Annotated in this window: 103 protein-coding genes and 4 pseudogenes (1 of these 107 running past the window's edge); 43 read left to right on the top strand and 64 right to left on the bottom strand. The window is 61.4% G+C overall.

Annotation, left to right across the window (positions count from 1 at the left end; translation table 11 throughout):
* The 5 genes from CP49_RS11555 to CP49_RS11540 all read left to right on the top strand — a co-directional run.
* Positions 1 to 1,557 carry the 3' portion of a cbb3-type cytochrome c oxidase subunit II gene (locus tag CP49_RS11555; protein ID WP_245310653.1) on the top strand. The gene continues 216 nt to the left of window position 1, outside the view, so 1,557 of the gene's 1,773 nt are visible here — the last part of the coding sequence; its start codon lies beyond the left edge, outside the window; the stop codon is at positions 1,555 to 1,557.
* Positions 1,558 to 1,731: 174 nt separating this feature from the next.
* Complete coding sequence (locus CP49_RS11550) at positions 1,732 to 1,953, top strand: hypothetical protein (RefSeq protein ID WP_057850410.1); 222 nt, start codon at positions 1,732 to 1,734, stop codon at positions 1,951 to 1,953.
* Positions 1,954 to 2,117: 164 nt separating this feature from the next.
* Complete coding sequence (locus CP49_RS48605) at positions 2,118 to 2,240, top strand: hypothetical protein (protein ID WP_256380269.1); 123 nt, start codon at positions 2,118 to 2,120, stop codon at positions 2,238 to 2,240.
* Between the two features lie 50 nt (positions 2,241 to 2,290).
* The gene (locus CP49_RS11545) at positions 2,291 to 3,010 is read left to right on the top strand and encodes a sulfite exporter TauE/SafE family protein (protein ID WP_057850368.1); all 720 of its coding nucleotides are present in this window, start codon (positions 2,291 to 2,293) and stop codon (positions 3,008 to 3,010) included.
* Positions 3,007 to 5,166 carry a heavy metal translocating P-type ATPase gene (locus CP49_RS11540; protein ID WP_245310652.1) on the top strand — a complete coding sequence of 720 codons (2,160 nt, stop codon included), beginning with the start codon at positions 3,007 to 3,009 and terminating at the stop codon, positions 5,164 to 5,166. Before CP49_RS11545 ends, CP49_RS11540 begins: the two co-directional genes overlap by 4 nt.
* Here the strand turns inward: CP49_RS11540 and CP49_RS11535 are convergent.
* From CP49_RS11535 to groL, 5 genes are all read right to left on the bottom strand, one after another.
* Positions 5,151 to 6,386: an NAD(P)/FAD-dependent oxidoreductase gene (locus CP49_RS11535; RefSeq protein ID WP_057850367.1), complete on the bottom strand. Its 1,236-nt coding sequence runs from the start codon at positions 6,384 to 6,386 to the stop codon at positions 5,151 to 5,153. The two genes, CP49_RS11540 and CP49_RS11535, sit on opposite strands and share 16 nt — an antisense overlap.
* A gap of 53 nt (positions 6,387 to 6,439) precedes the next feature.
* Positions 6,440 to 6,745, bottom strand: a complete 306-nt coding sequence (locus tag CP49_RS42610) for a c-type cytochrome (RefSeq protein WP_156438301.1) — start codon at positions 6,743 to 6,745, stop codon at positions 6,440 to 6,442.
* A gap of 84 nt (positions 6,746 to 6,829) precedes the next feature.
* Complete coding sequence (gene soxZ / locus CP49_RS11525) at positions 6,830 to 7,156, bottom strand: thiosulfate oxidation carrier complex protein SoxZ (RefSeq protein ID WP_057850365.1); 327 nt, start codon at positions 7,154 to 7,156, stop codon at positions 6,830 to 6,832.
* A 16-nt stretch (positions 7,157 to 7,172) separates the two neighbouring features.
* A complete protein-coding gene (locus tag CP49_RS11520; protein WP_245310651.1) occupies positions 7,173 to 7,640 on the bottom strand; it encodes a thiosulfate oxidation carrier protein SoxY in 468 nt (155 codons plus the stop codon).
* Positions 7,641 to 7,836: 196 nt separating this feature from the next.
* A complete protein-coding gene (groL, locus tag CP49_RS11515; RefSeq protein WP_057850364.1) occupies positions 7,837 to 9,480 on the bottom strand; it encodes a chaperonin GroEL in 1,644 nt (547 codons plus the stop codon).
* 234 nt (positions 9,481 to 9,714) lie between these two features.
* Here groL and CP49_RS11510 point away from each other — a divergent pair, with 234 nt between their 5' ends.
* A complete protein-coding gene (locus CP49_RS11510) occupies positions 9,715 to 10,659 on the top strand; it encodes a LysR substrate-binding domain-containing protein (protein WP_057850363.1) in 945 nt (314 codons plus the stop codon).
* A gap of 985 nt (positions 10,660 to 11,644) precedes the next feature.
* On the opposite strand, the gene CP49_RS11505 is transcribed toward CP49_RS11510, so the two are convergent.
* Both CP49_RS11505 and CP49_RS11500 read right to left on the bottom strand, forming a co-directional pair.
* On the bottom strand, positions 11,645 to 11,968 hold the full coding sequence (locus CP49_RS11505; RefSeq protein ID WP_197423082.1) for a hypothetical protein: 324 nt from the start codon (positions 11,966 to 11,968) through the stop codon (positions 11,645 to 11,647).
* Positions 11,969 to 12,167: 199 nt separating this feature from the next.
* Entirely contained in the window at positions 12,168 to 13,757 is a 1,590-nt protein-coding gene (locus CP49_RS11500; protein ID WP_082645968.1) for an N-acyl-D-amino-acid deacylase family protein, read from the bottom strand.
* A gap of 456 nt (positions 13,758 to 14,213) precedes the next feature.
* Between CP49_RS11500 and CP49_RS48600 the strand changes: the two are divergent.
* From CP49_RS48600 to CP49_RS45915, 3 genes and pseudogenes are all read left to right on the top strand, one after another.
* Positions 14,214 to 14,324: pseudogene (locus tag CP49_RS48600) on the top strand (hydantoinase B/oxoprolinase family protein); the annotation flags it as partial.
* Positions 14,304 to 14,609: a hydantoinase B/oxoprolinase family protein gene (locus tag CP49_RS11495; RefSeq protein ID WP_276326570.1), complete on the top strand. Its 306-nt coding sequence runs from the start codon at positions 14,304 to 14,306 to the stop codon at positions 14,607 to 14,609. The pseudogene CP49_RS48600 and the gene CP49_RS11495, both read left to right, overlap by 21 nt.
* A 1,225-nt stretch (positions 14,610 to 15,834) precedes the next feature.
* Positions 15,835 to 15,984 (top strand): hypothetical protein, encoded by a 150-nt coding sequence (locus CP49_RS45915; RefSeq protein ID WP_197423081.1) that lies wholly within the window; start codon positions 15,835 to 15,837, stop codon positions 15,982 to 15,984.
* Between the two features lie 138 nt (positions 15,985 to 16,122).
* On the opposite strand, the gene CP49_RS11490 is transcribed toward CP49_RS45915, so the two are convergent.
* Complete coding sequence (locus CP49_RS11490) at positions 16,123 to 16,620, bottom strand: winged helix-turn-helix transcriptional regulator (protein ID WP_057850360.1); 498 nt, start codon at positions 16,618 to 16,620, stop codon at positions 16,123 to 16,125.
* A gap of 496 nt (positions 16,621 to 17,116) precedes the next feature.
* On the opposite strand from CP49_RS11490, the gene CP49_RS11485 reads away from it, so the two are divergent.
* The gene (locus CP49_RS11485) at positions 17,117 to 17,770 is read left to right on the top strand and encodes a flavin reductase family protein (RefSeq protein ID WP_057850359.1); all 654 of its coding nucleotides are present in this window, start codon (positions 17,117 to 17,119) and stop codon (positions 17,768 to 17,770) included.
* Between the two features lie 66 nt (positions 17,771 to 17,836).
* Here CP49_RS11485 and CP49_RS11480 read toward each other — a convergent pair whose 3' ends face one another.
* Both CP49_RS11480 and CP49_RS11475 read right to left on the bottom strand, forming a co-directional pair.
* A complete protein-coding gene (locus CP49_RS11480; protein ID WP_057850358.1) occupies positions 17,837 to 19,048 on the bottom strand; it encodes a multidrug effflux MFS transporter in 1,212 nt (403 codons plus the stop codon).
* 96 nt (positions 19,049 to 19,144) lie between these two features.
* Positions 19,145 to 20,344 carry an acetyl-CoA C-acyltransferase gene (locus tag CP49_RS11475; protein ID WP_057850357.1) on the bottom strand — a complete coding sequence of 400 codons (1,200 nt, stop codon included), beginning with the start codon at positions 20,342 to 20,344 and terminating at the stop codon, positions 19,145 to 19,147.
* Between the two features lie 171 nt (positions 20,345 to 20,515).
* On the opposite strand from CP49_RS11475, the gene CP49_RS11470 reads away from it, so the two are divergent.
* From CP49_RS11470 to CP49_RS11455, 4 genes are all read left to right on the top strand, one after another.
* Positions 20,516 to 21,139, top strand: a complete 624-nt coding sequence (locus CP49_RS11470) for a TetR/AcrR family transcriptional regulator (protein ID WP_057850356.1) — start codon at positions 20,516 to 20,518, stop codon at positions 21,137 to 21,139.
* 14 nt (positions 21,140 to 21,153) lie between these two features.
* Positions 21,154 to 23,475 carry a molybdopterin-dependent oxidoreductase gene (locus tag CP49_RS11465; RefSeq protein WP_057850355.1) on the top strand — a complete coding sequence of 774 codons (2,322 nt, stop codon included), beginning with the start codon at positions 21,154 to 21,156 and terminating at the stop codon, positions 23,473 to 23,475.
* A gap of 17 nt (positions 23,476 to 23,492) precedes the next feature.
* Positions 23,493 to 24,197 (top strand): SDR family NAD(P)-dependent oxidoreductase, encoded by a 705-nt coding sequence (locus tag CP49_RS11460; RefSeq protein WP_057850354.1) that lies wholly within the window; start codon positions 23,493 to 23,495, stop codon positions 24,195 to 24,197.
* Positions 24,198 to 24,288: 91 nt separating this feature from the next.
* Positions 24,289 to 25,110 (top strand): enoyl-CoA hydratase-related protein, encoded by an 822-nt coding sequence (locus tag CP49_RS11455; protein ID WP_057850353.1) that lies wholly within the window; start codon positions 24,289 to 24,291, stop codon positions 25,108 to 25,110.
* Positions 25,111 to 25,112: 2 nt separating this feature from the next.
* Here the strand turns inward: CP49_RS11455 and CP49_RS11450 are convergent, their stop codons facing one another.
* The 4 genes from CP49_RS11450 to acuI form a co-directional block, all read right to left on the bottom strand.
* The gene (locus CP49_RS11450; protein ID WP_057850352.1) at positions 25,113 to 26,117 is read right to left on the bottom strand and encodes an NADP-dependent oxidoreductase; all 1,005 of its coding nucleotides are present in this window, start codon (positions 26,115 to 26,117) and stop codon (positions 25,113 to 25,115) included.
* A 27-nt stretch (positions 26,118 to 26,144) separates the two neighbouring features.
* Positions 26,145 to 27,014, bottom strand: coding sequence for an alpha/beta fold hydrolase (locus CP49_RS11445; protein WP_057850351.1), 870 nt, complete (start codon positions 27,012 to 27,014; stop codon positions 26,145 to 26,147).
* Positions 27,015 to 27,094: 80 nt separating this feature from the next.
* On the bottom strand, positions 27,095 to 27,877 hold the full coding sequence (locus tag CP49_RS11440) for an SDR family oxidoreductase (protein WP_063791672.1): 783 nt from the start codon (positions 27,875 to 27,877) through the stop codon (positions 27,095 to 27,097).
* A 153-nt stretch (positions 27,878 to 28,030) separates the two neighbouring features.
* Positions 28,031 to 29,017 (bottom strand): acrylyl-CoA reductase (NADPH), encoded by a 987-nt coding sequence (acuI, locus tag CP49_RS11435; RefSeq protein WP_057850349.1) that lies wholly within the window; start codon positions 29,015 to 29,017, stop codon positions 28,031 to 28,033.
* A 483-nt stretch (positions 29,018 to 29,500) separates the two neighbouring features.
* Between acuI and CP49_RS11430 the strand changes: the two genes are divergently transcribed.
* The 6 genes from CP49_RS11430 to CP49_RS11405 all read left to right on the top strand — a co-directional run bounded on the left by CP49_RS11430 (position 29,501) and on the right by CP49_RS11405 (position 36,156).
* Positions 29,501 to 29,890, top strand: coding sequence for a winged helix-turn-helix transcriptional regulator (locus tag CP49_RS11430; RefSeq protein ID WP_057850407.1), 390 nt, complete (start codon positions 29,501 to 29,503; stop codon positions 29,888 to 29,890).
* A 434-nt stretch (positions 29,891 to 30,324) separates the two neighbouring features.
* Positions 30,325 to 31,920 carry a class I adenylate-forming enzyme family protein gene (locus CP49_RS11425; protein ID WP_057850348.1) on the top strand — a complete coding sequence of 532 codons (1,596 nt, stop codon included), beginning with the start codon at positions 30,325 to 30,327 and terminating at the stop codon, positions 31,918 to 31,920.
* Positions 31,921 to 31,969: 49 nt separating this feature from the next.
* The gene (locus tag CP49_RS11420; protein ID WP_420807602.1) at positions 31,970 to 33,175 is read left to right on the top strand and encodes an ABC transporter substrate-binding protein; all 1,206 of its coding nucleotides are present in this window, start codon (positions 31,970 to 31,972) and stop codon (positions 33,173 to 33,175) included.
* Positions 33,176 to 33,233: 58 nt separating this feature from the next.
* Positions 33,234 to 34,334 (top strand): NADH:flavin oxidoreductase, encoded by a 1,101-nt coding sequence (locus tag CP49_RS11415; RefSeq protein WP_057850347.1) that lies wholly within the window; start codon positions 33,234 to 33,236, stop codon positions 34,332 to 34,334.
* A gap of 178 nt (positions 34,335 to 34,512) precedes the next feature.
* On the top strand, positions 34,513 to 35,304 hold the full coding sequence (locus CP49_RS11410) for a crotonase/enoyl-CoA hydratase family protein (RefSeq protein WP_057850346.1): 792 nt from the start codon (positions 34,513 to 34,515) through the stop codon (positions 35,302 to 35,304).
* A gap of 60 nt (positions 35,305 to 35,364) precedes the next feature.
* Positions 35,365 to 36,156, top strand: coding sequence for an SDR family oxidoreductase (locus CP49_RS11405; protein ID WP_057850345.1), 792 nt, complete (start codon positions 35,365 to 35,367; stop codon positions 36,154 to 36,156).
* A gap of 350 nt (positions 36,157 to 36,506) precedes the next feature.
* Here the strand turns inward: CP49_RS11405 and CP49_RS11400 are convergent, their stop codons facing one another.
* The 13 genes from CP49_RS11400 to CP49_RS49210 form a co-directional block, all read right to left on the bottom strand.
* Positions 36,507 to 36,926, bottom strand: a complete 420-nt coding sequence (locus CP49_RS11400; RefSeq protein ID WP_057850344.1) for a hypothetical protein — start codon at positions 36,924 to 36,926, stop codon at positions 36,507 to 36,509.
* 33 nt (positions 36,927 to 36,959) lie between these two features.
* Complete coding sequence (locus CP49_RS11395; RefSeq protein ID WP_057850343.1) at positions 36,960 to 37,718, bottom strand: HAD family hydrolase; 759 nt, start codon at positions 37,716 to 37,718, stop codon at positions 36,960 to 36,962.
* A 211-nt stretch (positions 37,719 to 37,929) separates the two neighbouring features.
* Complete coding sequence (locus CP49_RS11390; protein WP_057850342.1) at positions 37,930 to 39,042, bottom strand: ABC transporter permease; 1,113 nt, start codon at positions 39,040 to 39,042, stop codon at positions 37,930 to 37,932.
* A gap of 2 nt (positions 39,043 to 39,044) precedes the next feature.
* On the bottom strand, positions 39,045 to 41,831 hold the full coding sequence (gene rbbA / locus CP49_RS11385) for a ribosome-associated ATPase/putative transporter RbbA (RefSeq protein WP_057850341.1): 2,787 nt from the start codon (positions 41,829 to 41,831) through the stop codon (positions 39,045 to 39,047).
* Positions 41,828 to 42,898 carry an HlyD family secretion protein gene (locus CP49_RS11380; protein ID WP_057850340.1) on the bottom strand — a complete coding sequence of 357 codons (1,071 nt, stop codon included), beginning with the start codon at positions 42,896 to 42,898 and terminating at the stop codon, positions 41,828 to 41,830. Before CP49_RS11380 ends, rbbA begins: the two co-directional genes overlap by 4 nt.
* 3 nt (positions 42,899 to 42,901) lie before the next feature.
* Positions 42,902 to 46,054, bottom strand: a complete 3,153-nt coding sequence (locus tag CP49_RS11375) for an efflux RND transporter permease subunit (protein ID WP_057850339.1) — start codon at positions 46,052 to 46,054, stop codon at positions 42,902 to 42,904.
* Positions 46,051 to 47,295: an efflux RND transporter periplasmic adaptor subunit gene (locus CP49_RS11370; RefSeq protein ID WP_057850338.1), complete on the bottom strand. Its 1,245-nt coding sequence runs from the start codon at positions 47,293 to 47,295 to the stop codon at positions 46,051 to 46,053. The genes CP49_RS11375 and CP49_RS11370 overlap by 4 nt, the downstream gene beginning before the upstream one ends.
* Before the next feature lie 44 nt (positions 47,296 to 47,339).
* Positions 47,340 to 47,588: a hypothetical protein gene (locus CP49_RS11365; protein WP_057850337.1), complete on the bottom strand. Its 249-nt coding sequence runs from the start codon at positions 47,586 to 47,588 to the stop codon at positions 47,340 to 47,342.
* 678 nt (positions 47,589 to 48,266) lie between these two features.
* On the bottom strand, positions 48,267 to 49,175 hold the full coding sequence (locus CP49_RS48915) for an HdeD family acid-resistance protein (protein ID WP_338060344.1): 909 nt from the start codon (positions 49,173 to 49,175) through the stop codon (positions 48,267 to 48,269).
* Positions 49,176 to 49,334: 159 nt separating this feature from the next.
* Positions 49,335 to 49,814 carry a DUF992 domain-containing protein gene (locus CP49_RS41950; RefSeq protein WP_063791671.1) on the bottom strand — a complete coding sequence of 160 codons (480 nt, stop codon included), beginning with the start codon at positions 49,812 to 49,814 and terminating at the stop codon, positions 49,335 to 49,337.
* Between the two features lie 6 nt (positions 49,815 to 49,820).
* Complete coding sequence (locus tag CP49_RS11350) at positions 49,821 to 50,420, bottom strand: hypothetical protein (protein ID WP_057850335.1); 600 nt, start codon at positions 50,418 to 50,420, stop codon at positions 49,821 to 49,823.
* A gap of 9 nt (positions 50,421 to 50,429) precedes the next feature.
* A complete protein-coding gene (locus CP49_RS11345) occupies positions 50,430 to 51,542 on the bottom strand; it encodes an AI-2E family transporter (RefSeq protein WP_057850334.1) in 1,113 nt (370 codons plus the stop codon).
* A gap of 591 nt (positions 51,543 to 52,133) precedes the next feature.
* Positions 52,134 to 52,364 carry a DUF6894 family protein gene (locus CP49_RS49210; protein ID WP_057850333.1) on the bottom strand — a complete coding sequence of 77 codons (231 nt, stop codon included), beginning with the start codon at positions 52,362 to 52,364 and terminating at the stop codon, positions 52,134 to 52,136.
* A 265-nt stretch (positions 52,365 to 52,629) separates the two neighbouring features.
* Between CP49_RS49210 and CP49_RS11335 the strand changes: the two genes are divergently transcribed.
* Positions 52,630 to 53,343 carry a Bax inhibitor-1/YccA family protein gene (locus tag CP49_RS11335; RefSeq protein ID WP_057850332.1) on the top strand — a complete coding sequence of 238 codons (714 nt, stop codon included), beginning with the start codon at positions 52,630 to 52,632 and terminating at the stop codon, positions 53,341 to 53,343.
* A gap of 18 nt (positions 53,344 to 53,361) precedes the next feature.
* Here CP49_RS11335 and CP49_RS44535 read toward each other — a convergent pair.
* Positions 53,362 to 53,631 (bottom strand): annotated as a pseudogene (locus tag CP49_RS44535) (DUF1269 domain-containing protein); the annotation flags it as partial.
* Positions 53,553 to 53,720, bottom strand: coding sequence for a hypothetical protein (locus CP49_RS45910; protein ID WP_197423085.1), 168 nt, complete (start codon positions 53,718 to 53,720; stop codon positions 53,553 to 53,555). The gene CP49_RS45910 and the pseudogene CP49_RS44535, both read right to left, overlap by 79 nt.
* Positions 53,721 to 54,158: 438 nt before the next feature.
* Between CP49_RS45910 and CP49_RS11325 the strand changes: the two genes are divergently transcribed.
* From CP49_RS11325 to CP49_RS11310, 4 genes are all read left to right on the top strand, one after another.
* A complete protein-coding gene (locus CP49_RS11325) occupies positions 54,159 to 55,253 on the top strand; it encodes a sensor histidine kinase (RefSeq protein WP_156438294.1) in 1,095 nt (364 codons plus the stop codon).
* 93 nt (positions 55,254 to 55,346) lie between these two features.
* Positions 55,347 to 55,976 carry a response regulator gene (locus CP49_RS11320; protein ID WP_057850331.1) on the top strand — a complete coding sequence of 210 codons (630 nt, stop codon included), beginning with the start codon at positions 55,347 to 55,349 and terminating at the stop codon, positions 55,974 to 55,976.
* A 164-nt stretch (positions 55,977 to 56,140) separates the two neighbouring features.
* Positions 56,141 to 56,776 (top strand): response regulator, encoded by a 636-nt coding sequence (locus CP49_RS11315; RefSeq protein ID WP_057850404.1) that lies wholly within the window; start codon positions 56,141 to 56,143, stop codon positions 56,774 to 56,776.
* Between the two features lie 85 nt (positions 56,777 to 56,861).
* Positions 56,862 to 57,983: a baeRF11 domain-containing protein gene (locus tag CP49_RS11310; protein WP_057850330.1), complete on the top strand. Its 1,122-nt coding sequence runs from the start codon at positions 56,862 to 56,864 to the stop codon at positions 57,981 to 57,983.
* Between the two features lie 93 nt (positions 57,984 to 58,076).
* Here the strand turns inward: CP49_RS11310 and CP49_RS11305 are convergent, their stop codons facing one another.
* The 11 genes from CP49_RS11305 to CP49_RS11255 all read right to left on the bottom strand — a co-directional run bounded on the left by CP49_RS11305 (position 58,077) and on the right by CP49_RS11255 (position 69,606).
* Entirely contained in the window at positions 58,077 to 59,723 is a 1,647-nt protein-coding gene (locus CP49_RS11305; protein WP_057850403.1) for an alpha/beta hydrolase, read from the bottom strand.
* 370 nt (positions 59,724 to 60,093) lie between these two features.
* Positions 60,094 to 61,539: a GntP family permease gene (locus tag CP49_RS11300; protein WP_057850329.1), complete on the bottom strand. Its 1,446-nt coding sequence runs from the start codon at positions 61,537 to 61,539 to the stop codon at positions 60,094 to 60,096.
* Positions 61,540 to 61,753: 214 nt separating this feature from the next.
* The gene (gene yut / locus CP49_RS11295) at positions 61,754 to 62,770 is read right to left on the bottom strand and encodes an urea transporter (RefSeq protein ID WP_057850328.1); all 1,017 of its coding nucleotides are present in this window, start codon (positions 62,768 to 62,770) and stop codon (positions 61,754 to 61,756) included.
* Between the two features lie 63 nt (positions 62,771 to 62,833).
* Positions 62,834 to 63,784 (bottom strand): urease accessory protein UreD, encoded by a 951-nt coding sequence (locus CP49_RS11290; protein ID WP_057850327.1) that lies wholly within the window; start codon positions 63,782 to 63,784, stop codon positions 62,834 to 62,836.
* A complete protein-coding gene (gene ureG, locus CP49_RS11285; RefSeq protein ID WP_057850326.1) occupies positions 63,781 to 64,425 on the bottom strand; it encodes an urease accessory protein UreG in 645 nt (214 codons plus the stop codon). The genes CP49_RS11290 and ureG overlap by 4 nt, the downstream gene beginning before the upstream one ends.
* A gap of 18 nt (positions 64,426 to 64,443) precedes the next feature.
* Positions 64,444 to 65,163 (bottom strand): urease accessory protein UreF, encoded by a 720-nt coding sequence (locus CP49_RS11280; protein WP_057850325.1) that lies wholly within the window; start codon positions 65,161 to 65,163, stop codon positions 64,444 to 64,446.
* On the bottom strand, positions 65,147 to 65,839 hold the full coding sequence (locus CP49_RS11275) for an urease accessory protein UreE (protein WP_082645966.1): 693 nt from the start codon (positions 65,837 to 65,839) through the stop codon (positions 65,147 to 65,149). Before CP49_RS11275 ends, CP49_RS11280 begins: the two co-directional genes overlap by 17 nt.
* Before the next feature lie 10 nt (positions 65,840 to 65,849).
* On the bottom strand, positions 65,850 to 67,571 hold the full coding sequence (locus CP49_RS11270) for an urease subunit alpha (protein WP_057850324.1): 1,722 nt from the start codon (positions 67,569 to 67,571) through the stop codon (positions 65,850 to 65,852).
* Between the two features lie 44 nt (positions 67,572 to 67,615).
* Positions 67,616 to 68,038 (bottom strand): urease subunit beta, encoded by a 423-nt coding sequence (locus CP49_RS11265; RefSeq protein WP_245310655.1) that lies wholly within the window; start codon positions 68,036 to 68,038, stop codon positions 67,616 to 67,618.
* A 35-nt stretch (positions 68,039 to 68,073) separates the two neighbouring features.
* Entirely contained in the window at positions 68,074 to 68,376 is a 303-nt protein-coding gene (locus tag CP49_RS11260; protein WP_057850322.1) for an urease subunit gamma, read from the bottom strand.
* Positions 68,377 to 69,093: 717 nt separating this feature from the next.
* Positions 69,094 to 69,606: a DUF1269 domain-containing protein gene (locus CP49_RS11255; protein ID WP_057850402.1), complete on the bottom strand. Its 513-nt coding sequence runs from the start codon at positions 69,604 to 69,606 to the stop codon at positions 69,094 to 69,096.
* Between the two features lie 673 nt (positions 69,607 to 70,279).
* On the opposite strand from CP49_RS11255, the gene CP49_RS11250 reads away from it, so the two are divergent.
* From CP49_RS11250 to CP49_RS11240, 3 genes are all read left to right on the top strand, one after another.
* Complete coding sequence (locus CP49_RS11250; RefSeq protein WP_057850321.1) at positions 70,280 to 71,116, top strand: hypothetical protein; 837 nt, start codon at positions 70,280 to 70,282, stop codon at positions 71,114 to 71,116.
* Positions 71,117 to 71,623: 507 nt separating this feature from the next.
* Positions 71,624 to 73,549: a TonB-dependent receptor gene (locus CP49_RS11245; RefSeq protein ID WP_057850320.1), complete on the top strand. Its 1,926-nt coding sequence runs from the start codon at positions 71,624 to 71,626 to the stop codon at positions 73,547 to 73,549.
* Positions 73,546 to 74,331, top strand: coding sequence for a DUF4198 domain-containing protein (locus CP49_RS11240; protein WP_082645964.1), 786 nt, complete (start codon positions 73,546 to 73,548; stop codon positions 74,329 to 74,331). Before CP49_RS11245 ends, CP49_RS11240 begins: the two co-directional genes overlap by 4 nt.
* 1,295 nt (positions 74,332 to 75,626) lie before the next feature.
* Here CP49_RS11240 and CP49_RS11235 read toward each other — a convergent pair.
* Positions 75,627 to 76,784: a site-specific integrase gene (locus CP49_RS11235; protein ID WP_082645963.1), complete on the bottom strand. Its 1,158-nt coding sequence runs from the start codon at positions 76,782 to 76,784 to the stop codon at positions 75,627 to 75,629.
* 134 nt (positions 76,785 to 76,918) lie between these two features.
* Between CP49_RS11235 and dusA the strand changes: the two genes are divergently transcribed.
* Positions 76,919 to 77,929 carry a tRNA dihydrouridine(20/20a) synthase DusA gene (dusA, locus tag CP49_RS11230; RefSeq protein ID WP_082645962.1) on the top strand — a complete coding sequence of 337 codons (1,011 nt, stop codon included), beginning with the start codon at positions 76,919 to 76,921 and terminating at the stop codon, positions 77,927 to 77,929.
* A gap of 35 nt (positions 77,930 to 77,964) precedes the next feature.
* Here the strand turns inward: dusA and CP49_RS11225 are convergent, their stop codons facing one another.
* The 5 genes from CP49_RS11225 to CP49_RS11205 form a co-directional block, all read right to left on the bottom strand.
* Complete coding sequence (locus CP49_RS11225; RefSeq protein ID WP_057850319.1) at positions 77,965 to 79,041, bottom strand: maleylacetate reductase; 1,077 nt, start codon at positions 79,039 to 79,041, stop codon at positions 77,965 to 77,967.
* A 72-nt stretch (positions 79,042 to 79,113) separates the two neighbouring features.
* A complete protein-coding gene (locus CP49_RS11220) occupies positions 79,114 to 80,490 on the bottom strand; it encodes an MFS transporter (RefSeq protein WP_057850399.1) in 1,377 nt (458 codons plus the stop codon).
* A 44-nt stretch (positions 80,491 to 80,534) separates the two neighbouring features.
* Positions 80,535 to 81,560 carry an amidohydrolase family protein gene (locus tag CP49_RS11215; RefSeq protein WP_057850318.1) on the bottom strand — a complete coding sequence of 342 codons (1,026 nt, stop codon included), beginning with the start codon at positions 81,558 to 81,560 and terminating at the stop codon, positions 80,535 to 80,537.
* A 27-nt stretch (positions 81,561 to 81,587) separates the two neighbouring features.
* Positions 81,588 to 82,820, bottom strand: coding sequence for an acyl-CoA dehydrogenase family protein (locus tag CP49_RS11210; RefSeq protein WP_057850317.1), 1,233 nt, complete (start codon positions 82,818 to 82,820; stop codon positions 81,588 to 81,590).
* Between the two features lie 54 nt (positions 82,821 to 82,874).
* Positions 82,875 to 83,393 carry a flavin reductase family protein gene (locus tag CP49_RS11205; RefSeq protein WP_057850316.1) on the bottom strand — a complete coding sequence of 173 codons (519 nt, stop codon included), beginning with the start codon at positions 83,391 to 83,393 and terminating at the stop codon, positions 82,875 to 82,877.
* 176 nt (positions 83,394 to 83,569) lie between these two features.
* Here CP49_RS11205 and CP49_RS11200 point away from each other — a divergent pair, with 176 nt between their 5' ends.
* On the top strand, positions 83,570 to 84,049 hold the full coding sequence (locus tag CP49_RS11200; protein ID WP_063791674.1) for a MarR family winged helix-turn-helix transcriptional regulator: 480 nt from the start codon (positions 83,570 to 83,572) through the stop codon (positions 84,047 to 84,049).
* Between the two features lie 37 nt (positions 84,050 to 84,086).
* Here CP49_RS11200 and CP49_RS11195 read toward each other — a convergent pair whose 3' ends face one another.
* The 4 genes from CP49_RS11195 to CP49_RS11185 all read right to left on the bottom strand — a co-directional run bounded on the left by CP49_RS11195 (position 84,087) and on the right by CP49_RS11185 (position 87,610).
* Positions 84,087 to 84,641, bottom strand: a complete 555-nt coding sequence (locus CP49_RS11195) for a TIGR02281 family clan AA aspartic protease (protein ID WP_057850315.1) — start codon at positions 84,639 to 84,641, stop codon at positions 84,087 to 84,089.
* 28 nt (positions 84,642 to 84,669) lie between these two features.
* The gene (locus tag CP49_RS41945; protein WP_063791670.1) at positions 84,670 to 84,873 is read right to left on the bottom strand and encodes a DUF1289 domain-containing protein; all 204 of its coding nucleotides are present in this window, start codon (positions 84,871 to 84,873) and stop codon (positions 84,670 to 84,672) included.
* Between the two features lie 56 nt (positions 84,874 to 84,929).
* Positions 84,930 to 86,534, bottom strand: a complete 1,605-nt coding sequence (locus CP49_RS11190; RefSeq protein ID WP_057850314.1) for a sensor histidine kinase — start codon at positions 86,532 to 86,534, stop codon at positions 84,930 to 84,932.
* A gap of 203 nt (positions 86,535 to 86,737) precedes the next feature.
* Positions 86,738 to 87,610, bottom strand: coding sequence for an NAD(P)-dependent oxidoreductase (locus tag CP49_RS11185; RefSeq protein WP_057850313.1), 873 nt, complete (start codon positions 87,608 to 87,610; stop codon positions 86,738 to 86,740).
* 171 nt (positions 87,611 to 87,781) lie between these two features.
* Here CP49_RS11185 and CP49_RS11180 point away from each other — a divergent pair, with 171 nt between their 5' ends.
* From CP49_RS11180 to CP49_RS11165, 4 genes are all read left to right on the top strand, one after another.
* Positions 87,782 to 88,219 carry a VOC family protein gene (locus tag CP49_RS11180; RefSeq protein WP_057850312.1) on the top strand — a complete coding sequence of 146 codons (438 nt, stop codon included), beginning with the start codon at positions 87,782 to 87,784 and terminating at the stop codon, positions 88,217 to 88,219.
* Between the two features lie 175 nt (positions 88,220 to 88,394).
* The gene (locus CP49_RS11175) at positions 88,395 to 89,540 is read left to right on the top strand and encodes an Mrp/NBP35 family ATP-binding protein (protein ID WP_057850311.1); all 1,146 of its coding nucleotides are present in this window, start codon (positions 88,395 to 88,397) and stop codon (positions 89,538 to 89,540) included.
* A 183-nt stretch (positions 89,541 to 89,723) separates the two neighbouring features.
* Positions 89,724 to 90,812 (top strand): TRAP transporter substrate-binding protein, encoded by a 1,089-nt coding sequence (locus CP49_RS11170; RefSeq protein ID WP_057850310.1) that lies wholly within the window; start codon positions 89,724 to 89,726, stop codon positions 90,810 to 90,812.
* Between the two features lie 165 nt (positions 90,813 to 90,977).
* Positions 90,978 to 92,066, top strand: a complete 1,089-nt coding sequence (locus CP49_RS11165; protein ID WP_057850309.1) for a TRAP transporter substrate-binding protein — start codon at positions 90,978 to 90,980, stop codon at positions 92,064 to 92,066.
* A gap of 85 nt (positions 92,067 to 92,151) precedes the next feature.
* On the opposite strand, the gene CP49_RS11160 is transcribed toward CP49_RS11165, so the two are convergent.
* The 5 genes and pseudogenes from CP49_RS11160 to gph all read right to left on the bottom strand — a co-directional run bounded on the left by CP49_RS11160 (position 92,152) and on the right by gph (position 96,825).
* On the bottom strand, positions 92,152 to 93,753 hold the full coding sequence (locus CP49_RS11160) for a TRAP transporter large permease (RefSeq protein ID WP_057850308.1): 1,602 nt from the start codon (positions 93,751 to 93,753) through the stop codon (positions 92,152 to 92,154).
* Positions 93,750 to 94,289: a TRAP transporter small permease subunit gene (locus tag CP49_RS11155; protein ID WP_057850397.1), complete on the bottom strand. Its 540-nt coding sequence runs from the start codon at positions 94,287 to 94,289 to the stop codon at positions 93,750 to 93,752. Before CP49_RS11155 ends, CP49_RS11160 begins: the two co-directional genes overlap by 4 nt.
* A gap of 382 nt (positions 94,290 to 94,671) precedes the next feature.
* Entirely contained in the window at positions 94,672 to 95,700 is a 1,029-nt protein-coding gene (gene moaA / locus CP49_RS11150) for a GTP 3',8-cyclase MoaA (RefSeq protein WP_057850307.1), read from the bottom strand.
* 115 nt (positions 95,701 to 95,815) lie between these two features.
* Positions 95,816 to 96,087: pseudogene (locus tag CP49_RS11145) on the bottom strand (hypothetical protein); the annotation flags it as partial.
* A gap of 51 nt (positions 96,088 to 96,138) precedes the next feature.
* Positions 96,139 to 96,825 (bottom strand): phosphoglycolate phosphatase, encoded by a 687-nt coding sequence (gph, locus tag CP49_RS11140; RefSeq protein WP_057850305.1) that lies wholly within the window; start codon positions 96,823 to 96,825, stop codon positions 96,139 to 96,141.
* A gap of 68 nt (positions 96,826 to 96,893) precedes the next feature.
* Here gph and CP49_RS11135 point away from each other — a divergent pair, with 68 nt between their 5' ends.
* The 5 genes from CP49_RS11135 (at position 96,894) to CP49_RS11115 (ending at position 101,553) form a co-directional block, all read left to right on the top strand.
* The gene (locus CP49_RS11135; RefSeq protein WP_057850304.1) at positions 96,894 to 97,730 is read left to right on the top strand and encodes an SDR family NAD(P)-dependent oxidoreductase; all 837 of its coding nucleotides are present in this window, start codon (positions 96,894 to 96,896) and stop codon (positions 97,728 to 97,730) included.
* Positions 97,731 to 97,825: 95 nt separating this feature from the next.
* Positions 97,826 to 98,524 carry a ribose-5-phosphate isomerase RpiA gene (gene rpiA / locus CP49_RS11130; RefSeq protein WP_057850303.1) on the top strand — a complete coding sequence of 233 codons (699 nt, stop codon included), beginning with the start codon at positions 97,826 to 97,828 and terminating at the stop codon, positions 98,522 to 98,524.
* A gap of 24 nt (positions 98,525 to 98,548) precedes the next feature.
* Positions 98,549 to 99,088 (top strand): DUF2059 domain-containing protein, encoded by a 540-nt coding sequence (locus CP49_RS11125; protein WP_057850302.1) that lies wholly within the window; start codon positions 98,549 to 98,551, stop codon positions 99,086 to 99,088.
* 68 nt (positions 99,089 to 99,156) lie between these two features.
* Positions 99,157 to 100,542: a glutathione-disulfide reductase gene (gor, locus tag CP49_RS11120; RefSeq protein ID WP_057850301.1), complete on the top strand. Its 1,386-nt coding sequence runs from the start codon at positions 99,157 to 99,159 to the stop codon at positions 100,540 to 100,542.
* A 159-nt stretch (positions 100,543 to 100,701) separates the two neighbouring features.
* Positions 100,702 to 101,553: a 3-hydroxybutyryl-CoA dehydrogenase gene (locus CP49_RS11115; RefSeq protein WP_057850300.1), complete on the top strand. Its 852-nt coding sequence runs from the start codon at positions 100,702 to 100,704 to the stop codon at positions 101,551 to 101,553.
* 109 nt (positions 101,554 to 101,662) lie between these two features.
* Here CP49_RS11115 and CP49_RS11110 read toward each other — a convergent pair whose 3' ends face one another.
* From CP49_RS11110 to CP49_RS11095, 4 genes and pseudogenes are all read right to left on the bottom strand, one after another.
* Positions 101,663 to 102,739, bottom strand: a complete 1,077-nt coding sequence (locus CP49_RS11110) for a flavodoxin family protein (RefSeq protein WP_057850299.1) — start codon at positions 102,737 to 102,739, stop codon at positions 101,663 to 101,665.
* Between the two features lie 76 nt (positions 102,740 to 102,815).
* On the bottom strand, positions 102,816 to 103,421 hold the full coding sequence (locus CP49_RS11105) for a cysteine hydrolase family protein (protein ID WP_057850298.1): 606 nt from the start codon (positions 103,419 to 103,421) through the stop codon (positions 102,816 to 102,818).
* A 138-nt stretch (positions 103,422 to 103,559) separates the two neighbouring features.
* Positions 103,560 to 103,835, bottom strand: coding sequence for a hypothetical protein (locus CP49_RS11100; RefSeq protein ID WP_245310650.1), 276 nt, complete (start codon positions 103,833 to 103,835; stop codon positions 103,560 to 103,562).
* 771 nt (positions 103,836 to 104,606) lie between these two features.
* Positions 104,607 to 105,544, bottom strand: a pseudogene (locus CP49_RS11095) (alpha/beta hydrolase family protein).
* A 208-nt stretch (positions 105,545 to 105,752) separates the two neighbouring features.
* Here CP49_RS11095 and CP49_RS11090 point away from each other — a divergent pair.
* The 3 genes from CP49_RS11090 to CP49_RS11080 are packed head-to-tail and all read left to right on the top strand — an operon-like array spanning position 105,753 to position 109,289.
* Positions 105,753 to 107,141 carry a class II 3-deoxy-7-phosphoheptulonate synthase gene (locus tag CP49_RS11090; RefSeq protein ID WP_057850297.1) on the top strand — a complete coding sequence of 463 codons (1,389 nt, stop codon included), beginning with the start codon at positions 105,753 to 105,755 and terminating at the stop codon, positions 107,139 to 107,141.
* Position 107,142: 1 nt separating this feature from the next.
* Positions 107,143 to 107,496, top strand: a complete 354-nt coding sequence (locus CP49_RS11085; protein ID WP_057850296.1) for a diacylglycerol kinase — start codon at positions 107,143 to 107,145, stop codon at positions 107,494 to 107,496.
* Positions 107,497 to 107,540: 44 nt separating this feature from the next.
* Positions 107,541 to 109,289 carry an NAD+ synthase gene (locus CP49_RS11080; protein WP_057850295.1) on the top strand — a complete coding sequence of 583 codons (1,749 nt, stop codon included), beginning with the start codon at positions 107,541 to 107,543 and terminating at the stop codon, positions 109,287 to 109,289.
* 112 nt (positions 109,290 to 109,401) lie between these two features.
* Here the strand turns inward: CP49_RS11080 and CP49_RS11075 are convergent, their stop codons facing one another.
* The 5 genes from CP49_RS11075 to CP49_RS11055 all read right to left on the bottom strand — a co-directional run bounded on the left by CP49_RS11075 (position 109,402) and on the right by CP49_RS11055 (position 113,941).
* Positions 109,402 to 109,803 (bottom strand): cytochrome C oxidase subunit IV family protein, encoded by a 402-nt coding sequence (locus tag CP49_RS11075; RefSeq protein ID WP_057850294.1) that lies wholly within the window; start codon positions 109,801 to 109,803, stop codon positions 109,402 to 109,404.
* 9 nt (positions 109,804 to 109,812) lie between these two features.
* Positions 109,813 to 110,535 (bottom strand): heme-copper oxidase subunit III family protein, encoded by a 723-nt coding sequence (locus tag CP49_RS11070; protein ID WP_057850293.1) that lies wholly within the window; start codon positions 110,533 to 110,535, stop codon positions 109,813 to 109,815.
* Between the two features lie 11 nt (positions 110,536 to 110,546).
* Positions 110,547 to 111,251 (bottom strand): cytochrome c oxidase subunit 3, encoded by a 705-nt coding sequence (locus tag CP49_RS11065; protein WP_057850292.1) that lies wholly within the window; start codon positions 111,249 to 111,251, stop codon positions 110,547 to 110,549.
* On the bottom strand, positions 111,248 to 113,026 hold the full coding sequence (locus tag CP49_RS11060; protein ID WP_057850395.1) for a cbb3-type cytochrome c oxidase subunit I: 1,779 nt from the start codon (positions 113,024 to 113,026) through the stop codon (positions 111,248 to 111,250). The genes CP49_RS11065 and CP49_RS11060 overlap by 4 nt, the downstream gene beginning before the upstream one ends.
* Positions 113,027 to 113,107: 81 nt before the next feature.
* Positions 113,108 to 113,941, bottom strand: coding sequence for a cytochrome c oxidase subunit II (locus CP49_RS11055; protein ID WP_057850291.1), 834 nt, complete (start codon positions 113,939 to 113,941; stop codon positions 113,108 to 113,110).
* Positions 113,942 to 114,482: 541 nt separating this feature from the next.
* Between CP49_RS11055 and CP49_RS11050 the strand changes: the two genes are divergently transcribed.
* Positions 114,483 to 115,343, top strand: an 861-nt coding sequence (locus CP49_RS11050; protein WP_057850290.1) for a DUF2189 domain-containing protein, incomplete at its 3' end; no start/stop codon positions are given.

Here is a 115,343-nt window from a genome sequence, read left to right as displayed (position 1 = left end):
GTCCGTACCGATTACGGCCAACTCAAATGGATGCTCAGCGACGCCACCGATTACACGCCGACGCAGCAGCTCGGCCGCCAAATCTATCTGCGCGAGGGCTGTTGGTATTGTCATTCGCAGTATGTGCGCCCGGTAACCGGCGAGACGCGCCGCTGGGGCCCGGTGAGCGAGGCCGGCGAATACGCCTATGATGTGCCGCATCTGTTCGGCACCCGGCGCATCGGGCCGGACCTGACCCGGGTTGGGCTCAAATACAGCAACGAGTGGCATTTCGCCCATTTCTGGAATCCGCGTGAGCTATTGCCTGACTCGATCATGGCGCCGTATCGGGGGCTGTTCGACACGCCCCGGGATCCGGTCAAGATCGTCGATGACGGGGCCGGAAATCGCACGCTGGAAAACAATGCGGTCACACAAAAGCTGTTCGACTTTTCAAGCAAGGTGCAGGTCAAACTCACGCCGAACGCCGGCGGGCTGCTGTTCGTCCCGTTGGAAGCACGCGACAAAGCTCCGGCGATCATTGTCCCGAATAACGAATATATCGGCAACACGGTCATGATCGCGGCCGAGACGAAAGAACTCGAAGGTCTGATTGCTTATCTGCAAAAACTCGGCATGAACCGTGGCAAATGGCGCGACGTGTTCGAGCCGCAGCAGCTTGAGGTGACGCAGGCCACGCTGCCGCGCTCTTCCGAGTGGATTGCCTATGGCCGGGTCGTCTATGAGCGGCGGTGTGTCGGCTGTCATGGCGCCAAGGGCGACGGGAACGGCCCCGCTGCGACGTTCCTGTATCGGCAGCGGCCGCGAAGCTTTGCAGCGGCGGTCTTCAAGTTCAGGCTGACCAAGGAACCTGTCCCGACCGACGGCGATCTCTTGCGCACGATCACGCGCGGCGTGCGCGGCACCGCCATGCCGCCCTGGTACGAGCTGCCGCTGACGGATCGGCTCGCGGTCATCCAATACATCAAATATGAGCTCGCGGTCGATCGCTCCGATCCGGCGAAGCCATATTCGTTCTTTATCGAGGAACCGCCGGGCGCTCCCCTACATATCCAACGGCCGCCGACCCCGTCGCAACAGATCCTCGTCCGCGGCAAAGAGGTCTGGCAGATCGCCAAATGCTGGGAGTGCCACGGCAATACGGGCAGGGGCGACGGCGAAAAGGCTGCCGGCTTGAAGGACGATCTCGGCTTTCCGATCCCGCCCGCCGATCTGACCACCGGCCAGTTCAAGTCAGGTCCGGCGGTCGAAGACATCTTCCGGACCATGACGACCGGGTTGAGCGGCACGCCGATGCCTAATTACCGCGACTCGCTGCCAGAGGAAGACCGCTGGGCGCTCGCCTATTACGTGCTCTCGCTCTCCGCCTTCACGGATCCCATCACGGGCGAGCCGCTCCCGATCGCGCCCGCCGATCGCACCGCGCTCAACGATCCCAAACTGCAAGCGGACACGCCGGACAAAGCCTATATTCCGAACGGGCGCGCGCAGAGGACCGGCGGATCGAAGGCGGCGCGTGGCAGTCCGCGTGGGGCGGCCGCGGCCAAACAACCTTGAGCGGCCGCCAAGGAGAATGAACCATGATCACCAATTTCGAGATCGTAGGCCCCTATCTCGCCGCGTTGATGATGAGCCTCGGCGCGGTCTGCATCTTCGTTTGGGGCGTATTCTCAGGCGCGTTCCACGGGGCAGATGAAGCAGCTTTACGATTCTATCAAAGGGAGGTCGGCGATGACGGACCTGCAGCAGAGCGACCCGGAAAGCCCGACGCACCCCAAGCTGGAGGTGCGTGAGAGTTCGCCTCCGGAATTGGAGGAATATGCTGGCGGCACCATTCAGGCCCGCGTTGGATATATCCCGGTGTGGCTGCTTATCACCTACGCGGTCCTGTTCGCCTGGGGCCTGTACTATATGTACGCCTATTGGGGTGGCGTTGGGCCGGGGCGGCCTTAGGCGGCCGGCTGAAGCTGGGACTTGTTAGAATCTTGTTAGAATAGGCAGAACGGACATGCTGGCAGCGAAGATTGTTCTCGTGGTCGCGGGCCTGAACCTGCTGTTCCTGGCGGCTGAGTTGACTATGAACGTGGTGCTGATTTCCCTGCGCTGACGGAGGGACCATGTTGGAACACACCGCTTTCTTGTTGGCTGATGCAGGCCCATCCCAAGTCGTCGCCTTCCTGATCTACGGGATCTGCACCGTCGGCTTCTGCGCCTGGCTGATTTACCTCGTTCGGGAATAGGGGACAGTGCGGCTAAAGCTTGCGGGTCATGAGTAAACAGGGCGTCTGCGATGACCGCCTATATTGTCATTTTCGCAGCGGGGTTCGCCGGCAGTTTTCACTGCATCGGTATGTGCGGCGGGTTCGCTTGCGCGCTGGGCCGCGATCCGGAGGGACACGGCGCGACAGTTCTGCGCCATCTGCTGTACAATACCGGTCGATTGACGACCTACTGCTTTCTCGGCGGACTCGCCGGCGCCTTCGGCCAGGTCATATGCACGCCGCAGGGAACGACAGTCCCGCTGCTGAGCGGCCCGCTTGACACCGGTCAGCGGATTCTCGCGATCCTCGCCGGACTGCTGATGATCGCCATGGCGCTGCAGTTCTTTGGTCTGCTGCCGCGTCTGCATCGCATCACGACAGGCTCCAGCGCGAGCACCCTCGCGGCATCCCTGCGCAGCCTGTTGACGGCGCCGGGACATGCCGCCCCGCTCTCGTTTGGCGTATTCAACGGCTTCCTGCCTTGTCCGCTGGTCTACGCCTTTGCCGCCCAGGCGACGAGCACGGCCGGAGCGTTGCCGGGCTTTCTCACCATGGCAGCGTTCGGGCTTGGGACCTTCCCCGCAATGCTTCTGATGGGCGGCGTCGGCCGAGCGCTGGCGCCGGCGTGGCGGCAGCGCGGCGTGTGGCTGGCCGGCAGTTGCATTCTGCTGCTCGGTCTCGTCACCGTTGGCCGCGGCATCCTGCCCTTCGCCGTGCACTTCGCGCATGGTTGGACAGAACCAGCATGACGGCCCAGGACCATGCGCTGTGCAGCCACTGCCTGTTACCCATCGGGCGGCGGGCGATGCGACGCACGGTGAACGGTGAGGCTTGCGCATTCTGCTGCTACGGCTGCTGTATCGCCTACCAGGTCAAGCACGGCAAAACCGAGGAATGGGAGGCCGCTTGGCTGCTGATTCGGCTCGGTGTCGGCGGCTTTCTCTCCATGAATATCATGCTGTTCAGCCTGCTCCTGTACAGCGACGCCTTCAGCGGCGCGGATGCCGAGATGCTTCCCTGGATTCATCTTCTACTCTGGCTGTTCGCAACACCCGCGGTGATCATTCTCGGCGGACCGTTTCTGCGCGAGGCGTGGCTCCACGGCATGGAGGGGCGCCTGACCTCCTCGGCACTCATCGTGCTCGGCGTCGGCGCCGCCTACCTTTATTCCGCTTTTGCCACCATCGAGGGCAGCCCGCAGGTTTACTTCGATACGGCCACCATGGTGCTGATGCTGTTCACAGCGGGCTACTACCTCGACGCCGCCGGGCGTGCACGGGCGGCGCGTGACCTGCAGCCGCTCTTGGCCGCGGAAAGTGAGTGGGCCACCGTCGTCATTGGCGACGGAGAGTACCGCCGGCCGGTGCGCGAGGTTGACGCAGGTGTGCTGGTTCGAGTTCGGCCGGGCGAACGCATTCCCGTCGACGGCGTGATCATGGAGGGCGAATCGCACACTGACGAGGCCCTGATCACAGGCGAAAGCCGGCAGATCGCCAAGGGCGTCGGCTCGCATGTGATCGCCGGCAGCATCAATCTTGACGGGCCGCTCCTAATCCAAAGCTGCGGCTTGGCAAACGCGACCCGCTGGGCGCAGATTTGTCGATCGGTACGGGATGCATTGATCCGCCGCAGCCCGAGCCAGCGTCTCGCCGACAACATTGTAGGCGTCATCGTGCCGATTATTCTCGTGCTGGGCATTGGAGCGTCGGTGTATTGGGCGCGGCACTTACCGTTCGACCGTGCGCTATTGATCGGCCTTGCGGTACTGGTGGTGGCCTGTCCCTGCGCAGTCGGGCTGGCGGCACCGATGGCCACCTCGCTGGGCATCGGACGGCTGGCCCGACACGGCTGCCTGGTGCGCGACCCGGCCGCGCTTGAGGTGCTGGCGCGCATCCGGCTGATCGCCTTTGACAAGACCGGCACGCTCACCTCGGGTCAGGCGCGCGTTGTCGCTATCGACAGCGATGGAACCAGCGCCGATGTGGTGCTCGCGCATGCCGCCGGACTGGAGCGCCATTCCGAGCACGGCTTGGCCTGCGCTATAGCTGCAGCGGCAGCTGCGCGCGGGCTCAAGCCAGTCGCCATCCACGACGTTCGAGTCGTGCCGGGGCGTGGCATTCGTGGCAAGTCGGACGGTCGGATCGTAGCGGCAGGCAGCGCCGCATTGATGCGGGAGTTGGGTTGGTCGCTGACGCCAAATCTGGCTGAGTACGGGAGACGGCGTGAAGCGAGCAGCCATTCCGTGATCTATGTCGGCTGGGACGAGCGGGCATATGCTGTGCTTTCACTTGACGATACGCCGCTGCCGGAGGCGCGCTCGACCGTCGAAGCGCTGCGCCGCCGTGGGGTGCGCGTGACGCTGTTGACCGGCGATCTTCCGGCAGCCGCAGTGCGGATTGCCGCTGCGGTCGGAATTGAGAGCGGCGATATCGAGGCGGGCCTCACACCCGATGCCAAACGCGCGGCGCTGGAACGCCGCCGGCATGACCATGGCATGGTAGCGATGGTCGGCGATGGCCTCAATGACGCGCCGGTGTTGGCCGGAGCCGATGTCGGGATCGCCGTCGGTTCGGCGACGGACCTCGCTCGCGAGGCCGCAGCGGTCGTGCTCCCACCCGGGGGGCTACGGACGCTGCCGTGGGTGATCGACGTCGCTCGCGCAGTTCGCGCGACCATTCTCACCAACCTGGCGTGGGCGTTCGGTTATAATCTCATCGCGATTGGGCTGGCGATGGTCGGAGTCCTCCAGCCAGTGCTGGCGGCGGCAGTGATGGCCGGCTCAAGCATCATCGTCGTCCTGAATTCGCTGCGGTTGGAGCGGCTGCCCCAACCAGTTCCGTCCGCCGCGGCGGAGAGCGCTCCTGCATCTCGCAGCACGGCCACTTCAAATCAGAAAGCGGCATAGCCGAACGTGTCACGCACAAAGGCAGCGTACCAGCTTTGCGCCTCCCGTGCGGTCCGGTGGCGGGTTTCGGCGCTTTCCTGCACCTGGCTGACGAAATTGTCGACGATCTTGATCGTTCCGGCCACGGGCTTGAAGCTGACAGCATTGCTCACCGCATCGTCGGGACCAAGATGAGTATAGCAAGTGTTGAACAAACGAGGCGGAACGCGCTCGGACCCGGCAAGTGCCTCGGCGATGGCAAATGCACAGGCCTTGGCCTGGCTATTCGCAACAAACGCCGATTTCGGCATGTCACCCGCACTGGTCGCATCGCCAACGACATGGATTCCCGGCTGTAGCTTCGACTCGAACGTTATGGGATCGACCGGGCACCAGCCAGATTTATCCGCGAGGCCGTTTTGCTGCGTGAACTGGCCGGCCATTTGCGGGGGTATGACATTTGCGACCGCGGCCTTGAACGTCTCGCTCGCTGTCTTGACGGATCGCTCCTTCACGTCGATGGTCTTTATTCCACCGGTGAATTGGGCAGGTAGCCATTCGATCATACCCCGATAGTGTCGCTCCCACGCATCCAGAAATAGATCCTGCGCGTTGAAGCTGTCCTTTGCATCAAGGATCAGGATCCTCGAGTGCGGCTTGTACTGTTTGAAATAATAAGCAATCAGAGAGGCGCGTTCGTATGGGGCGGGCGGGCAGCGGAACGGATTGGGGGGTGCGACGAGCACAAAGACGCCGCCATCCTCCATGCTTTCGAGTTGCCGTCGCAGCAGCTGCGTCTGTGGGCCCGCGTTCCAGGCGTGCGGAATGACCTGCGTCGCCGCCTCGTCATAGCCCGCGAGGGCGTCGTAATTGAAAGCGATGCCAGGGGCAACGACGACGCGGTCGTAAGGTAATTTTGGACCACTCTTAAGCCCGACGGTTCTTGCGACCGGATCAACCGCTGCCACGGAGTCATGAATGACATTTATGCCGTATCGTTGCGCCAGCGTCTTATAGCCGTGCGTAAGCGACTCGAGCGAGCATAGCCCGGCGAGATAAAGGTTGCTGAAAAAGCAGGTCGTATAGTTCGGATTTGGCTCAACCAGCGTTATCTCGATTGTTCGCGCGCTGGCGGCCAAGTACTTGGCGGCCGTGGCACCGCCTATGCCGCCGCCGACGACGACCACTTTCGCCTTGGCCTCGCTTGCTGCCAGTCGAGGGCCGAGTGCTGCGAGGGTCATCCCTCCCGTCAAGTAGCCGAACTCTCGACGCGTCGGGGACTTCACGGCCTAACCTACTTGTTCAGGGCTGCGAGATAGCGCGCCACAGTTGCGATTTCTTCATCACTGAGCGACAGGGCAATGGCGCGCATGATATGGCTCGGGCGCTCGCGCGATCTGTACGCAAGCATTGCGCGGGCGAGCATCTCCGGACTCATGCCAAGGATCGTCGGAATACCACCATCGCCGCCATCCAGACGATGGCAGGACGCGCACATCGCGGCGAGTTGGGCTCCACCATCGCGATCCGCTGCCTGGCTGCGATCGGCCAGAATGATGAACGAACCTGCGGCAATCGAAACGGCGATGATTGTGCGCATGCTGAGACCGGCTCCATCCCGGTATTTGCGATCGCCGATCCCCTTGCTCATGGCGCGAAGGGGCATAGCAACGTGACCACGACATTAGGCGACAGTGAGCTGGTGCTCCAACACATGGACGCCGCCGCCATCCTCTTCCCAAACGAACTCGAGCCGGCCGCTCTCCGTCGCGCGCAAGTAGAATTCGATAAAAGGATTCGCCGCCATGGCTTCGTGGAGATCGACGCTGAACACCACGACGCCATTGTGGCGACAGATAAACTTGTTGATAATCTTGCGCGGGATGGCGTTGCCGCGATCATCGTGCCGCAGCCCGGTCTCCATCGGATGGCTGATCAGAGTTTTGACCGGAAACACTTCACCGTTCGCGGCGGTGCTTGGCACTTGCACACGGGGCGCCGGAGTGAACATTCCGCACCTCCATCAGTCACTTGCATCCGTTGGTTGCGACCTCGACCCAGCTTTCGGTCATCAGCAATGTACCGTCGTTCATCTCCGCAACCGCCAGGACGTATTGCGGTTCGGCAAGGCGAATGCGTGTCGACACGCGGGGCTCGCTGCGTTGTGGGACGAAATGAAACGTCGCAACCTCGACAAGCGGGTTTCGCGGCGCCAGCACTGAGACGTGCCTGACGTGATCGGATTCGGTCATGGGACTATCGATCACGAGCGTGAGTGGCACGGTGTAGCCATTCGGAAAGACTTGCGGCATCACCAGATGCAGACGATCCGATGCGGTCGGGGCTTTTCCGGTCAGTTGCTTAACGAGATCCGCCGCGTCCCCGTTCGGGGGCGGTGATGGGGCGAGAGCGGCGCTTGCAAAGCCGGTGGTCCCGGCAACGGCGGCCGTCAAGACGGTTCGGCGCGTAAAGCCAAGTGGAATCGTCTTCTCCAACGCGAGGTCCTCCCAATCGAGAGGCGGAACTCTCCAAAGCGGGCGCTCGATATTTCTAGCCTCCTTACCATGGGTGCTCTCACAAGACGACTCCTCCTCGTCGGAGGCGCTTGCGACCGTCGGCGCAGCGCAACACCTAATCCTGTTGACGGGCACAACGGGGCTGCATGGGGCCGCGTGCGGGATCGCGATCGGCTCAGAACTCCATGTCGCTGCGATGGTGGCCGTGGTCGTGGCCCGGCAGAGGTGGAGGCGGGGGCGTCGGCAGCTCGGCAACCATGGCCTCAGTGGTGATGAGCAGGCCGGCGACCGAGACCGCGTCCTGCAGCGCGGTGCGCACCACCTTGGTTGGATCGATGATACCCTTGGAGACCAAGTTGCCGTACTCGCCAGTCTGGGCATCATAACCCCAGTGGTATTGGTCCTTCTCCAGAATCTTGCCGACCACCACCGAACCGTCGTCGCCGGCGTTTAGTGCTATCTGGCGCGCTGGCCAGCTGATTGCCTTCTTGACGATGTCAACACCGTGCTTCTGGTCCTCGTTGGCGGGCTTCAACCGGTCGAGCACCTTGGCGGCGCGCAGCAGCGCCACCCCGCCGCCCGGCAAAATGCCTTCTTCGACCGCAGCACGGGTCGCATGCATCGCGTCGTCGACACGATCCTTGCGCTCCCTCGCATCGATCTCTGTGGCTCCCCCGACATGGATCACCGCCACCCCGCCGGCGAGCTTGGCGAGCCGCTCCTCTAGCTTCTCGCGGTCATAGTCGGAGGTGGTCTCCGCGATATGCTGCTTGATCTCGTTGATGCGGGCCTCGATGTCCTCCTTCTTGCCGGCGCCGCCGACGATCGTGGTGCTTTCCTTGTCGATCATTACCGTTCTGGCGCGGCCGAGCATGTCGAGCGTGGCGTTCTCAAGCTTCATGCCGAGATCTTCCAGGATGGCGGTACCACCGGTCAGGATGGCGACGTCTTGCAGCATCGCCTTGCGGCGATCGCCAAAGCCGGGCGCTTTCACGGCCGCGACCTTGAGGCCGCCGCGCAGCTTGTTGACCACGAGGGTGGCGAGTGCTTCGCCTTCGACCTCTTCGGCGATAATGAGCAGCGGCTTACCTGTCTGCGCCAGGGCTTCCAACAGTGGTAGTAGTTCCCGCAAGTCCGAGAGCTTCTTCTCATATGCGAGGACGTAGGGATCCTCCATCTCCACCCGCATCTTGTCGGCATTGGTGATAAAGTAGGGCGAGAGATAACCCCGATCGAACTGCATGCCCTCGACTACGTCGAGCTCAGTCTCAATCGACTTCGCTTCTTCGGCCGTGATCACGCCCTCATTGCCTACCTTTTTCATGGCCTCGGCGAGCAACCTGCCGATTTCGGCATCGCCATTGGCGGAGATAGTGCCGACCTGCGCGATCTCGTCGTTGGAAGTTATCTTCTTCGAGTTCCTCTTGAGATCCTCGACGACAGCCTCGGCCGCAAGGTCGATGCCGCGCTTCAGGTCCATCGGATTCATGCCGGCGGCGACTGCCTTGGTGCCTTCGCGAACGAGGGAAGCCGCCAGCACGATTGCAGTGGTTGTGCCGTCACCGGCGACATAGGAGGTCTTGCTCGCAACCTCGCGCACGAGCCGCGCCCCCATGTTCTCGAATTTGTTCTCGAGCTCGATATCTCCGGCGACCGTCACACCGTCCTTGGTAATGCGGGGTGCGCCAAACGACTTTTCCATTGCCACGTTGCGGCCCTTGGGCCCGAGCGTCACCTGCACCGCGTTGGCGAGAATGTCGATACCGCGCAGCATGCTTTCACGCGCCCTGCGGGAAAATGCGATTTGTTTGCCTACCATGGATGGTTCCCCGATTTGATCAGGTGACCTCGCGGGCGCCTTGGGGCGTCTAAGTCCGAATTTGCGGTTCTCCCTTTGATTGTCCGCACAACAGCGACCCTCGGAGCGTGCACGTGCGGCGCGCTTGCGCTGGTGATTTCAACCCACACGATTTCAAGCCGCCCAGTGTTTTAAGCTAGCGGCCAAAAAGCCAATCAAATTGCTTTGCCGCGGCATTAAGAATATCTTATCGGGGTGATCACGACCCGGCAGCTATGTTATCTTGATGCGCTTGCCCGTCATCAGCATTTCGGACGAGCCGCGGCGGAGTGTTGCGTCAGCCAGCCCGCTCTTTCAATGCAGATCCACGAACTGGAAGGGCTTCTCGGCATAGAGTTGATCGAGCGGCGCCCGGGCGCGCCGATGTTCACCGAACTTGGCATCGAGATCGCGCAACGCGCCGGAGTGATCCTTGGTGAAGTGCGCGACCTGACAGACCTGGCTCAACACAGAGCCAGGGTGCTGAGCGGAACGTTGCGCCTTGGCGTCATCCCGACGCTGGCGCCGTATATCTTGCCGCGGTTGCTGCCGCAACTAGAACTCGGGTATCCCGATCTGCGCCTTGATTTGGTGGAAGCACAGACCAAGGTGCTGCTCGCGGATCTCGAGCGTGGCGCTCTCGAAGTATTGTTGTTGGCGTTGCCGCTCAAGGCGGCCGCGGTTGAAGTTTTCCATCTCATGAGAGACCGCTTCCTACTTGCTGTGCCCGCCGACGACCCTCTTCCGGAAACGGCGCGCGTGACGCCCGGCGAGGTGAAGAAGCGTAAGCTCATTCTGCTGGAAGAAGGCCATTGTCTGCGGGATCAAGCGCTCGACTATTGTGCCAAGGGACGTTGGACTGTGGCCTCGAGTCTGAGTGCAACGAGCCTTGCAACGGTCATGCAGATGGTGGCGAGCGGATATGGCGCCACGCTAGTTCCGGAAGTCGCGGCCGATGTCGAGTTGCGCGACGACCGAGTGAAGCTCCTGCGTTTTGTCGAACCGCAACCCGGCCGCAGTATCGGGCTGGCGTGGCGCCGGACGTCTCCACGCAAGGTCGATTTCCTGGCGCTTGGTCAGATGGTGAAGGACGCGCTGAACGCGCCCGCCCGGAAGCAATGTATCCGCCACGAGCGCGCTGGTCTGCGAACGGAAATCTAGTGGAAAGCAGTTGGGGGTCTCCTGCGGAACCGAGCAAGTCGCCGTCACCGTGTCGTCTCTGTCGAGCCGAACAACCTCAAGGCAGCATGTTCGATAATCCCCAAACCGCTTACACGCGAGAGCTGGTCGAAGCCGTGCCGCATATCGAGATCGGGCTACTTGCATCCGCAACTTGATACAGAAGCTCGTTCACTCCGGATTTCGTATATCCTGCTCCCGTTCGCTCACGGACCACCCTCGTCATTTCGTTGCCGGTTTAGAAGTGAGATTTAGGGGCTGATCGGGCTGGCAGGAGTGATGATGCGGCCAAGATGATGGCCGCGAACGAAGCTCAGCCAGTGCGCCGCGGGGTGGATTGGGCAAGGACGCTCTGCATGATCCAATTTCACCATATCCCTCACGTTCTATTGAGATGTTTCCCAAACTACGCCGACGTTGCGGCGAGCATGATCTGTCCTCGATGTGTTTGACCAATGCGGACTTCATTGCCAAAGCTGATTTTGATTTCAGTTGAATGTGGATCGTTTTCGGTGTTTTCATCGCGTCAATCGCGTTGTGATGTGAACGGGAAAGGGATGGCTTCGGCGGCCAGATCGCCGGTCTCTAGAATGAGATTGAATGAAGCGCCGCGTCTGCGCTCGAGCTGTCGTGTGCACGATGTGTGCACTGAGAGCGCGGACGTGACGATTTGCCTTCCAATTCGAGCGGATATGGTTCTAGAAGAACCAACCCTACGGAGGTATACTCGCGCTGAATTTTCCGGTCGATCCAGTCCTACCGAACTGAGATGGGCAAAAACAGATCAATAAAATGAATGACTTAGTCTGGCAATTCGGTATCGCACCTATGATGGACTGGAGCGAGAGGTCAGGTTCTTCAATAGCTTATGAGGCGTCGTGTGCACGACGTGTGCACCGAGAGATCAAGAAAAATCTCATCACGGCCAACGTGAGCTGGCCTTCTGACGTGACGGGTTCGCCCCCGGTCAGCACGCGCGCACGATCAGATTCGGAGGGCAAGGGGAATGGCGAATGTTGACGAACAGTCTGAAATTGACTGCGGTGGAAAGCATCATTCCTTCGCTGCTCATTCGTGCAGTTCCGAGCCTTGCTGTGAGATTGGCTATTCCGCGGCATCCCAGCCGACCATCCGTGCGCTCGTCGGGACCGCCAAGTGCCCGCGTCAGCTTCCAGGCAGCTTTTGACAATATCGCGCCCATGCTTTTCACCCGTTCGGGCGTCAGACGAGCCACCGGCCCTGACAGCGCCAGCACGCCGATCAACTTGGCATCCGCGCCGAACACCGGCATCGCCAACGCGCCAACATGCGGATTTGTTGCGCCCGCGGTGAAGACGGGCGGATCGATCGGTTCCGAACCCGGGCGTGGCGGCCACGCCTGACATTTGCGGAGCACTTCGGCGATCGCGCTCTTGTCCATGGGCCTTGTCTCACCGGCGACAACATGAAGCCGAAGGCGATGGGGGCTGTCGACGCGATAGAGCCGATCTCTAGGGACAAGTCCCCGGCGCCGGCGTGCGCTTCAGCGCGCGGCCGCTGGCCGCTGGCGTCAGCTTGCCTTCCTGAATGGCCGGCGTGCCGTTGACTAGCAGTGTCTGCACGCCGGCGCTCAATTCGCTCGGGCGCACATAGTCTGCCTTCGGCGCATAGCGGGCAGGGTCGAACACCACGACGTCGGCGAAATAGTCCGGCCGCAGATAGCCGCGCCGGTCGAGCTTGAAGATGTCGGCGGACAGGCCGGTCGATTGTCGAATGAAGGTCCTGAGGTCGATGACGCCGCGCTCGCGCACATAGACCGCGTATTTCTGCGGGAAGGTGGCGTATTGCCGGGGATGGCCGTCGTTGCCGTCGGAAGAAGTGACGACCCAGGGCTGCTTCATGACGAGATCGACGTCGCTGTCGATCATGTTGAACGAGGCGATCATGTCGCGCGGATTGGCGCGCAGGATACGCACGGCGGCATCGATCGGTTCGATCCTCCATGTGTCGGCCATTTCCGACAGTCGCTTGCCTGTCCACGGCCGGTCCACACTGACCAGTAGGATGGAGTCCGCGCCGCCGCGCCGACGCAAATTCTCGATCATCTCGCCGCGGATCTTCGCCATTGCCGCCGCATCGTCGAAACGCCGGATCATCGCCTCATAGCCGCCGTCGACGGCCCAGCGCGGAACCAGCGCCGCATCGAGGCTGGTGCTCGACGCCAGCCACGGATACTGGTCGGCCGTCACCTTCTGGCCGCTCGCGCGCGCGGCCTCGATCAGGCGGATCACTTCCGGCACCTGGCCCTGCAGATCGACGCCGAGCGCCTTCAGGTGCGCAAAATGTACGGGCATTTCGGCCTCGAGGCCGATCTGCAGCACTTCCCTGACGGAGTTCATCAGGCCGATGGAATACGAGCTCTCGTCGCGCTGGTGGGTGTCGTAGATGCCGCCGCGGCGCGCCGCTTCCTTCGCGACCGCTACCACTTCCTCCGTCTTCGCAAAACTCTGCGGGGCGTAAAACAGTCCGGCGGAAAGGCCGATGGCGCCCTCGCACATCGCTTTCGCAACCAGGGCTTTCATGCGATCGAGTTCGGCGGGCGAGGGGGCGCGAGCATCCTTGCCCAGCACCGCTTCGCGGACGGCGCCGAAGCCGACATAGCTGACGATGTTGGTGCCGACCTTTTGCGCCTCGAGCTCTGCCTGGTCGGCGGCGACGTTGGGCGTACCCCTGCCGTCGACGCCGATGAACACGGTCGAGACGCCCTGCATCAGCCACGGCGCATTCAGCCGCTTGGCCGCATCGCCCGATCGGATATAGCTCTCGGGATGGGTGTGGACGTCGATCAGGCCGGGCGCAACGATCATGCCCTGCGCGTCGATGGTCGTCTTTGCCGCCGGTGCGCCGGCACGCGGGCCGACATAGACGATCCTGTCGCCGGTGACCGCGACATCGCCGACGAACGGCGCCTCGTCGGCGCCGCTGTAGATCGTCCCGCCGCTGATGACGAGGTCGGCCGTCTCGGCAGCAAAAGCGTAGCCGCCATGGGCGATGAGGCCGGCGATGGATACGGCGGCGAGCAGCACAGGCAGGCATTTCATCTAAAAAGTCTCCTTCACGCGCGCAGCAGGCTAGTTCGCGTTCTCCCGGACGTCCAATGCAGAATTTGCATTGGAGGCGCATCTCCGTGCACGCAGGAAGTTTTTCGCCAACAAGGCCGGCCCTTGCGCTGGATGCAGGTCTTTCCATCGGTATTGCCTCATTGGGCGCCGATGGCTTGTAAGAACGACGCGACCGCAAGCTTTGGAGCACTGCGCATGGGCATCAGCAAGCGCCGCTTCCTGAAGTGGAGAGGGTTACCTTGCTTGCGCAAGTATCCAATCATGAAGTGTCTGCGCAGCCTCGCTTAAGGGCCGTACACGATGCTGCACGGCCAGATGATAACAGAGATTGCCCTCGCAGGAATAACCTCCGTGATTTACTAGGTCTCCTCTGTCAAGTTCGTCTTCGACGAAGACGCGCGATAACAGGCCAACACCAAGCTCCGCGCCCGTGACCTCTATGAGGAAGGTTTGCGTACCCCGCCGATGAAACTGGTGACGGCGGGCGCCATCAACGAATTGCTGATCGAAATCATCAAGAACAACGTGCGCATCCCCGAGCAAGTCCTGGGAGATTTGTGGGAGGGCAAGACGCGAGGGGGCGATGGACAGGTGTTCGAAATTGATTTGCTTGCGGACGAACCGGTAACGATGTCTTTCATGGCCGATCGGCTGCGCACGCCAGCACCCGGCATGCACGGTGGCGAACCGGGCGCTACCGGCCACGTGCTGCTGGATGGCGTACCGATTGATCCCCGGGAAACGGTGGTCGCCGCTCCTAGGTCGCGGTTGACGCTGGAAACGCCAGGTGGTGGCGGATTTGCTCTTTTCGCAGCGACCGGTTCTCGGTGAATAATGCGTCGCGTTAGCTGTCGAAGCACCGGGTGGCGAAATTCCGATTCACGACTAATCGACACTGCACCCTCGGTTGCCGTTCCTCCATAATGAGGTCAGTGCACGCGGCCACTATCCCGGCAGAAGGATCGCGTTCCTTTGGGTGGACTAGGGAGGATGGCGATGCGACTAGCGACGTTTCTTAGAAGTTGGGCTTGTATGGCCGCGGGTTCGCGGTGACATTTACGGCCGCTGTCATGGGAGGGTCGTCGATTACGCACACGCGATAGGTATACTATTTTCGCGGAAATAGTATAACGGGGCAAATCCGCCGAAAGAAGATGATAAACTATTGAAATATCAAGACTATCGCTTTTCCGTCGCGCCCATGATGGACTGGACGGACTGAGCGGAAAAAGGTCAGTCCGATCAGCACTTAAGACGAGCTTGATTTAGCCGTGCAGTACCAAATGCTGTACTGCCTGTTATCCAAACACCCGTAGGCGAACAGTTTCGCATTTCCACCTTCGTTTGGCGGCCACTGCGCATCGCGGCGTACTACACCAATGTGCGCGATTGGCCTTCGAATAAAGGCGGCGCTCTGTGCGTTTTTTCGAGGTGGTGGCTGCGAGCGTCAGGCTCGTCGTTGCCCAGACAGCCGAGGCCAATCTTCGCTCAGAGCTCAATTCGCAGAATGAGCGGTTATGGCATGTCGCTAATGGTGCTCAAGCGGGGCTGAGGGATATTAGATCTCGCCAGCTCTCGCGTAGTGCAAATTGCTCAAGTGGGATCGTTACGAGAGTATAGTTTCTCCGTGAGGCCGCACGCACGCTGCTTGCGCGGTCAAGGGATTTGCGTCGAACCGGAGATACTGTTCTCGATCCGGATCGTATCTCGCTAGCTGCTGGCGCAGCGTTTTTTGCACATATGCATCAGCGACTCAGACCTCGCGAAAATTCGAGTTTTGAAGCCCTTGATCATGCTGCCGTATCTGCTGGCGCTCTTGGCCGTCGGCGGCCCGGTCGGACGTCAGCTGGCGCCCGCGACTTTGGGTGAGCCATGCCGGCGTTGAGCTGGCTTTCGGCCCAAAACCGGAGCATGCACGGCGTCGCTGGTTCCGCGTTCACGAGCTTTTTATCCCTTTGTTGCCGCCGGCGCGGTGCAAATCCACGAGGGTCTCCCCATTTACTTGAAATGATAGTCGTCATCTAAAGCGACAGAGTATCCAATTTTGGAGTTGCATATGGGTGAAGTCATTCGATTTATTCCAAAGTCCGAGCTCGAGCGGGCCCGCTTGGTTCGAGAGGCGCGCGCGATTTACGACAGCATCTTCCCGTCGGCCGATGCGATCAGCGGGCTGGGTTACGACAAGACACCGCTCCATCGGGGTTGATTTTGGAACTGCCGCCGGTGTCCGGCCGGACCCCGCTGTACGTAGGCCTCCGTCGGTATCCGCCTTCGCAGCGATGGACGGGTACGCCTCGTTCAGCGAGGTTCTCGATGCGGCTTCCGAGTGGTGCCGGACGGTACGTTACGCCGCTTGCCTGCGCCTTTCGAGAGAAGCGTTCTCCAAAGCCGGGCGCGCGCCTGGTCTAGGATGGACTTGAACTTCCTTGGCCGAAAGCGGCTCACCGCACTCCGAGCACACCATCACGGGATCGAACATCTTGCCGCACTTGCGGTGCTCATGCAGTAGGGGACGTCCGCGTTCGTCGACCATGTGGGTGTCGCCCCAATGGACGAGCGCCATCATGATCGGATAGAGATCGAGACCCTTTTGCGTCAGGATATACTCGTGGCGTTTGGGCGACTCCTGATATGGAATGCGGCGCAAGACGCCTTGGCGAACCAGCTTTTTCAGCCGCTCTGCGAGCAAATGGCGCGTGATTCCAAGCGCTGACTGAAAACCCTCAAAGCGGCGCGCGCGCAGGAAGCATTCGCGGAGGATCAGCAGCGTCCAACGGTCGCCAATCACACCGATGGTTCGAGCCATCGAACATGGCTCCTCCTCAAGTTCATCCCATTTCATTCCTGCTCTCCGGTCGTCCGGCGCCTGCTCCACTCGAATCATCCAGGGAACCGCAAGCCGCTCGTACCATTCTAGATAGGTACTAAATTCGAAACAATGCTCCGGCGAACCGTTAAAACTAGCAGAATAGCATAGATTTGACAGTTCAATTTTAGAACGGTACGAACGAACAGTAGCCTGGGTCCGGCTGGAAAATCACCAAGCCCGCCCATTCATTTCGCTCTACGGGAGAAGCTGACATGCCCCTGAGCTGATCGAACGCATCATGGCGGACGCCGAACGAATCATCCGTCAGCGCCTGACGGGCTTCCTCGATGATGCCGGGCAAAGGCCGGCTGCCGCGCGCGCGATCGCGTGAGCGTTTCCGGACGGGCATGCTGCTGCCGCATGTTCTGACGAGGATTATGCCCACGCATAGTCATACGTGCGTTGATTGTTGTTGATGAAGTTCGACTGGCCAGCGACGGAATGGCCTCCGGCAGCCTTGGGGAAATTTATGGATCTGACCGACTTCCACTATTACGAGCCTTCGAAGGGCCACGGACTCAGACATAATCCATTCAACGCGATTGTCGCGCCGCGTCCGATTGGCTGGATTTCGTCACGAAATGCGACCGGTCAACTGAACCTCGCTCCATACAGCTTCTTCAACGCGTTCCTCTACGACCCTCCGATTATCGGGTTCTCCTCAATTTCGTGGAAGGACACCGTAAAGAACGTCAGTGAGACCCGCGAATTCGTTTGGAATCTGGTTACGATGGATCTGGGTGAGCGCATGAACGTGACGGCGGCGCCTCTCGATCACGGCGTGAGCGAGTTCGAAGCAGCAGGACTGACGCCAATACCTGGACGCCACGTCGCTGTGCCGCGGGTAGGCGAGAGCAGGGCCGCAATGGAATGCAAGGTCACCGAAGTCTCTCAATTGACGAACGCGCGTGGTGAGAAGGTTGAAGGGTGGTTCGTGCTTGGCGAGGTCGTCGCGGTATACATCGATAAGTCCTTGATCGAGGACGGTGTCTACAACACTGCACTTGCGCGTCCCATACTGCGCGCGGGCCGCGGTGGAGATTACCTCGAGGTCCGTACGGAAAACATGTTCGAGATGACGCGCCCGCCTGGCAGCAGCAAGCCGGAGTTCCATGGCACCTGATGGCGAGGAGATGAAGATAAGGGACGAGTTTGAGGCTGACAAACGGACAGTGCGGAGTGACGCCGATCAAGACCTCAGGCCCCACGTGTACAGGCCAAGTGCCAGCAGTGAAAACGCGCTCAACACGACGCCCAGCGCCAACATTGCTTCATGCGACACCGTGGCGGCAAGCCATACGCCGATTGCGGCGTTCATCATCTGCCAGAAGCCTAGTAGCGCCGAGGCGGCGCCGGCTTTCTCCCCGAATGGAGAGAGCGCCCGCGCGGTAGCCAGTGGACTGACAACGCCCATGCCGAGGAGAAACACGCACATCGCGCCCAGAAACGGCAAGAAAGTCGGGCTGATCATCGAGATGAGCAGGATCGCAACGCTGCTGGCGGCCGTCGCCCACAGTCCCAATCGGATCGGGCCATCGAGCCCGTAGCGTGGTGCCAATTTCGTCGCCAGCATACCCGCGGCGAATACGATAAAGACGGTGCCGGCGAAGAAGAGGCCGAGCTGGATCGGCGTGAAGTGCATCGCTTCAATGAATAGGCGCGGCGCAGCCGAAAACATGGAGAACAAGCCGCCTATGATCAGGCTTGCGGTTGCAGCCGGGATAGCGAAGCGACGATCGCCAATCAGCCCAGCATAGGTTCTGGCGATGGCGACCGGATTGAGCGGAGTGCGGATCGAATTGTGGGTTTCGCCGAGGACGATGCCGTAGGCGATGGCGCCAGCTCCGGCAAACGCCGCGACAAGAACGAATTCGGAGCGCCAGCCAAAACTGTGATCGAGTGCGCCGCCAAGCAGCGGCGAGAATCCGGGGGCTGCGGACATCACGATCATGATTAGCGCCATCGCGCGCGCCAGTGCCGGCCCACTGAACATGTCGCGGGCGATCGCGCGAGACAACACTGACGTCGCGCAAGCGCCAGCAGCCTGGACGATGCGGCCGATCAGAAGATTAGGCAGATCATTTGCCAGACCGCACCAGACGCTGCCGCCGATGAACACGGCAAATCCGATCAGGACTGGCCAGCGTCTCCCGTAGCGATCCGAAAGCGGTCCGACCAGGAGTTGGCCTATCCCGAACACCGCAAGAAAGACGGTGATAGCGGATGTGACCGCCGCGCTGGTCACATTCAAGGAAATTGCGATTTGTGGGAGCGACGGCAGCAAGATGTTGGTTGCGAGCGTTCCCGTGGCGGCCAAGACGGAAAGGACCGCGATTGGCAGGACGCTGGAGACGGGAACGTCCAGCGGCGCGGCCTTGATCGTCTCGCTGTGGTCAGCCATGTGAACTTTCGCGGTGATGGGGATAGGCAGGTTGCAAGGCGGCGAGTGACGCGGTTCGCGCCGCTCGCCGAGCCCTTACTTGTCGGATCGGCCGTACTATCCGCGGACGACACGTTCGATCGCGACCGCGGTGGCTTCTCCGCCGCCGATGCAGAGGGCGGCCACGCCGCGCTTGAGGTTTTGGGCTTCGAGTGCATGCAGCAGCGTGACGATCAATCGCGCGCCGGTGGCGCCAATGGGATGGCCGAGCGCGCAGGCGCCGCCATTGACGTTCAGCTTCTCGCGGGGAATGCCGAGGTCCTTCTGCGCCGCCATCGCCACCACGGCAAAGGCCTCATTGATCTCGAACAGATCGACATCGCCGACGCTCCAGCCGACCTTGTCCAATAGCTTGCGAATCGCCGGGATCGGCGCCGTGGTAAACCATTGCGGCTCCTGGCTATGGGTGGCGTGGCCCTTGATCTCCGCAAGCACCGGGAGGCCGTCGCGATCGGCGAGGGAGCGTTTGGTGAGGATGAGCGCCGCGGCGCCATCAGCATTGGCGGAGGAGGCGGCCGGCGTGATGGTGCCGTTGGCACGGAACGCGGCTTTTAATCCGGGGATCTTGACGGGGTCGACCTTGAGCGGGTGCTCGTCATTGGCGACGATCCGCGGCCCGGCCTTTTCTTGCAGCGTAATCGGCGCGATCTCGGCCCTGAACGCGCCGCCTTCGACCGCCTTGCGCGCGCGGGTCAGCGTCTCCATCGCGTAGGCGTCCTGGTCCTTCCGGGTGAATTGATAGGCTTCCGCGGTGGCCTCGCCGAAATCGCCCATCGAGCGGCCAGTCTCATAGGCGTCCTCCAGCCCGTCCATCATCATGTGGTCGATGATCCGGTCGTGACCAGCGCGGTAACCGCCGCGCGCCTTGGCCAGCAGATAGGGCGCATTGCTCATGCTCTCCATGCCGCCCGACAGCACGATCGAGGCCGAGCCTGCATTGATGATGTCGTGGGCGAGCATGGTGGCCTTCATGCCGGAACCGCAGACCTTGTTGATCGTGGTGGCGCCGGTGGCATCCGGCAGTTTGGCGCCGCGGGCGGCCTGGCGCGCCGGTGCCTGACCTTGTCCGGCTGGCAATACGTTGCCCATGAAAACCTCATCGATCCGCTCGGGCGCCAGCTTGGCCCGTTCCAGCGCCGCGCCGATCACGTGGGCGCCGAGCTTGTGGGCGCTGAGAGGCGATAGCTCGCCCATGAAGCGGCCCAGCGGCGTGCGGGCGGCGGAAAGGATAACGACGGGATCGGAAGCAGCAGCCATGGCGAACTCTCCTGTTGATAGGCTTGTTATATGACGATAATCATATAAGCTAGCCAGCATTGCAATGAAATGTTGCCGTGATCTTCAAGGAAGCGCGGTTCCAGAATTGCTTCGAGGGGGATGGGGACGGGTTGTGCAGCCGATCACCTTAGGGGCTTGCACGGAGTGGCAATGCGATACGTAGAAGACCACAGGCGTCAAACCCACGATCGGATCGTTGAAAATGCCTCCTACGGTTTGCGCCAAAAGGGCGCGGAAGGGCTCAGTGTTGTCGACTTGATGAAGCTCGCGGGTCTGACCCACGGCGGCTTCTATAACCATTTCGAGTCGCGTGCCGCGCTTGTCAGCGAGGCGATCGCCTTTGCGATGGACCAAACGACTGAGCGATGGAAAAAACTGGCGAACGGGAAGGCCGACCGGGAACGCTACGAGGCGTTGATCGCCGATTATCTTAGTCCCCGGCATCGCGACAATCCTAAACACGGTTGCGCGCTTCCAACCCTGGCCGTCGATGTCGCGCGATCGAGTCCGAGCGCGCAGCAGGCCCTGGCTTCCAAACTGGAGAAGATGATCGATGCCCTTGTCCGGTTGCTTCCCGGTGAGCCACCTGGACAGGCTCGCCAAATCGCGACAGGCGCTATCGCAACCATGGTGGGATCGATCGTGCTGTCGCGCGCCGTCGGCGCGGGGAAACTTTCCGACCGCATCCTCGATGCCGGACGCAGGACCGCCGGCGGCCGGATTCGGAAGCCGCAACGAAAAACAACAAAGGCGACGCGCTGCGAAAAATCATAACAAGGGAGGTCACCATGACGGCCGGCAAGTGGCTCAAGACGGCCTGCAACCTGTGTTACATCAATTGCGGAATCGAAGTCTGGGTGAATGACGGACGCCTCGAGAAGGTGCGAGGCGACCGTTCGAGCCCGAAATCACAGGGCTATCTGTGCAACAAGGCGACCCGGATTCCATACTATGCGCATCACCGGGATCGGCTCACAACCCCGCTTCGCCGCCGCGCCGACGGCGGCTTCGATGAGATCGAGTGGGATGTGGCGATCGCAGAGATCGCGGAGCGGCTGCGAGACATCGTCGACAGATATGGCGGCAAGAGTATCGCCCTTTACGGCGGCGGCGGGCAGGGCAACCACGCCGGTGGTGCCTACGCCAGCGGATTGATACGCGCGCTGGGTTCACGCAGCGTCTTCAACGCCCTTTCGCAGGAGAAGACCGGCGACTTCTGGGTCAATGGCCACATGTTCGGCAGCCAGACGTGCCACACCGCCGAGGACGTACATCATTGCGATCTCTTGCTGGTCATCGGTGCAAATCCCTGGATTGCGCACGGCTTCCCCAATGCGCGCGATCATCTCAATCAAATCCGCAAGGATCCCGCACGCAAGCTGATCGTCATTGATCCCCGGCGAACCGAAACTGCCGAAATGGCGGATCTGCATCTCGCGGTTCGTCCCGGCACGGACGCGTTCCTCCTTGCTGCGCTGTTGGCCACGCTTGTCCGTTCCGATCGGGTCGATCAGGCGTTCATTGAGGAGCACACGGTCGGCTTCGCGGAAGTGAGGCAAGCGCTATTAAAGGTTCCCGTTGAAGAATGGGCCGCCGCCGCCGATATCTCGATCGCGGACCTGGAGCGTTGCGCCGCGATGATTGTAGCGGCGAAGGCCATGGTGGTTCGGGTCGAGCTTGGCATCCAGCAAGGCATCAATTCGACGCTCAACTCCTATCTTGAAAAACTTTTGATCATGCTTTCCGGCAATTTCGGCCGCAAAGGTACCAACCAATTGCATAGCTGGCTTCAACCGCTATGGGGCAATTCTCCGAACCAGACATTCGCACCGACCGGCGACGCGATTATTGGGGGCCTGTTGCCGCCGAATATTTTCCCCGAAGCGGTGCTCAAGGACCATCCCGACCGGTTGCGTTGCGCCTGGATCGACAGCTCCAATCCCGCCAACACGGCCGCAAACACCGAGGCGGTGGAACGCGCGCTGCGCTCGCTGGAACTATGCGTTGTGGTCGACGTTGCGATAACCGAAACCGCGCGGCTCGCGCATTATGTTCTCCCGGCGTCCTCACAATTCGAGAAAACTGAATTTACCCTGTTCAACTTCGAATTTCCGACGAACTATTTTCATGTTCGTGCCGGCGTATTGCCGCCGCTCGCCGGCACCTTGCCGGAGCCCGAGATCTACACGCGGCTTGCCATCGCGCTGGGGCTTCTACCAGGTGACAATGTGCTCGCGCCCCTGCGGGAGGCGGCGCGGCGTTCCCGAGCCGAGTTCGCCGCCGCCTTTCGGGCTTTCATCGCGGAAAATCCCGGCGCGGTTCCTGCCTTGGTGCTCTATCACACGCTGGGGCAGACGCTTCCGGATGGCACGGCGGCGGCGGCACCGTTGTGGGGTGCGGCGCTGGCTTGCGCGAAGCGATCGCCGCAAGCGGTACGGCGGGCGATTGGCGCGTCGGACGAGGTGACGGATCATCAGCTCGGCGATCTCCTGTTCGACACTATCGTGGCCGCCCGGCAAGGCACCGCCGTTACCCGGCACGAGTATGACGAGGTCTGGTCATTGATCAGCCATTCGGACCGCAAGGTTCGGCTGGCGATCCCGCAGATGCTGGAATGGCTCGCGCGTCTCGATCCGCAAGCCGCGGGCGCGCCAAAAGAGTTCCCGTTCATGCTGGCAGCCGGTGGGCGACGCATGTTCAATGCTAACCAGATTTTTCGCGATCCCGCGTGGCGTCGTGAGGATCCAGACGGCGCCATGTTGATCAATTCGAGCGATCTGAATGAGTTGGGCGCGAAGGATGGTGACTGGATCGCCGTCGAATCGGTGGTCGGGCGGCTGGTCGTGCGTTGCAAGGTCGATGACGCCATGCGGCATGGCCAGCTGGCGCTGCCGCACGGCTACGGTCAGGCATACCCTACATTGGACGGAGAGCGTCTGATCAACGGGCCGCGCATCAATCTGCTCACCGAAAGCGGCAACCGCGATCCCATTGCGGGCACGCCCTACCACAAGAACGTCGCGGTGCGTCTGGCCCTGGTGTCCGCGCACGAGGCTGCCGCCTATCAGTCGCAGTCCGAGCGAATTCATATGAGAGCTGCCGGACAATAGCTCGAAGGGAGGATCAAATGACCGAGAAACCAATCGCGATCGTGACCGGGGTAGGGCCGGGCACTGGAGCTGCCATCGTCAAGCGCTTCTCTGCCGGCGGGTTTCGCATCATAGCGCTTGCCCGTTCAGCGGAGCTCATCAATTCCCTCGCGCAAGAGCTTCCCGATGTCCACGCGATGACCTGCGACGTTTCCGACGAGAGTCAGGTGCGGACCGTCGTCACCGATGTAAAGCGCCGGTTCGGTGCGGCCGAAGTTCTCGTCCACAACGCGGTAGGAGGGGGCTGGGGAAGCTTTCGCGAGATCGACCCGAAGATGCTGAAGGGCAATTTCGAGGTCAACGTGATGGCCTTATTGTACCTGGCGCGCGAAGTGGCTCCTGACATGATCGATCGAGGCAAGGGCGCGATCCTGGTGACCGGGAACACGTCTTCGATCCGAGGCAAGGCCAATTTCGCCGGCTTCGCTCCGACAAAGGCGGCGCAGCGTATTTTGACCGAGTCGATCGCACGTGACATGGGGCCTCTTGGCGTCCACGTCGGCTATGTCCTTATCGACGCCGTGATCGACACCCCCCGAATGCGCGCGCGGATGAGCGACAAACCGGATGAATTCTTCATCAAGCCTACCGCCATCGCCGACGAACTGTACCATCTCTACGGTCAGGACCGATCGGCTTGGTCATTCCTTACGGAGTTGCGGCCATTCCGCGAAAACTGGTGACGCTAGGCCGGTGAGAAACACGGTCACAGCGGGGTAGCGCGCTTACTCATTCTAAGGAGCGCCGCAGACGCAGACTTGAAAGGTCACAGCCATGACTGATGGGTCAATCTCGATCGATACAGGGACCGACGAACTGCTGTGTGCGATCCGGGATCGCGTCGCCGTGATTACCTTGAACCGACCCGAGGCACGAAATTCGCTGTCCGACCATCTTACGCCGGCGCTGCGCCGGATGATCAAGCGCAATGGTGACGATCCGGATGTCGGCGCACTGCTTATTACCGGTGCCGGCAGCGCTTTCTGTTCCGGCGGCGACGTCAAGGGGATGGGCGGCAACTCTGCCGCACCGGCCATGTCATTCAGCGACAAGGTTGCGCGATTGCGGGAACGTCAGCGAACCCTGACCGGCGTGCTTGTCTCGGTGCGTAAACCCACGATCGCGGCCCTGCCGGGACCGGCGGCTGGCGCTGGGCTTGCGATCGCGCTCGCCTGCGACATTCGTATCGCAGCCGAATCCACTATCATGACGACTGGTTACGCCAGGATTGCGCTCACCGGTGATTACGGCATTTCGTGGCTGTTGACGCGGCTGGCCGGGACGGCGCGTGCCCGCGAACTGATGTTCTTGTCCGAGCGGATCGATGCACGCCGCTGCGAAGCGCTGGGGCTGGTAAATCGCGTGGTGCCTGATTCTGAACTGCAAACCGAAGCATTTGCTTTGGCGAGGACGTTGGCAAACGGTCCGGCAAGCGCCTATGCCTCCATCAAGGACAATCTCGACCTTGCGCTGTCGGCCGACTTCCTGACGTCATTGGATCATGAGGCCGAGAGGATGGTCGCTGCAGGCAGTACCACGCAGCACGCCGAAGCCGTGCGGGCCTTCATCGAGAAACGTACGCCCATGTACAGGTGAGGCTATTCTTCGACTCTGATGACGACCTTACCCTTCGCGCGCCCAGTCTCGACGTAAGCTAAGGCATCCGCTGTCTTCTCAAACGGGTAAGACTTGTCAACGACCGGTCGGATCAAACCGGATTCGATCAGTGAAGCGATCTCGCTCAACTGTTGCCCGTGTGCCCGCATGAACAGGAATAAGAAGCGCACACCAAGGCTTTTGGCTTTCTTTCGCGCACCATGACTCAGCACGCGCATCACCAGTTTCAGGAACAGATTCAACTTTAGTTCATTGGCGAACGCTGGGTCGGGCGGCCCCGAGATCGAGATGAGGAGGCCCCCCGGTCTCAGCACGCGCAGAGATTTTTCAAGCGTCCTGGTGTCCTGGCTGTGCAGGACCAGATCGTAGCCCGTCAAAGCCTTCTCGAAATCCTGCGTCTTGTAGTCGATGACCACATCTGCGCCGAGACTTTTTACCAACTCGACATTTTTCGTGCTCGTCGTCGTCGCAACTGTCGCGCCGAGATGCTTGGCGAGTTGGATGGCAAAAGTCCCCACACCACCGGAGCCGGCTTGAATGAAGACCTTTTGACCGGGTTTCAGCTTGCCCACCTCAACCAGCGCCTGCCAGGCGGTCAGCCCCACCAGCGGGATGGCGGCGGCTTCTTCCATGCTGATGTTCTTGGGCTTTAACGCCACGTCCGTTTCATTCATTGCAATGAATTCAGCGAACGTCCCGATCCGATGGTCGCGCGGTCGTGCATAGACCTCGTCGCCGGCCTTGAACCGCCTGACCTTGGGGCCAACCCTGACGACCATCCCGGCAACATCGTGCCCCAGAATGAAAGGCGGACGATACGGCAGTATGAGCTTGAATTCTCCGTCCCTGACCTTGGAGTCCAGAAGGTTCACCGCGGTTGCATGAACTCGAACCAGGACATCATCGTCCCGCAACTCCGGCTCTGGCACGTCGGCCAGGCGCAGAGCGCCTTTCTTTTTGTATTTGTCGACAACGAATGCCTTCATGGTGTCTTCTCCAATTGAGTCGCGGCGTCAGGCGTCAAGGAAGGACAGGGCCTTCGGCACGAAATCGGCGTGGTTCTGGAAAATCCCGCCATGCCCGGCATCGTCGTAGATAACGAGTTGCGCGCCCGGGATACGGCGCGCCATATCGATGCTGTTTACGGTCGGCACCATGATGTCGTTATCGCCATTCGCGATCAGCACCGGGATCCGAATGCTTCCGAGATCTTGAGGCGCCTGCCGGCCCCAAGCAGTGATCGCCTTGAGCTGCCGCAAGAACGCGCCAGGTGTGGGTCCTTTGTCCCGGTTTGTCTTGCGTTCTTTCAGCCGTTCCAGAAAGGCTTTCGCGGCTCGGCGACCATTGGCCGTGGACGTGAAAAACAGGTAGAATTTCGGGTCTCGCAGCGTCAGCAAGCCCTTGATTATGAGTGGCCAGGACACCGGCCCCACCTTGTCGATGCCTTTGCCGCCCGCCGGGCCCGTGCCGGTCAGAATGAGTTTTCGCACGAGGTCTGGAGCCTTCAGCACGATATCCTGCGCCACAAATCCGCCGAGCGAAAAGCCGAGCAGATCGACCTTCTCGAAGCCCAGCGCGCGGATCAGGGCAATCGCATCTCGAGCCATCTCATCAATCGTCACAGGTGCCGTTCCGCCCGACGCACCGATACCCCGGTAATCGGTTGCGATCACGCGATGCTTGCTGGCGAGGCCGTCCACAATCCGCGGATCGAAATTGTCCAGAACTGCGCCCCAATGGTTGAAAAGAATTAGCGGCACGCCGCTGCGGGGGCCCAGGTCGCGATAGGCAAAAGTAGTCCCCCCGACACTGATCGAGAGATTCGGCGCATCGATGTAGCGCGTCCCCGATCCGAAGTAACTGGAAGAACTGGATGCCTTCATAATATTCTCTCTCTCCAACCTTCCTGGAAGCTGACGATCCTGTTCAGGAGCGACGCAGGTCTGCTTCGCGCGGGCGCCAGTCACCACTTCTCGACCCACGGTCGCAGCACGACTTCGAACGCCCACGTCGACCGATGCTGGCGATGCAGATGCAGATAGGTTTCCGCGATGCAGTCCGGGTCAGCCATGTTGTCGTCGACAGTCGTTCCCGCCAGTCGGTGCGCGCGGGTACCGTCTTCCTGAGTCCAGCCAATCGCCGCGTCAATCGGCACATTTGCCACGTGGATCCCCTCCGGCATCAATTCCCTTGCCATGCTCTGTGCAAGGCCGGACTTGGCATGACATGCCATTGCGAAGGCAGCGCTCATCGGGAAGCCCTTGAGCGCCGCGCTCGCGTTCGTGAAGATGATCGTTCCTTTCGTTCCGCCGGGGCTTGGTTTGTTTTCCCGCATGAGTCGAGCGGCGTGCTGACCCACCAAATACGCGCTGAATGCTGAGTTCCGAAGTGTGTCGAGCACCATGCTTGGGTCGGCTTCGGTAATCCCCATGCGGAAAATGCCGGGAACGCGGCCGTCGATATTATGCACGACAAGCGTAGGTGCCCCCAGGTCTCGAACGACATTCTGGAACAGCAGCTCCACGGCCGCTGGTTCGGTGGCATCGCACGCGTATCGGCGCACGCCGTGCGTCTTCTCGAGATTCTGCAGAACCGATTTATCCGGATTCCTGGCTGCGATGCCGACGCGCATGCCGTTTTCCGCGAACAGCCTGGCGCAACTTGAGCTGATGCCCGGGCCGCCGCCAACGATGATTGCAACGTCCTGTACGGAAGGTAGAGTGTCGTGTTGATCCAATTGAGTCATGTTTCGTGCTCCTATGCAGGTCGTAAGCAGATGAGCGAGGACGCGTTTTATTCCTGGCGCTCCCAAATCTGCGAACGACCCAGCATTGACACGCCAATGTAGCCGCGTCTGGTCTTCATCGAGGTGTCGCCAAACAGCCTGGTCGCGAAATGGTTACGCATTCACGTCCACGACCGTGCGGCCCTGGACCTTCCCGGCGAACATTTGGCGCACCACTTCGGGGACCTCCGCGAGACCGACCACCTGCATGGTTCGGGCGAGCTTGTTCAGGTCGAGGTCGCGAGCCAAACGCGACCACGCCTCGATTCGCGCCTCATGCGGGGCATTCACCGAGTCGATGCCTGCCAGGGTGACGTTGCGCAGGATGAACGGCAGAACCGTTCCGGGAAGATCGGCACCCTGAGCCAGGCCGCACGCCGTCACCACGCCGCGGTACTGCGTCTGCGCCAATACGTTCACCAGCGTATGACTGCCGACGGAGTCGACCGCTCCAGCCCAACGCTCGCGTGAGATTGGTGCTCCCAGCTCCGAAAGCGTTTGTCGATCTATGACATCAGCCGCGCCGAGACTCCGCAGGTAATCGGCTTCCTCAAGACGTCCAGTTGATGCAACGACGCGATAACCGAGATCGGCGAGGAGAGCGATTGCGATCGAACCGACGCCGCCATTGGCACCGGTTACGAGGATGTCACCACGCTGCGGTGTGATGCCGCCATGTTCGAGGGCCAGCACCGACAGCATCGCGGTGTAACCGGCCGTACCGATCGCCATGGCGTCCTTCGTTGAAAACGGCGCCGGAATCTTGACCAACCATTCGCCCTTCATCCGCGCTTTCTGGGCGTAACCGCCATGGTGGGTCTGGCTCAGTCCCCAGCTGTTGGCGACAACGCGGTCTCCGACGGCGATGCCGGGATAGGAGGATGCCTCTACCGTTCCAGCAAGATCGATACCGGGAATGAGGGGAAACTGGCGAATGATCTCTGCGCGCCCGCTAATGGCCAGCGCATCCTTGTAGTTCACAGTCGAATAATCGACTGCAACCGTAACGTCGCCAGGCATGAGATCTTGCTCGTTCATTTCGACCACGCTGGTCGAAATCTTCTCACCTGTCTTTGCAGCCAGCAGCGCCTTGAACGTCATCGCCGTATCCTAGATTGGAGTTTCGCTGTCCACGGACCTAGGGTCGCGCCGCTTGATCGCAAGAAGGCACAATTAAAGCGGATACTATCATTTATGTAAGTACCCGCGTCCAAAGCGTGGAGCCCGGCCTTGGCGATATGACAGTGGGCCTGACATGGCGACGTCGTGCCCGAAGCGCGAGTGGGCAACCTTGTATGCCGAGGCTCACCCGTCCGGTCGCTCTGGAGCGGGCTGTCGACGAGCCCTCTGTCGAGATCCTGCCACTGTCTGTGGCTGTCAGTATCTGTTGTATTACGATCGTCATGTGATATGAATACGTAAATCAAGAGCTGTTCAATGGCGTCGATGGTTACATCCAAAGACGTCGACGGGGCGTGTGTGACCGGGACTTTCGGCGCCATGGAATAGGCTTCACGCTCTACGAACCCCAGACTAGTGCCCTTCGTGCTGTCATAGCTGATACTATCATTTATGGAGGTGACCATGCGTCCAAGAAGGTTTGACGCCAAAAGCGGATGCGCGGTCGGGGTGACACTGTCCGTCATTGGCGGCATGTGGAAGCCGCTGATCCTGTTTCATCTCTTCGCCGGCAAGAAGCGGTTCATGGAACTGTCCCGGGCCATCCCTAACGCCACGCAGAGGATATTGACCCTTCAGCTGCGTGAGCTGGAGGCCGATGGCGTGATCGTTCGCCATGCCTATCCGCAGATTCCTCCGAAGGTGGAATATGAAATCTCTACCTTCGGCCAGAGCCTCGGGCCCGTACTGCTTTCGCTTCGGGGTTGGGGCAAGCAACATGGCGGTTCAATTGAAGGCACCTCTCAGCCACACCACGTTCCTGAAGATCGCCAGCAAAACGCATGCGCGCTGTAACGGTTGAATGAGTGATCGCCGAAACCTGTCCTGCATACACATCGCCTGCGTCGGTCGACCTGTGACGTCTCACGCTCGCGCCACTTCCATCGCCGGCTCGGGTTCTTCCCGTCGAACGCTGACGCGCTTTATCATGAGCGGAAAGCTGTCGCTTTAGGTGGTACGGCTCTGCCGCTTTCGCAGGCATGTGCCACAAGCGAGCCTATCCCATGGATTTATCCGAACGACTTGCGTCGTGACCTCGAATTCCAAATAGGAATTAGGGGAGTCGATCGACGTTGGCGTGTCCGTCAAGGTCGATAGGCGGTCATTCGGCTTGACAGTTCTATTTTAGAACTATTTACTCGACCTGCCGATCGACATGAAGGAGCGGACCTGCCCGTTTGAAGGGGGCCGCGCAGCGCTCCCAAAAAGAGGGCGCGAGGGAGGATGACATGAGGAGCGTGGACGAACTCACTGCGGCCGAATTGCTCGATGGCCTGCCTTCAAGAGTGCACGAGGTCTACGCGCCGTTCGTCCGGGACATCCCGGATCATCCGGCCTTCATGGAAGGGGGACGTTCATGGAGCTACCGGAAGTTTTCGGAAGCAGTCGACGCCGCCGCGAAGTATCTCGCCGATCTGGGGATCAGGCCCGGCGACCGCGTGATGATTGCGAGCGAGAACAGTGTGGCTCTGGGGGCGATGCTCTTCGCAGCGAGCAAGCTCGACGCATGGGGCATTACGGTTAATCCCCGCCTCTCGGCCAGGGAGATCGATCTGATCGGGACGCACAGCGGTGCCAGACGCGTGCTGTTCAACGCAGCGCTTTCGAAGGAAGCCGCAGATCACGCCAGCCGCGTCGGCGCTAAAATAGACGCTGTGGGGCCGTTCGGTGGAATCGGTATTGGTCCTCTCAATGCGGATGCGCCAGCGGAGCCCGTCGAGAAGGATGGCAAGCGACAGGTCGCGGGCCTTTTGTACACCTCGGGCACGACCGGTGCACCGAAGGGAGTCATGCTGAGCCACCGCAACCTCCTCTTCACCGCAAAGACTTCGGGAATCCTTCGCCAAAGCGGTCCGGCCGACCGCATCTACGGCGTGCTGCCGATGTCCCACATCGTCGGGTATACGATCCTGCTGATCGCCACGCTGATGCACGGCGGCACATTGTATGTTGTGGCCAAGGCCGATCCAGCTGCGCTGGCCCATGCCATCGCCGAGGAGGGGATTACGAGCCTGTTCGGTGTTCCTGCCACGTATCAGCGGCTGCTCGAACACAAGGCGGTCAAGGGCATCCAACGGCTCGATCGAGGCAAGCTGCGGGTCATGGCCGTCGCCGGCGCTCCGCTCGACCTCGATCTCAAGAAGCGGATCGAGGACGAATTCGGAATTCCGCTATTGAACAACTACGGCATAACCGAATGTTCGCCCGGCCTATCGGGTGTCCGTTCAGAACACCCCGTCTCGGACGAATCGGTCGGCCCCTTTCTTCCCGGTATCGAGCACCGGATCGTGGACAGGCAGGGCAAGAAGGTGGCGACCGGCGAAGTGGGCGAACTGCACGTCCGAGGCCCCAACGTGATGCTCGGCTACTATCGTGCTCCGGAACTCACAGCGGCGGCGATCGATGGCCAGGGATGGTTCAACACGGGTGACCTCGCGCGGGTGAACGGCGAGGGCCATCTCTACATCGCTGGCCGAACCAAAGAGCTCATCATCCGCTCCGGTTTTAACGTTTACCCTGCTGAGGTGGAGGCGGTTCTGAACGCGCACGAGCAAGTCGTCCAATCAGCTGTGGTGGGACGACCAGTTGATGGCAATGAGGAGGTCGTCGCGTTCGTGCAGCTTCTCCCCGGCGCCAGCGTTAGCGCCGAAGACCTGAAGGCGTACACGGCCCAACAGCTCACTTCGTACAAGCGCCCGACTGAATTGATCGTGCTCGAAGCTCTGCCCTCAGCCTCCACCGGCAAGATACTCAAACACAAGCTGCGAGAGATGGCGATCGAACGGGCGGGTGCGAAATCACCCGGTGCAGTTGCCGCCGGCTGACGCTGGCTAAGGAAAAGTGAGCGACGAATTCCGTCGCCGGAGGTAGGAGATGTCGATGTTTGGAAAAACCATGATGGCGGCTGCGATCGCAGCTTCATTGGCTGGCGCGCAGGCTCGTGCGGAAACGCCCGGCATCACGAGCGCCGAAGTGAAGGTGGGTGCGACGTTTCCGTTTAGTGGTCCCGCATCGCCGCTCAGCAATACCGGAAAGGGTCTGATCGCCTACATCAATTCGATCAACGATCGCGGCGGCATCAATGGCCGGAAGATAAACCTCATCACCTACGACGATGCTTACAGTCCACCCAAGACGGTGGAGCAGACAAGGAAGCTGATAGAAAGCGACGAGGTGGCCTTCCTGTTCGGCCCGCTGGGTACTCCCGGCATCGGCGCCACCATCAAGTACGTCAACGCGAAGAAAGTGCCTCATCTATTCGTGGTTAGCGGCGTCACCAAATTCACGAACTTTGCTGAATTTCCGATGACCACCACGGGGTTGCCCAGCTACGACACGGAAGGGCGAATCTACGCGAAATACATCACTCAGGCCCGGCCGGACGCAAGGATAGCGATCCTGTATCAGAACGACGATTTGGGTAAGGACTTCGTCAATGCATTCAAAGGCTACCTGAAAGGCGACTTCGACAAGAAGGTTGTAGCGTCCTCGTACGAAGTGACGGAGCCGACGATCGATTCCCACGTGGTGAAATTGAAATCGTCTGGCGCAGAGGCGTTCCTGGTCGCCGGCACGCCGAAGTTCGCGGCTCAGGCTATCAAGAAGGCCGATGAGGTCGGCTGGAAGCCGTTGTTCCTGATCAATTTGGTGTCGAGTTCAGTCTCTTCAACTATCGTCCCCGCGGGGCCGGAGAAAGCTGTTGGCATCGTCGCCGCGACAATCTTCAAGGATCCGGGCGACAATAAGTGGGCCGATGATCCCGGCATCAAGTGGTACCGCGACCATTTCGCGAAATACCTGCCGGGTGCCGACATCGGTGATGCCAACTATCTGTTCGGTACGCAGCAGGGACAGATCCTGGAGCAGGTGCTCAAGCAGTGCGGTGACGATCTCTCGCGCGAGAACATCGTCAAGCAATCGCGGAGCATACGCGGGCTGTCGCTGCCGACTCTGGTACCGGGCGTTACGATCAACACGGGCCTGGAAAGCAGCATGGCGTACACGCAGCTTCAGTTGCAGCGCTGGACCGGCAGTTCCTGGGAGCAGTTCGGAAACGTACTCAGCGCCGAGCAAGAGTGAACTTTTGAGCCGGGCGATCTGGGCCCTCAAAGTCACCAGCTGAATGAGAGGAGTGCGAATGTCCAGCGACGTACTTTTCCGGCCTTTCAAGATAAAAGGGCTGAACTTGCCGAACCGGGTCGTGATGGCGCCGATGACGCGCTCGTTCTCTCCGGGCGGAATTCCGACCGAAGACGTCGCGCGGTACTACCGCCGCCGCGCCGAAGGAGCGGTTGGGTTCATCATATCGGAAGGGACGGGCGTGGATCGTCCGGCATCTCTGAACGATCCGAATGTCCCTCGCTTTCATGGCGAGAAGGAACTGGCGGGGTGGCGGCGTGTGGTCGACGGGGTGCACGCCGCGGGCGGCCTGATGGCGCCGCAGCTATGGCATGTTGGAGCCGTTCGCACGCGCGCCAAGGATTGGTCTCCTCCTGGTGCCTACGACAGCCCGTCCGGCCTGTCGCGACCGGAGAAGAAGTTCGGCGAGCCGATGAGCGAAGAAGACATCGCAGACGCCATTCGCGCTTTCGCCGATGCGGCGCTCGCGGCGAAGCGCCTCGGGTTCGATGCCGTCGAATTGCACGGCGCGCACGGCTATCTGATCGATCAGTTCTTCTGGGAGGGTACCAATCGCCGCGAGGATACCTATGGAGGCAAGGACCTGCCCGGCCGGGCCCGGTTTGCTGCTGAAATCGTCCACGCGGTGCGCAAGTCGGTCGGAACGGACTTTCCGATATTGCTCCGGATCAGCCAGTGGAAGCAGCAGGACTTTGAAGTGAAGCTGGCCGATACGCCTCGCGCATTGGAAGCCTGGCTCAAGCCTCTGGTGGACGCGGGCGTCGACATTCTGCATTGCTCGCAACGGCGCTTCTGGGAGCCGGAGTTCGATGGCTCCGATTTGAACTTCGCGGGATGGGCGAAAAAGGTGACGGGAGTACCGACTATTTCGGTCGGGTCGGTCGGTCTGAGCGGCGAATTCATCGCCGCATACGGCGGAGAGAGCTCTCGTCCGGCGTCTCTCGACGAGTTGATCCGCCGCCTCGGTCGCGAGGAGTTCGATCTCGTCGCGGTGGGGCGTGCGCTGCTTCAGGATCCGCAGTGGCTACTGAAGGTACGTGACGGCCGGACGGAAGAACTGATGGCGTTCGAGCGGACCGCGTTCGCGGCGCTGAGCTGAAAGAGGGACGGTCTAGAGGCGGGGCGCATGCACTTGAATAAGAGCTATCCAAAAATTTTGTAGCAAGTCGGTGACCGTTCCAACTGGTTGGCAAGGAATAATAGGCGGCACGCCAGCCGACCCGGAAAGACCTGCGTGTGGTTGCGCAGTCACCTGCAAGCAATTCGGAGACCAGCAAATGAACGACACTAAAACCCAAGTCGGGCAGATCCGCACCGAGGTGCATGGGCACGTCTTCAAGATCATCATCGACAACGTGGCGAAGAAGAACTCCTTCAGTCCGCAGATGATGGCGCAGATGTCGGATGCGATGACGCTTCTCGATCGGACGGACGACTACTGGGTCGGAGTACTCTGCGCCGTAGGCCCGGATTTCACGGCCGGGCTGGATATGCCGAAATTCTTTGGGCCGAAGGCTGAGAATACCGAGATCAAGCCTGGCAACATCGATGCGTTCGCGCTGAAAAGCCGGTGCCGCAAGCCGATCGTGACGGCCGTGCAGGGGATCTGTTTCACGATCGGTATCGAAATGATGTTGGCTGGCGACATCGTCATCGCGGCCGACGACGCCCGGTTTTGCCAGATGGAATCCAAGCGCGGGATCGCGCCGCTCGGCGGCGCACACTTCCGGTATTTGACGCGCGCCGGCTGGGGAGATGCGATGTATCATCTGTTCCTGTGCGACGAGTTCAATGCGGCCCGGGCGCACAAGATCGGATTTGTTCAGGAAGTCGTCGCTCCCGGCGAGCAGATAGGTCGCGCGATGGAGATTGCGAATCTGATCGCCAAGAACGCGCCGATCGGCATTCAGGTGACCAAGGAAGCCGCGCTGAAATACATCGAGGCGGGTGAAAAAGCCGCGATCGATTACATCCCAAAGATCAAAGATCGCGTTTTCAGCAGCGAAGACATGAAAGAAGGCATCCGGTCTTTCGTGGAACGTCGCTCGGCAGTGTTCCGCGGGAAATAGTGATCCCGCGGATCCCCACGTAACCGCGCAGCAGAACTTTGCCCACAAGAGGATTTGACTATGGGAAGCATCAAGAAGGCATTCGATCTCACCGGAAAGAATGCCCTTGTTACAGGCGGCTCCCGCGGCCTTGGGCTGAAAATCGCCGAGGCGCTAGGTGAGCAAGGGGCGCGGGTCGTGATTTCCTCTCGCAAGGCGCCGGATCTGGAAAAGGCCCAGGCGCATCTTGCCGGTCTCGGCATCAAGGCGGAGTGGATTGCAGCGGATAATTCCAGGGACGAAGACGTCAAGCGGCTCACTGACGAAGCGATCAAGAAGCTCGGCCGGGTGGACATTCTGGTGAACAACGCGGGCGCAAACTGGGGCGCGCCGACCGAGGACCACCCGATCGAGGCGTGGGACAAGGTGATGAATCTGAACATCCGCTCGCTGTTCCTGCTCAGCCAACAGATTGCGAAGCACTCGATGATTCCCAACAAGTATGGCCGCATTATCAACCTTGCGTCGATCGCGGGCCTGTTCGGAAGTTCCGGAGATATGCAGATGGTCGCCTACAACACGAGCAAGGGCGCGGTGGTCAATTTCACGCGAGCCCTGGCGGGTAGTTGGGGACGCTACGGAATTACGGCCAATGCTCTGGCGCCCGGCTTCTTTCCGTCGAGGATGACGAAGGGCACGATCGAAGCTGTCGGGGTCGAAAAGCTCGCCGCCGGTGCGCCGCTGCGCCGCATCGGCGACGAGGACGATCTGAAAGGCGCTGTGGTTCTCTTCGCAAGCGACGCCGGCAAGCACATCACCGGTCAGATCCTTGCCGTCGATGGCGGTCTGACTTCGGTGCTATCGTCTTCCTAAGCTTCGGCTGTGCGGTGCGGACTGCTGCGTGAGCGCTATTGGGAAGGATACCGTCCGACTGACGATTTCTCTTTCTGCGTTAGGCGGCGTAGGCGGCCACAGAGAGTATTAGACGTGTCCGGAATCTGAGCGGTCGATCTCGCCGTGAACTTCACGATAAGTGTTGGAGAAGATGTTGGCGTGGGTTGGTAGCGCTCCACCGACTCGAACCTCGACACTGAGGCGAAACCGCGCCTCGTGCGGACTCAGTCGAGCAACGCTTGAACGGGGCGGGCTGGTTCCGTAGATCCCCAAGCGCGACGGCTAGGCTGTTGGCTTTGCTGACACGCCGATTTGCTCGAGCTCGGTTGTCATAGCGAGAATGCTAACCGCCACCCGCAGCGCGCAAGCGTCCCGGACTTCATGTTGAGCCGCCGGTCGTAGCTCAAGAGGTTCGCATTGGGCAGCCAGAAGGGCTCGTCGTCCACGAAGAGCTTGATGATCTTGCTGTCGGTTACGTTGCAGATCGTCTGGCCGGTTTTCGCAAAACCGTAAGCTTCTTCCCCGTACACGATTGGCCACGTCTCGTAGAACCCATTGATGAGGGTTCCGTTTTCAACGTTGGGGCCGCCTTCCTCCGGGCACCCGCGCATGCCGAGGTATCCGTTGCCAAGCGCCATGATCGTTTCCATCTGGGCCAGGAATTCGGGGCGAAAGCCTTTCTCGATGACGTTCCACTCGTCGGCCGGATAGTCATGAGATGGCGGTTTAAGGCGTTCATGACGGATCATCGCGCCGTTCCTCCAGGCAGCAGAGGCTGCTCGTCAATCAACCAGTTCGGCGAGGTCGCTCACCACCAAATGTGCACCATGTTTCTGAAGTTCTTCGGCATTACCCTTGCGAGCAACCCCGATCACAAACGCGAAGTCTCCATTCGACCCCGCCTGGACCCCCGAGATAGCGTCCTCGATGACAACCGCCCGTGACGGCTCGACGCTCAATAGTTTTGCCGCCGTCAAGAACGTGTCCGGAGCAGGCTTTCCAGCCAAGTATTCCGCATGGATGGTATTGCCGTCGACTCGGGCGTCGAAAAATGTGTTCAGCTTGACGGCCTCTAGGACTGCCTGGCAGTTTTCACTTGAGCTGACGACGGCGAGCTTGAATCCTTGACGCCGGAGCTGATGGATAAGGCGAACACTTCCCTCGTAAGGTTGCACCCCAAGATTTCCGATCGCCTCGCTGACTAAGTCGTTCTTGCGGTTACCGAGCCCGCCCACCGTTTCGGCCTCTGGTGGGTCGCCCGGGGTCCCCTCAAGGAGGTGTATGTCGCGTGATTTGAGAAAGTCGCGAACGCCGTCGAAGCGGGGCTTACCATCCACATAGAGCCGGTAGTCCGTGACAAGGTCAAAGGGGTAAAAGGCTTTGCCGCTTTGGGTCGCACGTCCCTTAAGATACTCGTCGAACATCTGTTTCCAGCAAGCCGCGTGCAGGCTGGCGGTGTCTGTTATCACGCCGTCAAGGTCAAACAACACGGCATCGTACTGGTCGCGGGTAATCGCACGCTTGCTGCCGGTCTGCCGCATCGATCCCTCCCGTGTTACGACGTCCGTTGGTCAACCAGTTCGAATTTCCTTGCAGACGGTGCTGCTCCCATTGCTGTCGCGACGAATTGAAAGGTCACGGCTTTCTGCCCTGGATGGCGCAAGGCCGACGACGGGAGACACTTGGCGTATCGACGGTGGTTGTCGCACCATCGATTGACTTTGCTGGAGCATGGCATCGGGGAAGCATCCCTTATCGCAAGAACTCCCTGAATCTTTGCAAAGAGAAGAAGAACAGGATCGCTCCTATCGTCAGCAGGGCGGCGAGCTGCGGCCAGACCACAGCTATTCCGGCGCCACGGAACAGCACGGCTTGTGCGAGGATGACGAAGTGCGTGTTGGGCGCGGCGAGCATGATGTTCTGGATGATCTCGGGCATGCTCTCCCGGGGCGTCGTGGCTCCCGACAGCATTTCGAGCGGCATCAGGACGAGCATCATCAACAGGCCGAATTGCGGCATGGTTCCCCCAACCGTCGCCAGAAAGATGCCCATGCTGGTCATGGCGAACAGGTAGAGCGCGGTGCCGAACAGGAACAGCGGGATCGAGCCTCCGATCCGCACCGCCAGCAATCCCTGGACGATGAACACGAGCGACACGCTGGCGGCCAAGAGCACGACAAGCCCCATCGACCAGATCTTGCTTGCCATGATCTCGAACGGCGTCACCGGCATGACGAGCAGATGCTCGATGGTGCCGTACTCGCGCTCGCGGATCAGCGCGGCTCCGGTCAGGATGATCGACAGCATCGTGATCGAGGAGATCACGTTGTTGATGGCGCCAAACCAGCTTTTGTTGAGCTCGGGGTTGAAGCGCGCCCGCAGGGCGAGCTCGATGGGGAGAGGCGCGGCCGAGCGATAGCGGGCCAGAAATTCGCTGACCTCGTCGGTCACGATGGACTGGATATAACCGCCACCGGTGAAGGCCTGCGACATGCGGGTCGCGTCGACGTTGAGCTGGATCGCCGGTGATCTCTGGGCCAGAAGGTCGCGCTGGAAGTTCGGCGGAATGTTGAGCGCGAAGGTATCGAGACCCGCATCCATGCGCGCGTTAACCTCCGATTGGAGGATCAGCCGCGGTATCGTGAAATAGGGCGGATTGAACGCCGTGACGATGCGCGTCGATGCCGGCGAATTGTCCTCGTCGACGATGGCGAGCGCGGCCTGGTTCAAGGTCTCCGGCTGCGCCCGGGATCCCGTGTAGATAGAGACCGTGAAAGCATAGACGATCAGGATCAGCATTATCGGATCGCGGACAAGCCCCCGCAGTTCCTTGACGCCGAGCTGAACGATATTGGAGGTGCGCATATCTAGCTTGCCTGTTTCCGCAACAGCACCGCTCCGAGACCGAGCAGCACCGGGATCGTCACGAGCAGCGCAATAAACGGGCCCGATAGATCGCCGAAATCGAGTCCCTTCGAGAAGGTGCCGCGGGTGATGGTGACGAAATGCGCCGTTGGGTAGATCCGTCCGATGAAGGCGCCGGCTCCCTGAAGCGACGACACCGGATCGATCAGCCCCGAGTACTGGGTGGCAGGCAGCATGGTAAGCAGCGCGGTCGCGAAGATCGCGGCGATCTGGCTCGCCATGAACGCCGAGATGACGAGCCCCATCGCGGTCGTGATGATGACATAGAGAAATGCCGCGGAGGTAAGGGCGAGGAAGCTGCCGGTGAACGGAACGCGGAAGATGAACACGGCAAAGGCCGTCAACAGGAAGAAATTGAGCATGGCGATCGCGACATACGGAACCTGCTTGCCGAGCAGGAATTCCAGCCGCGTCACCGGCGTTACATAGAAATTGATGATCGACCCCAGCTCCTTCTCGCGCACGACGCTCAGCGTCGCCAGGATCGCCGGTATCATCAACAGCAGGATCGGGATCACGCCGGGAGCCATGGCCACGATGCTCTTGATATCCGGGTTGTAGCGATAACGGATCTCGAGCTGAAAATCGCCTGTAGTCGCGGCGCTGCCGTAGATCAGCCGGGCGCGCTGCGTCAGCCAGTGTGCGTGCATCGCCTGCACATAACCCTTCACCGTTTCCGCGCGCGAAGGCATGGCGCCGTCGATCCATGCGCCGATCTGGACGTTGCGGCCGCGCGCCACGTCGCGCCCGAACCCCGGTGGAATCTCGATCGCAAGACTGAGCTCCCCGCTGCGCATGCGGCGATCGAGATCGTCATAGTCGGTAATCGCTGGCAATTCCGTGAAAAAGCGCGATCCGGAGACCTGCTGGATGTAATCGCGACTTATCCCCGTTTCGTCGCGGTCCATGACTGCGAACGCAAGATTCTCGACGTCCATGTTGACGCCGTAACCCATCACGAACATCAGAATGACGCTGCCGAGAATGGCCAGCGTGGCGCGGATCGGGTCGCGCCGCAGCTCCAGAGTCTCACGGTGGGTATAGGCGAACATGCGCCGCAGATCGAAGGAGCGCATCAGCCGGCCATGCGCCGCGCCGCCTTCGGTCGACGACGGAGCTTCGATGGCGACCGCCGCCTCGACGCCCGGCGGTTTGGTATCCGTCGCGCCGATCGCGTCCTGCAGATAGGCGACAAACGCCTCTTCAAGGCTGCCGCCGCCGCGCTGCTCGGCGAGCCTGGCCGGCGTATCGCTGACGAGCACCTTGCCCGCATGCATGAGCGAGATGCGGTCGCAGCGCTCGGCCTCGTTCATGAAATGGGTCGAGACGAAGACCGTGACGTTGTCGTTGCGGGAGAGGTCGGACAAAATCTGCCAGAAATTGTCGCGGGCCACCGGATCGACGCCGGATGTCGGCTCGTCGAGGATCAGGATGTCAGGTGCATGGACCATTGCCACGGCGAGCGACAGGCGCTGGCGGACGCCGAGCGGCAACGCATCAGGCAAGGTATCGATGACATCAACGAGATCGAAGCGCTGCACCATCTCTTGGACGCGGCCCTCGATGATGTCGGGAGCGAGCCGAAACAGCCGCGCATGCAGTTCGAGGTTCTGCCGGATCGTCAGTTCGGAGTAGAGCGAGAAAGCCTGCGACATGTAGCCGACGCGGCGGCGGACTTCCATGTCGTTCGGATCCACCTCGTGGCCGAATAGCTTGGCGTTGCCAGCGCTGGCCGGCAGCAATCCGGTCAGCACCTTCATGGTGGTGGTCTTGCCGCAGCCGTTCGAGCCGAGGAAGCCGAAGATCTCGCCGCGGGCAATGCGGAAGCTGACCCTGTCGACCGCGGTGAAATCGCCGAACTTTACCGTAAGCTGCTCGGCCTCGATGGCGATATCGTCGGCGCGCTCGCTTCGGCGAGGCGGAATCACCACCTCCCTGTGTTGCTGGCGCTGCTGTTCCGGGAGCAGGGCGATGAAGGCGGCATCGAGGTTGTCAGCGCCGGTCTGCCTCAGCAGGTCCGCCGGCGCCCCCGTGGCGAGCACCCGGCCTTCGTCCATGGCAACCAGCCGGTCGAAGCGAGCCGCCTCTTCCATGTAGGCGGTGGCGACGATGACGCTCATGCCGGGGTGGCTTTTGCGGATCTCGTCGATCAGTTCCCAGAACTGGCGGCGCGAGAGCGGATCGACGCCGGTGGTCGGCTCGTCGAGAATCAAAAGCTCGGGATCATGGATCAACGCACAGCAAAGGCCGAGCTTCTGCTTCATGCCGCCCGACAGCTTGCCCGCCGGCCGATCCGTGAAAGGAGCAAGCCCCGTGCCTTTCAAAAGCTGGTCGATCCTGTGTTCGCGCTCGTGCCTGTTGTGGCCGAACAGACGACCGAAGAAATCCACATTCTCGAAGACGGATAGCGTCGGATAGAGGTTCTTGCCGAGACCTTGCGGCATGTAGGCGATCTGCGGGCACGTCAGCCTCCGGTGCGCGGCATCGGCCATGTCTCCGCCGAGCACGTGGATGCGCCCTTCCTGAACCGCGCGAGCTCCGGCGATCAGGGACAGCAGGCTGGATTTGCCGACGCCATCAGGTCCGATCAGCCCGACCATGCGCGCGGAGGGAATATCGAGCGTGATGCCATCCAGCGCGCGCGTCTTGCCGTAGGACAGTCCGACCGCCTCCAGACGTATCACTGGTGCGGAAGGATCAGATCGAGCTGCGTTCGACGTGTCGCTCATTTGACAAGATGTTCCGTCAGCTGCGCCGGCCATTCGGTATCCGCGTCAAGGCGGATAAAGGCGCGGCCGGGCAGGCCGGTCTTGACCTGTTCGATGTTTCTCCGCAGCAGCTCTGGTGAGATATGTGCCCTGATGCGGAACATCAGTTTCTGCCGCTCCTCTTCGGTCTCAACCGCCTTGGGTGTGAACTGTGCAACGCTGGCGACAAACGTTGCCTTGGCGGGAATGACCCGTTGTGGCGCAGCGTCGAGCACGAGGCGGACCTCTGAACCGATAGCGACGCGACCAGCTTGCGCCGTCGGCAGGAAGAACGTCATGTAGACCTCGCCGAGGTCGACGAGGTTGAGCACGCGTCCGCCGGCGGCAAGCACTTCTCCCGGCTGTGCCACGCGGAACTGCACGCGCCCGTCGCGCGGTGCCATCAGGGTGCTATCGTTAATGTCGGCCTTGATGCTCTCGATGGCGGCCCTTGCCGCGTCGATCGATGCTTCGGCGTCGACCACTTGCGCCCGGGCGGAGCTCATGGCGGCCTCCGCCGCCGCACGCTGAGCCTCCGCCGCCGCAACCGCGGCCTTCATTCCCTCGGCGGCCGCCCGGTCGTCGTCGAGAACCTGCTGGGGCACGGCGTTGGTCCTGATCAGTTGCTCGGATCGCTGCAGCTTTCGATACGCCGTATCCAATTCCGCGTTGCGCTGCGCGATCACCGCGGTGGCGGATTTCCTCTCGGCTTCGCGCTGAGCGACGAGGCTTTTGGCGGTATCGACGCTGATGATCGCACGGCGCAACTGCGCTTCGGCTTGACGGAGCTGGGCGTGCAGCTGCGTCGTGTCCATGCGCGCCAGGACCTGTCCTACCGTGACGAAATCGCCCTCCCTGAACAGGATCTCCTGAATGCGTCCGGGGGTCTTGGTGGCAATATCGATTTCGACGGCCTCGATACGGCCGTTGCCGCTGGCGAACCCGGGCGGGAGATTGTCGCCCCCGAGTTTTTGCCAGGCAAAGTAGCCGCCGGCGCCGAGCACCACGACAAGGAGGGCGATTACCCAGCGTTTTCGATTGCTTTTCATGGTCTAAACCGTTTCATCGACAGGCGGCGTCTGCCGATTGGTTGATTTGGAAGCCCCCTTCACGCGCTCGCGCAAGCGCTGGAATGTCACGTAGAGCATCGGCACCATGAAGATCCCGATCGAACTTGCGGCGAGCATGCCGGCGAAGACGGCGGTGCCGACAGCTCTGCGGCTAAGCTCGGCGGCGCCGGTTGCGATCACGAGCGGCAAGAGACCAAGGATGAAGGCGACTGAGGTCATCATGACCGCGCGGAAGCGCATATGTGCGCCCTGGATCGCGGCGTCGTTGAGTGCCACTCCCGCTTCGCGTTGCTCCTTTGCGAATTCGACGATCAGGATGCCATTCTTGGCGGCGAGCGCGATCAGCACCGCCAGTCCGATCTGGCCGTAGAGATCGAGATTGAGACCGGCGATCTTGATGCCGATATAGGATCCGAGCACGCCGACTACGACCGAGAGCAGCACTGGGATCGGGATGATCGTGCTCTCATAGAGAGCTACCAGGAACAGATAAGCGAACAGGACCGCAAGCATGAGAACGATGCCGGTTTGGCCGGCGGCCTGCTGCTCCTGATAGGCGGTACCGGTCCACTCAAAACTGTAGCCCGCAGGCAGCACGGTGTTGGAGATGTCCACCATCGCCGCAATCGCTGTGCCCGAGGAGACTCCTGGCGCGGGGCTGCCGTTCACAGTCACCGAGCGATAGTTGTTGTACCGGGTGATGACTTGCGGCCCAGTCACGATCTTGATGCCGGCCAGCGACCTTAAAGGCACCATCTCGCCGGTATTGTTGCGTACGTAGATCCGCCAGATGTCCGAAATGTCGGCACGATCGAACGCTTCACCCTGAACGTTGACCTGCCAGGTGCGGCCGAACAGGTTGAAGTTGTTGACGTAGATGCCGCCAAGCGTCGCCTGCAGGGCGGTAAAGATGTCGCTGATGGTGACGCCGAGCGCCTGCGCCTTGCGGCGATCAATATCCAGATACAGGGACGGATTGGTCGCGGTGAAGGTCGAGAAGACGCGTGCAAGCCGCGGATCGGCGTTGGCGGCGCCGATCAACGCGCCTGTGACGCTGGAGATCTCGGCCGGGCTCTGTCCTTCCAATGCCAGGAGCTGGTATTCGAATCCGCCGCCGGTGGAGAGCCCGATGATCGGCGGCAGGTTGAACGGCAGTACATTGGCCTGTCGGATCTGCGCACCGGCCGCAAAGGTGCGTCCGATCAGCGCCTGGGCCGACTCTGCCGCCGTCTTGCGATCGGCAAACGGTTTTAGGCGCGTGACCACCAGCGCACTGTTTGGCTGGGAAGCACCATCGAGCAAGGAAAAGCCGATCACCGCGAGCACGTGATCGACCGCCGGCATCTGCTTCAGGATATCCTCGATCTGCCGGGTGACTTCGCTGGTCCGCGCCACCGACGCGCCGTCTGGCAGTTGCACCGACGTGAAGAAGGCGCCCTGGTCTTCCTCCGGCAGGAACCCCGTTGGTGTCACCAGTGACATGCCGAAGATACCGGCGGCGAATACCGCGACGAACAGCAGCGATAGTCCGGCCATGCGCACCAGCCGGCGGACGCCGCCACTGTAGCGATCGCGCAGCCAGTCGATGCCGCCAAGGACGAGGCCCATGATGCCGCGCCGAGGCCCGGTGTGACGCAGGAACAGCGCGCACAATGCAGGCGACAGCGTCAACGCATTTAACGCCGAGATCAGCGTGGCAGCACTGATCGTCACCGCAAACTGGCGAAACAGCGTGCCGGAAACGCCGGGAATAAACGCGATCGGAACGAACACGGAGAGCAGCACCAGCGTGATCGCGATGATCGGCGCGGTGATCTGCGTCATGGCCTTCTTGCTGGCCTCGGCGGGGGAAAGATCCGGCTCTTCGTCCATGATGCGCTCGACGTTCTCCACGACGACAATGGCGTCATCCACTACGACGCCGATGGCGAGCACCATTGCGAGGAGCGAGACCGTGTTGGCTGAATAGCCGAGCATCAGCAGGACGGCGAAGGTGCCGATCAGGCTCACCGGAACAGCCACGGCCGGAATCACCGTCGCGCGGAGATTGCCGAGGAAGAGGTACACCACGATCACGACCAGGATGAAGGCCTCGCCCAGCGTGCGCAACACTTCCGCGATCGTGTCCTTCACAAAGCTCGTGGAGTCGTATTGCACAAGGTAGCTGAGCCCTGCGGGGAATCGCTTGGACAGCCGCTGCATGGTGGCCTGTACGGCCTGTGCAGTGGTCACCGCATTGGCGTCAGGCGCGAGATAGATCGCGACCGGTACGGCGGCGCGCCCGTCGATCCGCGCTTCGCTGTCGAGGCTTTGCGCGCCCATCTCGACGCGGGCGACGTCCTTGACAAGGAGCGTCGAACCGTCCGCATTGGCGCGCAGCACGATATTGGCGAATTGCTCGACGGTGGCGAGCCTGCCCAGGGTCTGCACATTGAATTGAAACTGCTGGTCCTCGCTGATCGGCCGCGCGCCGATGCGGCCGACCGGTGCCTGAACGCTTTGCGTTCGGATTGCGGCGATGACATCGGCCGGCGTGAGATTGAGGCTGGTGAGCCGCTGCGTATCGAACCAGATCCGCATCGAGTAATTCATCTTGGCGAACAGATTCGCCTGGCCAACCCCCGGTGTACTCGCAAGCGCGTCGAGCACGTTGATGATGGCGTAGTTGGTGATGAAGAGCGGGTCCTGCTGACCGTCCGCACTGTAGAGCACCAGGAATTGCAGGATCGACGAGGATCTCTTCTGCACCGTCACACCCTGCTGTTGCACCTCCGTGGGCAATTGCGACAGCGCCCTTTGCACGCGGTTGTTGACGTTGACGGTGTTGATGTCGGGGTTGGTGCCAAGCGCGAATGAAACCGTGAGCGTATAGCTGCCGTCATTGGCGCTGGTCGATTTCATGTAAAGCGCGCGGTCGACGCCGATCACCTGCGCTTCCAACGGCTGGGCGACGCTGCTCTCGACGACCTCGGCGGAAGCGCCGGGGAAGGTGCCGGCGACCGTCACCTGCGGCGGCACGATGTCCGGAAATTGTGCAACCGGGATCTGCATCAGCGCCAGCGCACCGGTGATGGTGATGATGAAAGCGATCACCATCGAAAGCCGTGGGCGATCAATGAAGACGGCGGACATCATGGCTTGTTGTCCGCCGGGCGCGTCTTGCCGGAGGCGCCGTGATCCGTTTGCGGTGCCGCGTCGCTTGCTGCGGCCTTCATGCTCGACAGGATCTGCGGACTTGCCGGCCCCGGCGAAACGGCCTGACCGGGACGAGCCCGCTGCAGCCCCTCGACGATCACGTTGTCGCCGACGGCAAGACCGCTGATGACGGCGGCGATAGTGGGAGTCGATTGCCCGAGTTGAATACGGCGCTGTTCGGCCTTGTTGTCGGCGCCGACAGTGAGAACGTAGTCGCCCTGCTGATCGGAGAGCACCGCGGAGCGGGGGATCGCCAGCACCTCGACCGGGTGGACGCCTTCCAGCACTACCGTGACGAATTCGCCATCGGTCAGCTCGTGAACCGCGACGCCCGCCGCCGAAGGAGCCCGCAGGATCGGATTGCCGATCTCGCCGCGTACGGTGATCGTGTCGGTGTTTTGCGCAATGGTGTTGTCGACGAAGTTCAACTTGCCGGATTGTCCGTACATGCGGCCGTCGGGCAGCCGCAGCCTGATGACCACGGCCTCCAGGCCGCCTTGCGGCCCGTAGCGTTCCCGCAGCTCCAGTCCCTGGCGTAGCGGCACGGGGAAGGTGACATACATCGGGTCCTGGCTGACGATGGTGGTCAGCACGCCCGAGCTCGGACCGACGACGTTGCCTTCCGTCACCGCTGTGCGGCCGATCTTGCCGTCGATCGGCGCGCTGATCAGCGTGTAGTCGAGATTGATCCGGGACCCCTGGACCTGGGCCTGCGCGGCCTGCACCTGGGCTTCCAGGCTGCGTTGGTTCGCGATTGCCGCGTCATAGGTGGATTGTTGACCGGCCGGTCCCCCGAGCAGGGTGCGCGCGCGCTCGGTCGTCAGCCTGGCGTTCTCGAGTGTTGCCTGGAGCTGCGCCACCTGCGCCTCTTTTGATGCGAGATCGGCTTCGAAAGGATCGCGCTCGAGCCGATAAAGCTCATCGCCTTTCTTGATCTCGGCGCCCTCGATGAACAGGCGCTGTTCCAGGAACGCGGTGACGCGAGCGACGACGTTGACCCGATTGATCGCCTCGATCCGCCCAAGGAATTCGCTGGTCTCGGTGATCGGTCGCCTAGCCGCTTCCACGACGCCGACCGCCGGCGGCCCGGCCGCGACAGGTTGTGCCCGGGCCGTCCCGCCGGCAATGATCGTCAGGAGACCTGCCGCCAGCAGCCTGATCGAGACGTCAGCAAGGTCCATTGTCCGCTCCTTGCCCCAGGCTGAGAACTGCGCGGGGCAGTGCTTCACCAGGGCCGCGCTGCTGTCCGCTTGCTGTGCGCGGGCTCGTCATAGCCTTTGCGACGGCCAAGGAAGATCAACGCGATCAGGCCGCAGCCGGACACCAGCGTCAGGATTGCGGCCGCTCCGAATATGATGCTGTCGTAGAGCGGCATTGATGGGGCCGCTCTCCATACCGACACGCAGTACCAGGTCGCCGCAACGAGAAGAGCTGCCAGCACGGCCGCAAGGAGCCATTGGTTCGTGTTGCGCAACGTTTCCCTCCATCACCAAGGGCTCGCAGGGTCTTCGTGACAAACCTGCCGCAGATGGATCGCCTGGGCTGCGAGAAGCCTCCTTAGTACCACCGCCATCCGCACTGACGACGACCGCGATGCCACCAGCAAACCCAGCGGCGGCGTCTACGCGGCGGCGGGCGACCCCAGCCTGGGGCGGGAGGTCCCCATCCGGGAGTGGCTCCCCAACCGGGAGCGGATCCCCAGCCGGGCGCGGGAGCTGATCCCCATTGCCATCCGCATCGGCGGCGACCGCGATCCCACCAGCAAACCCAGCGGCGCGTGCGCGGTGGCGGTCGACCCCAGCCCGGGGCAGGTCCCCAACCGGGAGCGGGCCCCCAACCCGGAGCACGCGTCGGTCCCCACCACTGCGCTTGAGTCAGGAGGTCAGACGGTTTGCCGGCTTGGCCAAGATTGGGAGCAATCGGCATCGCCTCCGCAACCTCAATGAAACGAACCCCGATGGCGCCGATCGCTCCGGCGGCAACGGCATTCCGAGCAAGGCCAAGAAAAGCGCGGCGGGTGGGAGCGCTCATTGTGTTCTCCTCTTGTTACGCGGCTCTCCGTACGGACTGAAGCGCGTAGAGCAATCACGCCAGCTGTGCGAGATCAGATCGACCCCAATGAAGAAGGTTTGCACAGTCGTCATATCGGCCGTCACCGCTGATGAATTGGGATAGATGCTGCTAGCGCCATCGCCATCCGCAATGACGACGACCGCGATGCCACCAGCAGACCCAGCGGCGCCTGCGCGGACGCGGTCGCGGTCGACCCCAGCCGGGCCCGGGCCGGGGTCCGGGCGGCCGGGGGCCAGGTCCCCACTGCGTAGGGGTGACGAGGTTCGGTGGTTCGCCGGCTTGTCCCAGATCGCGCGAAGCCGGCATGGCTTCTGCGACCGCGATGAAGCGCACACCGATGGCGCCGATAGCCGCGGCGGCAACGGCATTCTGTGCGAGGCCAAGAAAAGCGCGGCGGGTCGGAGCGTTCATCGTGTTCTCCTCTTTTTGTTACGCGGCCACTCCGCGCGGACTGAAGCGCGTAGAGCAGCCACGCCCGGCCGTGCGAGATCAAGTCGACGCCAAGCAGAAATCCAAGTGCCCAAAGGCTGATGGTCGGGAATCCGAACAGGATGAGCGCGCCGGCGAGCGCCCCGAAGATTCCGGAAATCAGCATCATCCATCCGTTCCGTTCCCAGTAGGCGAAACTCAAGACGCATCGAATGACACCCGATGCGAGCAGGAACGCGCCAAGCAGATAGGTCAAGATCAGAGCGCCGGAAGCCGGCTGGGTGAGCAGTACAAGCCCTAATGCCACATACAGCGCACCGAGCACGATCTGCCATAGGAAACCGCCCCATCCCTTGGTCCAGAAGGCGTGGCCGATCTCGAAGGCGCCGGCAGCGATCGCCGTCAACCCGATCAGCTTGACGCTGATGATGGTCGCGAACACGACGTCGCTGAGAGCGACGATGCCAGCGGCGATCAGTACGATGCCAAGCAGAGCGCAGACCCACAGTGGGGGAGGACCCAGAGTTTCGATGCCGGTTCTGCTGTCATAGGCGGTCATGCCATCTTCCTGGCGACGATTGTTCGATTTGGCACGCCTAGAAGCGTACCTTCGAACCCGCAACGCCGACATCCGACGAAACCCTGAGCAACGGGGCGGAATGTTCCTATCGTCCGAACGGAAATGCTGCCCCGGTCGGCCGGATCGCGGATGCCGGTCCTATCGCCGGCCTCGCGGACCTAATGTCAAGTTAGTCACCCCCGCCGCGAGATTGATCCCGATCGATCGCTCGATCGACAGCGGTTGCAGGACGACGCTGCGGCGAGAACCGCCAATCAGAACGTTGGCGCCAAGGCCGGGGCCCAAGGCGACGTTGCCGCTCGCGCCCACATAGCTGCCGCGCAGGGTGCCCGGTCCAATCCGCGAATTCTTGGCCAGGACGGCCCAGGACAAGGTGCCGGCTCCGGTCACGCCAAGGTCAAGACCAACCCTCCTAATCCGTCCCTCATAGATGTACTGCCGAGGTGGCCTTCTCGCGTAGAACACACAGCGCAGTGACTGTGCGGATCCGAGGACCAGTCCAACGCGCGGCGTGCTGAAACACAGTAGTCGGCCGACCCTAAACGTATCGGCACAGGCAGGAGAGGCGGCGGCGCAGAGCAAGGCGAATGCGCCGATGGATCCAAGGAACCGTATCATTCGCGTTCAAGCCTCCATTTGGTTGTTCGTGGCGGCGGACGCATCCGCCGGCCGTCGGTCCTGGCGAACCCAGAATGTGATGCCGAGGCCGATGAGCAGCACCGCGCCCAGCAGGAAGAAGAAGACGGACTGCTTCAGCCAGGATATCGCCGGGACCGCCACGCCCATCGCAAGGCCGAGGAAAGAGATTTGCAGCGACAGAAGGCTGACGCCCGCGAGGAACGTGCCGAGTGCAAGTAACGTCAGCAGGACCAGGCCGGTTGCTGGCGTCGGAAGCAATTGCTGGACGCCCGATACCAGCATAATGTTCATCGTGACCAGGACGGCAATCCAATGCAGCGCCTGGGTCCAGATCAATCGGAGCTGAGCCTCCCTACCTTGAGTCTCCGGCCATTTGGTGACGACGCAGACGACCCCGATGGCAAGTGCCAGGAATTCCCAGTAGCCGACGAGGGGCTGGTGGGAGACGTTGGTATAGGCGACACCTGCGATGGCGAGCACCAGCGCCACGATATAAGGGAGCTGCTGCCACAGGAAATGAGCCATCCCGGATTGAAACGGGGGAGGCTCCGAGTCCTCGTTCCGCTGCGCATCGATCTCGCTCATGGCACTCACTCACGATTTGTCGGCTGTTGTTGGCTTGAGGTCGTCGCCGAGGTAGTCCTCGACGTAGAATCTGATGATTGCGACGCGGCCGATCGCGACCAGTGGCATGGCCATGGCGATGCCCATGACGCCGAACAGCGCGCCCAGCAGCACGATTGCAACCAATGTCCAGGCGGGAGGGGTCTCGACCGCCTGACGCTGGATCAGCGGGCCGATCACATAGCCTTCGATAGACTGAATGATCGTGTAGACGACAATGGCCCAAATCAGCAGGGAGGGGCCGAGCGGCATCGCCACGAGCGCGATCGGAATCGCGGCAAGGATCGGCCCGAGATAGGGGATCAAATTAGAGAGACCCGCCTGTAACCCAAGCACGAAAGGACCCGGTAGCCCGATGAGGTAGAGCGCGACCCACACGCACAGCGTCATGAGAATGATCCGGATCCACTGTCCGACCAGCCACAGCCGCAACACGTTGCCCATTTCATCCATGATCGCGCGTGTTCGGGCGCGGTATGGTTGCTTCACCAGCATCACCAGGCTCTCGCGATGGCTGGTGGGATCGAAGGCAAAGAGGATTCCGAGGAACAGGATCACAAGCGCGCCGGCGAGAAGGCTCGAGGCTCCGCCAAGCAAGATTTGGGCGTGGCTGAGAAACCGGCCCTGATCGGAGAACAGCCACTGCGCAAAATCCCGGCCCCATTCCGGACCGAGCAGGTCGACGCCGTACGACATCAGATGCTCCTGAAGGACGTCGACCTGAGTGTCCATCACCTTCAGCAGCAGACGCGTCTGCTCCGGCAGTTTGCGCACGCCCCAGGCCAGCCCAAATCCTGACAGAGCTGAGAGCAGCAGAAGCACCAGCGTCAGCCGCCACGCGCGATTGAGAAGGAGGACCGGAGCCAGAGCCCTCGCGGCGGCATCCAGAAATGCCGCGAACAATACACCTGCGAAGACAATGAGGAGACTCGATACCGTCTGCCACACCAGGAAAAGGGCGACGCATGTGGCGAGCAGAGCAAGTCCCGTTGCGAGAATGCTGCGCCGCCCGGCGGTGGGCTGATCGGCGGAATCATCGCGCGGCATGATCTCGCGCTTCTGTCCTGTCCTCGTATCGCTCATCGAACGGCCAACCGCAGGGTTGAAACGATCTACTGTGGTGTATGAATCTGGGTCCGAACACGACGACTGCCAAAATGCGGATGCTTGCCGCCGCGATGACGCCAGTAGCGATGCTTTGTCGGGTTCGTGTTTGTATTGGGCGTCGCGCTCTTCGTAGGGCTCTCCGTTGTGCTTTTGGGCGCGGCTGCGCCGGCATCCTTTGGCGCGGACACGCCCTTGTCCTTCGATTGCGCCAGAGACAGGGTTGAAGAAGCAGCCCCAGCTACCAATCCGCCAAGGATCAGAGCGCCGCATACGCTTCGGATGTTCATAATCGCCTCCATGCGATCAGGGACAAAGACTCAAATCGAGATGGCTCCGAATGCCAGAGCGCGGTGCGGGAGAGTTTCTGATCGGCGTTTGACGAAGGAGCCATGACGGAAGATGGCCTTCCAATCGAAGATGAGGCGGGCACGACAGGCGGTGGAATCGCGGGATGTCGGCCAACCCTGGGCAAAGACCTTAGAGGCGCCTTTACCGTCCGCACATCAGGGATTCTCTGTAGAAAGCAAAGGTAGGAAATTGGCTGGTCTGCATCCCGCGGGGCCGCGTTCAGGTCGTCGCGACGGGGCCGGCCGCGCTTTGATGCCGATTGGATGATGCTCCGGGAACAGCAATCGGAGCTACAAACACGACGCTGAAACGAAAGAATTCGCCGGCCTTCGCCAGTTCGGCCGCAATGCGCTTGGCGTGCAAAATGGCCGCGTTCTGATCGGCGAGCTCGCATCCGATCCCGTCTGGAGAGAGACCGTATTTGTCGACGATATGAAAGAAGTAGCGCATGCCGGCGGGATTAAGTCGGAGCGCTGCCAGCTTCCAGTGACAAACGTGTAAGGGGCCTCCGCCAAAAGGATGAGAAGGGGGCGGCTGTTGCAGGTTACGCTTTGGAAAGGCGCCAGGACGGGTGCCACGAATGGCCTAATGCGTGCGGAAATCGCGGCGGAACAGGTAGTTCTACCTACGGAACTCGGGTGATTGTCCGATATCCCGCGCGAAGGCCGAGGAATAGCTTGGCATCATGCTGCGGGCTCGAGAGGAGGCGTGAGCGATGTCAAACTTTGATCAGAACCTGACGACCTCTGGCGCGGCCGGCGGCGGCGCGATCGCGCTGGACGCCGGACTGCGCGCCTACATGATGCGCATCTACAACCACATGGCTGCAGGCGTCGGCCTGACCGCCGTCGTTGCGTGGCTCACCTATCAGCTTACCGGTCCTGAATTGCTGCAGAATCCGCTGATGTGGATCTTCATTCTGGCCCCGCTTGCGCTGGTGTTCTTCATCAGCGCGCGCATCAACACGCTGTCAGTGACAACAGCGCGGCTGCTGTTCTTCGTTTATGCAGCGCTGGTCGGCGTGTCGCTTTCAATCTTGTTCCACATCTATACCAGCGCCTCGATCACTCGCGTATTCTTCATCGCAGCCGCAACGTTCGGCGCGCTCAGCATCTTTGGATACACCACCAGGCGCGACCTGTCCGGGATCGGCACTTTCCTGTTCATGGGTCTGATCGGCATCATCATCGCAAGCTTGGTCAACCTGTTCCTGCGCTCGACCGGGCTCGACTGGCTGATCTCGATCGTGGGCGTCGGCGTCTTTGCCGGGCTCACGGCCTACGACACGCAGCGGATCAAGGCGATGTACGACGGCAGGGATGACGAAACTTCCGCAGGCCGCAAGTCCGTGATTGCCGCACTTTCGCTCTACCTCAACTTCATCAACCTGTTCATGATGATGCTGCGCCTCGCCGGCAGTCGACGCTGAGAGGCGAAAGGCGGCCATTCAGGCCGCCGGTCGCTCCGCCGCGCTGGCGAGCGCATCGCGCAGGGCTTTTTCCTTGGTCTCATCTAGGGACGTCTTGAGCACGATCCCTCCGGCGTCCTTGATCTCCTTGAGCACCTTGTCCGCCGTCATGTGCTTGATCAGGAGAAACAAGGCGGCGTTGCCAGTCTGGAGGCTTGCTGAGAGCTCTTTCATGAAAGAATCGTCGATGCCGAAATCGGAGAGTGCGCCGCCGAGCGCGCCGGATGTCGCTCCCACTGCAACACCGAGGCCGCTGGCATCGACGCGCCAAACGGCAGCGCCAGCACGGGGTCGCTCGGCAATCCGCTCGCGTATTCGACGGCCTGGAAGGCCTTCACGATGGTGGTCGATCCAGTCCGGCGCGCCTGCCTTGGATTGGGCGGGCGCCCGTTCGAAAATCCCGTTTGAAGCACTTTTAGTGTCTGTTGCATGACATTTGAGCTTCCCGGAACGATGGTTCCTGGCAGCACATTCGTGCATTTCCGGATTTCGTCCTCACGGATAGGAGATTTAGCTCTTGCGGGAATACTACCTGATGGTGTGACCGTCCTAACGGGTGTATAATCAACCCACCCGCAGGGCGCGTGTTCTGGGATGCCACGCGGGCGGGACGGGAAAAGCGGCTCACGATATAGGATTCAATATTGGGAGTTGCTTGAGAAGAGTGAGTGCGTTTCGTGAAGTTGCATAGCTCTCCAGCATGCGAGTGGAATCGAGCCGGCGTCAGAGAATGGCTGCGAATTGGTCCGGAAGAAACGAGCGACCGGCTATATTGGATGTTTGCAGCCGATCTTCTCTTTGCAGTACGCCCTTCGCACCGGGGGCGATTTGCGTACGAGGGCATAAACCCGGCGTTTGAATCTCTTCTCGGCATCTCGTCGGAGGAAATCCGGGAGATGGACGTCTCTGCCTGTTTGAGCAGGGAAGACGCCAGGTCCGTTTGCGAAGCTCTCCGCGCCTGTCTTGCCGAGGGAGCAGAGGTCAGAATTCGCCATTGCCTCGCGCTTGGCGGTCCTCGGCGAACGATCGAGACAACCGTCGCTCCGATCTGCGATGCCGCAACCGGCAGCGTGGTCCGCCTGATCGGCAGTCATCGTATCCTGAGCGAAGGCTCCCTTAAGGGCGCCGCTGAAGGGATCGTCGACGCGCGGATGAATGTCAGACTGGTTTCCATTCAGGAGGAGATCCAGCAAAGAATCGCATCGGATCTCCACGATTCGACCTGTCAGAATTTGATCGCAGCCAGCCTGGGCCTTATGCGGATCCGGGCCAGCTTGGGCGACCCCGTCGGCGCCGAGCGCCTTTGCGACGAAATCGATGCATCGATCGATGAAGCGCTCAGGGAGATCCGGGCATTTGCCTATCTGCTTTACCCCCAAGACCTGACGATCGACGGACTGAAAGCCACGATCGAGCACTATGCCGAGGGGTTCGCAGCACGCACGTCGCTGCAGGTCAGTACCAGGATCGCGTCCGACGCGGATCGGTTGCCTTACGAGAAACAGCGCTCGCTGTTGCGGGTCATCCAGGAAGCCCTGACGAATGTCTTCCGTCATGCAAAGGCGACAGAGGTGGAGATCGTCCTTGAGATAGCTGACGGCCACGTCCGGCTGACGATCAGCGACGATGGTCGCGGCATGCCGGTTGCCACGTCGCGACCCGGCACCAGGGCAATATCGCCTGGCGTTGGCATTCCCGCAATGCGAGCGAGGCTGCAGCAGATCGGAGGCACGCTCGAGATCCGCTCCGGTCCGGCGATGCGGCGCTCAGGCACCGTGTTGTGCGCGGTGTTTCCGCATGATTTTGCTACCAACAGGCGCAACCGACGAAAGGCCACCTCAGTCACTACGGCTTACACAGGCACTCAATAGAGCCAAAACACGAACCGCCGGTGGCAGGCGGAAGTCGCCGTTTCTGGCGCCTTTCGAGCTGGCACCGTGCAAAACGACCAGGAGTGTTCTGCCATGAAGCGAATTCTTATCGCTGACGATCACGAAGCGGTGCGATCGGGGCTGCGAGCGGTGCTGCAACAACGAGTCGATTGGGAGGTCGTCGCTGAGGCAGACGACGGTAGCAAGGCAGTTGCCGCGGCGATTGAATGCCGGCCCCACGTGGCCATCGTCGATTTCTCGATGCCGCGAATGACGGGGGTGGAGGTTGCGCGGCGGATCAGGGATCATCCGCTGCAGACGGAGGTGCTGATCTTCACGGTGCACAACTCCGGTCTGCTCGCGCAACAGGCATTCCAGGCCGGCGCCCGTGCGTTCCTGGTGAAGTCGGATGCGAACAAGTTGCTATTGGCGGCCGTCGACTCGCTTCTGGTCCACAAGCCGTTCTGCACCAGAAGCTGCGTGAATGAATTGGATGTCGGATCGCGTGCCGATATGGACAGGAACCAGGGGCTCACGCCGCGAGAGCAGGTTGTCGTCAAGCTGGTTGCGGAGGGATACAGCAACAAGGGCATCAGTGCCATCTTGGACCTCAGCGTCAAGACGACCGAGGCGCACCGGGCGGCCGCGATGCGCAAGCTGGACGTGAATTCAACCGCGGGGCTGGTCCGATACGCGGTTCGGGCGAGGCTGGTCGAGGCATGACGATGACCTGAGCGGGCTGCGGTCACGTCAGTACATTCGCCGGGAGATCTCGGGGTTTTGTGGGATAACCCTTCCAGCCGCGATCAGTATGATGGTCCGACTTTGCTGCCGGTCACCTCAGCCGATCGCTTGAAGGTTCGGTGCCGGCATACGGGAACGACGCCGTGAAACGCATCGTGATTGCGGATGATCATGAAGTCGTGCGTTCCGGGCTTCGCGCGATCGTTGAAGCGCGCTCCAACTGGATCGTAACCGGGGAAGCGACCAATGGCGAGCAGGCCGTCGCGTTGACCCTGGAAACCCGGCCAGACATTGTGATCGCCGACTACTCCATGCCTATCATGAACGGATTGGAGGTCAGTCGCCGCCTCAGGGCGCTCCATCTCCGCACTGAAGTGTTGATCCTGACGATGCACGAAAGCGAGGAACTGCTGACGGAAGCCATTCTGGCGGGCGTCCGTGGCTTCCTGTTCAAGTCGGATGCCCGGAAGCACCTTATTTCTGCGATCGAAGCCTTGCTCGACGGCAGGCCCTACTTCACCAGCGTCCTGCTGGAGAAGCTGCTCCACGACTACCAGATCAACAAGCAGAATAAATCGGACATGCTGCTCACGTCGCGCGAGCAGAGCGTGGTTCAGTTGATTGCGGAAGGGCACACCAACAGGTCCATCAGCGCAATACTGAAGCTGAGTGTGAAGACCGTCGAAACCCATCGTGCTTCGGCAATGCGCAAGCTCGGCATGTCGTCGACGGCAGAGTTGGTCCGCTATGCCATCCGCAAGAAATTGGTCGCGCCCTGAGATACTCCTCAACTATGGATTTCGACTATCTTGATCTGAATGGACGGTGTGAAGATCCATAAGCTGCTCGAGATGGAGATTTGTCATGCTCTACGTCGACATTCCGACTACCGTCGATCTGAAATCACTGATCTCCCACCGCGATGACATCTGCCTGTCGATCTATCTGCGAACCTCGCCACTGACGCTGGAGACCGCAGGAGATCGGATCGAGCTGAAGAATCTGGCAAAGCAGGGCATCCATCAGCTCGAAGCCGCGGGCACCGACAAGCGCCGCGTTGCTGCATTGGCCGAACATCTGGACGACCTTACCGACGATGACGAGTTCTGGCGATTCCAGGCGCGCAGCCTCGCTGTGCTGGCCACGCCCGACAATATACGGACTTTTCGTCTTCCCAACACGCTGGAGCCCGTCGTTGAGGTGTCTGATCGCTTCTTTTTGAAGCCGCTGCTGCGCGCTGTCACGTTTCCCCACACCTGTTATGTGCTGGCGCTGTCGGAAGCGATGGTCCGCGTGATCGAGGTCCCCGCTGATTTGCCTGCGACACTTGTCAAGGTCGAAGGCATGCCGAAGGGGGCTGCCAGCGCAGTGCGCCGCTCGACCCTGAACGATCGATCTCCGAGCGGTCGCATCCAGGGCGCCGAAGGCCAGAAGGTGAGATTGCGCCAGTTCGCACGACAGGTGGACAGTTCACTGCGCACACTGCTTGCCGGCATCGATATCCCGCTGGTGCTGGCCGCGCTTCAGCCCTTCGCATCGATCTATCGATCTGTGAATACCTATGCGCATCTGGCACCGACAGGGATCGACGGCAGTCCTGATGCGCTCACCGACGCTGAACTTGCGGCGCGTGCCCGCTCAGTGCTTGATGATCTCTATCGTGACGAGATCGCGGCCTTCGCCAGCCACTTCGAGGCCCGCGAGAACCAGGGGCGCGCGACCACCGATATCGCCCAGGCGGCTCGCGCGGCCACCTATGGGGCCGTTGAAACTCTGCTGGTCGACATTGATGAGGTCGTTCCCGGAACGGTGTCCGAGGTGGATGGCAGCACGACGTTTGCTGACAGGCCGAGCGCGCGCAGCTACGGCGTGGTCGACGAAATCGCGCGGCGGGTTATCCATGCAGGTGGCCGCGTTCTAGGTGTTCGCAAAGCCGACATCCCGGGAGGTAAGTCACTGGCCGCTGTCTTGCGCTATCCCATATAGACCGCGGTCATGGTCCAGTTCTAAGCCCTCGTTGGATAGCAGCACGCAAAAATCCGTCGCCGCCGTGGCGGATGTTGGAATAGCGGTCGCGGACTACGGCTTGGAGAGGTGCTGCTTCAGCCGCGTGATGTCTTCCGCGGACCAGTCGCGAACTTCCGTCACCTCGACCCATGCGTCGATGTAGTGCGCTGGGGCGTAGACATGGCCATAGCCGATCGGCGCGTCGGTTGCCATGAACATGTCCAGCATCAGTTGAAGAAGAGTTACAACCGGATACCATCGCAATTGCGGCGACACGTCCGGGCCGCGCGGCGGCAGCATCCAGTCCGGCTCGCGATAGAGACTGCGATACTCGAAAAAGGTTGCCGGGTCGCTTGCATATTGCAGGTAGACGACCCGCATCGGCCCCCACACGGCACTCGGACCTGAGGCCGGATCAGCAAACTCTCCGTGCTGGTTCATGAACCGCACGAATGATCCGTCGCGGAACCGGGGAAGCCAGGCGGGCGATCCCGGATTGCGACGCTCGGTGAGCCAGCGCCAGAGCCTGCTCGAATAAGGCGGCCCGCTCCAGAGTGCGCCGGCGAACGGGTCGCGCATGACTTCGATCAGGTCGGTCGATTGTTCGGAATTCGCGGCGCCAAGACTGATCCCGTGCAGATAAAGTCTTGGCCGGCGGTGCTTGGGAAGCGTGATCCAGTATCCGTAAATCTCGTTGAAGAGGGCGCGTGCGACATCGGCGCCATAGCCCGGCTCCACAAGCAGGTACAGCCAACTGGCGAGATAGGAATATTGCATGGCAACGCTCGCAACGGCGCCGTGGTGCAGATACTCGACGCTGTCCATCGCCGCCGGGTCGACCCAGCCGGTGCCGGTCGGCGTCGCTACGACAAGCACGGATCGCTCGAATCCACCGACACGCTTTAATTCTTCCAGTGCAAGCTTGGCGCGCAGTTCCGGCGTGCCTGCCGATCGTAGTCCGACATAGATGCGAAGAGGCTCGCGCGCTTCCCTGCCCGAAAAAGCGCTTATGTCTTTACGGGTCGGCCCTGAGGAGATGAACTCCCGTCCCGCCCGTCCGAGCTTGTCCCAGGTGAGAAGGGAAGCACTGCTGCCGGTCTTCAGAGGGTCCGTCGGCGGCTCAGTCTCCGGTTCGATCAGTTGATCGTATTCCTGGAAGGACGCCCCTGCGACGCGCAGGGCTGTTCGGAACAAAATTCCATTGATGACTGACCAGAACAGCGCAACCGCCGCGATGACGCCGATGACGTTGGACAGTCGCCCTGGCAGGAAGCGGCTAACTCTTGTCGCCACGAAGCGGAGCGTCAGTCGGAAGAACTTCGCGAGCGCGATCAGGATTGCGAACACCGCCAGCGCAATTAGGCAGACCTCGAGCGGATGCGCTGTGTCGACCGACTCGAGTTCCATCAACTCACGGATCGAATTCTGCCATCGTGCCGCCAGCCAGAGGGAGATGATCGCAACTACCGCGCAGCCGGTCGCGGCGGCGAGTTTGGCGACGCGCAGTAGGCGGCCGCTGAGCTGCAGGAGCTCCATGTAAGCCCAAAGCCAACCGCCGAACGCGCCGATGCCGTATCCGACTGTCAGCGAGCATCCTGAAAGGATCCCCTGCGTCAAAAAATTCCGTGGCAACAGCGTCGGCGTCAGAGAGGCAGCAAAAAACAGTATTCCGAGGAGAAGGCCGCCGGTAGAGAATGAATGCCAGAACCCTTTCCTCATGCGATCGTACCTCTCGATCCAGGTGAGCGCCAGCTTGGTCCGGCAGCTCGGACTGCCCATGTCGAAGCGGCTCGAAAGGCTCTCGCGCTGCGTCGAGCCGCGAACTTCATCCTCGTCCTCCCGCCGGATCTGCCGTCAACGAAGGCATGGTGCTGCGCTTGAGCACCCGCCGCAGAAGGACCGTCACGGGCGCGCGAATCGGATGAGTGTCGCAGGCGACGAAAGTCGCTCAGGCGATACGCGACGCGCGAGGTGCATGAGCCTGCGCTGACAGGTGCGCATTGCCGCCAGCAGTGCTGCCATTGGGCGTGCGCCGAGTCAGCCGACGGGCCGTGAGAGTTCCGGCAATCCTCCAAAAAAGCGACAAGCGTCAAAATGACCCGAACACCGAACCCAGTATCAGGACAGCAACAAGTGCGATGATGCAACTGACGATCACGGTCATCACCATGTCGAGATAGCTTTCACGGTGAGTCAGACCACTAATCTGCAATAACAGCAACACCGTGCCGTTGTGCGGGAGCGCGTCTAGGGTACCAGCGCTCATCGTTGTTATGCGATGCATCAATTCGGGATCGATGTGATGCTCAGTGGCAAGATGCATAAAGTCGGCGCCAAATGCATTGAGCACAATTGCCATACCGCCGGAAGCAGTACCGGTCAGCCCCGCCAGCACATTCATGGAGAGTGCCAATGAGACCAGCGGTCCTCCCTGAACCGAAAATACCGCATCGCGAACCAGCCCAAATGCCGGCACTGCGGCAACGACCGCGCCGAAGCCGACAAGACTGGCGATCATCAGCATCGGCAAGGCGGCGGAATTCGCGCCGGCATCAAGGCTTTCGCGAACGGATGGCAAGCGTCGAAAGTTGATGAGAATGACGGTCAAGTTTGCCAACGCGAGAGCCACCAAAACCGACCAGACGCCGGACACGGCCCCGATCGTAATACCGCCCCAGCGGGGCTCGGACAGGAACGAAAAATCGAGCCGCGGGAATACGACGAGCGCCATCAGGAAATTGGTGACGATAACGACGACGATGGGCAGCATGGCCAGGACGAAGGGCGGCCCGCTCTCGGCCTGCTTGCCATGCGGTAACTCGGCCGGGTCGAAGTCGCCCGCCGGCGCCGCCTGCTCGCGGACCATCTCGTTGACGACAGGAGCGGTTCCTGCCTCGCCAGCGTAACCTTCGCCAGCCTTGCGCGCGGCCGCCTCGGCACGGCCGAGCCACCACATGCCGAAGACAAAGATGATGGCCGACGCGATGAGACTCAGCCCGGGGGCCGCAAAGGTGGTGGTGCCGAAGTACGGCATCGGAATCGCGTTATTGACCGAGGGGGTTCCCGGCATCACCGACATGGTGAAGGTGAATGCACCGAGACCGACGGCCGCCGGTATCAACCGGCGCGGCAGATTCGCGGCCCTGAACATCTCGTGAGCCAGCGGGGCCAGCACGAAAAACGCGACGAACACGCTCACCCCGCCATAGGTCACGATCGCCGAGGCTGCCACCACTGCGAGCATCGTGCGGCCGGCTCCCAACTTCTTGGTCAAATACTGCGCGATGGCGCTGACCGAGCCGCTGTCGCCCATGAGCTTGCCGAACAACCCGCCAAGCAGAAACAGGGGAAACCATTGCGCCACAAATCGCGCCGCTCCCGGCATGAAGGTCTGCGTCCAGTGGGCGAGCAACGGTTCTCCCGAGAACGCGGCCACGATGAGCGCCGCCGGCGGAGCGACCATCAGAATGCTCCAACCCCGGAACGCGAGCCACATCAGCAGGGCGAGACCGAGCAATATCCCAATGAGTCCCATGGTTCGCTTCCTCCTGCAGATCCGAGGTTGATGATTGAGCTATCGCTGTCTCACTCACAGGCCCCACGGCAGTCCGAGAACCTGCTAACTTGCGATGAGCGTCATCCTTGAGCGTCGGACATGTACATTCGACCTGAACTTAACGACGGCTTTGCCGCCGCCGGCATCGTCGCCTCCGTGGTTGTGCCGGTCATCACGAACACCGTGATGAGGATCAAGCGACGGCGGCAGGCTTTTCGATATCGCGGGCATCCTCAGGCACTCCCTCCAGGCGTTGCCGCGGCAGCAGGAACAGCCACGTCACCAGCACGAATGGAGCCGTCAGAGCCGGAATGGCGAACGGCGTCAGCGCAACGTTCACCGCTGACTGGACGATCACCGTGAACACCGTGGCGAGGATCGTGTAGGCGACGACGCGCCAGCCCGGCTGATAGAAGACGGTACCGAGTGCGATTGCCGTCAGTACCGGGCTGAATCCGAGGAGACCGCCGGTGATCAGGTCGCTCTCGGCGCCGAAGAGATGGGCCGTCAGCACAGCCAATATCGCACCTCCGAGAGCGAAGGCGGCGGCTGCGAGCGAGCTCACGGCGAGCCCCGCAAGCAGGAGCAGCGCCGCGATGCTGCTGGCTTTCAGGAAGACCTGCGAGATGCTCAGGAACACTCCCTGCACAAGGTCAATCAGCTGGAGCGGGCTTCCCTGGTAGGGCTGGAATGCGGCAACAACGTTGCCGGTCGGCAGCGCTGCTCCCGCGAGGCCGGAAAATCCATACGTGGCCAACAGGAGAAGCCACGTTGTGAGCACGAACGGAAATGTGAGAGCGCCACCCCATGGCTTGACGACGTTGGTTGTCCCCAGCATCACGACGACGGATACTGCCGCTCCCAGTATCACATATACCCAAAGCAGCGGACCGGGAGCCAGGAACGTCGCCAGCGCGAGGCCGACGAGGATGCCGTTGAAGCCATAGAGCCCGGAATGGAGCGACTCGGTATCGACGTGAAGCCATTGCGCCGTCAAGTTTGCCACGACGACAGTGAGGACGCCGGCAATTGCGACTCGGGGGACGCCAGCTGCGTATGAACCCCAGATGATCGCGGCCAGAAAGAAAATCCCGGTTAGTGGGTTGTTCTGAAACATAACTTGCCCGATGCTGCGCAAATTGATGTCCAGGAACCGCACTACACCTGACGACGCAGAGAGGCTTTCCCACTTTGCCAAGAACTTTTCCACTGCTGCCTCCTCGAACGTGTCGACGTCAGCTGTTGGAGATCACCTGTTGGCACCGCCAATCCGCTAGCGCCATAGATAGGGCGGAGGTAGCGCGGTGCCGATGACCTCCTCACGTACCACGCTCCAGAACTCGCGCACTTTGGCTTTCACTTGCGCGGTTTCGCGGCCTAACACCTTGAAGATCAGGCCGGCATCATTGGGCAAACGACAAGCGCCGAACGCAACGCCGTCCGCAAGGTTTATATCGGCCCCCGCACGCTCGTGGATCCGGTCAGCCTTGTCCTTTGGGGCGCACAGGATCACGTTGGCGAACACATCAAAGCAGTCCATCACGCCAGTCTGCCGCATCACATATCGTCGCGGCTCGATTACCAGCTTCTCTGCGAACAAGGAACGGCCGTCAGGCCGCGCGGCTGCCGTTGATACCGACAACACGGTTGCTCCGAAGCACTCGTCAGGATGATGGTGCTTTCGGCCCGGTTGAATAATTTCCGAGAGGAGCAATGTGGCCGACGGAGCGACGGAGATTTGTGTGTCGCTGATAAACCGTGAGTGCCGGTGCGGGATAACGGGTTCGGGAAGAAATTCAAGGTATGCGTCATCGGCAAGCACAATCGTTTGGCTTTGCGCCGCATAATTGGCGTCCATGGCATGGATCTTGGTTGCCGATTGGGAGGTGAGGTGAGCTTGCGCGCGTGGATGAAGGGTGATGTCCAGAGCGAGCCTGTCTCCCTGCAGCAAGCAGCCCGTGGTGGTGATCAAGAACACGTAGGCCAAACCTGGCATTTGTTCGTCGCAGTGCAGCGCACGCTGTACCATGTAGGGAACGCGGCGTTCCAAGCTTGCCAGGATCGTTTTGCCGGAGCGGTGCTCGAAACCCAGATGGAGGAAGCCCGTCTTGCCCACAGTGCCGCTGCTCATCTGCGGCGGTTCATCCTGGAACGAGGCGAATTCCGGCATCGATGCGCCGAGCGTTTCAGCGCGTGCCCAGGGAGGGAAGGCTGCCGGTATCATGCTGAACGCCGTGCGCGCGGATTGATATCGAACAGAAACTCCCGCTCGATCAGCGCAACCAACTCCGGAATACCTTCCCCCGTCTTGCAGTTCGTGAACAGGAACGGCTTGCTGCCGCGCATCATCTGCGAATCTTGCTTCATCACGTCAAGGCTAGCCCCGACATGGGGGGCAAGATCTGTCTTGTTGATCACCAGGATGTCGGAATACGTGATCCCGGGTCCGTTCTTGCGAGGGATCTTATCGCCCGCGGCGACGTCGATTACATAGATGAAGTAGTCCACCAGCGCCGGCGAAAAGGTTAGCGTCAGATTATCGCCTCCGCTTTCGATCAGCACGACGTCGCTATCCGGAAAGCGCAGTTCCATATCCTCGACCGCAGCAAGGTTCATGCTTGGGTCTTCGCGCACCGCAGTATGAGGGCAGGCACCTGTCTCCACTCCGATAATGCGTTCCTGGAGCAGAACTCCCTTCAGGGTACGCTGAACGTGCTTGGCGTCTTCGGTCGTCACCACGTCATTGGTGATGATAAGAACCTTGATTCCGAGGTCGAGCAAGCGCGGTGTAATGGCTTCCACGATCGCCGTCTTGCCTGACCCGACCGGGCCGCCGATGCCGATGCGCGTGATATTCTTCGACATCCGAAGCTCCCTTCAACGTCAGTTCATGAACAGGCGCACATGGGCCCTGGTGTGGATAGCCGCCAGAATTTCCGTCAACGGAGCAAAGCCCGCCATGTCCGACAGCCGCGCCGCCGCGGCCGTTGCGTACATCCCGTCCGTTTGTCCGGTAAGCTCGTAGAGAATCTTCTGTGTCTCGATGTGGCTGACTTTCATCAACCGCAAGGCTGCACCGAGGATCGTTGTCGCAACGCCATACTGGTGCACGACAAAGGCTTGGCTGGCAGGTAGATCCTGTACGGCAAAATTGATGGCTAGGGCTATCGGGTAGCAGCCAGGGGTAATAGACGTCTCAATGCACTCACGCCAGGCGTGAAGCAGCGGCGCGCCCACCACCTCCACGCCCATCTCCGTGAACTTCTTGCCCATGCGAACCGACATTGTCCGCGCCTCGTCTGAAAGCTTGCGCGCGTATACCCGCGTATCGATCCGGACGAGGGTATCGACGTCGCCGGCAGTTGCCGCGCGATGCCCAGCGATCAGCGCGATGCAGTCACCGCGCGCCGCCTGCTCTAACGCGGTGCGCGCGAACGCTCGAAGCGTTGCCGCGTCGGTGACGACACCTTCCTGAATGGCGGATTCCAGGCCGGAAGAAAATGCGAACGCGCCAATGGGAAACATCGAGTCACCAAATTGCAGCATCCGCGAGAGAAATGCGGGGCTTCTCGACGCATCGACGCCATCATTCTCGATGATCATGCGCAGAACCGACCGTTGCCGGCGATGTTGGTCCCTGAGCGGCGGCTCCCGGATGGACATGGACGTGCGTCGGTGGATGTCCGTACACGCGTCCCGTCTCGGCCTCGACGCCGGCATAGCTCTCATGCGTGTGCGAATGTACCGGTCCCTCCGCGCCACCGAAAAGCCGACGTGATTCATGCGGAGCGAGGTAGGGAACGACCTCTCGTCCGGCTACGAATTCGTAGCGGATTCCTTCAAAACGGTGCGTGTTCATGACGGACGCCATCACCTTGCGATCGACGGTGAGCGGGACATAGACGGCTGTGTCCTTGACCAATGCTGGCCAATGCTGATTTCCCATCGCGTGTCCCAGTTCAACGCATGTCCGCATTGCCACTTTGGGCGCGAGGTTCATTAGCTCGTCCAGATGCACGATCATCACGTCACGCAGCTCGATTCGCGCGACAAGTGCCGAGCGCGCCTGGGCATTCCAGAACAGCACGTCCCCATCGCGGATATGGGTACCGCGATCGATTGAGACTGCGATCTCCGCACCCTTTGCAGTCGTCTTGCGGAAGCGGCTCTTCTGTGCTTCCCACTGATCGATCTCCAGCAAGTCGGTGTCCGCGGCAGACAGGCGCTCGGCCCATTCGCGATCGTCGATGTTGCCCAGAACGGTCTTGATGAGGATCATGGCAAGCGCCTTAACTGAAGAAATACTTCTGGTTTAGCGAGACTGTCGTCAAGGGCTGCACTGTCGCGTGCTTGCCGTCGACGGTCACGGCGAAAGTTTCCGGACTGACTTCAATTTTCGGGGTCCCGGTATTTCTGATCATATCGCGCTTGCTGATTTTACGGACGTTTCGCACCGGCATCACCTGCCGGCGGAGCCCCAGTTTCTCCTTGATCCCGGCAGCATGAGCGACGCCAGAGACGAACGTGATGCAGTTGGCCGCCAACGCATCACCGTAGGCACCGAACATGGGCCGATAGTAGGTGGGCTGCGGCGTCGGCAGCGACGCGTTTGGATCGCCCATCACTGCCCAGCTTATAAAGCCGTTCTTGATGATGATCTTGGGCTTGGCGCCGAAGAATGCCGGCTCCCACAGGACGAGGTCGGCGATCTTGCCGACCTCGACCGAGCCCAGCACGTCGGCAATACCGTGCGTGATCGCCGGGTTGATGGTGATTTTCGCCACGTAGCGCAGCACCCGGAAATTGTCGTTGCCGGGCGTGTCCTCCGGGAGCTTGCCGCGCCCGGTCTTCATCGCATCGGCGGTCTGGATGCAACGCAGCCAGCATTCCCCGATGCGTCCCATGGCCTGCGAATCGCTTGAGAACATCGAAATTACGCCGAGATCCTGAAGGACGTTTTCCGCGGCGATGGTTTCAGCTCGGATGCGGCTCTCAGTGAATGCAACATCCGACGGGATGTCGGGGCTGAGATGGTGACACACCATGATCATGTCATAGAGCTCCGCCTGTGAGTTGATGCCGTAGGGGAGCGTGGGGTTGGTCGAAGATGGCAAGACGTTGGGAAGGCCAGATATCTTGATGATATCTGGCGCGTGGCCGCCGCCGGACCCTTCGGTATGAAACGAGTGGACCGTCCGCCCCTCAAACGCCTCGATGGAATCGTCGACGAAGCCGGATTCATTCAGCGTGTCGGTATGGATGCACACTTGAGTGTCCGTCTCGTCTGCGACTGTGAGCGCGGACCGAAGCACCGCCGGGGTGGTGCCCCAGTCCTCGTGACATTTCACGCCAACCGCGCCCGCCTCGATCTGTTCAACCAGCGCCGCCTTGCCGTGTCCGTGCCCCTTGCCGAGAATGCCGATGTTGAGTGGCCAGTTTTCGAACGCGCGTAACATCATGCTAATGTTTCCGGGACCTGACGTGACCGTCGTCGCGTAGGAGCCGTCCGACGGACCGGTACCGCCACCGATCAATGTCGTAGTGCCGTTTGAGAGCGCCGCCTGCGCCTGCTGCGGAGAAATGAAATGAATGTGTGTGTCGATCCCGGCGGCCGTCAGGATCAGATGTGAGCCTGAGATAGCATCGGTGGCGAGGCCAATCTCCAGGCCTGGTGTAACGCGATCCATCGTCTGCGGATTGCCGGCCTTGCCGATCGCACTGATGCGGCCGTCCCTGATCCCCACATCCGCTTTCACCACGCCCAGCACCGCGTCGATTACGGTCACGTTGGTGATCACGAGGTCAGGAGCGCCGCCCGCCCGCGTCACCTGATTGTCCATGCCCATGCCCTCACGCATGCTCTTGCCGCCACCGAAGACGAGTTCGTCGCCGTAGCCGCCGCGCAAATCGCGCTCTATCTCAACGAACAGGCCCGTATCGCCCAAGCGGATGCGGTCACCTGTCGTTGGACCGAAGAGGCCGACATATTCTTGCCGAGACATGGTAGGCATACTGGCCCTCGTTCAAGATTTGCCTTTCGACGCGACCTCACGCCTTATGTCGAGCGGAAGCCTCGCTTCGCCGCCTGCGCCACCGCCTTGGACTTGGCCGTGGCGGCGTCCTGGCCGGCGGTCGGACCATCGACGAGATTGTTGAAACCATAGACGGCGCGTTTGCCGCCGTAGGGAACGAGTTGAACCTCGCGTTCGTCACCGGGCTCGAACCGCGTTGCCGTCGATGACGGAATGTTCAGGCGCAACCCGAAGGCCTCCGCGCGATCGAATTCCAGCGCGCGGTTGACTTCGAAAAAATGAAAGTGCGATCCGACCTGTACCGGGCGGTCACCCGAATTGCGCACCTTGAGCGTCGTCACGGGGCGGTCGGCATCGAATGTGATCGCCGCTGAACTGCACACGTAGCCGCCGACGGGCACGTCCTCTGTCGCCGGGTCGACATTTGCGGCAACGGCGGGGCCCATCTTTGGTCCAGCCATGTTAGCCTCCTTCCAGGCGTTTACTGGATTGGCGTGTGCACCGTCACCAGGCGGCTGCCGTCGGTGAACACCGCCTCGATCTGCACCATTGGAATAAGATCGGCGACGCCGTCCATCACATCAGCCTTGGTTAGGGCGGTGCGCGCCTCCCTGGTTACGTCTTCGATTGTTTTCCCAGCACGTGCGCCATCAAGGGCGACCGCTGAGATGACAGCGACGGCTTCGGGATAGTTGAGCTTGAGGCCCTTGGCCCTTCGCTTCAACGCGACATCTGCCATCACGTAAATGAGCAGCTTGTCGAACTCTCTCGGAGTTAACTGCATGCGATCCTCCCGAACCGCGCTTGCCGTGCCAGGAAAAGCAGGTGCAAGATTAGGATAGTTGTGGCCGGCGATCCCATGGAACGTTTGTCGGTTGTCAGGATTGTGCGCCATCAGAGATAATAAAACGGGTCGCATTCGGACTTATCAATGAGGGTTTTCCCTTGTTTTCCATCGGATACTACCCGATGGACTAGTTGGCCCGCGCGGGCGGGGCGCCGTCCGTAGCGCAGCGGACTTCAAGCTCGAGACGTCGCCGCGACTGCTACTGCCAGCCGCACACGCGCCGACCTCTGCGCCACCAGCACACCCACCCCGCCCGCGCCATGGCGGTGTCCAAGTGGTGGTCCAAATTGGGCCTGGCGCCACCGCCACCCGTGCCAGCGCGACGGTCGGTGCCAGGCCTGTCGTCGGTGCCAGCCCCGGCGGGTCCAAATTGGGACCTGCTCGGCAAAATCCTCGGTCAGGTCACCCACCTTGCCGGCGAGATCTTTTTCGAAGGCAACCGGCGCGGCCTCGACCGATCTTGCTCATTCCTATCGCTGTTCCCCCTCTATGACGCTGGCTTGCGGCATCAGCTTGCTATGCAGCTATCGCTCGCTTCTCCAGCAGCGTGCTCTTGCAGACTCTTCCGCGCTTCATGATGACCGGAAGTTCGTCGCACGCCGCGCGGATCGCGTCGACCAGCAGGCAGTGCTTTCCCTTCGGCGCATACGCCGATCACGCCGCCTTGCTCAGCTCGGTCGTGAGCTTCTTCTCCGCTTCGTTTGAGAGAGAGGTTCGAAGTACGCGGGGCTTAAATGGTTCGATCTCCGGCAGGACCTTGTCTTCGTTTACCTTCCTGAAGAGCACAAAGAGTGCAGACGATCCTTCCGGGATCGTCTCGCCGAGCTTCTTGATGAAATCATCACGGATTCCGAAGTCAGTGAGCGAGCCTGATAGAGCTCCCATGCCGGCGCCAGCAATCGCGCCGAGCGCCATTCCGGCAAGCGGATTCAGGAAGAGGAGCCCGACAAGTGCGCCCCACAGGGCTCCGGTTGTTCCGCCGGTGGCCGCGCCAATTCCCGTCAGATTGACGGCTTGCTTGAGGTAGACTTTGCCGCCCTTCTCGCGTTCAACGACGCACGCATCTTCGAGATCTATGAGGTACTCCTTCTGCATAGACCGCAGCTTGTTGAGCACCTCATCTGCGGTATGCAGTCCATCAAAACCGAGAACGACCAGATTGCTCATCATGCTCTCCTTTTCCCAGACATTGGATACCGGCATTTGGTATCCGGCACTGCTCTGTCGGTGACGTCCGAATTCTCTAGCTGCGTTCACTGTTGTTCATCGACATGCACCACGCTTCGCCATCCCGGCGTTTCGTCGTTGCTGCCTGCACCGGGACCGTGCAACGTCAGCTACCGACATTGGGTGGGCCGCGACTGGACGTGTCAATTAGGGTTCTCCCTAGTCTTCTATCGGAATCGCCCTGATGGACTAACCGTCGGGGGCGGATAGATCGTCTTTATCCGCGCGAAAGTTTCTTGGCTCGGATGCCGACGCCGCTGATTGTTGATGCTGATGGTTAGTGAGGTCTTGATGTTACGCAGCCCGCCTTCCGCCAGGCCTGAGGAGTCCCGTCCGCGAGGAGGGAGGAGTATGGTCATGAGACGCGCAATTCCGACGACGTTCGCTGCAGCTTTCGTTCTCGCTCCGGCCGCTGCGCTTGCGGATGCCGGACGCGGCGACGCAAGCGGACTAATGATGGCTTCACCCACCCGATCACCGGGATAGATCACGTCAATTGTTGCCGTTGGCGTGGTCGCCGCCCAGCCGCGGCGGCCGGGTGCCGTCGCTGGTTCCACTGAGTAATTGAAACGCACCATAGTGCGGCCGAGGTAGCCATCTTGAAACGTGTGCAATGACCGAAGCCGCCCTGAATGTCGCGTCCTTCCTGCTTCTCGGCTTCTTGCTCGGGATGCGGCATGCGACCGACGCCGACCATGTCGTCGCCATTGCGACAATCGTCAGCCGCGAGCGCAGCGTGGCGGGTTCGGCGCTGATCGGCGCCGCCTGGGGCGTCGGGCACACCGTTACGGTCATGGCAGTCGGCGCGGCAATTATCGTGTTCGGGGTCGTCATTCCGCCGCGGCTCGGCATGTCGATGGAATTTGCCGTCGGCGTCATGCTCGTCCTGCTCGGCGTTCTCACCTTGGCAGGGATGGGTCGCGCGGGCAGCGCGGCCCATGCGCATGCGGGCGCTCCCGGCGTACATGAACTCGGCATCCACGATCACCTCCATGCGCACGGCGACTACTTGCACCGGCACCCGCACGGTCACGGCCCCGGCGCGCACGGACACGCCGAAGAGCAGACGCCGCTGGCGCGGCTCGATCGCAGCTTGCTCGGTAGGTTCACGTTCTATCATTGGCTGCGACCCTTCGTGGTCGGCCTCGTGCACGGCCTGGCAGGATCGGCCGCCGTCGCCCTGATGATCCTTTCTATCATCCGCGAACCGGTGGCCGCGCTCGGGTATCTACTGCTGTTCGGGCTCGGGACTGTCGTCGGAATGATGCTAATCACGCTGGTCCTGTCGGCGCCGTTTACGTTCACGGCTGTCAATCTTCCCAAATTCAATTGGCGGCTCCGCGTGGCATCGGGCCTGGTCAGTTTCGCCTTCGGAGCTGTCCTGATCTACGGCATCGGATTTGCCGAGGGCGGTCTGTTTACGGACGCGCCGATCTGGGAACCCCATTGACCCTGGCGCACGGATTGGGTGCGCGCGCGGTGTCGCAATAATGCATGGAGAGCATTGTGGTGCCGCGTGGCACAAGAATCGGCGTGTGCGCTTCGGTATGATATTTATGTTGAAACAACATACGTGCCCAGTTACCGTGCCCAGGCTGTGCTATCGAAAGATACAACCGATTTCGATTGCCGGATCATGCGGACACGGCATTGCATAGAAAGTTCGTGGCGCCTGTTTTTCGCGGGCACATCCATTGTCGTCCTGACTCATCCGACGTACGCACAAGTAGTCCGGGCGGAACCCGGAGCCAGCTTGCTTCCTCCGGTAACGATTACTTCCCCCGATCAGGCGACAAAGAAGCGGGCTCAACGCCCGGAGCCGCCCGCGCGCACGACGAGCGTCCGTGGCACCGCGCAAAGGAGCCGACCTGCCAGTCTACAACCAACCCGTCCCGGCATTTCGGGTGCTCCAGTGGCAAGCCCCGGGCGTGGCGACGTATCGAGTTCGGTAACGGCATTGCCCGCGGCGACGACCATACTGGATGCGCCCCGCATCAGCCAACTGCCCGTCGCCACCTATGGCGATCTGTTCCGATCGCTTCCAGGCTTCAACGTCTCTAATTTTGGGCAGGGTGCGATTGGTCACGGCCTCTCGCTTCGGGGGTACACCGAAGCCGAGCACGGGCGCGACCTTGCCTATTACATCGACGGCGTGCCGGTGAACGAAGTTTCGTCACTTCACACGCCGAACTACGCGGACCTGAACATCCTGCTGCCCGAGAGCGTCAAGAGCATCGAAATTGTCCGCGGTCCGTTTGCAGTCGAGTACGGCGACTCCAATCTAGGCGGATCCGTCAACATCGCCACCAAGACCGCCGAACCGTTCGCGAGTGTCGGCATATCAGGTGGCACCCAAGGCACCGCGCGCGGTTTGGGCACGTACAGCACGACGCAGGGCGCGTGGCTGCCCTACGTCGCGTTGGAGGGGTATCGTGCCGACGGCTATCGCGACAACAGCTTCATTGACCGTTACAATTCGTTCAATAAGGTGACGACGACGCTCGCCGACGGAGCTACGGTCTCATTTCGCGCGCAGGCCTATGGCACGACCTTCGGTGCGCCCGGCTACGCCAACCGCGACGCGATTGAAGCCGGGTTGATCTCTGGGCGCTCCGCGACCAATCCGACCGACGGTGGTAACAAGCAGCTAGAGAATTTCGTCGTCAATTATGCGTCCGGCGCACAAGATCAGGAACTCAAAGGCACGCTGTTCGTCAGCCATAACTATTCTAACCGTTACGCTGATTTCGGCGGAGGGCAGCGATGGCAGCACGACGACCGGACAATGGTCGGCGGGCGCGTCAGCAAGGTATGGACTGGCGCCATCGGTAACGATATTCCGGTGCAAGTGCTGATCGGAAGCAGTTGGCGTTCAGACAATATCAACGCTTTCCAGGCGCCGACCACGGGCCGGGCGGTGACCGGAGCGCCGGTGGTCAACCTCGGATTGACCCAGACCAACCTCGCGGCCTTTGGCCAGGTTCAGATCAAGCCGTTGTCATGGCTGAAGTTCACCGCCGGTGGGCGCTTCGACCAATTTTACTATGATATCAACGACCGCATCACGCCTGGCGGTACACCGAATATCTCGAATGGCATTACGAGTCCGAAGGTAGGCGTCGCGATCACCCCGCTGAAATGGCTTGAACTGTTTGCGAATTACGGGCAGGGTTTCCGCAGCATCGACGTGCCCCTTGAACTGATCGGCAATCCCGGGATTCAGCCGTTCAAGGTTGTCAGCAGGGAAGGCGGCCTTCAGTTTACCTTCGACCGTTTCAGGCTGCTCGGCAGCTATTGGACGACGGACTCCCAAAACGAATCATTTCAGGCGGCTCCCGGACTTCCTGTGACCTTTCTGGGCAAGGCACGTCGCGACGGGTTCGATCTGGACGGGCGCTTCTTCGTCATTCAGGAACCTGCAAACAACATCTCCTTGTTCGCGAACTTTAGCCACGTGCGGGCTCGATTGCTCGATGCGGCTCCCTCATTCTTCGTTCCAAATGTGCCGAACTATGTTGCCAACATCGGTGTCGACTTCAACGTTGCGACCGTGAATGCGCAAGCGCTGTCGGGTAGTGCCTACGTGACATTCATCGGCAAGAAGAACCTTACGCAGGATGGCTTGATCACGACATCGCCGTTCTCGCGCGTCACCGGCAAACTGACCTACACCTGGCCGGACGGCTGGACGGCATTCACGCAGGCGACGTGGTATCCCGGTGATCGGCTGAGCGAAACTGCAATCAATTTCGGCAATCCGACGGGAGCGAGCTCGGCTGATATTTTCGTCAGCGCGCAACCGGCCGTCGTCGTCCTCGCTGGGCTCACCTATCGCTTTCCGACCGCTGTTGCTTCCGCCCCTTCAACGTTGGTCACTAAATGAGCAACCCATTTGGCATCCGCAGCGCTTTGCTTTTGGCCGCCGCCGCACTGGCGCCGACCAACTTCGCTTCGGCCCACGATGTTTGGCTGACCTTCTCCGGTGAAGCTGCCTCGCGCCGCGTCGTCGTCAACTATGGTCATCCAGACGATCGTCCCCCGACCATGCCGGACAAGATCCTCGATCTTGTCGCGATAGCGCCCGCCGGCGCGTCGTCTCTGTTGTCCGACCTGACGCCAGCGCAGGACCACGGCGCCCCCGTCGTTGTGTCCAGGCCTTTCGCGGACAGCGGAAATCTCTTGCTGGCAGCGCGTTACGACAATGGATTCTGGATCAAGACGGCCGACGGTCTTTATCGCAACGCGACGCGGCGCCTCGTTCCTAATGCGGCAGATAGCATGTGGTCGGGGAAATTTGCCAAGGCGCTGACTGGGCCGGACGCACCGTGGGAAAACGTGCTTGCTCACGATTTAGAAATCGTGCCTCTGTCCGACCCCGACAAGACAAAGCCGGGGCAGACTCTGCGCCTCAAGGTGCTGTTTCATGGCAAGCCGCTTCCCGGTGCTAACGTCGAGCGGGGCGACGGCGTGACAGCGGTAGCGGAGAAAGATATTCCTCGATTTGCCGCCGACGCAGATGGCATTGCGTCAGTTCCTATTATGAAGGCCGGACCACATTTGCTAGTAATCGATCACAGGGTGACGCCATCGGCGACGCCCGATCACGCGGACGCGGATATCTTCAACGCCACGTTTTGGTTCAATACTTCAGCAACACGACCATAAAGGACCGAGGCAACTTGGTTCCTTTATTTGGCAACTTCGGCTAGGCAGCGAATAGCTGCAGAAGTGCTTGCAGCGTTTATTGCGCGTTCGCCGTGTCCAGACACCTGCACGTTGAAAGATCTCCTGAAGCACTCTCTGTTTGCCGGCAAAGCCCTGCGCCGCCGGCGAGGGAGTCGCGTTCGAACATGTAACCGCTGGCCGACTCCGCTGGTTCGCGACGCACGGAATTGAAAGCAGGCAGCGAACTTTGTCACTTTGCCCAAGACCGCCTGGGACGCGCAGGCAGGCTCGGTCCTCAGCCGATGGGCGGTGATCGCGAAATATCGACCGCGGAGGCAGACTAACAGTTTGATTATAACAGAGCCTCCCGCGTGGCGTTCGGCCTGAGGTCTTTTCGGTCAGGCTACCGCCTGAAACAGCAATTTGAGATGGTTGCACGTCCGTGATTTGAACCTATCCCTCGATAGTTTCTGTGACTTTAGGCGGACGATCGGAGGAAATATCGCAGATTAGGATCGTGTGGGGAAAGGCGGTAGCGGTCTTCCGACTCGAACCCCCGATAGCACTCTCTCAGTGGCTCATCGTCTCGACGATTGCTCGATTACCCACTTCGGATTCATCAGACATGACTTCTCCTCGGGACATGCGATTGCGTGGCCGCTACATAGATTTGAATGATAGGATGTGCTGGATGCCGACTCGGACTAGGGACCTGTTCTGATCCTCTCTATCTTGGATGTCGCTCGATAGCGTCCATATGGGACGCCGGATCGGTAGCGAACCGCACGCGGCCCAAACCGCCACCAATACCAATGGGGCTGGGCGTCCGAGTCGGTGAATCAGGGGTTAATTTTCCGGCAAATTTCGCCGCTCGGCGATCCCGCGACTCAGTCTATGACGTCTGCGTCACACGAACGAAGCGGGTGCACAGATGCCAAATTCGAATAACGTCGCCAGCAACGAGATGCTTTGGGAGCGTGTCCTGTCCCTGCTCGCCGTGGGTGCCAGCGTGTTGGGCGGAAGCACCGTGTTGCTGGTACAGGCGCTACCACCCTTACTTCACGGATTTCCGTAGAGGCGCAAAACGGATCTTTCATTGCGACCATGGGGCTGGCAACCGCCATTCTGATAACGACAAGTTCTGCAATGATTTCAATGGGCCAAAAACACCGAGAATGTCAGAACGGCCTTTGAAAACACGACAAGATTTTCCGACTTCCAAGCTGAATACGAGGGGTTGTCCCTTCACCCGCTTCAATCGAGACTTCGTCTATCGCTCACTGGCAGCTCCGCCATCACCCGCGCGCCGTGGGATCTAACAACCCAGTCGTGAAGTCTTCAGTAAAGGCGTACTTCGGTGGAGCGCGGAGAGTGCTGGTTGAGCTTGTTAGCACTGAGAACCACTTCCATCCCGCATATTTGTCGCCGGTTTGGCGCAAGTGTGTGTAGCGCTTGAGACTTGACCAGGAGCGATGACCCGACACCGCGGCTACTTGAGGAATATTCCGACCGATTTCGAATAGCCTCGAAATACCATCATGACGAAGATCATGCAGATGCAAGTCAATGATCTCAAGGAACTGACACGCGCGGGTAAAATTAGTTCCGATAGTGTCGCCGCAGTACGGAAAGATTTCTTCGCGTCTCTTCGGCATTGAGAGAATTATCTGAACCGCTTCCGGCGGAAGATCGCACCATATATCATTCCCGATCTTCTCTCCGGGGTTCTTCATATCACGGACCAAAACACGACTTCCTTCAGCGTCAAGATCCTTCCACGAGATCCGTGTAATCTCCTCCAGTCGACGTGTTGAAAATATCGCAAACCCGATGACCTTCTGCATCGGAATGGAGGATGGTCGGCGGTTCAACCGCTCGCCGAAATATTCCATGATCTTGTCGAGCTCTTCGAGAGTCGGCCGCCGATCACGCTCGCGGCTCTTGCTCGCAATACCGAGGCGCTTCGCAACTACGAAGGCGTCCTTCATTGCGGTCTGATCAAGTGGATACGCCCATGCCGGCTTGGCTACGGCAAAGACGGCTGCCAAATGCGAGAGATAGTTACCGACTGTCGACGGAGCTACTTTAATTATCAGTTCATTGGCAAATCCGACCACATCGGTGCTTGTGATTTCAGAACACCTCTTGTTGGCTATGTCGTAGTTCTTGATCGCTCGGAGTACCTGCGCCTTTGTGCGACCAATCTTCTTGATCGATTCATCTGTGTAGCGGTCGATAACGGTGGTTAGGGTGGGATCTGGCGCTTCGAGACGTTCGAGGGCGCCCGGCTTGGCAAGTTCCTTCTCCCGCTTTTCGAGCCAAGCGGAGGCAGCCTGTTGCCGATCGAACGTCCGATTTTCGCGATGAACGATCTTACCAGCTCGCTTGATGAGGACCTGGGCTTGGTATCCTGTAGAGCCATCGCTTCGCTTGCGTGGTACGACGGTTCCCATCTTGGAGGCTCCATCAACGGTACTGCATGGGCGTCTTCGGTACTGCGCCGCAGTACCAAGGGTATAAAAATGGACAAAAATGGCCAAAAAACGAGCTACAATGGAAAACTCAGAAGTATCTCTAAGTAACTGAAATGACCGAAAAAACTACGAAATCCTACGATTTCCTTTTCTCTGTCGCGCCAATGATGGACTGGACCGATCGGCATTGCCGCGTCTTCCACCGTCTGATGACGCGGCGGGGCCGGCTCTACACGGAGATGCTGACGACCGGCGCCATCATTCATGGCGACCGCAGGCGTTTGCTCGGCTTTGACCGAAGCGAGCATCCGGTGGCGCTGCAGCTCGGCGGGTCGGAGCCGGCCGATCTCGCGACTGCAGCCAGGATCGGCGAGGATTTCGGCTATGACGAAATCAACCTCAATGTCGGCTGTCCGTCCGACCGGGTGAAGGACGGCCGCTTCGGGGCATGCCTGATGGCGGAGCCGGAGCTGGTCGCCGACGGCGTTGCCGCCATGAAGCGCGCGGTCAAGATTTCCGTCACCGTCAAATGCCGGATCGGCATCGATGATCAGGATCCGGAAATTGCGCTCGACGTGCTGGCGCGCGGCGTGATCGCAGCGGGCGCTGACGCGCTGATCGTGCACGCTCGAAAAGCCTGGCTCAACGGATTGTCGCCGAAGGAAAACCGTGACATCCCGCCGCTCGATTACGACCGGGTCTACCGGCTGAAGGCCGCGCTGCCTGAGGTGCCCGTCATCATCAATGGCGGCATCGGCAGCATCGCGGTGGCGAAGCGGCATCTCGACCATGTCGACGGCGTGATGTTGGGGCGGGCGGCCTATCAGGAGCCCTGGCGATTGCTCGACGTCGATCCGGAATTGTTCGGCGAGGCGGCACCATACGCCACCATGAAGGATGTATTCGAAGCGATGCTTCCCTACATCGAAGAACAGTTGGCGCAGGGAGCAAAGCTGCATTCGATGACGCGGCACTTCGTCGGCGCTTTTCACGGCGTCCCCGGCGCGCGCGCTTTTCGCCGCCATCTGGCGGAGAACGGCGTCAGGCCAGGGGCCGGCATCGATGTGCTGCGCGATGCCATCGCGCTGGTCGAGGACCGCGCGGCAGAGCCGGTCGCGGCGTAAAGCGCCATAGCGTTTTCAAGCGAAGCACATTCTCTTCAGGAGATCGTGGGGGCGGTTTGCGGAGCTTCGCCGCGCCAGGCCCGCGCGATTAATTCGCGGATCGCATCCCGCTCGATGGGGCGCGGATTCCAGTAGGGATTCTTCACGGCGAGGTTAGCGGCCTGGTCGATGCCGGCCTCGGGCATGCCGATCTCGCGCAGCGCTGCCGGCGCAGCAAGCTTTCGCGCCAGATCGTAGAGGCCGAGGGCCGGGTCGGGCACGCCAAGCGCGTCGGCGATGCGCGCCATCGCTTCAGGTGCGGCGGGCGCGTTGTAGGCGAGGGCATGTGGGAGGACGACAGTGTGGGTCTCTGCATGCGGCAGATTGAACGATCCGCCCAGCGTATGGCAGAGCTTGTGATGCAGGGCCATGCCGACGGCACCGAGGCAGATGCCGCAGAGCCAGGCGCCATAGAGCGCGTCGGTGCGCGCGGCTCTGTCATTCGGCTGGGCGCAAATTATTGGCAGCGCACGCGCGAGCGTGCCGATGCCCTCCTGCGCCATCAGCGATATCACGGGATTACGATCGCGCGCGTAGAGCGCTTCGACCGCATGCGCGATGGCGTTGATGCCCGATGTCGCGGACAATCCCGCCGGCATCGTCATGGTCAGGTCGACGTCGTAGATGACGATTTGAGGAAGAATTTTCGGACTCGACTGCGTGGTCTTGATCCCGCCGCTGGTCTGGCCGACGACCGGCGTCATTTCCGAGCCGGCATAGCTGGTCGGCAGCACGATTTGCGGCAGGTCGGTGCGCAGCGCAATTGCCTTGCCGAGGCCGGTTGTCGAACCGCCGCCGATCGCCACGAGACAATCGGCCCGCACGTCGTGCATGGCTTCCATGGCCCGTTCCGTTACCTCGACGGGCGTATGCATGACGGCGCCGGTGAAAACGCCGGCGAAGCGTTCACCGATCATCTCCCGGATGCCGGCGACCAGGTCTTTCTGCCGTGGGGTCGCCAGCACGAGCACGCGGGTGATACCGAGGCGGGACAATTCGTCAGGCAATTGACGCAACGTGCCGGTGCCGAACACCACCCGCATCGGTGCGCTCTGGTAGACGAAATCTTGCATGGTCGCTCCTTGCGGACGAAATGGCCGGCTCCAGATCGCCTCCGGAGCCGGACCTCCCGCATTGAGACCTCCTCAAGAGGCGGGCTGTGCAACCTTGCGCAAGCCGGCCGTCTCTTCAAGGCTGCTCGCGGGGGCGCTCGCCGGCCGCCGGGCCAGCAGGATAATCCCCCCGGCGGCGATCGCGGAGATGCCGATCGACACGAACATCGGCGTCGGGCTCTGGTAGATCTGCTGCAGCGCGCCGGCGACGAACGGTCCGAGAATGGCGCCGACCCGCGCGACCCCGAGTTCCATTCCAACCGCGGTGGCGCGCACGCCGGTCTCGTAGGACGCTGCGGTAAAGTTGTTCAGCACGAACTGTGCGCCGATGATGAAGAAGCCGGCGGCCGCCACAGACGTGATGTTAACGATGTGATCATTCATCACCACAAGGGAGAGCACCGCGACGCCGCCGATAGCCCACCAGGTCGCGATCAGCCCGCGACTGCTGCCGGATCTGTCGAGAAGATGCCCAAGCACGAGCGCGCCGACGAACGACATGATCTGCATCAGCGCGCCGAAGCCGAAGCTTGCCGCAAAGGTTTCTCCGCGCTGCATCATCACGGTCGGAATCCAGCCTGACAGGCCGAAGATGCAGAACAGGCTGAGGAATGCCGAAGCCCAGATCGCGAAAGTGGTCCGCCGATATTTGGCCTGGAGCAGCGTCGCGACTGAATTGACCGGCTTCTCGGACTCACCGACGGCAATTTCGGCCGACTTGTAGACATTGGCACGCTCCGGACGGAGCTTGGTCAGCATGTCGCGGATTTCACTGGTGCGGCCCTGCAGGGCGAGAAACTTCGGCGATTCCGGCAGCATCAGGCGCATGAAGGGGAGCAGCAGGAACGACAGCGAGCCGATCCAATATAACGAGGTCCAGCCGAATACCGGCGTCGCGAACACGCCGGCGACACCGGCCAGCGTTCCGCCGAGCGCCCAGCCAAGCGCAACGCCCCATAAAGCAAACGTATTCGCCACGCGCCGAGGCGCCAGCTCGTTGATGTAGGTGGTCGCCAGCGGCAGAAGCACGCCGAGGCCGATGCCGGTCAGAATCCGCAGGATGCAGAACGACAGGAACGAGTCCGCCGAGGTTGCGGTGAGCAGGGTGAAGATGCTGGTGATCCACAGGCCCCCGAGCAGGGTGCCGCGGCGGCCGAGGCGGTCGGCGATGATGCCGTGGATCGCAGCGCCGAGCAGGAATCCGACCAGCCCGCTGGAGATCAACAGCCCCGCCTGGCCGGCCTGCAGCCCCCAGGGCTTTGCGACATAGTGAATGACGTAAGCCGGATTGAACGTGTCATATCCGTCGAACAGCGTGAGCAGTCCCATGATGGCGCCGAGGCGCCAGTGAAATTTTCCGACCTTTGCCTCGGCTAGTTCCTCGTGAAGATCGATTGCGTGCGCGGCCATGTCCATTCCCTCCCAAGATTGCGTTTGCGTCGTTGTGATGCCGCTTATTCCGCGGCTTGATGGATACTGTGTCCGGCGACAGTGGTTTCGCCGAGGTCGAGCTTGAACAGGTCGATGGCATTGCGTCGGCCGATCTTCAGGCGATCGTTCTCGCTGATGCTGGCGCTGTTGAACCAGTCGGAGGCGTGATCGACGTTTTCGAACGGCCAGTCGACTGAGAACAGGATGCGGTCCGATCCGATCTCGAGAATGGAATCGATCAGCGTTTGCGTGCGGAAATTGCCCGACGTGGTCAGGAAGAAGTTGGCGTCGAAGTAGTCGCAGATCTTCTTCTTCGCCTTGTGCTTAGGCGGCGCCTTTACCCAGCCGTTGCGATGATCGACGCGCCACATGCTGTAGGGCAGCCCTTCGCCCATGTGCCCGAGGATGATCTTGAGTTTTGGATAGGCATCGAACAGGCCCGAGCCCATCAGGCGCAGCGCATGAACCGCGGTCTCCTGTCCAAAGGCCCAGGTCGGGCCCATGAGCCACGGATGCCCTTCATAGATCGCGCAGTCTTCCGGCAGCGGATTGCGTGGATGCAGATAGAAGGGCAGGCCGGTCTTCTCGACCGCCGCCCAGAACGGCCAGTATTGCGGCAGGTCATAATAGACCGGCCGCTTGCCGTCGCCGATTTGCGAGAAGCCGTTGACCAGCGCGCCGCGGAAGCCGAGCGCGTTGATGCAGCGCTCGAGCTCGGCGATCGCAAGATCCGGATCCTGCATCGGCAGCGCGGCAAAAGCCTGAAAGCGCGACGGGCGCTTGGCAACCTGCTCAGCGAGGAAATCATTAGCCCGGATCGCAATCTCATTGGCACGTGCGACGTCCGGAATCGCCTGCACCGCGGGCGCATTCAGCGACAGGATCATCATTTCGACGCCATGCCGGTCCATCTGCGCCAGCCGCTTGTCCTGGATATCCAGGAGGCGCTCCTTCAGCTCCGGCCAATAGGAGTCCGGTACGAAGCCCGCCGAATCCATCAGCGTGTCCGGGATTGCGAAATGTTCCTCTAGCGCGATCTTGCCCTGCATGTCGTCCTCGCTGATGTCTGATGTTGACTAGTATTGGCCTTGCGGGGTCAGCCCTAGCGCGAGCTGGCCGTACATGGTGCCGACGGCATCCCAGTTCATGCTGATGTGACGGCCGACCGCATTGGCGTCGCGCCAGGCGCGCTGCACCGGGTTGGAGAGATCGAGGCCGAGTCCGCCGGTCGATGCGTTCAGCGCTTCAGTGGCGCGAATGGCGAGCGCAACCGAAAAGGCCTGGCCGCGGCGGCTGACGATACGGTCCTCGATCGAAACCGGCCTGCCGTCGCGGATTGTCGTCGCACGATCCCTGAGATCGCGCAGCAGCACCTCGCGCGCGGCGTCCACCGAGGCGGTCGCTTCCGCAACGCGCAACTGGATAGTCGGAAAATCCGCCATGCGGTTGTTATTGCCGGCCACTGCGCCGCGGGTGATCCGCCTGGAGGTGACGGCCAGATAGTCTTCCAGCGCGCCCGCCGCCGCGCCGACCGCGGCCGATGCCAGGCAGGAAGGGATGTTCGACAGCATCGGAATCGCGAAGGTGGGGTTGTTGGCATAGAGCGTGGCGCCCGGTGTTTTTCCCGATGTGGTATCGGCGAACGACAGCAGGCGATGCGCCGGTACGAATACGTCACTCAGCACCAGCGTCTTGCTGCCGGTGCCGCTGAGGCCGACGACGTTCCAGGTATCGTCGATGACGTAGTCGGAAGCCGGGACCAGCAGGAAGGCCGGCGCAAACTGGCCGCTTTCGGTTCTCGACGGCAATAGCGCCGCGCACAACGACCATTGGGCGTTGTCGCAGCCGCTGGCAAACGACCAGCGTCCGGTAAGGCGATAGCCGCCCTCGACCTCGATCGCCTTGGCAGCCGGCGCATAGGAGCCGCAGGCCACCGCATCGGGATTGCTGACCCAGACGTCGCACTGCGCGCTTTCCGGGAATCCCGCGATCAGCCATTGATGGGCCGCGAGCAGGCCGCCGACCCAAGCCGTCGAGGCGCAGCATTTCGCCAGCTCGATGTTGAGTTCGACCAGCACGTCGAAATCATGCTCGTAGCCGCCGAACATCGCCGGCTTGACGATGTCGAAATAGCCGATGTTGCGCAAAGCAATGATGTTCTCTTCCGGAACGCGGCCGGCCTTTTCGGTCGTGTGGGCGCGCGCCTTGATCTGCGGCGCGATCTGCGCCACGCGGCTCCGCAACTCGGCAATATCAGGGCGAAGCGACGGCTGTGCCGGCATGTCCTTCAACTGGGCGACTGATACCATTGGTTTGCTCCATGTCTTCGATAGGTTGAAAGGCGGTCAGGCGCCGGGCGCGGTTCACGCAGCCTGGCTGTCGTGCGGCACCGAGAAGCAGTAGGTCGCGTCCTGGTAGATCAGCGGCTCGATCGGATCGCGCACATTCACGGTCTCGGCTTCGCCGATGAAGATCGTGTGCGTGCCGTAGGGCACGGCGGCCGCTTTCTTGCAGAAGATGTTGATCTGCGCATCAGCAAGGTAGGTGACGCCCTCAGCCGATGTCATCCAGTCGCCGAGCCCGAACCGTTCTTCGGCCGGGAGCGCGCCGCTGAAGGCGGATGAAAGGGTGACCTGATCACGGCGCAGCACGTTGACGCAGAACCGGCGCGCCAAGAGCATGATGTCGTGCAGCAGCGTCTGTTGGTTGACGCAGACGATCAGTGAAGGCGGGTCGAGCGACAGCGACGTCACCGCGGTTGCCGTCATTCCGTGGCGGCGGTTCTGGTCTGCAGACGTGATCACCGACACCGCCGCGGGAAATCGCCGCAACGCGCGCTTGAACGTTTCACGCAATTCGTCGGATGCCGAATCCAGCGACATGGTTTCCTCCACTGAACGATCCGCGCTTGTCCGGCGGTTTGACTTTCATCAACAATAATTGCGTTTGCAAATGATAGTCAATCGGAAACTTTCAAATGCAACAATTGCCTTGAAAAACGATCGGCTCCCGGCTATTGAAGGCGCGCAAAAGTTGCATCGGGGTGGAGCATAAGATCTTGTACAGGCTGACAAATTCCTTTCCCTACCTGCTCAACCGCGTCGGCGTTCGGATGGGCGAGCTGTTTTCCAGGCGCATTGCTGGCTACGGCGTGACGCTACCGATGTACCGCGTCATGGCTGCGCTCTGGGAGATCGGCGACCAGCGCCTCGGCGATCTCGCCGCCATGACGACGATCGAGATATCGACATTGTCGCGGCTGATCGGCGAGATGAAGCGCCGTGGCCTGGTGACGCGCACGCGGTTAAAGGACAATGCGCGCACCGTCGCGATCAATCTCACGCCCAAGGGACGCACGCTGGTGGAAGAGTTGATCCCGATCGCCATCCACTTCGAGGAGGTTGCGGTGCGCGATTTCCCCTCGAAGAACATTTTGGATCTGAAGACGGTGCTCGCAGAAATCTACCAGAGCCTGAATTCGATCGAGCCCGAAATCGAGGAAGCCAACAAGGCGCGCAAGGCGGCGAAGGCGAAGTGACGCCGCCGTCAAGCGCGGTGCGGGCGAAGCGTCAGCGCTAGTTCGCCGCCGAGCGGGAGCGTTTGTGGCTGGTCGCCACCTCGGGATAGCCGTGCAGCATCACCTTGTCAGCTTGTACGCCCCAACTTTCCAGCCGATCCAGAAAACTCATGCCGAGCAGGTTGGTCTTCATCTGCCCGCGCGGCACGACCAGCGCCGGAACCGATTTCTCGACGAGCCCGCCGACCGCAAGGCGATCGAGCGTCAGCCGCGCCGCCTTGGTGTGACCGCCGGCGGTTTCGACGTCGACATTGTACTCGAGCATCTCGATCGGCAGGCCGATCGCCTTCGCCGTCTCCCAGGTCAGCACCACCGACGTCGCACCGGTGTCGATCACCATCGGCGCCTTGACGCCGTTGATCTTGGCGTGCAGCGCGAATTCTCCGGCTCTGCCGCGCGCTATCTGCACGGCGGGCGCCGGTTCCAGGCTGCGTTGCCGCAGCATTTTCGTGACCGAGTTGCTGGCGCGCGCGATCTGCTCCGGATCGCCATAGGCGACGACGGCGCCGGCGGTGGCGGCGAGCATCGCCAGAACGAGCATGATGCGGATCACAGCGCGCCTCCGCCGGTCTGTCCGGTGATCAGCCGCGCTCGGTGCGCGGCGGCATCTGCACGAGGCCGGCGTCCGCCATGCGCGCCGCAAGCCCTTCCATCACGGCCAATCGCTCCGCTGTATCCATGCGGTGCCAGCGCGCGATCTCGGGCAACGTTCGCCCGCAGCCGAAGCAGAGTTTGGTTTTTGGATCGATCATACAGACTGCGATACACGGCGTTTCTTTGCTCATTCAGGAATAGTGAAGTGGTTTGGGTCCCTTGCGCAAGCGCTCCAGCTACAACCCGGTTACAAGCCGGTTCCTGCACTCATGATCGGTTTGTGACGCGCCCGCCGCTTGTCGTCGGCGGCCGCCGTGATGGACGGTTCCGGCTGCAAAGGCGGGGCCTCCTCGGCCATCGGCGCCAGCGCCGACATCACGCGCTCCGGCGGGAAGGTGACGATGACTTCGGTGCCGATGCGCAGCTTCGATTTCAGCGTGAAGGTGCCACCATGCATGTCGATCAGGCTCTTCGCGATCGGAAGCCCAAGGCCCGCGCCCTGTTCGGCCGACTTGATCGAGTTGGAGCCCTGGCCGAACGAAGCCAGCACGACCGGAATCTCGTCCTCCGCAATGCCGGAGCCGGTGTCCTTGACGCTGAGATATTGTCCGCCGGAAGCGGTCCAGCCGACCTTAAGCCAGATCTCGCCGCCCTGCGGGGTAAATTTGATCGAATTGGACAACAGGTTGAGCACGACCTGGCGCGTGGCGCGTTCGTCGCCCCAGATCCGCGGCATGCCGTGCTCGAACACCTCGTGGATAGTGATGCCGCGGCTGCTCGCGCGCAGTTTCAGCAGATGATGGCAGTCGGCGACGACATGCACGAGCGACACCGCTTCCTCGTTGAGTTCGTAGCGGCCGGCCTCGATCCGCGACAGATCGAGAATCTCGTTGATGAGGTTGAGCAGGTGGACGCCGGAATTGTGGATGTCGGCGGAATATTCCTTGTAGACCGGCACCGCATGCGCGCCAAAAATTTCGCTCTTCATCACCTCGGAGAATCCGAGGATCGCGTTCAGTGGCGTGCGCAGCTCATGGCTCATCTGCGCCAGAAAGCGCGACTTGGCGACGTTGGCGGATTCGGCGCGGTGCCGGGCTTCGTCCGAGATCGCCTTCGCCTGTTCGAGCTCGCCGATCAACGCGTCCTTTTCGGCGCGCGCTTCCAGGATGGCCAGCGTCGTCGAATGGAGCTGATGGGCGAGCAGGGCAAAATAGGCTTCGGCGGCGACCGCAAGCAGCGCTAGCGCGTAATTGTCGAAAGTCCCGCCCATCACGAAATTGAGCGCGATCGCCGCCGTCACCGGCGCGGTCGCCGCCATCGCCGCAATCGGGAGCGTCGCCGCCAGCATGCTCGACACCGCGATCACCAGCAGCATCAGGAACATCATCATCGTGTTCGAGACGGTGTCGAGGCCGGCCGGGTGGAGCAGGATCGCGGTCCAGCTCAGGCCGTAGAGCAGGTCGAGCAGCACGAACCGGGTCTGCCACTTGCGCGTCGCCGCGAGCGAGGGCTGCTCGCGGAGGAAGCGCCAGCAATTGCGAATGATGGCGGCATGGATGCAGAGCATGCCGACGGTCCAGATCGCGGCCGGCACGGCGTACTTCCAGAGGCCGAACAGCACGCCGGTCGCAACCACCAGCAGCATGACAACAAAGGACGCCGATACCCGGGTCTGGGCGTATTGCCGGAGCAATTCGGTATCGAAGGCCGGGCGCGTTCCGCTTGATGACGTTAACCGGTCCCGCGCCTCGCGGACCCGCTGCGCCGCCACGCGCCGGGTGTTGACCGGCGGCACGACCGGCGCTTCGGCCGGAAGCTGGACAACCTCAGGCTTTTCTGCGGGGTTACTCATCGAACAACACAAATCCTGCCCACGAACGGCGCGGGCTTTTGCATTGTCTATCTGTGCCGCTAAATCATTAAGCGATGACTTATAGAGAGCTAAAAACTTCCGTTAACGAGGAGTTAAATTAACCTGTCGGGCAGGGGGAACCCCCGCTTCTGGCTGGATAGGAAGCGGAGGCCATCGTTTCTGCCTTAACCTGTTTTTTTAACTCATCGCTCCAGCCGGGCCATCAGGCTCGACGTATCCCAGCGCTTGCCGCCCATCTTCTCGACCTCGGCGTAGAACTGATCGACAAGAGCGGTCACCGGCAGGTTGGCGCCGTTGCGGCGGGCCTCGGCGATGCAGATCGAAAGGTCCTTGCGCATCCATTCCACGGCAAAGCCGAAATCGAACTTGCCCTCGTTCATGGCTTTGTAGCGGTTCTCCATCTGCCAGGACTGCGCCGCGCCCTTGGAGATGGTCTCGATCACGGCCGCAACGTCCAGCCCCGACTTCTTTGCGAAATGAATGCCCTCGGAAAGGCCCTGGACGAGGCCTGCGATGCAGATCTGGTTGACCATTTTGGTGAGCTGCCCGGCGCCGGCGGGCCCGAGAAGCTTGCACATCCTCGCGTAAGAGCCGGCGATGATCGGCTCGGCAGCGGCATAGGCATCTTCCTTGCCGCCGCACATCACCGTCAGCACGCCGTTTTCCGCACCCGCCTGGCCGCCGGACACCGGTGCGTCGATGAATTTGAAGCCGGCCTTGGTGGCGGCGGCGTCGAGCTCGCGAGCAACCTCGGCGGAGGCGGTGGTGTGGTCGACGAATACAGCGCCTTTCTTCATGCCGGCGAAAGCGCCATCGGCGACGATCGTGACCGCGCGTAGGTCATTGTCGTTGCCGACGCAGCACATCACGAAGTCCTGGCCCTCGGCCGCAGCCTTCGGCGTCGGCGCGGTACGGCCGCCGAACTTGTCGGCCCATTCCTTCGCCTTGGCTCCGGTCCGGTTGTAGACGGTCACTTCGTGGCCGCCTTTTTTCACGAGATGTCCTGCCATGGGGAAACCCATCACGCCGAGACCGAGAAAAGCGACTTTAGCCATATGCAATACCTTGCAGTTCGCCGGCGACCTTGGATGGGCCGGACGTTGTTTTGGAGGGAGCCGCACCATACCCCCTGCGCAGGGGAGGGCAACGCCTTCGTTTGGCGGGCAGGGCAGGTTTTGTGCTAGGATCGGGCCTCAAGAACCTCACAAAAAAGGGAGTGACATCGCATGGGCGTCAGCGTGGGCGTGCTCGACCATTTCAACATCCGGACCCGCAACCTTGCCGACACGGTCCGGTTCTATGAGGACGTTCTGGGCCTGGAAAAGGGCGCCCGACCCAACTTTGCCTTCCCCGGGGCGTGGATGTACAGCGAGGGCAAGGCGGTGGTGCACCTCGTCGATATCTCCAAAACCGAGGAACCGCAGAAGCCCGATTCTGGCGTTGTCCACCATGTCGCATTCGCGAGCTCCGGCTTTGACGGCATGAAGCGGCGGCTGGAACAGAAGGGCATGGCGTACGACTCCCGGCAGGTTCCGGGCGGTGACCTCTGGCAGATCTTCGTCAATGACCCCAACGGCGTCATGATCGAATTGAACTATGAGGCCGCCAAGGAGCAGACGGCTGCAGCCCCCGCCGAGCGACAGGATGATGTGGGGGTCAGGTAGCCTTTTGCGCTGAACCGCTCTATGGGTCGCATCGGACTGGCGTAGCGTTTGCAACGAGGCCCTGCTTTTCGGACTTGGTCCGACGTGAGGCGGGTCGCGTCAAGAAAGCGCGTCAACACAAGAGAGTAGAGCCCGGTTCTCACGCAGAACCGAAAGGGCTTCAGGAGATGCGCGAGTGAGCGTAACACAGCAACAGGTTCTCGATTCTCTTAGCCGGGTGGCGTCGCCGCGTGGCGTGCCCTTGACCCATGCCAACGTGTTGTCGGCGATCTCGGTCACCGACGGCAAGGTGTTCTTCTCCATCAATGTCGATGCCGCCGAGGCCCGCGCCTGGGAAAGCGTTCGCGCGCAGGCCGAAGCCGCGGTGCGCGCGATCCCCGGCGTCAGCACGGCGATGATCGCGCTGACGGCAGAGCGCAAGCCCGGATCGCCATCCGCTGCGCCCGCGCCGCAGCGGCATGCGCATTCACATTCTCCCGGCGTGCAACCGGTCGCCTCGCACCGCCCGCCGCAAGGCGCGCCGTCGCCGATGTCGAAGCAGGCGGAGATCCCAGGCGTTGCCGCCGTCATCGCGGTAGCCTCGGGCAAGGGCGGTGTCGGCAAGTCGACCACCGCGCTCAACCTGGCGCTGGGTCTGCGTGATCTCGGCCTGCGCGTCGGCCTGCTCGATGCCGACATTTACGGCCCGTCTGTGCCGCGGCTGACCGGCATCAACGAGAAGCCGCAACTCAATGACGACCGGAAGATGATTCCGATCAAGCGTTTCGGCCTTGCCATCATGTCGATCGGCTTTCTGGTCGAGGAAGACACCGCGATGATCTGGCGCGGGCCGATGGTGATGTCGGCGATCACCCAGATGCTGCGCGACGTGGCATGGGGCACGCTCGATATTCTCGTTGTCGACATGCCGCCGGGCACGGGCGATGCGCAACTGACGCTGGCGCAGAATGTGCCGCTGAAGGGCGCGGTGATCATCTCGACCCCGCAGGATCTCTCGCTGATCGACGCGCGGCGGGGGCTCGCGATGTTCAAGAAGGTCAACGTGCCGGTGCTCGGCATCGTGGAGAACATGAGCTACTTCCAGTGTCCGGAGTGCGGCACGCGGTCGGACATTTTCGGTCATGGCGGCGCACGGCATGAAGCGGAGCGGCTGGGTGTCCCATTCCTGGGCGAGATCCCACTGCACATGTCGATCCGGACGACGTCCGATGCCGGTAACCCGGTGGTGGCGAGCGAGCCGGACGGTCCGCATGCTGCGATCTACCGGGCCATCGGGACCAAGGTTCGCGACCAGCTTCAGGGCGCCATTGCCGCGGCCTGAGCACCCTGATTCGCCGCCTTAAGACTTTGGTTTAATCAGTGCAGTCATGCCTTTGTCGCGTTTTCGATAGCCAACTTCCGTGTTAAAGCCGCCCCCGCCAGAGCGCCCCGGGTGACGTGGAATTCGCCCCGCCGGAGGACTGCTCGAGGAATATGGGAAACGACCCGTCTTAAGGAGACTTGAATGAAGCGTCGTGATTTTTTGAAGGTTTCAGCGGCCGGTGCTGCCGCGACAGCCGTTGCCTCGCCGGCGATCGCGCAATCATCGCCTGAGATCAAATGGCGCCTGACGTCGAGCTTCCCGAAGTCGCTCGACACCATCTATGGCGGTGCTGAGCAGGTGGCGAAATACGTCGCCGAGATGACCGACAACAAGTTTCAGATCCAGGTGTTCGCGGCCGGCGAAGTCGTCCCCGGTCTGCAGGCGCTGGATGCGACCTCCAACAACACCGTCGAGATGTGTCATACCGTCTCGTATTATTATGTCGGCAAGGACCCGACCTTTGCGGTCTTTGCCTCGGTCCCGTTCGGCCTCAACGCGCGCCAGCAGAATTCCTGGTGGTATCAGGGCGGTGGTGAAGCACTCGGCAACGAGTTCTTCAAGAAGTTCGGCGTGATCGGATTCCCCTGCGGCAATACCGGCGCGCAGATGGGTGGCTGGTTTCGCAAGGAGATCAAGACGGTTGCCGATCTCTCGGGCCTCAAGATGCGCATCGGCGGCATCGCCGGTCAGGTCTTTCAGAAGGTCGGCGTGGTGCCGCAGCAGCTCGCCGGCGGCGAGATCTATCCGGCGCTCGAAAAAGGCACCATCGATGCGGCCGAGTGGGTCGGTCCCTATGACGACGAGAAGCTCGGCTTCGCGAAGGTCGCGAAGTACTATTACTACCCGGGCTTCTGGGAAGGCGGCCCGATGATCCACGCCTTCTGCAATCTCGAAAAGTGGAATTCGCTGCCGAAGAATTATCAGGCGATTCTCACCAATGCCACGGCCCACGCCAATACCTGGATGAACGCACGTTACGACATGCAGAATCCGTCCGCGCTGAAGCGCCTGGTGGCCGGCGGCACGCAGCTCCGTCCGTTTACCAATGAAGTGCTGGAGGCCTGCCTGAAGTCGACCAACGAGCTGTGGGCCGAGCTGTCAGGCAAGAACGCCGACTTCAAGAAGTCCATCGATGCGATGCAGGCCTACCGCTCCGACCAGTATCTGTGGTGGCAGGTCGCCGAATACACCTTCGACAGCTTCATGATCCGCTCGCGCACCCGCGGCTGATTACGCCTTAAGTCGTAGAAGAAAGCCCGGCCTTCGCAAGAAGGCCGGGCTTTTTCGTTTTGCCCGTATAGTTCGGGATGGAAATCGGGAACTGGTTGTTCCATGGTGACTGCGAAGGCCTCGCCAAGAAGGCCATGACATGCTCACCAACAGGGATGGATTCCAATGAAAAGAAGAGATTTTCTCAAGGTTACTGGTATTGGCGCGGCTGGCGCTGCAACTCTGGCGGCTCCCGCCATCGCTCAATCGATGCCGGAGCTCAAATGGCGCCTGACGGCTAGCTGGCCAAAGTCCCTCGACACGCTGTGGGGCGGGGTCGAGTTGATGGCCAAGCTCGTTGGCGAAGCCACCGACAACAAGTTCCAGATCCAGGCCTTCGCCGGCGGCGAGATCGTTCCCGGCCTGCAGGTGCTCGATGCCGTGCAGAACGGCACCGTCGAGATGGGCCATACGGCGTCCTACTATTATTTCGGCAAGGACCCGACGTTTGCTTTTGGAACCGCCGTGCCGTTCGGTCCCAACCAGCGTCTCAACCAGGCCTGGTACATGCTCGGCGGCGGCAGGGAGCTGCTCAACCAGTTCTACAAGGGTTACAATGTCACCTCGTTTCTGGCTGGTAACACCGGCTGCCAGATGGGCGGCTGGTTCCGAAAGGAAATCAACACCGTCGACGATCTGAAGGGCCTGAAGATGCGCATCGGCGGCTTTGCAGGCCGCGTGATGCAGAGGCTCGGCGTCGTGCCGCAGCAGCTTGCCGGCGGCGACATCTATCCCGCGCTCGAAAAGGGCACGATCGATGCGGCGGAATGGGTCGGGCCCTATGACGACGAGAAGCTCGGCTTCAACAAGGTCGCGCCGCATTATTACTATCCCGGCTGGTGGGAAGGCGGACCGATGCTGCTGGCCCTCGTCAACCTGGACAAATGGAATTCGCTGCCGAAGGCCTATCAAAGTGCCCTCGAGCAGGCCGGCCAGGCTGCCAATAGCTGGATGATGGCCAAGTACGATCAGGGCAATCCGCCGGCGTTAAAGAAACTGCTAGCGGGCGGCACCAAGCTGCACAGCTTCTCGCCGCCGATCATGCAGGCCTGCCTGAAGGCGACAAAGGAACTGTACGCCGAAACGGCGGCGACCAATCCGAACTTCAAGAAGGTGCTGGAATCGATGAACTCGTTCACGACCAACGGCTACCAGTGGTTCCAGGTCGCCGAGCTCGGCTACGACAGTTTCATGGCGCGCAATCCGCAAGGCTGATCGGTCAAGGCTGATCGCGACCATTTCAATAAGCGAAAACCCCGGAGCGAAAGCTCCGGGGTTTTATTTGGGATGCGACGCGCCGCTACTGTTTCGGTCCGCCGAAATCCAGCGGCGGCAGTTCTATCTGCGGCACCTCGATCCTGACCTTGCTGAGATCGACGTCGAGCGGCTTGTCGAGCAGGGCGGTCACCACAACCGGGAAAGCGATTACGATCGCCACCATGATCGCCTGCAGACCGATCCAGGGCAGGGCGCCCCAATAGATATCGGAACTCTTCACTTCCTTTGGCGCGACGCCGCGCAAATAGAACAGCGCGAAACCAAACGGCGGATGCAGGAACGATGTCTGCATGTTGACGCAAAGCATGACGCCGAACCAGATCAGCGCGGCATCGGGTCCGACGACCGGCGCCAGCACCTTCTGCGCAATCGGCGCCACCATCGGCAGGATGATGAAGGCGATCTCGAAGAAGTCGAGGAAGAACGCCAGGAAGAAGATGAAGAGGTTGATGAAGATCAGGAATCCCCAGACGCCGCCGGGAATCGAGGTCAGATGATGCTCGAGCCAGACGCCGCCGGAGACGCCGAGAAACACCACCGAGAAGCAGGTCGAGCCGATCAGGATGAACACCACCATCGTGGAAAGGCGCATCGTCGATTGGTAGCCCTGCTTGATCAGGTCGCGCAGGTCCGGAATACGAACGGCTTCCAGACAGAGCCAGACGACGGCGAGATAGAGCACCGCGAAGGTCAGCTTGAGCAGTTTGCCTTCGCCGACCAGAATTCCGACGATCACGCCGATGCCGGTAGCGGCGATGCCGACCAGCAGCATCTTGTGACCCTTGCTGCTCAGATCCTTGTGATGGATCGCGGCGAGCACGATGGCGCCGATGGCGCCCATTGCACCGGCTTCTGTGGGGGTGGCCAGGCCCATCATCATGGTGCCTAACACCACGAAGATCAGCACAGCAGAGGGAATGATGCCCATCAGGCATTTGCGCCAGAGCGGCCAGCCCCGCAGCGTCAGCGCGTCCTTGGGCACGGCCGGGACGTGATGGGGCAGGAAGATACTCAGAATGAACGTGTAGCCGGCGAACAGCGCGATCTGCAGGAGCGACGGCCCCCAGGCGCCGAGATACATGTCGCCGACTGATTTGCCGAGCTGGTCGGCCATCACGATCAGCACCAGCGAGGGCGGCACCAACTGGGTGATGGTGCCGGATGCGGCGAGCACGCCGGTGATGTAGCGAACATTGTAGCCGTAGCGGAGCATCACGGGCATCGAGATCAGCGCCATGGCGATGACCTGCGCCGCCACCGTGCCGGTGATCGCACCGAGGATGAAGCCGACGATGATGACCGAATAGCCGAGGCCGCCGCGGACCGGGCCGAACAACTGGCCCATCGAATCCAGCATGTCTTCGGCGAGACCGCACCGCTCCAGGACAGAGCCCATGAAGGTGAAGAAGGGAATCGCCAGCAGCAATTCGTTGGAAAGCACGCCGCCGAAAATGCGGCCCGGAATGGCCTGCAGAAAGTTCATGTCGAAGAAGCCGAGATAGATCGACAGGAACCCGAACGACAGCCCGAGCGCGGCCAGCGTGAAGGCCACCGGGAAGCCGATCAACATGGCCAGAATCAAGCCGCCGAACATCAGCGGCGGCATCATCTCCAGCGTGATCATTGGGTCGGCCTCTCGTACTTCGCATCGATCACGACATAACCCTTCAGTGCGGCGATGCGCTTGATCACCTCGGAGACGCCTTGCAGCGCCAGGAAAACGAAGCCCACGGGAACGACGAGTTTGATCGGCCAGCGCAGCAGGCCGCCAGCATTGCTCGAAGTCTCGCCAACCGCGTAGGCCTGCATGAAGAACGGCCACGACAGATAGCTGAGCAGCAGGCAGGACGGGATCAGGAAGCACAGCGTGCCGATCAGGTCGAGCCAGAGCTGGCCGCGCTCGGACAGCGTCAGGTAGAGAATTTCAACCCGAACATGCTCGTTCTTCTTGAACGTATAGGAGGCGCCGAACATCACGAAGATGGCGAACATGTACCACTGCAATTCGAGCCAACTGTTGGAACTGTAGCCGAACGCGTAGCGGATCATCGCGTTGGCGGCGCTCACCACACAGGCTGCGAGCACGAGCCAGTTGCAGACGCCGCCTAGTTTCTCGTTGAGCCAATCGATTGAATTACTCAGTGCCAACAATGGGCGCATTACGTTCTCCTCGGCGGCGTCATCGACGCGCGCCGGATGTCTTGATTGATATTGCGTCGCCATCTCGCACCGGGCGCCTGGAGCTGCCGCCATGCGCCAAATGCGCAAGGGTCCTCCCGCGCGAAAAACGCGCAGGGCCGCAGCTTAGTCGCATATGCGATTGCAACGATAAGTCCTCCCCCGTCTCGCGCTACCGCCGTCTTGACTGCAACCCAAGGGATGCAGCGGCCTGTTCCGGCCGTGCTGGCGTGAAAGCCGCCGCACCATTTCAGCGCGCCGCGGCGGCGTCAATCGGAAAATGGACAAATTGACGCGGGGATTAATTGATTGGTTGGCCTGATGAATCCGCGTTGGGGAGGGTGGTAAATTTACGGGCGGTAAATCAGCCGCCGGTCACGCTCATGTGGCGAGAGACGCTCGGGCGATTGTGCCGGCGGTCGATGATGAAGTCGTGCCCCTTCGGCTTCAGTCCGATGGCGCGATCGATGGCAGCCGACAGCAGGTCGTCGTCGGGCGAGGCCCGCAACGGTTTGCGCAAATCGGAGGCATCCTCATGGCCGAGGCAGGTGTGCAGCGTGCCGGTACAGGTGATCCGTACACGGTTACAGGACTCGCAGAAATTATGCGTCATCGGCGTAATGAAGCCGAGCTTGCCGCCGGTCTCGGTCACCCGGACGTAGCGGGCAGGCCCGCCGGTGTCCTCATCGAGGTCGGTCAGCGTGTAGTGCTGGGCGAGGCGGGCGCGGAGCAGCGACAGCGGCACATATTGGTCGATGCGCCCTTCGCCGATGTCGCCCATCGGCATCACCTCGATCAGCGTCAGCGCCATGTCCTTGCCGTGGGCCCATTCCATCAGCGCCGGGATTTCCTCCTCGTTCATGTTCTTCAGCGCCACGGCGTTGATCTTGACCGCAAGGCCTGCGTCTCGCGCGGCTTCGATGCCGGCCAGAACCTTGTCGAGATCGCCCCAGCGGGTGATGGCGCGGAACTTTTGCGCATCGAGCGTGTCGAGCGAGACGTTGACGCGACGGACGCCGCAGTCGCGCAATTCGGTTGCGAAGCGCGCCAGTTGCGAACCGTTGGTGGTCAGCGTCAGCTCATCGAGCGCGCCGCTTCCAAGATGCCGCGACAGCGAGCGCACCAGCGACATGACGTTGCGCCGGACCAGTGGTTCGCCGCCGGTTAGGCGGATCTTGCGCACGCCCTTGGTGATGAAAGCCGAGCACAGCCGGTCGAGTTCTTCCAGCGTCAGCAGGTCCTTCTTTGGCAGGAACGTCATGTCTTCGGACATGCAGTAGAAGCAGCGCAAGTCGCAGCGATCGGTCACCGACACGCGCAAATACCGGATGGTCCGGCCGAAGGGGTCGACCATCGGACGTATCAGATGATCGGGTGACGGAGATCCGCTCATTCAAACTGCCTTGTAAAGGAGCCTAGCGTGCTGGTTCGCTAGCATAATCTAGGCAGCTTGTAAGGCGCCTACAATCCGCAACCTCTCGAAGGCCCGCAGGAGGCTACCGCTGGAATCAGCGCGCGGCGGGTTCGGCAGGGGCCGGCGCCGCGGCCGCCATGGGTGGCTTAGGCTTCTTCGGCCGCATCGGCTTGCGCACGCTCGGCGGCGGCGCGGCCGGCTTGAGTTCCGCGAGCACCGGGCTGGGCTCGATGATGGTCGTCGCCGGCGAGGCAAAATCGCCGGGATTGCGGATCACCCGGACCGGAACCGTAACCGGAACTTGGGCATGGCGAAGGTGACGGAGAAGCCGGCATCGGGCGCGGGCACCTCGATCGAGCAGGGGGAATGGTTAACGCCGAGAATCGGCGTTCAAAATACGTCCAGCAAATCAGATGATTAGGTCCGAGACGCGACTTTGCTGAGGCTTTCCACCGCCGCCGGCAGGTCGCGCATATGGCCGATCAGCCGGTCGGGCTTCAATTCGGCGATCGGCACATCCGTATAGCCGAACTCGACCCCGATCACGGGAACGCCGGCCCGCCTTGCCACGCCGACGTCGGGCCCGGCGTCGCCGACCATGATGGTGGTCGCGATATGTCCGCCCGCCCGCGCCACCGTCTGCTGCAGGATAATGGGATCCGGCTTCGAGACGCCGAAGGTGTCGGCGCCGCAGATCGCGGAAAACCGTCCGCTCAGACCTAGTTGGTCGAGCAGCCGCTTCGACAGCCATTCCAGCTTGTTGGTGCACACCGCGAGCCGGCAGCCCTGTGCCGCAAGCTCATCGAGCGCGGCTTCCAGCCCCTCGAACGGCCGCGAGGCGTCCGCAATGTGGGCGGCGTAATAGTCGATGAAATCCTTCATGAGGCGGTTGACGTCCTCGACACCCATCACGCGGCCTTCCACCTCGAGCCCGCGCTCGATCAGCTTGCGCGCGCCGGCGCCGATCAGGTTGCGCGCAGATTTCAGGGGGAGGGGCGGCACGCCTTCACGGTCGAGCGCGAAATTGAGTGCGGCAATCAGGTCAGGGGCGGTGTCGACCAGCGTGCCGTCGAGGTCGAAGACAACGGTGCGGGGAGGGCTCATCTGGAATTCGCTAGCGGCAGGCGCGACATCATGCAAGTAGGAAACTTCAGATATCCGGAGATACGACAATGCGGGACTTCGCTGGCAAGGCAGCTTTTGTGACCGGCGGAGCCGCGGGTATCGGACTTGCGCTCGGCCGGGCGTTTGCGCAAATCGGCATGAAAGTGATGCTGGCCGATATCGAGACGGACGCGCTGCAGGCCGCCGTCAAAAGCCTGCAGGAAATCTCCCCTGATATCCGCGGCACCGTCTGCGATGTGGCCGATGCTGCGAGCGTCGAGCGCGCGGCGCAGGCCTCGTTCGATGCTTTCGGGCGCGTGCATGTCGTGTGCAACAATGCAGGCGTGGCTGCCGGCGGCGGTATCGACCACATCTCGCTGGATAACTGGCGATGGGTCATCGACGTGAACCTGATGGGCGTGCTCCACGGCATTAAAAGCTTTCTGCCCCATATCCGCGCGCATGGCGAAGGCGGCCATATCGTCAACACCGCGTCGATGGCGGGTATGGAGAACGGTTTGGGATTCAGCCCCTATGGAGCGACCAAATTTGCAGTCGTCAGTATGTCTGAGGGCCTCGCCACGCAGCTCAAGCCGCACGGCATCGGCGTGAGCGTATTGTGCCCAAGCTTTGTCCGCACCCGAATCGGCGAGAGCGGGCGCAATCGCCCGGAGCGCTATGGCCAGTCGAAGCCGCTCGATCCCGCCAGTCCGGCGGCGGCTGTGGTGGCCGAGATTGCAAGGCAGATCGAGGCGGGGCTCGACCCGGCCACCGTCGCGACGCGCGTGCTCACCGCAATCCGGGAGGATGAACTTTATATTTTCACACATCCCGGCATGCGGGCGCAGGTGGAGCCGCGCTTTTCCGCCATCCTGGCTGCGATGGATCGGGTGGAGGCCCCATAATCGCTCTCGCGTAACGTCTTAAGGTGCTGTTCCTGCGGCCCAAACGACGCTAGACATGCGCCCGCAGATCGGCGGATTTCGAAAGGCATCGGCGCGTGGATATGGACCAATTAAAGCGGCAGGCGGCGGCGCGGGCGCTGGAGCATGTGCGGGATGGCATGAAGCTCGGGCTCGGCACCGGCTCGACGGCCAAGCATTTTGTCGAACTGCTCGGCGAGAAGGTTGCCGGCGGGATGAAGGTGGTCGGCGTGCCGACCTCGGAAGCGACCCGTGCCCAAGCCGAAGCTTGCAGGATTCCGCTGACCACGCTCGATGCGATCGATCGACTCGATCTTACCGTTGATGGCGCCGACGAGCTCGATCCCGCCCTCAACCTGATCAAGGGTGGTGGCGGCGCGCTGTTGCGCGAGAAGATCGTGGCGGCGGCTTCCGATCGCATGATCGTGATTGCCGACGATACCAAATGGGTCGATGTTCTCGGCCGTTTTCCCCTCCCGGTGGAGGTGATCCCATTCGGGCTGGCCGCAACCCAACGGGCCATGGCTACGGCATTTGCCCAAAGCGGCGTTTCCGGGCAAATGGGGCTCCGGAAGGGCAGGGACGGCCACGTTTTTGTCACCGATGGCGGCCACTGGATTGTCGATGCCCATCTGGGGCGCATCACGGATGCGCCGCATCTGGCGGGCCTGTTGAGCCTGATCCCGGGTGTCGTCGAACACGGGTTGTTCATTGGCCTGGCCAGCATCGCCGTCCTGGCAGGTGCCCAGGGAATTCGCGTAGTTGAGCGGCGGTAACGCCGGTAATCGAGGAGAATTGGAATGAAGAGCCTTTCACGGATTTTGTCGGCGGCCGGCCTTGCAGTGGGACTGGCCCTGACCGGCATTCCCGCCAACGCGCAGCAGAAGCAGGCTCCTGCCGCTGCGCCGGCGCTCAAGCCGGCTTCGCCGGCGGCGCTCGCCGCGGCCAAGGAAATCCTGGCGATGAAGAACGCGAGCGCGATGTACGCCTCAGCCGTTCCGAATCTGGTCGAGCAGACCAAGAACGTGCTGTTGCAGAGCAATCTGAACTATCAGAAGGATCTCAACGAGGTCGCGATGATCGTCGCCAAGAATCTCGCCGGCCGCGAGAAGGAAATCGGCGAGGGCATGGCGCAGGTCTACGCCAACGAGTTCACCGAGCAGGAGCTCAAGGATCTCGTGACCTTCTACAAGTCGCCGCTCGGCCAGAAGCTGCTCTCGCACGAGCCCCGCGCCATCCAGTTCAGCATGTCCTATATGAATCAGTGGGCGCAGACCTTTGCCGAAACCGTCAACGGCCAGTTCCGCGCCGAGATGAAGAAGCGCGGCAAGGATATTTGAACCGGTTCGCGTGACGAAAACGCGTTGCGACAACGACAGGAAGCGATCTGACTTCGGGCGGGGTTGATATGGCTGAGTTCGACGTCGATCTGTTTGTCATCGGCGGTGGTTCGGGCGGCGTTCGCGCCGCGCGCATCGCCGCCGGCCATGGCGCGAAGGTCATGGTTGCCGAAGAATACCGGATGGGCGGCACCTGCGTGATCCGCGGCTGCGTGCCCAAGAAGCTGTTCGTGCTCGGCTCCCATGTCCGCCACGAGATCGCCGACGCCGCAGGATTCGGCTGGACCATCCCCGAAATCTCGTTCGACTGGTCCACGCTAGTCGCCAACAAGGACAAGGAGATCGCCCGCCTCGAAGGCATCTACGCCGCCAATGTCGAGAAGAGCGGTGCGCGCATCGCGAAGACCCGCGCGGTGCTGGAAGATGCCCATACGCTGCGGCTGATGACCGGCGAAAAGGTCACTGCAAAGTACATCCTGATCGCGACCGGCGGCGCGCCCAACCACGGGCGGGAGATTCCCGGCATCGAGCACGTGATTTCCTCGAACGAGGCGTTTCATCTGACCGAATTGCCGAAGCGCATCGTGATCCAGGGCGGCGGCTATATCGCGCTGGAATTCGCCGGCATCTTTGCCGGTTTCGGCTCCGACGTGACCGTGATCTATCGCGGCGACAACATCCTGCGCGGTTTCGACGACGACGTCCGCAAGCACGTGCGCGCCGAGATGGAGAAGCAGGGCATCACGATCATCACCGGTTGCACCATCGATAAAGTGGACAGACACGGCGACGAATTCACGACCCATTTGTCGAGTGGTTCGAGCATTGCGTCCGACAAGGTGATGTTCGCGATCGGGCGGCACCCGAACGTCGCCAATCTCGGGCTCGAGAAAGCCGGCGTCGCCATCAACCCTGCGAATGGCGGCATCGCCGTCGATGTGTGGTCGAAGACCTCAGTCGATAATATCTATGCGATCGGCGACGTTACCCATCGCCTCAATCTGACGCCGGTGGCCATCCGCGAGGGCCATGCCTTCGCGGACACCGTGTTCGGCAAGCGGCCCGTGCAGGTCGACCACGCCACTATTCCGACGGCGGTGTTCTCGCAGCCGGAAGTCGGCACCGTCGGCCTGACCGAAGCGCAGGCGCGCGCGCAAGTGAGCCACGTCGATATCTACAAGGCCGATTTCCGCCCCATCAAGGCGACGATGTCCGGCCGCGACACCCGCGTGCTGATGAAGCTCGTGGTCGACGGCACGATCGACCGCGTGCTCGGCTGCCACATCGTCGGCGACACTGCCGCCGAGATCATCCAGGCGGTCGCGATCGCGGTGAAGATGAAGGCGACCAAAGCCGATTTCGACGCGACGATTGCCCTGCATCCGACCGCTGCGGAAGAATTGGTGACGATGCGGACGCCGACGGCAAGGTATGTGAGGCAGGCGGCGGAGTAGGGCCGTAGGATGGGTGGAACGAAGCGATACCCATCACCTTCCTTGAAGCGCCATTGATGGGTATCGCTTCGCTCCACCTATCCTACGCTCTGCGCACTACCGATGGCCGCGGCACTCTGATAACGGTGCAGGCAACCATTCAATAACGGAGTTTTTCCCATGATCGAAACAATCGGTATTGTAGGCGCGGGCACGATGGGCAACGGCATTGCGCAGGTGTGTGCCGCCGCCGGTCTTCCCGTGGTCATGACCGACATCTCCGATGCCGCGCTCGCGCGGGGCATGTCTGTTGTCTCGAGCAGCCTGGAGCGGCTGGTCAACAAGCAGAAGATGACCGACGCCGACCGGCAGGCCGCCATTGCTCGCATCACCGCGACCACGGACACGGCAAAGTTTTCCACCTGCGATCTCGTGATCGAGGCAGCGACCGAGAACGAGGATTTGAAGGTCAAGATCCTGAAAGACCTTTGCCCAAAACTGCGGCCGCAGGCGCTGCTCGCCACCAACACGTCATCGATCTCGATCACCAAGCTCGCCGCGGCAACCGATCGTCCCGACCGCTTCATCGGCATGCACTTCTTCAATCCGGTGCCGCTGATGGCGCTGCTTGAATTGATCCGCGGCCTGCAGACTTCGGACGACACGCACGCCAAGGCCGAAGCGTTCGCGAAGAGGATCGGCAAGGTCTCGATCACGGCGAAGAACAGCCCCGGCTTTGCGGTCAACCGCATCCTGTGCCCGATGATCAACGAGGCGATCTTTGCGCTGCAGGAGGGGCTCGCGACGGCGGAAGACCTCGACGCCGGCATGAAGCTCGGCTGTAACCATCCGATTGGCCCGCTGGCGCTCGCCGACATGATTGGGCTCGACACCATGCTGTCGGTGATGGAGGTCTTCTACGAAGGCTTCAACGATCCGAAATACCGCCCGGCGCCGCTGCTGAAGGAAATGGTCGCCGCCGGCCATCTCGGCCGCAAGACCGGGCAGGGGTTTTATAGCTACGGGAAGTGAGCGGGGCGCGCGGGCGCCCAGCGCGTAGGATGGGTAGAGCGCAGCGAAACCCATCACTTCTTGCGCCGAGATGTGATGGGTATCGCTGCGCTCAACCCATCCTACGAAGCTATTTCGGGTTCGGATTGACAAGCCCCTCGGCGGGATTCTGCAGCTTGCCCGCGCGCGCCAGCTTCACGGCATTGCCGAGCGCGCGCGCCGCGTTACGCACCTCGTCCTGGAAGTCGTGATCTTCATCGAGCGCCTGATGCGAGGTGGCGTAGGGCTCCATGTAGCCGACATAGCCTTCGGCCTCGCTGGTTCGGCCTGCCGAGATCAACGACATGTCGGTCAGCCAGTCCGAAAGCGAGCGGCGCAGCATCTCAGCGCCGGCGCTGTCGCCGTGCACGACAAGGCCGAAATATCGGCCGGCCAGATGGCGCGGATAGGGCCAGCCTTTCAGCTCGAGCGCCTTGGCCTGGTCGGCGTGCTTGCCGTGGGTTGACGTCGGATCGGGATTGCCGCCGTCGGCGCAGACCAGACGGTCCATCATCGCCTTCAGCGCGGTCGGGGCATGATACCAGTTCACCGGCGCCACGATCAGGATGCCATGCGCTCCCACCCACAGCGGATAGATCTCGTTCATCCAGTCGTCGGTCTGGCCGAGCGAGTAGTTCGGATAGCAACTGCACGGCCAGTGGCAGAGCGGCATCGCGGTGGCGAGGCACGATTTGCAGGGATGGATTTGCCGGCCGAATTCCGACGCCAGTCGCGACAGGTCGAGAATGTCTACCGCAAATCCCAACTCGGCGAACACCGGCTCGGCAAGCTTGACCAGCCGCCACGTCTTCGACATCTCGCCGGGACAGGTATGCTCGCTGCGCGCGGAGCCGTTGATGAGGAGAATGCGCGGCTGCGCAGCCACATCGTCGTGGCGCCGTTGCGCTTCGAGGATGGCCTCGCGCGCCGCGAGCCAGTCGACCGAGATTTCGCAGTCCGGATCGGCAAAGCCGGGCCCCGCCTTGCGCGTCAACGGGGCTTTGCGCGAATGGCTGTAGGCGTCCCATGCGGCGGCGACGATGGCGTCGAGTTCGCGGGCTAAAGGCTGGAAGGCCGGATCGACGAAGCGGCCGCGGTAGCGCTTCTCGAATTCCTCGCGCGGCAATTGGACGGGCGGCATTCCCTTGCGAATGTCCGGCGCCGCCATGGATCGATCCTCGCGTGGTTGACTGCAGCGGGTCAACGCCGGAGCCGGAGCGGCAGTTCCGCCGGCCTCGGAACTCCTATTCCGGATGCCAGAGGTCGAACAGTTCCTCGGCGCTGACCAGTTCGATCTGCTCGCTGAACCGCGTCCGGTACATCGTCATCAACGCATCGTGGCCGGTGTCGGAGGAGCTGCAGAGGGCATCCTGCACGATGACGACCCGGAAGCCGAGATCGACGGCCCCGAGCACGGTGGACAGCACGCAGACGTCGGTTTCCGCGCCCGACACTACCACCGTTCCGACGTGCCGTTCGACCAAGAGATGGCCAAGCCTCGAGCCGAAGAATGCCGAATATGCGGGTTTGTCGACCACCAGCGCCGGAGGCGAATATCGCGCAAGCTCCGGCACCAGGTCGAGGGCGCTGGGCGGAAGACCGCCGCGCGTTGCGCGCTGCCATTTCGTGAAATAGGCTTGCCATTGACCGCGACGGTCTTCGGGTTTTTCCGGCGTGACGAAACGCGTGAACACCGTCCGCTCGGGATACCGTGCGCATATGTTCGAGATCACCGGCAGCACCCGCTCCATCCACGGCGTTTCCCACACGCCGCCCTTGGCGAAGATGTTCTGCATGTCGACGCATAGATGCGCAGCGTCGCTGATGGCCGCCGTTGTTTCCACTTTCATCGGAAGAGGTAATTCGGCAGACCAGAACTGGTTTCAGGCGCGGCGACAAACGGCTGTCACATCGGCGACACGGCGGCCACCTTGGCCGCCGTTGATGCATTTCATTCCTTGGAAGCCGTGAAGCGCCGGAAGTGCCGGTCAATGCATTCGATGCCGCACGTAGGGGCGATCCAGTTTGATTAGTCCCTGAATAGCCGAAACACGGTCTTCCAATGCAGCGATAGTGACCATCAAATTGTTACGGCGGACGTCAAGCGCACCCCTCAGTGCGACATCGGCTTGCTGGCGTTCCTTGTCGATATCGCGGGCCGACTTGCGAAGGCTGGCGATCAGCGCCGTGATCTGCTCCGCTTCCTTCGTCATGATCGCCAGGGCGATGTGTTCCTGCGTCTCCGGTCGATGGTGGTGTTTCACTGTAATCCTCCCGTTCTGCCCCGAGTGGATCCAGCAAGCTTCCCCTGAAGTTGTTACCGGCAACTCAAGTCGGTCCAGGTGAATCGGATCAAATTGGATACGATTTTCGACCGAAGAGTGCCCCGGAGCGTCATTGCATCCCGCAGGTTGAACGCCTGTGTCGCTTGCCGCTCCGAGCGATTATGAGGCCGAGCCGAAATGGCAGCCATGCAGGAACAATCCACAGGGAATGCTGTTGGAGGCGCGTTTGAACCGTCCTCACCATCAGCGTTCTCTGGAGTAATCATGCTAAAACCTCTCGCTGTCGCGTCGACGTTCCTGCTTGTTCTTTCCATTCAGGCCGAAGCACGTCCCCTCCACCGGCATCATGGTCATCGGGCGAAGGCCTGGTGCGGCAGTTACTTAAGCAAACATCTTGGCAAATCAGATCGGCGCCTTGCGCTTGCGCGCTCCTGGGCTAGCGAAGGCATGAACGCCGGCGGTCCCGGAATCGGCGTAGTGGTCGTTTGGCCGCATCACGTCGGGATCATCACGGGACAAACACCTGACGGACAGTGGATTGTTCACAGCGGTAACGATGGTGGTGCGGTTCGTACCCGAGCCCGCTCGCTTGCGCGCGCGATTGCGTTCAGGCGCGTGTAGTGAGCCGCGGCCGCAACTATATCCACCGTCATTGCGAGCGAAGCGAAGCAATCCACGTCTCTACTTGCGGCGCTATGGATTGCTTCGCTTCGCTCGCGATGACGACAACATCCAGCGGCGCGACGAAACCTATCCCCCCGCCTCGATCCACTCCGCCGCCCCACGCCACAGCGTGTCACGATGCTCGGGTCTGAAAAATCCCATGTGCCCAATCTTGGCGACGCCGGTATCGGCGGGCGTCACCGTGATGATGTCAGGCTTGATCGAGGTAAATCCTGAGCACAGCAATTCGACCGCGGGCCGTGTCGCCCAGGGATCGTCGGACATGCAGAGCGCGCGCAGCTCACCCTTGTATTTCGAAAATTCTGCAAGGCTTCGAGCTTGGCATCGTCGAACAGATAGCGCGGGCTCATCACCCAGCCGACCCATTGCAGGAACGCCTCCTTCGGCAGATCCATGCCGAGGCCGGCCCTGCCCGGCATGTAGCCGAGCGTGCGGGTGAGGGGGAGGCCTACAAAATTCAGCAGGGCGTAGACGCGGTAGCGCTCCGGCGCCGTCATCAGTTTCCAGTAGCCGGCTTGGGCCGCAATAAAGAGCGCGCGCGAAATCTCGGAATTGTTCGGAAGCAGGCCGAGCGCCTGACCGCCGAAGGAGTGCCCGACATAGGCGAAGGGGAGTGCCTTGTAGCGCTCGTGCATCCACGACACCGCGGCGGTGATGTCGTGTGCGGCCCAGGCCGACATCGAGGCCGTGAAGCCGACCAGCGATTTGGGCCGATTGTCGCCGGTCATTGCCTTCTGCCTGCTGTCGCCGGTGCCGCGATAGTCGTACGTCAGCACCGCGCAGCCGCGCTTGGCCAGATAGCCGGCAAAGCCGCGATAGAGCTTGCGGGGGACTGCGGTCGCCGAATTGATCAGGACGGCATGGCGCTTGGCCCCGCGGGGCAGAAACAGCGTCGCGGCAAGGGGATATCCATCCGTCGCGGGCACCGTTATATCGTCGCTAAATACGTCGTCCAGCCCCGGCTCGGCCACCGTGTTCTCCTGCCAGCTTTTGCGAGCGGCCATAACAAAAGCGAAATCGGCTTTTGCGGCAAGGGCTTGTCAGGACTACCGGAAATCTAACTAGCGGTGGGCCGAAGGCCTGTGTATAACCCGGCCTTCACAATCGCTTGCCCGGCTACGCCGAAGGCTTCGCCGGGTTTTTTCAGTTTCCCGTCCGCCGAAGCTTTAGCGAAGGCGGATAAGTAGCGGTTTTTGCTCAGGAGTTAACGTCATGTCCGAGCGGTGGACGCCCGATAGCTGGCGCGCCAAGCCGGTGCTGCAAGTGCCCGATTATCCCGATGCCAAAGCATTGGCCGACGTCGAGGCGCAGCTCGCCACGTTTCCCCCGCTGGTGTTCGCCGGCGAAGCCCGCAACCTGAAAAAAGCGCTGGCCCGGGTCGCCGCGGGCGAAGCCTTCCTGCTGCAGGGCGGTGATTGCGCCGAGAGTTTTGCCGAGCACGGCGCCAACAACATCCGCGACTTTTTCCGCGTGCTGCTTCAGATGGCCGTGGTCCTCACCTATGCCGGCGCGCTGCCGGTGGTGAAGGTCGGCCGCATCGCCGGGCAGTTCGCAAAGCCGCGCTCGTCGAATACGGAAAAGGTTGGTGGCGTCGAGCTGCCGAGCTACCGCGGCGACATCATCAACGACATCGCCTTCACCCCCGAGGCGCGCATCCCCGATCCGCAGCGCCAGTTGATGGCGTACCGGCAGTCGGCGGCGACGCTGAACCTGCTCCGCGCGTTCGCGACCGGCGGTTTCGCCAATCTCGGCAGCGTTCATCAATGGATGCTCGGCTTCCTCAAGGATTCCCCGCAGTCGCGGCGGTACAAGGAGCTGGCGGACCGTATCTCGGACGCGCTGAATTTCATGCGCGCCTGCGGCCTTGATCTCGAAAGCCACCCCGAACTGCGCGCCACCGATTTCTACACCAGCCATGAGGCGCTGCTGCTCGGCTACGAGCAGGCGATGACGCGGGTCGATTCCACGACCGGCGACTGGTACGCGACCTCGGGCCACATGATCTGGATCGGCGATCGCACCCGCCAGCTCGATCACGGCCATGTCGAATATTTCCGCGGCATCAAGAACCCGATCGGGCTGAAATGCGGTCCATCGCTGAAGCCGGACGAGCTGTTGGAGCTGATCGACATCCTCAATCCCGACAACGAGCCCGGACGGCTGACGCTGATCAACCGTTTCGGCTCCGACAAGGTCGGCGATCACCTCGCGCCGCTGATCCGCGCGGTGCAGCGGGAAGGGCGGGTCGTGGTCTGGTCCTGCGATCCCATGCACGGCAACACCATCACCTCGACCTCGGGCTACAAGACCCGTCCGTTCGACCGGGTGTTGTCGGAGGTGAAGTCGTTCTTCGCCATCCATGCGGCGGAGGGGACGCATGCCGGCGGCGTGCACCTGGAAATGACCGGGCAGGACGTCACCGAATGCATCGGCGGCGCGCGCGCCATCACCGACGAGGATCTCAACGACCGCTATCACACGGTCTGCGATCCTCGCCTCAATGCCGAACAATCGATCGACCTGGCTTTCCTGATCGCCGAACTGCTGAAGCAGGAACGCGCCGGTAAGGAAAAGCCGATGCCGGCCGCAGCGGGACTCTGATTTGTTGCGACTCTGGCGGGCCACGATCAACACCCGTAACGGCCTCGCTTTTGCGATCCGGTCGGAGCAGGCCGTCCGCGAGGAACTGTTCGCGCTGGCGCTTTCAGTGCCGCTGGCCTGGCTGGTCGGCGCGAGCGTGATGCGCCGCGTGGAACTGGTGGCGGCCGTCGCGTTTGTCCTTGTGGTCGAGATACTCAATACTGCGATCGAGAAGCTCGCCGACCGGCTCACCACCGACCACGATCCGCAGATCGGGCGGGTCAAGGACATGGGCTCGGCGGCGGTCGGCGTCGCGCTGCTGATGGCCGGGGCGTTCTGGCTCTTTGCCATCGCCGAACGCATAGGGGCGTTCTAAAGCGAGCATTTGCAGTTTGCTCTTGTGCAAGGCACCATCGCCCCATGACCAACACCTTTACGATCACGCTGGCGCAGTTGAACCCGACGGTCGGCGACGTCACGGGAAACGCGGCCAAGGCGCGCGCCGCGCGGGACAAGGCGAAGGCAGACGGCGCCGATCTCCTGGTGCTGCCCGAACTGTTCATCTGCGGTTATCCGCCGGAAGACCTGGTGCTCAAGCCGGCGTTCCAGGCGGCCTGCCGCGCGGCTGTCGAGGAGCTGGCGCGCGAGACGGCAGGCGGCGGTCCGGCTGTCCTGATCGGCACGCCCTGGGTCGAGGACGGCAAGCTCTATAATGCCTGCGCGCTGCTCGATGAGGGCCGCATCGCCGCCCTTCGTTTCAAGGCGAACCTGCCGAATTACGGTGTGTTCGACGAGAAGCGGCTGTTCGCACGCGGTCCGGCTGCCGGTCCGGTGACCGTCAAGGGCATCCGCGTCGGCGTTCCCATCTGCGAGGACATCTGGCTCGAAGAATCGGAGGAATACGAAAACGTCGTCGAGTGTCTCGCCGAGACCGGCGCCGAAATCCTGGTGGTGCCGAACGGCTCGCCCTATGCGCGCGACAAGAACGATCTCCGGCTGTCGATCGCGGTCGCCCGCGTCACCGAGAGCGGCCTGCCGCTGGTCTATCTCAACCAGATCGGCGGGCAGGACGAACTGGTGTTCGACGGCGCGTCGTTCGCGCTCAACGCCGATCTTTCGGTGGCGGCGCAGTTGCCGGCATTCGAAGAGAGCATCGCCACGCTGCGCTGGACCAAGGGCACCGACGGCTGGCGCTGTTCCGGGCTGGCGGTGCCGCTGGTCGAGGGCGACAAGGGCGATTACGCCGCCTGCGTGCTGGGCCTGCGCGATTACGTCCGCAAGAACGGATTTCCGGGTGTGCTGCTCGGCATCTCCGGCGGCATCGATTCCGCGCTGTGCGCGGCGATCGCGGTCGATGCGCTCGGCGCCGACCAGGTCCGCGGCGTGATGCTTCCGTTCCGGTTCACGGCGCAAGTCTCGCTTGACGATGCCGCCAAGCTCGCGAAAGCGCTTGGCATCCGCTACGAGGTGCTGCCGATTGCCGACGCCGTCAACGGCTTCGAAAAAATCCTGTCCGGCCCGTTCGCCGGCCTGCCGCGCGATATCACCGAGGAAAACCTGCAGGCGCGAGCCCGCGGCACGCTGCTGATGGCGATCTCGAACAAGACCGGCGCGATGGTGGTCACGACCGGCAACAAGTCGGAAATGTCGGTCGGCTACGCCACGCTCTATGGCGACATGAACGGCGGCTTCAATCCGATCAAGGACATCTACAAGACCGAAGTGTTCCGCCTCTCGAGCCTTCGCAACGAGTGGAAGCCGGACGGCGCGCTTGGTCCGTCCGGGGAAGTCATTCCGGCCAATATCATCACCCGGCCGCCGACGGCGGAGTTGCGCGAGAACCAGACCGACCAGGATTCGCTGCCGCCCTATGAAATGCTGGATGCGATCCTCGAACGGCTGGTGGAGCGCGAGGAACCGTTGGCCACGATCATCGCGGCCGGTTTCCCGGCTGACGTAGTGACGCGGATCGACCGCCTGCTCAACGTTGCCGAATACAAGCGGCGGCAGGCGGCCCCGGGCGTCAAGGTGACGGAAAAGAATTTTGGTCGCGACCGCCGCTATCCCATCACCAACCGCTTCCGTGACAGCGGCACGGCATTGCCCGCGCCCGACGAGAAGCTGGTCGCGCGCGCCGGCCGCGCCTCGGCGGACGTATTTGACGGATAAACTCTAGCCCAGCGGATTGATGGTTTCCCGATAGGCGGCTTCGCGAAACGCCTCTAGCGTGCGCGTCCCGACGTTTCCCGGTGTCCCCCTTTGTGGTGCAAGGCGGCAGTACTCAAGTCGGCGCCGCGAAGAACAGGACCCGGATGAGGTGCGTGTACTCGGATTCGAACACCATGATGGCCACGAACACCAGCACCAGAACCGGGGGCAGCAGGATGGCATAGCTGAGCGCCAGCCGCTCCCAGGCCATGTGCATGAATACGGCGACGATCAAGCCGGCCTTCAGCACCATGAACAGCAGGATCAGCGACCATCTGAGATAGCCCTGGAGGCCAAAGTAGTCGACGAGATAGGAGAAAGTGCTGAGGACAAACAACCATCCCCAGACCACGAGATAGAGCTTGATCGGATGCTGCTGCCCCTCTGCGTGCACGGCTCCTGATACGGCTGCGTCAGGCACATGGGTGTGTAGCTGTTCTCGTCGACCTTCCAAGTGTAGTGCTGCTTCTGTCATGTGCCGGCCTCACCAAAGGTAAAAAAAGGCGAAGATGAAAACCCACACAAGATCGACGAAGTGCCAGTACAGGCCCATTATTTCGACGATCTCGTAATTCCCCTTCCGGCTCGTGAAGAAGCCGCGGCGCCCGTGATCGAAATCCCCGCGCCAAACCTTTCGTGCGATAGCGACCAGGAAGATCACGCCGAACGTCACGTGGGTGCCGTGGAACCCCGTGATCATGAAAAAGCTGGAGCCGAACTGCGCCGCGCCCCAGGGGTTTTCCCAGGGCCGCACGCCCTCCATGATCAGCTTGGTCCATTCGAAGGCCTGCATTCCGACGAACGTTGCGCCGAGCGCCGCTGTGACCAGCATCAACACTGCGGTTTTGACGCGATCACGGCGGTAGCCGAAATTGACGGCCATCGCCATGGTCCCGCTGCTGCTGATCAGGACGAAGGTCATGATGGCGATCAGGATGAGGGGGATATGGTGCCCCGCAATCTCGAGAGCGAATACCTCGCTCGGATTCGGCCACGGCACGGTCGTGGACATTCGCGCCGTCATGTACGACAGCAGAAAACAACTGAAGATAAAGGTGTCGCTCAGGAGGAAGATCCACATCATGGCCTTCCCCCAGGAGACATTCTTGAAGGCGCGCTGATCCGACGACCAGTCGGCAGCGATGCCCTTCCAGCCGGCAGACTGCGCAGGCGATTTTTCAGGGTTTGTCAGCGCCGTCTCTGCCATCTGGTCTCTCCCTAGCTGAGCAGCCGGCGACAGATGTCGACGAAATCGTCTGTCCAGCCCGTCAACAGACCGAGCAAGACCAGCCAGACCAACAGCAGGAAATGCCAGTAGATGGTGCAGAGCTCCACACTCAGGCGCACCTGGGGCATCTCAGCGCCGCGCCACACCTTGGCTGTCGTTCTGCCCAGGGCCACCAGACCGCCCATCAGGTGCAGCCCGTGCGCCGCGGTGATCATGTAGAAGAAGGAATTGGCCGGATTGGACGCCACGAAATAGCCCGCGGCCCTCAATTGTTGCCACGCCAGCAGTTGCCCAACCAGGAATATAACGGCGGAGGCTCCCCCCGCGCAGAGGCCGACGATTACACCGTCCATACTGTTCCGGCGCGCCGCCACGTATGCCCATTGCAGCGCGACGCTGCTCACGACCAGAACGCCGGTGTTGAACCACAGCAGCCCCGGCACGGGCAGCGCCCGCCAGTCCACCATGTTCATGCGCATGGAATAAGCGCTCATGAAAAGTGCGAACAGCGAACTGGCGACAGCGAGAAACACTCCCAGTCCGATCTTCGCTGCCGGCAAGGTCATTGCTCCCGTGCCAGGGAAGCGATCGATCGAACCTTCCTCCAGCCAGGGTTTGGCTGTGAGCCGTTGCTGCGCGAGCCACCATCCGATGATGACCGCTATCACAGCCATGAACAGGATGATTGCGCTCATGGCGCAGCTTCCTGAACAGCCCGTGTCGGCCGCGGCGGCTGGTTCTGCGGAATGAAGTCCTGCTCAGCGCCGGGCACGCTGTAGTCATACGCCCAGCGATAAACCACCGGGAGCTCCTTGCCCCAGTTGCCGTGCCCGGGCGGGGTCTCCGGCGTCTGCCACTCCAGCGTTGTCGCCCGCCATGGATTGCCGCCGGAAGGCCTGCCCTTGAAATAGCTCCAGACGAGATTGAACAGGAACACCATCTGGGCGAAGCCCACCATCAAAGCCATCACGGTGATAAAGGCATTGAGCGTGTGGGTCGATGACGGGATGAACGCCGCTTCGCCGATCTCGTGGTAGCGGCGCGGAACTCCGAGCAGTCCAATGTAATGCATGGGGAAGAAGATCAGATAGGCGCCGAGGAACGTTACCCAGAAGTGAAACTTGCCCATCCAATCATCCAGCATTCGTCCCGTTACCTTGGGGTACCAATGATAGATCGCGCCCAGCACAACCATGATCGGCGCCACGCCCATCACCATATGGAAATGCGCGACGACGAACATGGTATCCGAGAGCGGGACATCCACGACGACGTTGCCGAGGAAGAGGCCGGTGAGCCCGCCGTTCACGAACGTGATGATAAAGCCGAGGGCGAACAACATCGGGACGGTGAGATGAATGTCGCCGCGCCACAGGGTTAGCACCCAGTTGTAGACCTTGATGGCGGTCGGGATGGCGATGATGAGCGTTGTCGTAGCGAAGAAGAACCCGAAATGCGGGTGCATGCCGCTCACATACATGTGGTGCGCCCATACGATGAAGCTGAGCGCACCGATTGCCACGATGGCCCAAACCATCATGCGATAGCCGAAGATGTTCTTTCGCGCATGGGTGCTGATCAGATCGGAAACGATGCCGAAGGCGGGCAGAGCGACGATGTAGACTTCAGGATGGCCGAAGAACCAGAACAGATGCTGGAACAGGATCGGGCTGCCGCCGCCATACTTCATCTGCTGCCCCATCTCGACGAGTGCAGGCATGAAGAAGCTGGTTCCCAGCACGCGGTCGAACAGCATCATGACAGAGGCGACGAACAGCGCCGGGAAGGCCAACAGCGCCATCACCGTAGCCGTGAAGATGCCCCACACTGTCAGGGGCATGCGCATCAGCGTCATGCCGCGGGTACGCGCCTGCAGCACCGTCACGACATAGTTCAGCCCGCCCATGGTGAAGCCGATGATGAACAGGATCAGCGAGGACAGCATCAGAATGATGCCCCAATCCTGCCCGGGGGTGCCGGAGAGAATCGCCTGCGGCGGGTACAGCGTCCAGCCGGCGCCGGTGGGCCCGCCGGGCACGAAAAAGGTCGATGCCAGCACTAGGACTGCGAGCAGGTAGACCCAGTAGCTCAGCATGTTCACATAGGGGAAGACCATGTCCCGGGCGCCGACCATCAGCGGGATCAGGTAGTTGCCGAAGCCTCCCAGGAACAACGCTGTCAGCAGGTAGATCACCATGATCATGCCGTGCATGGTGATGAACTGGAGATATTGATTTGCATCGATGAAGGAGAACGTGCCGGGAAATCCCAACTGCAGCCGCATCAGCCACGACAGCACCAAAGCTACCAGCCCGATTGCCGTCGCTGTGAGCGAGTACTGGATGGCGATGACTTTGGCGTCCTGCGAAAAGACGTACTGCGTCCACCAGCTTTTGGGATGATAGAGTTCAACCTCCGGCACTTCGGCAGGCGGAACGTCTGCGATTCTGTCATACGGGACATCGACCATCGAAGACACCTCCTCGGTCGTTTCCATAAAGCGGGCGATGAGTTGGTTTCACGCGCCCAATCTATCTTGCAACGGCATTTCTTACTTGCCGCCGGATTCGTACGTCGCCCTCATAACGGCGCTTCGGCCTGACAATTCCGCATACGTCTTCTGCTTCTCCAGCCAGGCCTTATAGTCATTCTCTTCTTCGACGATAACCTTGGAGCGCATTTGCGCGTGCGCTGCGCCGCACAACTCGGCGCAGAGAACATCGAACGTTCCGGTTCGGATCGGGGTCATCCAGAAATAGGTGACCATGCCCGGGACCATGTCCATCTTGGCCCGGAACTCGGGCACATAGAAATCGTGCAAGACATCGAGGGAGCGGAGCAAAACCTTGACCGGCTTCCCGACGGGAAGGTGCAAGTCTTCGCTTGCGATGACGACGTCGTCTTGCCCATGCTGATCGTCAGGGTTCAAGCCCAATGGATTCTCGGAGCTGACGTAGCGGACATCGGTCGTGCCCATCCGGCCATCCTTGCCTGGGAGACGGTAGTTCCAACTCCATTGCTGGCCCATAACCTCGATCTCGGTAGCGTCGGCCGGAACCGTGACGAACTGGTGCCAGACCACCAAGCCGGGCGCCAACATGGCTCCAACGCCGATCGCAGTTCCGATCGTGAGCCACCACTCGAGCTTCTTGTTTTCCGGATTATAGTGTGCCTGCCTTCCTTCCTTGTGGTGAAAGCGGAGGACGCAATAGGCCATGAATGCGATCACCGCGAAGAAGACGAAGCCGGTGATCCAGAAGGTGATGCTGATGGTGTGGTCGATGTAGCTCCAATTGGTGGCGATCGGCGTCCACCACCACGGGCTGTAGATGTGAAACAGCACCGAGCCGACTGCAACTAAAAGCAGTATGATAGCGACAACCATCCCTCATTCCTCCTTGCCACCAAAGGCAATGGAGACGAACTAAAGGGCGGAGCTCACACCTGTCTCGATGGCCGACTTCACATGCGCCATCGCAGTGTGTCTTGCCTCGCCCATGTGATCGGTCGCGACATCTAAACGTGGCACGGAGCACACGTACGACCGCTAATCATCGGAACCGGGCGTCAGAAACTAAGGATGGTACGCGTCGAGCCGCGCGTCAATAGAGCAATAGAGAACTATGCCCCCTCGGAGGTGCGCCAGACTGGTGGCGCCAGCCGGCGAGCATCAGCCGGCACCATCGGTTGATAATGACGCAACGCACCAAATGGCCGTACGCGTGCGCAATTCACCCCAACCGTTGCCGTCCAACTCCAATCGCGCTAAACATGCTGGGTAGGTCGCGACAAGTTTCGTCCGGCTAAGCTCCTTTCGTTGCACTTGGCCGTACTCGGCTCGACCGCGACTCTCGCACATCAGGGCGGAGACGCGTGGGTTGCGGCGCGTCATTTTGACCGCCGCAACAGCACGAGAGGGTGTGTCCATGGCCACTGTGTATTCCGACAACATCTCAAAAGTTGCACGGCACGTATTCGGCGACGCCGCCACATATCCCGTTCGCAAGATCAAACTGTCCGACCTGGGCGAGGCGCTGCGCCTGGGTTGGGAAGACTTCAGTGCAATGCCAAGTCACGCGGTCGTCCTGTGCGTGATTTATCCTGTTCTCGGTATTTTTCTGTTCAGGATGGTCCTTGGCTATTCGATACTGCCGCTGCTGTTTCCGCTGGCAGCCGGGTTTGCCTTGATTGGCCCCTTTGCCGCGATTGGTCTCTACGAGCTCAGCCGCCGCCGCGAGCGCGGCGAGGCAGTCGGCGCATGGGATGCGCTTTCCGTGCTGCGCGCTCCGGCTTTCGGCGCCATGATCGAGCTCGGCGTGCTCCTGCTCGTTCTGTTCGGGGCCTGGATCGGCGCAGCGAACGCTATCTACGTCTCGATCTTCGGCCACGCTCCGGCTGCGAGCATCCCCGATTTCGCATCGCGCGTGCTGACGACGCCGGACGGATGGTCGCTCATCATCGTCGGTTGCGGCGTTGGTTTTCTGTTCGCGGTCGTGGCGCTGTGCGTCAGTGTTGTGTCGTTTCCATTGATGCTCGATCGCCATGCGACTGCAATCGACGCCATCCGGACCTCGCTGCGGGCTGTCATGATGAATCCGGTTGCCATGGCCGGGTGGGGGCTGATCGTCGCGGCGCTGCTGGTGATCGGTTCGTTGCCGGTCTTCGTCGGTCTCGCCGTCGTTCTGCCGGTGCTCGGTCATGCCACCTGGCATCTGTACCGGAAGGTGGTGGAGCCGGATCCCAACCCTCCACAGGAAGAACCCCATCTGCGGAAAGGACACCGCTAC

Source organism: Bradyrhizobium valentinum (genome assembly GCF_001440405.1).
Taxonomy (GTDB): Bacteria; Pseudomonadota; Alphaproteobacteria; order Rhizobiales; family Xanthobacteraceae; genus Bradyrhizobium; species Bradyrhizobium valentinum.
This window is presented reverse-complemented; position numbering and strand designations above follow the sequence as displayed.

Coding starts and splice junctions, on each gene's coding strand:
- CP49_RS11550 (WP_057850410.1), top strand. CDS start 1,732: ATGACGGACCTGCAGCAGAGCGACCCGGAAAGCCCGACGCACCCCAAG.
- CP49_RS48605 (WP_256380269.1), top strand. CDS start 2,118: ATGTTGGAACACACCGCTTTCTTGTTGGCTGATGCAGGCCCATCCCAA.
- CP49_RS11545 (WP_057850368.1), top strand. CDS start 2,291: ATGACCGCCTATATTGTCATTTTCGCAGCGGGGTTCGCCGGCAGTTTT.
- CP49_RS11540 (WP_245310652.1), top strand. CDS start 3,007: ATGACGGCCCAGGACCATGCGCTGTGCAGCCACTGCCTGTTACCCATC.
- CP49_RS11535 (WP_057850367.1), bottom strand. CDS start 6,386: ATGACCCTCGCAGCACTCGGCCCTCGACTGGCAGCAAGCGAGGCCAAG.
- CP49_RS42610 (WP_156438301.1), bottom strand. CDS start 6,745: ATGCGCACAATCATCGCCGTTTCGATTGCCGCAGGTTCGTTCATCATT.
- soxZ (WP_057850365.1), bottom strand. CDS start 7,156: ATGTTCACTCCGGCGCCCCGTGTGCAAGTGCCAAGCACCGCCGCGAAC.
- groL (WP_057850364.1), bottom strand. CDS start 9,480: ATGGTAGGCAAACAAATCGCATTTTCCCGCAGGGCGCGTGAAAGCATG.
- CP49_RS11505 (WP_197423082.1), bottom strand. CDS start 11,968: ATGCCGGTGTTCGGCGCGGATGCCAAGTTGATCGGCGTGCTGGCGCTG.
- CP49_RS11500 (WP_082645968.1), bottom strand. CDS start 13,757: ATGAAATGCCTGCCTGTGCTGCTCGCCGCCGTATCCATCGCCGGCCTC.
- CP49_RS45915 (WP_197423081.1), top strand. CDS start 15,835: ATGGGTGAAGTCATTCGATTTATTCCAAAGTCCGAGCTCGAGCGGGCC.
- CP49_RS11490 (WP_057850360.1), bottom strand. CDS start 16,620: ATGAAATGGGATGAACTTGAGGAGGAGCCATGTTCGATGGCTCGAACC.
- CP49_RS11485 (WP_057850359.1), top strand. CDS start 17,117: ATGGATCTGACCGACTTCCACTATTACGAGCCTTCGAAGGGCCACGGA.
- CP49_RS11480 (WP_057850358.1), bottom strand. CDS start 19,048: ATGGCTGACCACAGCGAGACGATCAAGGCCGCGCCGCTGGACGTTCCC.
- CP49_RS11475 (WP_057850357.1), bottom strand. CDS start 20,344: ATGGCTGCTGCTTCCGATCCCGTCGTTATCCTTTCCGCCGCCCGCACG.
- CP49_RS11470 (WP_057850356.1), top strand. CDS start 20,516: ATGCGATACGTAGAAGACCACAGGCGTCAAACCCACGATCGGATCGTT.
- CP49_RS11465 (WP_057850355.1), top strand. CDS start 21,154: ATGACGGCCGGCAAGTGGCTCAAGACGGCCTGCAACCTGTGTTACATC.
- CP49_RS11460 (WP_057850354.1), top strand. CDS start 23,493: ATGACCGAGAAACCAATCGCGATCGTGACCGGGGTAGGGCCGGGCACT.
- CP49_RS11455 (WP_057850353.1), top strand. CDS start 24,289: ATGACTGATGGGTCAATCTCGATCGATACAGGGACCGACGAACTGCTG.
- CP49_RS11450 (WP_057850352.1), bottom strand. CDS start 26,117: ATGAAGGCATTCGTTGTCGACAAATACAAAAAGAAAGGCGCTCTGCGC.
- CP49_RS11445 (WP_057850351.1), bottom strand. CDS start 27,014: ATGAAGGCATCCAGTTCTTCCAGTTACTTCGGATCGGGGACGCGCTAC.
- CP49_RS11440 (WP_063791672.1), bottom strand. CDS start 27,877: ATGACTCAATTGGATCAACACGACACTCTACCTTCCGTACAGGACGTT.
- acuI (WP_057850349.1), bottom strand. CDS start 29,017: ATGACGTTCAAGGCGCTGCTGGCTGCAAAGACAGGTGAGAAGATTTCG.
- CP49_RS11430 (WP_057850407.1), top strand. CDS start 29,501: ATGCGTCCAAGAAGGTTTGACGCCAAAAGCGGATGCGCGGTCGGGGTG.
- CP49_RS11425 (WP_057850348.1), top strand. CDS start 30,325: ATGAGGAGCGTGGACGAACTCACTGCGGCCGAATTGCTCGATGGCCTG.
- CP49_RS11420 (WP_420807602.1), top strand. CDS start 31,970: ATGTCGATGTTTGGAAAAACCATGATGGCGGCTGCGATCGCAGCTTCA.
- CP49_RS11415 (WP_057850347.1), top strand. CDS start 33,234: ATGTCCAGCGACGTACTTTTCCGGCCTTTCAAGATAAAAGGGCTGAAC.
- CP49_RS11410 (WP_057850346.1), top strand. CDS start 34,513: ATGAACGACACTAAAACCCAAGTCGGGCAGATCCGCACCGAGGTGCAT.
- CP49_RS11405 (WP_057850345.1), top strand. CDS start 35,365: ATGGGAAGCATCAAGAAGGCATTCGATCTCACCGGAAAGAATGCCCTT.
- CP49_RS11400 (WP_057850344.1), bottom strand. CDS start 36,926: ATGATCCGTCATGAACGCCTTAAACCGCCATCTCATGACTATCCGGCC.
- CP49_RS11395 (WP_057850343.1), bottom strand. CDS start 37,718: ATGCGGCAGACCGGCAGCAAGCGTGCGATTACCCGCGACCAGTACGAT.
- CP49_RS11390 (WP_057850342.1), bottom strand. CDS start 39,042: ATGCGCACCTCCAATATCGTTCAGCTCGGCGTCAAGGAACTGCGGGGG.
- rbbA (WP_057850341.1), bottom strand. CDS start 41,831: ATGAGCGACACGTCGAACGCAGCTCGATCTGATCCTTCCGCACCAGTG.
- CP49_RS11380 (WP_057850340.1), bottom strand. CDS start 42,898: ATGAAAAGCAATCGAAAACGCTGGGTAATCGCCCTCCTTGTCGTGGTG.
- CP49_RS11375 (WP_057850339.1), bottom strand. CDS start 46,054: ATGATGTCCGCCGTCTTCATTGATCGCCCACGGCTTTCGATGGTGATC.
- CP49_RS11370 (WP_057850338.1), bottom strand. CDS start 47,295: ATGGACCTTGCTGACGTCTCGATCAGGCTGCTGGCGGCAGGTCTCCTG.
- CP49_RS48915 (WP_338060344.1), bottom strand. CDS start 49,175: ATGACCGCCTATGACAGCAGAACCGGCATCGAAACTCTGGGTCCTCCC.
- CP49_RS41950 (WP_063791671.1), bottom strand. CDS start 49,814: ATGATACGGTTCCTTGGATCCATCGGCGCATTCGCCTTGCTCTGCGCC.
- CP49_RS11350 (WP_057850335.1), bottom strand. CDS start 50,420: ATGAGCGAGATCGATGCGCAGCGGAACGAGGACTCGGAGCCTCCCCCG.
- CP49_RS11345 (WP_057850334.1), bottom strand. CDS start 51,542: ATGAGCGATACGAGGACAGGACAGAAGCGCGAGATCATGCCGCGCGAT.
- CP49_RS49210 (WP_057850333.1), bottom strand. CDS start 52,364: ATGCGCTACTTCTTTCATATCGTCGACAAATACGGTCTCTCTCCAGAC.
- CP49_RS11335 (WP_057850332.1), top strand. CDS start 52,630: ATGTCAAACTTTGATCAGAACCTGACGACCTCTGGCGCGGCCGGCGGC.
- CP49_RS11325 (WP_156438294.1), top strand. CDS start 54,159: ATGTTTGCAGCCGATCTTCTCTTTGCAGTACGCCCTTCGCACCGGGGG.
- CP49_RS11320 (WP_057850331.1), top strand. CDS start 55,347: ATGAAGCGAATTCTTATCGCTGACGATCACGAAGCGGTGCGATCGGGG.
- CP49_RS11310 (WP_057850330.1), top strand. CDS start 56,862: ATGCTCTACGTCGACATTCCGACTACCGTCGATCTGAAATCACTGATC.
- CP49_RS11305 (WP_057850403.1), bottom strand. CDS start 59,723: ATGAGGAAAGGGTTCTGGCATTCATTCTCTACCGGCGGCCTTCTCCTC.
- CP49_RS11300 (WP_057850329.1), bottom strand. CDS start 61,539: ATGGGACTCATTGGGATATTGCTCGGTCTCGCCCTGCTGATGTGGCTC.
- CP49_RS11290 (WP_057850327.1), bottom strand. CDS start 63,784: ATGATACCGGCAGCCTTCCCTCCCTGGGCACGCGCTGAAACGCTCGGC.
- ureG (WP_057850326.1), bottom strand. CDS start 64,425: ATGTCGAAGAATATCACGCGCATCGGCATCGGCGGCCCGGTCGGGTCA.
- CP49_RS11280 (WP_057850325.1), bottom strand. CDS start 65,163: ATGATCATCGAGAATGATGGCGTCGATGCGTCGAGAAGCCCCGCATTT.
- CP49_RS11275 (WP_082645966.1), bottom strand. CDS start 65,839: ATGATCCTCATCAAGACCGTTCTGGGCAACATCGACGATCGCGAATGG.
- CP49_RS11270 (WP_057850324.1), bottom strand. CDS start 67,571: ATGCCTACCATGTCTCGGCAAGAATATGTCGGCCTCTTCGGTCCAACG.
- CP49_RS11265 (WP_245310655.1), bottom strand. CDS start 68,038: ATGGGCCCCGCCGTTGCCGCAAATGTCGACCCGGCGACAGAGGACGTG.
- CP49_RS11260 (WP_057850322.1), bottom strand. CDS start 68,376: ATGCAGTTAACTCCGAGAGAGTTCGACAAGCTGCTCATTTACGTGATG.
- CP49_RS11255 (WP_057850402.1), bottom strand. CDS start 69,606: ATGAGCAATCTGGTCGTTCTCGGTTTTGATGGACTGCATACCGCAGAT.
- CP49_RS11250 (WP_057850321.1), top strand. CDS start 70,280: ATGACCGAAGCCGCCCTGAATGTCGCGTCCTTCCTGCTTCTCGGCTTC.
- CP49_RS11240 (WP_082645964.1), top strand. CDS start 73,546: ATGAGCAACCCATTTGGCATCCGCAGCGCTTTGCTTTTGGCCGCCGCC.
- CP49_RS11235 (WP_082645963.1), bottom strand. CDS start 76,784: ATGGGAACCGTCGTACCACGCAAGCGAAGCGATGGCTCTACAGGATAC.
- dusA (WP_082645962.1), top strand. CDS start 76,919: ATGACCGAAAAAACTACGAAATCCTACGATTTCCTTTTCTCTGTCGCG.
- CP49_RS11225 (WP_057850319.1), bottom strand. CDS start 79,041: ATGCAAGATTTCGTCTACCAGAGCGCACCGATGCGGGTGGTGTTCGGC.
- CP49_RS11220 (WP_057850399.1), bottom strand. CDS start 80,490: ATGGCCGCGCACGCAATCGATCTTCACGAGGAACTAGCCGAGGCAAAG.
- CP49_RS11215 (WP_057850318.1), bottom strand. CDS start 81,560: ATGCAGGGCAAGATCGCGCTAGAGGAACATTTCGCAATCCCGGACACG.
- CP49_RS11210 (WP_057850317.1), bottom strand. CDS start 82,820: ATGGTATCAGTCGCCCAGTTGAAGGACATGCCGGCACAGCCGTCGCTT.
- CP49_RS11205 (WP_057850316.1), bottom strand. CDS start 83,393: ATGTCGCTGGATTCGGCATCCGACGAATTGCGTGAAACGTTCAAGCGC.
- CP49_RS41945 (WP_063791670.1), bottom strand. CDS start 84,873: ATGAGCAAAGAAACGCCGTGTATCGCAGTCTGTATGATCGATCCAAAA.
- CP49_RS11190 (WP_057850314.1), bottom strand. CDS start 86,534: ATGAGTAACCCCGCAGAAAAGCCTGAGGTTGTCCAGCTTCCGGCCGAA.
- CP49_RS11185 (WP_057850313.1), bottom strand. CDS start 87,610: ATGGCTAAAGTCGCTTTTCTCGGTCTCGGCGTGATGGGTTTCCCCATG.
- CP49_RS11180 (WP_057850312.1), top strand. CDS start 87,782: ATGGGCGTCAGCGTGGGCGTGCTCGACCATTTCAACATCCGGACCCGC.
- CP49_RS11170 (WP_057850310.1), top strand. CDS start 89,724: ATGAAGCGTCGTGATTTTTTGAAGGTTTCAGCGGCCGGTGCTGCCGCG.
- CP49_RS11165 (WP_057850309.1), top strand. CDS start 90,978: ATGAAAAGAAGAGATTTTCTCAAGGTTACTGGTATTGGCGCGGCTGGC.
- CP49_RS11160 (WP_057850308.1), bottom strand. CDS start 93,753: ATGATCACGCTGGAGATGATGCCGCCGCTGATGTTCGGCGGCTTGATT.
- CP49_RS11155 (WP_057850397.1), bottom strand. CDS start 94,289: ATGCGCCCATTGTTGGCACTGAGTAATTCAATCGATTGGCTCAACGAG.
- moaA (WP_057850307.1), bottom strand. CDS start 95,700: ATGAGCGGATCTCCGTCACCCGATCATCTGATACGTCCGATGGTCGAC.
- gph (WP_057850305.1), bottom strand. CDS start 96,825: ATGAGCCCTCCCCGCACCGTTGTCTTCGACCTCGACGGCACGCTGGTC.
- CP49_RS11135 (WP_057850304.1), top strand. CDS start 96,894: ATGCGGGACTTCGCTGGCAAGGCAGCTTTTGTGACCGGCGGAGCCGCG.
- CP49_RS11125 (WP_057850302.1), top strand. CDS start 98,549: ATGAAGAGCCTTTCACGGATTTTGTCGGCGGCCGGCCTTGCAGTGGGA.
- gor (WP_057850301.1), top strand. CDS start 99,157: ATGGCTGAGTTCGACGTCGATCTGTTTGTCATCGGCGGTGGTTCGGGC.
- CP49_RS11115 (WP_057850300.1), top strand. CDS start 100,702: ATGATCGAAACAATCGGTATTGTAGGCGCGGGCACGATGGGCAACGGC.
- CP49_RS11110 (WP_057850299.1), bottom strand. CDS start 102,739: ATGGCGGCGCCGGACATTCGCAAGGGAATGCCGCCCGTCCAATTGCCG.
- CP49_RS11105 (WP_057850298.1), bottom strand. CDS start 103,421: ATGAAAGTGGAAACAACGGCGGCCATCAGCGACGCTGCGCATCTATGC.
- CP49_RS11090 (WP_057850297.1), top strand. CDS start 105,753: ATGTCCGAGCGGTGGACGCCCGATAGCTGGCGCGCCAAGCCGGTGCTG.
- CP49_RS11080 (WP_057850295.1), top strand. CDS start 107,541: ATGACCAACACCTTTACGATCACGCTGGCGCAGTTGAACCCGACGGTC.
- CP49_RS11075 (WP_057850294.1), bottom strand. CDS start 109,803: ATGACAGAAGCAGCACTACACTTGGAAGGTCGACGAGAACAGCTACAC.
- CP49_RS11070 (WP_057850293.1), bottom strand. CDS start 110,535: ATGGCAGAGACGGCGCTGACAAACCCTGAAAAATCGCCTGCGCAGTCT.
- CP49_RS11065 (WP_057850292.1), bottom strand. CDS start 111,251: ATGAGCGCAATCATCCTGTTCATGGCTGTGATAGCGGTCATCATCGGA.
- CP49_RS11060 (WP_057850395.1), bottom strand. CDS start 113,026: ATGGTCGATGTCCCGTATGACAGAATCGCAGACGTTCCGCCTGCCGAA.
- CP49_RS11055 (WP_057850291.1), bottom strand. CDS start 113,941: ATGGTTGTCGCTATCATACTGCTTTTAGTTGCAGTCGGCTCGGTGCTG.